This window comes from Pseudomonas sp. GV071, from assembly GCF_003050835.1.
Taxonomy (GTDB): Bacteria; Pseudomonadota; Gammaproteobacteria; order Pseudomonadales; family Pseudomonadaceae; genus Aquipseudomonas.
In genome coordinates, this window is sequence record NZ_QAOJ01000009.1 from 111,356 (window position 1) to 223,666 (window position 112,311).

101 protein-coding genes (2 of these 101 only partly in view) are annotated in these 112,311 nt (G+C 62.2%); 35 read left to right on the forward strand and 66 right to left on the reverse strand.

Annotation, left to right across the window (positions count from 1 at the left end):
- The 3 genes from C8K61_RS18070 to C8K61_RS18080 form a co-directional block, all read right to left on the reverse strand.
- A protein-coding gene (locus C8K61_RS18070; protein WP_108097668.1) for a Tat pathway signal sequence domain protein crosses the window boundary here: on the reverse strand, positions 1-1,815 show its 5' portion. It extends 939 nt beyond the left edge of the window; 1,815 of the gene's 2,754 nt are visible here — the first part of the coding sequence; the start codon lies at positions 1,813-1,815; its stop codon lies beyond the left edge, outside the window.
- 15 nt (positions 1,816-1,830) lie between these two features.
- Entirely contained in the window at positions 1,831-4,077 is a 2,247-nt protein-coding gene (locus tag C8K61_RS18075; protein ID WP_108097669.1) for a TonB-dependent receptor, read from the reverse strand.
- Between the two features lie 98 nt (positions 4,078-4,175).
- A complete protein-coding gene (locus C8K61_RS18080; RefSeq protein ID WP_108097670.1) occupies positions 4,176-5,186 on the reverse strand; it encodes an ABC transporter substrate-binding protein in 1,011 nt (336 codons plus the stop codon).
- Between the two features lie 278 nt (positions 5,187-5,464).
- On the opposite strand from C8K61_RS18080, the gene C8K61_RS18085 reads away from it, so the two are divergent.
- Positions 5,465-6,640 carry an MFS transporter gene (locus C8K61_RS18085; RefSeq protein WP_218277822.1) on the forward strand — a complete coding sequence of 392 codons (1,176 nt, stop codon included), beginning with the start codon at positions 5,465-5,467 and terminating at the stop codon, positions 6,638-6,640.
- A gap of 56 nt (positions 6,641-6,696) precedes the next feature.
- Here the strand turns inward: C8K61_RS18085 and C8K61_RS18090 are convergent, their stop codons facing one another.
- Positions 6,697-7,536, reverse strand: a complete 840-nt coding sequence (locus C8K61_RS18090; RefSeq protein WP_108097671.1) for a helix-turn-helix domain-containing protein — start codon at positions 7,534-7,536, stop codon at positions 6,697-6,699.
- 218 nt (positions 7,537-7,754) lie between these two features.
- Between C8K61_RS18090 and C8K61_RS18095 the strand changes: the two genes are divergently transcribed.
- The 3 genes from C8K61_RS18095 to C8K61_RS18105 all read left to right on the forward strand — a co-directional run bounded on the left by C8K61_RS18095 (position 7,755) and on the right by C8K61_RS18105 (position 9,452).
- The gene (locus C8K61_RS18095) at positions 7,755-8,501 is read left to right on the forward strand and encodes a siderophore-interacting protein (RefSeq protein ID WP_158272520.1); all 747 of its coding nucleotides are present in this window, start codon (positions 7,755-7,757) and stop codon (positions 8,499-8,501) included.
- A gap of 115 nt (positions 8,502-8,616) precedes the next feature.
- Positions 8,617-9,024, forward strand: coding sequence for a MerR family transcriptional regulator (locus C8K61_RS18100; RefSeq protein ID WP_108097815.1), 408 nt, complete (start codon positions 8,617-8,619; stop codon positions 9,022-9,024).
- Positions 9,021-9,452, forward strand: coding sequence for a carboxymuconolactone decarboxylase family protein (locus C8K61_RS18105; protein WP_108097673.1), 432 nt, complete (start codon positions 9,021-9,023; stop codon positions 9,450-9,452). Before C8K61_RS18100 ends, C8K61_RS18105 begins: the two co-directional genes overlap by 4 nt.
- A gap of 22 nt (positions 9,453-9,474) precedes the next feature.
- Here C8K61_RS18105 and C8K61_RS18110 read toward each other — a convergent pair whose 3' ends face one another.
- The 5 genes from C8K61_RS18110 to C8K61_RS18130 form a co-directional block, all read right to left on the reverse strand.
- The gene (locus C8K61_RS18110) at positions 9,475-10,008 is read right to left on the reverse strand and encodes a D-alanyl-D-alanine carboxypeptidase family protein (protein ID WP_108097674.1); all 534 of its coding nucleotides are present in this window, start codon (positions 10,006-10,008) and stop codon (positions 9,475-9,477) included.
- A 148-nt stretch (positions 10,009-10,156) separates the two neighbouring features.
- Positions 10,157-11,389, reverse strand: coding sequence for a hypothetical protein (locus tag C8K61_RS26645; protein ID WP_146174303.1), 1,233 nt, complete (start codon positions 11,387-11,389; stop codon positions 10,157-10,159).
- A complete protein-coding gene (locus tag C8K61_RS18120; protein WP_108097676.1) occupies positions 11,386-12,126 on the reverse strand; it encodes a pilus assembly protein in 741 nt (246 codons plus the stop codon). Before C8K61_RS18120 ends, C8K61_RS26645 begins: the two co-directional genes overlap by 4 nt.
- 88 nt (positions 12,127-12,214) lie before the next feature.
- Positions 12,215-14,710 carry a TcfC E-set like domain-containing protein gene (locus C8K61_RS18125; RefSeq protein ID WP_108097677.1) on the reverse strand — a complete coding sequence of 832 codons (2,496 nt, stop codon included), beginning with the start codon at positions 14,708-14,710 and terminating at the stop codon, positions 12,215-12,217.
- 131 nt (positions 14,711-14,841) lie between these two features.
- Entirely contained in the window at positions 14,842-15,318 is a 477-nt protein-coding gene (locus tag C8K61_RS18130) for a CS1 type fimbrial major subunit (protein ID WP_108097678.1), read from the reverse strand.
- Positions 15,319-15,728: 410 nt separating this feature from the next.
- Between C8K61_RS18130 and C8K61_RS27295 the strand changes: the two genes are divergently transcribed.
- Together C8K61_RS27295 and C8K61_RS18140 are read left to right on the forward strand one after the other, a co-directional pair.
- Positions 15,729-15,911, forward strand: coding sequence for a reverse transcriptase N-terminal domain-containing protein (locus C8K61_RS27295; RefSeq protein ID WP_371920009.1), 183 nt, complete (start codon positions 15,729-15,731; stop codon positions 15,909-15,911).
- Positions 15,912-16,207: 296 nt separating this feature from the next.
- A complete protein-coding gene (locus tag C8K61_RS18140; RefSeq protein ID WP_256589482.1) occupies positions 16,208-16,468 on the forward strand; it encodes a DUF5339 family protein in 261 nt (86 codons plus the stop codon).
- A gap of 340 nt (positions 16,469-16,808) precedes the next feature.
- Here the strand turns inward: C8K61_RS18140 and aroA are convergent, their stop codons facing one another.
- From aroA to C8K61_RS18160, 4 genes are all read right to left on the reverse strand, one after another.
- The gene (gene aroA / locus C8K61_RS18145) at positions 16,809-18,080 is read right to left on the reverse strand and encodes a 3-phosphoshikimate 1-carboxyvinyltransferase (RefSeq protein ID WP_108097680.1); all 1,272 of its coding nucleotides are present in this window, start codon (positions 18,078-18,080) and stop codon (positions 16,809-16,811) included.
- Positions 18,081-18,242: 162 nt separating this feature from the next.
- Positions 18,243-18,803 carry a hypothetical protein gene (locus C8K61_RS18150; RefSeq protein WP_108097681.1) on the reverse strand — a complete coding sequence of 187 codons (561 nt, stop codon included), beginning with the start codon at positions 18,801-18,803 and terminating at the stop codon, positions 18,243-18,245.
- Between the two features lie 119 nt (positions 18,804-18,922).
- Positions 18,923-19,117 (reverse strand): hypothetical protein, encoded by a 195-nt coding sequence (locus tag C8K61_RS18155; protein ID WP_108097682.1) that lies wholly within the window; start codon positions 19,115-19,117, stop codon positions 18,923-18,925.
- Between the two features lie 76 nt (positions 19,118-19,193).
- A complete protein-coding gene (locus tag C8K61_RS18160; RefSeq protein ID WP_108097683.1) occupies positions 19,194-22,169 on the reverse strand; it encodes an autotransporter outer membrane beta-barrel domain-containing protein in 2,976 nt (991 codons plus the stop codon).
- Positions 22,170-22,313: 144 nt separating this feature from the next.
- Here C8K61_RS18160 and C8K61_RS18165 point away from each other — a divergent pair, with 144 nt between their 5' ends.
- Together C8K61_RS18165 and C8K61_RS18170 are read left to right on the forward strand one after the other, a co-directional pair.
- Entirely contained in the window at positions 22,314-23,978 is a 1,665-nt protein-coding gene (locus C8K61_RS18165; protein ID WP_108097684.1) for a response regulator, read from the forward strand.
- A 71-nt stretch (positions 23,979-24,049) separates the two neighbouring features.
- A complete protein-coding gene (locus C8K61_RS18170; protein ID WP_108097685.1) occupies positions 24,050-24,442 on the forward strand; it encodes a tautomerase family protein in 393 nt (130 codons plus the stop codon).
- A gap of 22 nt (positions 24,443-24,464) precedes the next feature.
- Here the strand turns inward: C8K61_RS18170 and C8K61_RS18175 are convergent, their stop codons facing one another.
- The 6 genes from C8K61_RS18175 to C8K61_RS18200 form a co-directional block, all read right to left on the reverse strand.
- On the reverse strand, positions 24,465-24,926 hold the full coding sequence (locus tag C8K61_RS18175; protein WP_108097686.1) for a YbaK/EbsC family protein: 462 nt from the start codon (positions 24,924-24,926) through the stop codon (positions 24,465-24,467).
- A gap of 76 nt (positions 24,927-25,002) precedes the next feature.
- Complete coding sequence (locus C8K61_RS27125; protein ID WP_108097687.1) at positions 25,003-27,615, reverse strand: LuxR C-terminal-related transcriptional regulator; 2,613 nt, start codon at positions 27,613-27,615, stop codon at positions 25,003-25,005.
- Positions 27,616-27,843: 228 nt separating this feature from the next.
- Positions 27,844-29,190: an MFS transporter gene (locus tag C8K61_RS18185; RefSeq protein ID WP_108097688.1), complete on the reverse strand. Its 1,347-nt coding sequence runs from the start codon at positions 29,188-29,190 to the stop codon at positions 27,844-27,846.
- A gap of 51 nt (positions 29,191-29,241) precedes the next feature.
- The gene (locus C8K61_RS18190) at positions 29,242-30,141 is read right to left on the reverse strand and encodes an alpha/beta hydrolase fold domain-containing protein (protein ID WP_108097689.1); all 900 of its coding nucleotides are present in this window, start codon (positions 30,139-30,141) and stop codon (positions 29,242-29,244) included.
- 89 nt (positions 30,142-30,230) lie between these two features.
- Positions 30,231-31,598, reverse strand: a complete 1,368-nt coding sequence (locus tag C8K61_RS18195) for a DUF1329 domain-containing protein (RefSeq protein ID WP_108097690.1) — start codon at positions 31,596-31,598, stop codon at positions 30,231-30,233.
- 70 nt (positions 31,599-31,668) lie between these two features.
- Positions 31,669-33,501, reverse strand: a complete 1,833-nt coding sequence (locus C8K61_RS18200) for a DUF1302 domain-containing protein (protein WP_108097691.1) — start codon at positions 33,499-33,501, stop codon at positions 31,669-31,671.
- A 397-nt stretch (positions 33,502-33,898) separates the two neighbouring features.
- Between C8K61_RS18200 and C8K61_RS18205 the strand changes: the two genes are divergently transcribed.
- Positions 33,899-34,735, forward strand: a complete 837-nt coding sequence (locus tag C8K61_RS18205; protein WP_158272521.1) for an SDR family oxidoreductase — start codon at positions 33,899-33,901, stop codon at positions 34,733-34,735.
- Between the two features lie 5 nt (positions 34,736-34,740).
- On the opposite strand, the gene C8K61_RS18210 is transcribed toward C8K61_RS18205, so the two are convergent.
- The gene (locus C8K61_RS18210; RefSeq protein WP_108097693.1) at positions 34,741-35,349 is read right to left on the reverse strand and encodes a TetR/AcrR family transcriptional regulator; all 609 of its coding nucleotides are present in this window, start codon (positions 35,347-35,349) and stop codon (positions 34,741-34,743) included.
- 150 nt (positions 35,350-35,499) lie between these two features.
- On the opposite strand from C8K61_RS18210, the gene C8K61_RS18215 reads away from it, so the two are divergent.
- Both C8K61_RS18215 and C8K61_RS18220 read left to right on the forward strand, forming a co-directional pair.
- Positions 35,500-36,948: an aldehyde dehydrogenase family protein gene (locus tag C8K61_RS18215; protein ID WP_108097694.1), complete on the forward strand. Its 1,449-nt coding sequence runs from the start codon at positions 35,500-35,502 to the stop codon at positions 36,946-36,948.
- Positions 36,949-37,017: 69 nt separating this feature from the next.
- The gene (locus tag C8K61_RS18220) at positions 37,018-38,721 is read left to right on the forward strand and encodes a thiamine pyrophosphate-binding protein (protein ID WP_108097695.1); all 1,704 of its coding nucleotides are present in this window, start codon (positions 37,018-37,020) and stop codon (positions 38,719-38,721) included.
- 91 nt (positions 38,722-38,812) lie between these two features.
- Here C8K61_RS18220 and C8K61_RS18225 read toward each other — a convergent pair whose 3' ends face one another.
- From C8K61_RS18225 to C8K61_RS18235, 3 genes are all read right to left on the reverse strand, one after another.
- Complete coding sequence (locus tag C8K61_RS18225; protein WP_108097696.1) at positions 38,813-39,517, reverse strand: NAD(P)H-dependent oxidoreductase; 705 nt, start codon at positions 39,515-39,517, stop codon at positions 38,813-38,815.
- 97 nt (positions 39,518-39,614) lie between these two features.
- Entirely contained in the window at positions 39,615-40,595 is a 981-nt protein-coding gene (locus C8K61_RS18230) for a GlxA family transcriptional regulator (protein ID WP_108097697.1), read from the reverse strand.
- A gap of 66 nt (positions 40,596-40,661) precedes the next feature.
- Entirely contained in the window at positions 40,662-41,573 is a 912-nt protein-coding gene (locus C8K61_RS18235) for a LysR family transcriptional regulator (protein ID WP_108097698.1), read from the reverse strand.
- 86 nt (positions 41,574-41,659) lie between these two features.
- On the opposite strand from C8K61_RS18235, the gene C8K61_RS18240 reads away from it, so the two are divergent.
- A complete protein-coding gene (locus C8K61_RS18240; protein ID WP_108097699.1) occupies positions 41,660-42,766 on the forward strand; it encodes an SRPBCC family protein in 1,107 nt (368 codons plus the stop codon).
- Between the two features lie 3 nt (positions 42,767-42,769).
- Here the strand turns inward: C8K61_RS18240 and C8K61_RS18245 are convergent, their stop codons facing one another.
- The 3 genes from C8K61_RS18245 to C8K61_RS18255 form a co-directional block, all read right to left on the reverse strand.
- Positions 42,770-43,210 carry a DNA methylase gene (locus tag C8K61_RS18245; protein ID WP_108097700.1) on the reverse strand — a complete coding sequence of 147 codons (441 nt, stop codon included), beginning with the start codon at positions 43,208-43,210 and terminating at the stop codon, positions 42,770-42,772.
- Positions 43,211-43,455: 245 nt separating this feature from the next.
- Complete coding sequence (locus C8K61_RS18250; RefSeq protein ID WP_108097701.1) at positions 43,456-43,908, reverse strand: addiction module antidote protein; 453 nt, start codon at positions 43,906-43,908, stop codon at positions 43,456-43,458.
- Between the two features lies 1 nt (position 43,909).
- The gene (locus C8K61_RS18255; protein WP_108097702.1) at positions 43,910-44,212 is read right to left on the reverse strand and encodes a type II toxin-antitoxin system RelE/ParE family toxin; all 303 of its coding nucleotides are present in this window, start codon (positions 44,210-44,212) and stop codon (positions 43,910-43,912) included.
- A 223-nt stretch (positions 44,213-44,435) separates the two neighbouring features.
- Between C8K61_RS18255 and C8K61_RS18260 the strand changes: the two genes are divergently transcribed.
- The 4 genes from C8K61_RS18260 to C8K61_RS18275 all read left to right on the forward strand — a co-directional run bounded on the left by C8K61_RS18260 (position 44,436) and on the right by C8K61_RS18275 (position 49,782).
- A complete protein-coding gene (locus C8K61_RS18260; protein WP_108097703.1) occupies positions 44,436-44,945 on the forward strand; it encodes a sigma-70 family RNA polymerase sigma factor in 510 nt (169 codons plus the stop codon).
- Positions 44,945-45,880, forward strand: a complete 936-nt coding sequence (locus C8K61_RS18265; RefSeq protein ID WP_108097704.1) for a FecR domain-containing protein — start codon at positions 44,945-44,947, stop codon at positions 45,878-45,880. The genes C8K61_RS18260 and C8K61_RS18265 overlap by 1 nt, the downstream gene beginning before the upstream one ends.
- 68 nt (positions 45,881-45,948) lie before the next feature.
- Positions 45,949-48,369, forward strand: coding sequence for a TonB-dependent receptor (locus C8K61_RS18270; RefSeq protein WP_108097705.1), 2,421 nt, complete (start codon positions 45,949-45,951; stop codon positions 48,367-48,369).
- Positions 48,370-48,585: 216 nt separating this feature from the next.
- The gene (locus C8K61_RS18275) at positions 48,586-49,782 is read left to right on the forward strand and encodes a GGDEF domain-containing protein (protein WP_108097706.1); all 1,197 of its coding nucleotides are present in this window, start codon (positions 48,586-48,588) and stop codon (positions 49,780-49,782) included.
- A gap of 50 nt (positions 49,783-49,832) precedes the next feature.
- Here the strand turns inward: C8K61_RS18275 and C8K61_RS18280 are convergent, their stop codons facing one another.
- Entirely contained in the window at positions 49,833-50,210 is a 378-nt protein-coding gene (locus tag C8K61_RS18280; protein ID WP_108097707.1) for a glyoxalase/bleomycin resistance/extradiol dioxygenase family protein, read from the reverse strand.
- A gap of 233 nt (positions 50,211-50,443) precedes the next feature.
- Here C8K61_RS18280 and C8K61_RS18285 point away from each other — a divergent pair, with 233 nt between their 5' ends.
- The 10 genes from C8K61_RS18285 (at position 50,444) to C8K61_RS18330 (ending at position 58,587) form a co-directional block, all read left to right on the forward strand.
- Entirely contained in the window at positions 50,444-51,313 is an 870-nt protein-coding gene (locus tag C8K61_RS18285; protein ID WP_108097708.1) for a GTP-binding protein, read from the forward strand.
- A gap of 266 nt (positions 51,314-51,579) precedes the next feature.
- Complete coding sequence (locus C8K61_RS18290) at positions 51,580-51,963, forward strand: hypothetical protein (RefSeq protein WP_108097709.1); 384 nt, start codon at positions 51,580-51,582, stop codon at positions 51,961-51,963.
- 161 nt (positions 51,964-52,124) lie between these two features.
- Entirely contained in the window at positions 52,125-52,337 is a 213-nt protein-coding gene (locus C8K61_RS18295) for a ParD-like family protein (protein WP_108097710.1), read from the forward strand.
- Positions 52,334-53,119: a type I methionyl aminopeptidase gene (gene map, locus C8K61_RS18300; protein ID WP_108097711.1), complete on the forward strand. Its 786-nt coding sequence runs from the start codon at positions 52,334-52,336 to the stop codon at positions 53,117-53,119. The genes C8K61_RS18295 and map overlap by 4 nt, the downstream gene beginning before the upstream one ends.
- A gap of 35 nt (positions 53,120-53,154) precedes the next feature.
- Positions 53,155-53,421: a YceK/YidQ family lipoprotein gene (locus C8K61_RS18305; protein WP_108097712.1), complete on the forward strand. Its 267-nt coding sequence runs from the start codon at positions 53,155-53,157 to the stop codon at positions 53,419-53,421.
- Positions 53,422-53,556: 135 nt separating this feature from the next.
- Positions 53,557-54,225, forward strand: a complete 669-nt coding sequence (locus C8K61_RS18310; RefSeq protein WP_108097713.1) for a hypothetical protein — start codon at positions 53,557-53,559, stop codon at positions 54,223-54,225.
- 140 nt (positions 54,226-54,365) lie between these two features.
- Positions 54,366-55,022 (forward strand): hypothetical protein, encoded by a 657-nt coding sequence (locus C8K61_RS18315; protein WP_108097714.1) that lies wholly within the window; start codon positions 54,366-54,368, stop codon positions 55,020-55,022.
- Positions 55,023-55,146: 124 nt separating this feature from the next.
- On the forward strand, positions 55,147-56,262 hold the full coding sequence (locus tag C8K61_RS18320) for a hypothetical protein (RefSeq protein WP_108097715.1): 1,116 nt from the start codon (positions 55,147-55,149) through the stop codon (positions 56,260-56,262).
- Between the two features lie 64 nt (positions 56,263-56,326).
- Positions 56,327-58,063, forward strand: coding sequence for a hypothetical protein (locus tag C8K61_RS18325; protein WP_146174304.1), 1,737 nt, complete (start codon positions 56,327-56,329; stop codon positions 58,061-58,063).
- Positions 58,064-58,095: 32 nt separating this feature from the next.
- On the forward strand, positions 58,096-58,587 hold the full coding sequence (locus C8K61_RS18330) for a DinB family protein (protein ID WP_108097717.1): 492 nt from the start codon (positions 58,096-58,098) through the stop codon (positions 58,585-58,587).
- Between the two features lie 60 nt (positions 58,588-58,647).
- Here C8K61_RS18330 and C8K61_RS18335 read toward each other — a convergent pair whose 3' ends face one another.
- Positions 58,648-59,499: an aldo/keto reductase gene (locus tag C8K61_RS18335; protein WP_108097718.1), complete on the reverse strand. Its 852-nt coding sequence runs from the start codon at positions 59,497-59,499 to the stop codon at positions 58,648-58,650.
- Positions 59,500-59,690: 191 nt separating this feature from the next.
- On the opposite strand from C8K61_RS18335, the gene C8K61_RS18340 reads away from it, so the two are divergent.
- Positions 59,691-60,845, forward strand: coding sequence for a carboxymuconolactone decarboxylase family protein (locus C8K61_RS18340; RefSeq protein ID WP_108097719.1), 1,155 nt, complete (start codon positions 59,691-59,693; stop codon positions 60,843-60,845).
- 9 nt (positions 60,846-60,854) lie between these two features.
- Here C8K61_RS18340 and C8K61_RS18345 read toward each other — a convergent pair whose 3' ends face one another.
- The gene (locus tag C8K61_RS18345; protein WP_108097720.1) at positions 60,855-61,748 is read right to left on the reverse strand and encodes a LysR family transcriptional regulator; all 894 of its coding nucleotides are present in this window, start codon (positions 61,746-61,748) and stop codon (positions 60,855-60,857) included.
- Between the two features lie 170 nt (positions 61,749-61,918).
- Between C8K61_RS18345 and C8K61_RS18350 the strand changes: the two genes are divergently transcribed.
- On the forward strand, positions 61,919-62,926 hold the full coding sequence (locus C8K61_RS18350) for a GlxA family transcriptional regulator (protein ID WP_108097721.1): 1,008 nt from the start codon (positions 61,919-61,921) through the stop codon (positions 62,924-62,926).
- Between the two features lie 84 nt (positions 62,927-63,010).
- Here C8K61_RS18350 and C8K61_RS18355 read toward each other — a convergent pair whose 3' ends face one another.
- On the reverse strand, positions 63,011-63,718 hold the full coding sequence (locus tag C8K61_RS18355; protein ID WP_108097722.1) for a GntR family transcriptional regulator: 708 nt from the start codon (positions 63,716-63,718) through the stop codon (positions 63,011-63,013).
- Between the two features lie 201 nt (positions 63,719-63,919).
- Between C8K61_RS18355 and C8K61_RS18360 the strand changes: the two genes are divergently transcribed.
- Both C8K61_RS18360 and C8K61_RS18365 read left to right on the forward strand, forming a co-directional pair.
- A complete protein-coding gene (locus C8K61_RS18360; RefSeq protein ID WP_108097723.1) occupies positions 63,920-64,975 on the forward strand; it encodes an aromatic ring-hydroxylating dioxygenase subunit alpha in 1,056 nt (351 codons plus the stop codon).
- The gene (locus C8K61_RS18365) at positions 64,972-65,925 is read left to right on the forward strand and encodes a PDR/VanB family oxidoreductase (RefSeq protein ID WP_218277824.1); all 954 of its coding nucleotides are present in this window, start codon (positions 64,972-64,974) and stop codon (positions 65,923-65,925) included. The genes C8K61_RS18360 and C8K61_RS18365 overlap by 4 nt, the downstream gene beginning before the upstream one ends.
- 111 nt (positions 65,926-66,036) lie before the next feature.
- Here the strand turns inward: C8K61_RS18365 and C8K61_RS18370 are convergent, their stop codons facing one another.
- Complete coding sequence (locus C8K61_RS18370; protein WP_108097725.1) at positions 66,037-66,264, reverse strand: hypothetical protein; 228 nt, start codon at positions 66,262-66,264, stop codon at positions 66,037-66,039.
- Between C8K61_RS18370 and C8K61_RS18375 the strand changes: the two genes are divergently transcribed.
- The 3 genes from C8K61_RS18375 to C8K61_RS18385 all read left to right on the forward strand — a co-directional run bounded on the left by C8K61_RS18375 (position 66,263) and on the right by C8K61_RS18385 (position 68,939).
- Complete coding sequence (locus C8K61_RS18375) at positions 66,263-67,270, forward strand: aliphatic sulfonate ABC transporter substrate-binding protein (protein ID WP_108097726.1); 1,008 nt, start codon at positions 66,263-66,265, stop codon at positions 67,268-67,270. The two genes, C8K61_RS18370 and C8K61_RS18375, sit on opposite strands and share 2 nt — an antisense overlap.
- Positions 67,271-67,374: 104 nt before the next feature.
- Positions 67,375-68,214 (forward strand): ABC transporter permease, encoded by an 840-nt coding sequence (locus C8K61_RS18380; RefSeq protein WP_108097727.1) that lies wholly within the window; start codon positions 67,375-67,377, stop codon positions 68,212-68,214.
- 2 nt (positions 68,215-68,216) lie between these two features.
- Entirely contained in the window at positions 68,217-68,939 is a 723-nt protein-coding gene (locus C8K61_RS18385) for an ABC transporter ATP-binding protein (RefSeq protein ID WP_108097728.1), read from the forward strand.
- A 130-nt stretch (positions 68,940-69,069) separates the two neighbouring features.
- Here C8K61_RS18385 and C8K61_RS18390 read toward each other — a convergent pair whose 3' ends face one another.
- From C8K61_RS18390 to C8K61_RS18435, 10 genes are all read right to left on the reverse strand, one after another.
- A complete protein-coding gene (locus C8K61_RS18390) occupies positions 69,070-70,170 on the reverse strand; it encodes a sigma-54-dependent Fis family transcriptional regulator (protein ID WP_108097729.1) in 1,101 nt (366 codons plus the stop codon).
- An 8-nt stretch (positions 70,171-70,178) separates the two neighbouring features.
- Positions 70,179-71,366, reverse strand: coding sequence for an acyl-CoA dehydrogenase family protein (locus tag C8K61_RS18395; protein WP_108097730.1), 1,188 nt, complete (start codon positions 71,364-71,366; stop codon positions 70,179-70,181).
- A 120-nt stretch (positions 71,367-71,486) separates the two neighbouring features.
- Positions 71,487-72,641 carry an FMNH2-dependent alkanesulfonate monooxygenase gene (ssuD, locus tag C8K61_RS18400; protein WP_108097731.1) on the reverse strand — a complete coding sequence of 385 codons (1,155 nt, stop codon included), beginning with the start codon at positions 72,639-72,641 and terminating at the stop codon, positions 71,487-71,489.
- A 10-nt stretch (positions 72,642-72,651) separates the two neighbouring features.
- Entirely contained in the window at positions 72,652-73,224 is a 573-nt protein-coding gene (gene msuE, locus C8K61_RS18405) for an FMN reductase (RefSeq protein WP_108097732.1), read from the reverse strand.
- 283 nt (positions 73,225-73,507) lie between these two features.
- On the reverse strand, positions 73,508-74,152 hold the full coding sequence (locus C8K61_RS18410) for a methionine ABC transporter permease (RefSeq protein WP_108097733.1): 645 nt from the start codon (positions 74,150-74,152) through the stop codon (positions 73,508-73,510).
- Entirely contained in the window at positions 74,142-75,254 is a 1,113-nt protein-coding gene (locus tag C8K61_RS18415) for a methionine ABC transporter ATP-binding protein (protein WP_108097734.1), read from the reverse strand. The genes C8K61_RS18410 and C8K61_RS18415 overlap by 11 nt, the downstream gene beginning before the upstream one ends.
- A complete protein-coding gene (locus C8K61_RS18420) occupies positions 75,254-76,051 on the reverse strand; it encodes a MetQ/NlpA family ABC transporter substrate-binding protein (RefSeq protein WP_108097735.1) in 798 nt (265 codons plus the stop codon). Before C8K61_RS18420 ends, C8K61_RS18415 begins: the two co-directional genes overlap by 1 nt.
- Before the next feature lie 24 nt (positions 76,052-76,075).
- Positions 76,076-77,443 carry an LLM class flavin-dependent oxidoreductase gene (locus C8K61_RS18425; RefSeq protein WP_108097736.1) on the reverse strand — a complete coding sequence of 456 codons (1,368 nt, stop codon included), beginning with the start codon at positions 77,441-77,443 and terminating at the stop codon, positions 76,076-76,078.
- Positions 77,443-78,636 carry an SfnB family sulfur acquisition oxidoreductase gene (locus C8K61_RS18430; RefSeq protein ID WP_108097737.1) on the reverse strand — a complete coding sequence of 398 codons (1,194 nt, stop codon included), beginning with the start codon at positions 78,634-78,636 and terminating at the stop codon, positions 77,443-77,445. Before C8K61_RS18430 ends, C8K61_RS18425 begins: the two co-directional genes overlap by 1 nt.
- 11 nt (positions 78,637-78,647) lie before the next feature.
- The gene (locus tag C8K61_RS18435) at positions 78,648-79,889 is read right to left on the reverse strand and encodes an SfnB family sulfur acquisition oxidoreductase (RefSeq protein ID WP_108097738.1); all 1,242 of its coding nucleotides are present in this window, start codon (positions 79,887-79,889) and stop codon (positions 78,648-78,650) included.
- Positions 79,890-80,415: 526 nt separating this feature from the next.
- Here C8K61_RS18435 and C8K61_RS27020 point away from each other — a divergent pair.
- Entirely contained in the window at positions 80,416-80,928 is a 513-nt protein-coding gene (locus C8K61_RS27020; RefSeq protein ID WP_256589483.1) for a hypothetical protein, read from the forward strand.
- A gap of 101 nt (positions 80,929-81,029) precedes the next feature.
- Here the strand turns inward: C8K61_RS27020 and C8K61_RS18445 are convergent, their stop codons facing one another.
- From C8K61_RS18445 to C8K61_RS18450, 3 genes are all read right to left on the reverse strand, one after another.
- On the reverse strand, positions 81,030-81,620 hold the full coding sequence (locus C8K61_RS18445) for a helix-turn-helix domain-containing protein (RefSeq protein WP_256589485.1): 591 nt from the start codon (positions 81,618-81,620) through the stop codon (positions 81,030-81,032).
- A 53-nt stretch (positions 81,621-81,673) separates the two neighbouring features.
- The gene (locus C8K61_RS26850) at positions 81,674-81,835 is read right to left on the reverse strand and encodes a hypothetical protein (RefSeq protein WP_178086474.1); all 162 of its coding nucleotides are present in this window, start codon (positions 81,833-81,835) and stop codon (positions 81,674-81,676) included.
- 104 nt (positions 81,836-81,939) lie between these two features.
- Positions 81,940-82,302 (reverse strand): helix-turn-helix domain-containing protein, encoded by a 363-nt coding sequence (locus tag C8K61_RS18450; protein WP_108097740.1) that lies wholly within the window; start codon positions 82,300-82,302, stop codon positions 81,940-81,942.
- A 95-nt stretch (positions 82,303-82,397) separates the two neighbouring features.
- Between C8K61_RS18450 and C8K61_RS18455 the strand changes: the two genes are divergently transcribed.
- Positions 82,398-83,147 (forward strand): SDR family oxidoreductase, encoded by a 750-nt coding sequence (locus tag C8K61_RS18455; protein WP_108097741.1) that lies wholly within the window; start codon positions 82,398-82,400, stop codon positions 83,145-83,147.
- A 74-nt stretch (positions 83,148-83,221) separates the two neighbouring features.
- Here C8K61_RS18455 and C8K61_RS18460 read toward each other — a convergent pair whose 3' ends face one another.
- The 22 genes from C8K61_RS18460 to C8K61_RS18565 form a co-directional block, all read right to left on the reverse strand.
- Positions 83,222-83,950 carry a UTRA domain-containing protein gene (locus tag C8K61_RS18460; protein ID WP_108097742.1) on the reverse strand — a complete coding sequence of 243 codons (729 nt, stop codon included), beginning with the start codon at positions 83,948-83,950 and terminating at the stop codon, positions 83,222-83,224.
- Entirely contained in the window at positions 83,940-85,340 is a 1,401-nt protein-coding gene (locus C8K61_RS18465; RefSeq protein ID WP_108097743.1) for an LLM class flavin-dependent oxidoreductase, read from the reverse strand. Before C8K61_RS18465 ends, C8K61_RS18460 begins: the two co-directional genes overlap by 11 nt.
- Positions 85,337-85,936, reverse strand: coding sequence for a nicotinamide riboside transporter PnuC (pnuC, locus tag C8K61_RS18470; protein WP_108097744.1), 600 nt, complete (start codon positions 85,934-85,936; stop codon positions 85,337-85,339). Before pnuC ends, C8K61_RS18465 begins: the two co-directional genes overlap by 4 nt.
- 43 nt (positions 85,937-85,979) lie before the next feature.
- Complete coding sequence (locus C8K61_RS18475) at positions 85,980-86,816, reverse strand: 5'-nucleotidase, lipoprotein e(P4) family (RefSeq protein ID WP_108097745.1); 837 nt, start codon at positions 86,814-86,816, stop codon at positions 85,980-85,982.
- 8 nt (positions 86,817-86,824) lie between these two features.
- The gene (locus C8K61_RS18480) at positions 86,825-88,999 is read right to left on the reverse strand and encodes a TonB-dependent siderophore receptor (RefSeq protein ID WP_108097746.1); all 2,175 of its coding nucleotides are present in this window, start codon (positions 88,997-88,999) and stop codon (positions 86,825-86,827) included.
- Between the two features lie 118 nt (positions 89,000-89,117).
- A complete protein-coding gene (locus tag C8K61_RS18485) occupies positions 89,118-90,011 on the reverse strand; it encodes a sulfurtransferase (RefSeq protein WP_108097747.1) in 894 nt (297 codons plus the stop codon).
- Positions 90,008-91,153, reverse strand: coding sequence for a phosphotransferase enzyme family protein (locus C8K61_RS18490; RefSeq protein ID WP_108097748.1), 1,146 nt, complete (start codon positions 91,151-91,153; stop codon positions 90,008-90,010). The genes C8K61_RS18485 and C8K61_RS18490 overlap by 4 nt, the downstream gene beginning before the upstream one ends.
- A complete protein-coding gene (locus C8K61_RS18495; protein WP_108097749.1) occupies positions 91,150-92,073 on the reverse strand; it encodes an ABC transporter substrate-binding protein in 924 nt (307 codons plus the stop codon). Before C8K61_RS18495 ends, C8K61_RS18490 begins: the two co-directional genes overlap by 4 nt.
- 533 nt (positions 92,074-92,606) lie before the next feature.
- Entirely contained in the window at positions 92,607-93,728 is a 1,122-nt protein-coding gene (locus C8K61_RS18500) for an N-acetylmuramoyl-L-alanine amidase (protein ID WP_108097750.1), read from the reverse strand.
- Positions 93,729-93,768: 40 nt separating this feature from the next.
- Positions 93,769-94,743: a hypothetical protein gene (locus C8K61_RS18505; RefSeq protein WP_108097751.1), complete on the reverse strand. Its 975-nt coding sequence runs from the start codon at positions 94,741-94,743 to the stop codon at positions 93,769-93,771.
- Positions 94,744-94,754: 11 nt separating this feature from the next.
- The gene (locus C8K61_RS18510) at positions 94,755-95,546 is read right to left on the reverse strand and encodes a M35 family metallo-endopeptidase (protein ID WP_108097752.1); all 792 of its coding nucleotides are present in this window, start codon (positions 95,544-95,546) and stop codon (positions 94,755-94,757) included.
- A gap of 26 nt (positions 95,547-95,572) precedes the next feature.
- Positions 95,573-96,907 (reverse strand): DUF4157 domain-containing protein, encoded by a 1,335-nt coding sequence (locus tag C8K61_RS26890; protein WP_218277825.1) that lies wholly within the window; start codon positions 96,905-96,907, stop codon positions 95,573-95,575.
- A 94-nt stretch (positions 96,908-97,001) separates the two neighbouring features.
- A complete protein-coding gene (locus tag C8K61_RS18520) occupies positions 97,002-101,936 on the reverse strand; it encodes a right-handed parallel beta-helix repeat-containing protein (RefSeq protein ID WP_108097753.1) in 4,935 nt (1,644 codons plus the stop codon).
- Between the two features lie 11 nt (positions 101,937-101,947).
- The gene (locus tag C8K61_RS18525; RefSeq protein WP_218277826.1) at positions 101,948-104,263 is read right to left on the reverse strand and encodes a phage tail protein; all 2,316 of its coding nucleotides are present in this window, start codon (positions 104,261-104,263) and stop codon (positions 101,948-101,950) included.
- Positions 104,260-106,923 (reverse strand): hypothetical protein, encoded by a 2,664-nt coding sequence (locus C8K61_RS18530; protein WP_108097755.1) that lies wholly within the window; start codon positions 106,921-106,923, stop codon positions 104,260-104,262. The genes C8K61_RS18525 and C8K61_RS18530 overlap by 4 nt, the downstream gene beginning before the upstream one ends.
- Positions 106,923-109,448 carry a baseplate J/gp47 family protein gene (locus tag C8K61_RS18535; RefSeq protein WP_108097756.1) on the reverse strand — a complete coding sequence of 842 codons (2,526 nt, stop codon included), beginning with the start codon at positions 109,446-109,448 and terminating at the stop codon, positions 106,923-106,925. Before C8K61_RS18535 ends, C8K61_RS18530 begins: the two co-directional genes overlap by 1 nt.
- Before the next feature lie 36 nt (positions 109,449-109,484).
- Complete coding sequence (locus C8K61_RS18540; protein WP_108097757.1) at positions 109,485-109,871, reverse strand: GPW/gp25 family protein; 387 nt, start codon at positions 109,869-109,871, stop codon at positions 109,485-109,487.
- A 1-nt stretch (position 109,872) separates the two neighbouring features.
- Complete coding sequence (locus C8K61_RS18545) at positions 109,873-110,199, reverse strand: hypothetical protein (RefSeq protein WP_108097758.1); 327 nt, start codon at positions 110,197-110,199, stop codon at positions 109,873-109,875.
- Entirely contained in the window at positions 110,196-110,783 is a 588-nt protein-coding gene (locus C8K61_RS18550; RefSeq protein WP_108097759.1) for a phage baseplate assembly protein V, read from the reverse strand. The genes C8K61_RS18545 and C8K61_RS18550 overlap by 4 nt, the downstream gene beginning before the upstream one ends.
- Positions 110,783-111,928, reverse strand: coding sequence for a hypothetical protein (locus C8K61_RS18555; RefSeq protein WP_108097760.1), 1,146 nt, complete (start codon positions 111,926-111,928; stop codon positions 110,783-110,785). Before C8K61_RS18555 ends, C8K61_RS18550 begins: the two co-directional genes overlap by 1 nt.
- A gap of 2 nt (positions 111,929-111,930) precedes the next feature.
- Positions 111,931-112,188, reverse strand: coding sequence for a hypothetical protein (locus C8K61_RS18560; RefSeq protein WP_108097761.1), 258 nt, complete (start codon positions 112,186-112,188; stop codon positions 111,931-111,933).
- 107 nt (positions 112,189-112,295) lie between these two features.
- A protein-coding gene (locus C8K61_RS18565) for a hypothetical protein (RefSeq protein ID WP_108097762.1) crosses the window boundary here: on the reverse strand, positions 112,296-112,311 show its 3' portion. It continues 653 nt past the right edge of the window; only the last 16 of its 669 coding nucleotides appear in the window; its start codon lies beyond the right edge, outside the window; its stop codon occupies positions 112,296-112,298.

Below are 112,311 nucleotides of genomic sequence, written 5' to 3' on the forward strand. Positions count from 1 at the left end.
GGTCATGGCCTCGGCCATGCGGAACACATCCTGGCGGCCGGTGCGTAAAAAGTAATACCAGAGCCACAGGTCGGTGCTCAGCTCGGAGTTGTCCCAGGCAAACCCGCCGACGTCATAGCGCCACACATGACGGTCGCCATCGTAGGTGTGCATGACGTCGCCGTAGTCCCAGAAGCCATACCACTTGCGTTGCTCCACTTCGTTTTTGTAGAAGTCGAAATACCAGGCCAGTTGTTGTTCCAGCTCGGCTTCACCAGGGCGCTGCTTCTGCACCGGCGACCAGGCCGGGCCGAACACCCCGGCGGCGTGTAAACGCTCGGGGCTGGCGAGCAGCAACGGTGGCTCCTGAATCCGTGCGGCGATGGCCAGCAGATGCTCGTCGTCGGGTGTGGCAGCCAGCAGTTCAAGCTGCAGTTCGCTGGTGCGGGCGACGCCGGTAGCGGTGCTGAAACCGGGTTCGTAGTCTTCATAGGTAATGTCCAGGCCTTCGCGTTGTTTAGCGAACGTGTCCTGGCCAAGGCCGTCGTGGTAAGGGCGCAGGTCCATGGCTTGCGCCTGCGGGGCCCATAGCCAGACGGTGACCTGCGCCTGCTCGGTATGGGCGTTATCGATGTCCAGTTGCGCCGGGTAGCTCTGCCAGAAATTGCGCAGGCCAAATACCACCCCGCCACCCGGCGTGCCGATATAGCCGACGCCAGCTGCGCGTTGACCATCGGCCACGTGAACCCAGCCCTGGCCACTGGCCGTGCGCTTGTTGATGCTGTAGCCATCCGGGTGCGCTTGCAGCAAGCGATAGCTGCCAAACGCCGGGATGTACTGCAGCCCCTCTGCCACCGGCGAGACCAGCGCCGGGATGGCCTTGCCCGCCCGTTGCGCCGCGACCACACCGGGGCCCGGATCTCGGCGCAAGCCGCTGAGGCCGCGCACCGCCTCATGCAGAAGCCCGCCATTGGCGCCGACAAAACGCACGTGGCGATCATGCAACGGGGCGTTTAATGGCACAGCAAAGGTCAGGCCGACGCCCTTGATGAAGTCGTGCTGCTGGTCGCCGTCATACACCAGCGTATGCATCAGGCGCAGCGCGTTGGAGCCGGCGTAAAAGTACAGGCGCACGGTGAACGGCAGCAGGGCATCGCCCGCAGTGCCGGTATTGCGATGGACACCGTGCAGGGCAATCACCGCGCGCACCGGCCCCTGTTGCTCGACCGTCACTGTGTTCACCTGGCTGCGGTAGCGGCGGCTGACGACAGGTTGCTGATCCGGGTCGCTGTCCACCAGCAAGGTCAGCTCGGCGGCGCTCAAGGAGGCCTGGCCGCGGCGTTCGATCCGTTCGATCAGCAATGGCCCGCTGCGCGGAATCAGGCAGCGCAGCGCGCCGGTATCGACGCTGATGGCCGCTGCCGTTTCGCTGACCAGGCTGGCGCCTTGTCTGCCCTTGGCTGGAACCGCCTGCAAGCCGTAGCGTTCGCTCGGCTGGCCGCCTGGTGCCAGGGCGTGCGCCGACCATTTCAGCGAACCATCCGGCCACCAGGCCAGCGGCCAGCTTTGCAGCGGTTGCACCGCGCCGGCACTGTCACGCAGCTCGAAATCACTGCCCGCCGGAACGCTGCCCTGGGCCCAGGGCGTGCCCCAGGTGACCCCGGCAAACGCCTGTGGCGCCTGCCCGGCCAACCAGTGCAAGGCCGCGCTGGCGGGCTCACCGTTGGTTTGCCCAAGCGCTCGGGCCCAGGCATTGCTGGCCAGCAGCGGGGTTGCCAGGGCCATCAGGCTGGAGCCTTTGACAAAGCTGCGACGGGTGAAGGGGGTGTCATGCATAAGGGTGCCTGCCGATCAGAAGTCGTAGCCCAGGGTCACGCCCAGGGTGCGGGGTTCGCCAAGGTTGCCGTATACCTCGCCGTAACTGCCGGCGCTGAGGGTGCGGTAGTAGGTTTTATCCAGGGCGTTGTTCAGCCACAGGGAAGCGTTCCAGGTGCCGTCGCCATATTTGCCGCTGAGGCCAGTCGAGAGTGCCAGCAGGCCATAGCCGGGAATGCGCGTGTATTCGGAGTTCTCCACGGTGCCGTAGGCCCAGGTGCGGTACGACCAGCGTCCGGACACAAAGGCATTCAAGCCGTCATCCAGCGGCCACTCGTAGCGGCTGGTGAGGTTGTAGGTCAGGCGTGGCGAGCGAAATACCGGTTCGCCGCTGAGGTCGCAGGTCGCTGGCGCACCCGGTTTGAGGGTGACTTCGGCGGGGCAGCGGCCGTTGCTGAATTCCATGTACTTGGCATCCAGGAAGGTGCCGTTGAGGCCGACGGTCCAACCTTCCAGCGGCTGCACCTGCAGGTCCAGGGCGACGCCGCGGGAGCGAATGGTGCCGGCGTTGATCAGGTACGAGGTCTGGAATTCTTCGTCGTAGGCGGTGGTCTGGAAGTCGTTGACCTTGGTCCAGAACAGGGCGGCGTCGAACACCACACGCCGATCCAGCCAACTGCTCTTGATGCCCAGCTCGGCGCTGCGGGTTTTTTCCGGGTCGATGAACAGGCTGTCGTAGCCTGCACGGCCGGCAGCTCCGGAGGAGATGTTCAAGCCACCGGCTTTTTCGCCATAGGCGATGCTGGCGTAACCCTGCAACTGTGGGGTGAACCAGTAGCTGAAATTGAGCAGGCCGGACGGCAGTTTGTTGTATTGCTTGAGATCGCCGGAGTCGAAGTCGTTGCGGTTGACGCGGCGGAACGAGCCGGATTTTTCCTGGTAGCTGCCCCGTACGCCAGCGGTGATGTCGAAGCGCTCGGTGACGTGCCAGGTGCCTTGGCTGAACAGCGAAAAGAGCTTCTCGTCGATAGCGCCGAAACGTTGCACCAGCTTGCCATTGAGCGCGCGGTTGCCGTACCAGATCGGCGCCTGGTTGTTGTTGGCGTAATAGTCGTGGGCCCAGGTGTTGAGGTTTTCCCCGAAATACAGGGCGCCGATGGCGTAGTCGAAGTGCTCGCCTTTGGGCGAGTCCAGGCGCAGTTCCTGTGACCACACGCGGTCATGGACATCCGCGCCACTGTCGGCGAACAGCGGAATGTCCAGGGTGTCGGTGGTGCTGGGTTTGTAGCCGAAGTAGCGGAACGAACTGACCGAACGCAGGTTGTAGCCATCGGCCAGGCCCCAGTTGGCCTCGGCCGACAGGCCGCCCTGTTGGGTTTTGGTGTGGTTTTCACTGTCGATATTGACGTGGTCGCTGTACACCGGATGGGCGCCGGCGCGAATCGCGCGGGTGGTGAACAGGTCGACGCCGTTGGTGAGGTGGGTGGACTCCAGCACCGCCACCGGGTCGTTGTTGGCGTCGTTGTAGTCGGCAATCACCCGCAGGCTGAAATCATCGCTTGGCACCCACAGCAGTTGGCCGCGCACGCCGTCCTGAATACTGCCGCCAAGGTCGTGGCCGGTGTAGTCGTTTTTCACGTAGCCCCCGCGCTCGGTGTGCGACACGTTGATGCGCCCGGCCAGGGTGTCATTCAGCGGGCCGGAAAACATCGCCTGCGACTGAGTGAACCCGCGCTGGCCGAACGACTGCTTGAGCGAGCCTTCGGGGGTGAAGGTCGGCTTGCGTGAGTGAATATCGATGGCCCCGCCGGTGGTGCTGTAACCAAACAGCGTGCCTTGTGGGCCAGCCAGCACGGTGGCGCTTTCGATATCCAGCAGATCATTGGAAAGCATGCCCGGGCGGCTCAGGTACACATTGTCGAGGAACAGGCCGACGCTACTGGGCATGCCGATGTTGATCTCGGTGCCGCCGCCATCGCCGATACCGCGAATGGTGATGCGCGTGTCATAGGGGTCGACGATGTTGACGTCGAGGCCGGAGGCCAGTTGCTGGAGATCTTCCAGGCGCTGGATGCCTTGGCGTTCGAGTTCTTTGCCATCAAGGGTGGTCGCCGAGTTGGGCTGCTGCTGTACGTCTTTTTGCGGGCGCTGGCCGAGCACGTGCACGGTCTTCAGGTGCGGCGTATTGGCCAGTTCCTGGGCACTGTTGTCATCGGCGAGCAGCAAGGGCGCGCTGAGCAACAGCGGCAAGCTGATCAGCCAGGGCGAGTAGGGGTGTTTCATGGAGCGTTCCTTTTCTTCGAGCAGTTGATGCCCGCCGCCCGGCGCATGGGTGGTAGGGAGTTCTGGTTGGGTTGGCGAAAGGGTGGGTTAAGGCGCACTCAGCGGCTGTTGTCGGCGCGCTCTAGCCACGGTGCAACGTTCAGCGGCTGGCGGATCAGCCGCGCCTGGTAGGCAGTGCTGGCCGATGCGGCAAGCTGGGCGACAAAGCCGTCGTCCAGGGTTGGGGAAAGCAGGGTGGCCAGGTCGGCGTCGTGCAATTCCGCGCGAATCAGGCTTTGCGGGTAGGCACTTTGTTCGGCCTGCAAGCGGATGTAGGCATCGCGGTTTTCTGCTGCACTGGCCCAGGCCGCCGCTTGCCGGTGAACCTTCAGCACGCGCTGCAACAACTGTGGGTGCTGCGCGGCAAAGGTCGAGGTCACCACCAGCACACCGCTCAACTGGCCTGCGTGGTTTGGCAGGGTTTTGCTCGACAGCGGCAAGTCAGCCATGCCGCGCTCACCGAGGGCCAGGGCATTGTTGCCACCCCAGGTGGCGTCGATATGGCCGGCGGCCAGGGCGGCGGTGGCGGCGGCGAAATCCAGGTGGATCACCTGCACGTCGCGCTCGCTCATGTTCGCGGTGCGCAAGGCCTCGATAAACGACAGCTGCGCCGCCGTACCGCGGAACAGACCCACGCGTTTGCCCTTGAGGTCGGCCAGGGTTCTGATCGGTGAGCCGGGGCGCACGGCCAGGTAATGGTTGACCCCGCGGGCGGCTGCGGCGACCACCTTGGTATCCAGGCCACCGGCTTTACCGACGATGGCGGCGAGGTCGCCGATATAGGCCAGGTCCACCTGGCCATTGGCGATGGCCTCGTTGATCAGCGGGCCAGCACCCTTGATAAACACCCACTGCACCTGCACACCATCAGCGGCGAACTCCGCTTCGAAGCGCTTTTGCCCATACAGCACATCCACCACACCACCACCGGCCGGAGTGAGGCCGGCACTGATGTTGGACACCGCGATGCGAATCACCTCGGCGGCCTGGACACGGGTGGTCAGCGCGAGCGCGGTGAGCAGGGTAACTGCCAGGGTGAAAGGGAAGGTGAGGGGCCGAATTGCCGCCATGAACAGTGCTCCGAAAACGTACCTGAGTTGCCCTGAACCAGTGGGCATGTGTCTGGCAACGGACGATCCGGGAAACGCGGTCGGCAAACTAATACTAAAAACAGATTTGTTAATTTCGTAATGGCATAAGCCAGACGTGACGTGGCTCTGCGCCACTATGTTGGCGGCGCAAAATTACTATGAGCCAAATGCATTGGCGCAAAAACGCCGAAAACCGCTGAATGCCCCCCTTCGTGCGCGCGCGCCACGCGCTGCACCGTTGAGGAAGTGGCCACCACATGGGTTTTCCCGCGTCGACCGTTAACACCACTCGCCAGTCACCGGCCGTGCCGTTGTTGTTGCTGATCAGCGCGACTCATCTGCTCAACGATCTGCTGCAAGCCGTACTCCCCAGCCTGTACCCGACGCTGAAAAGCCAGTACGCGCTCAGCTATGGGCAAGTGGGCGCATTGACCCTGGTGTTCCACCTGATAGGCGCCGTCGGCCAGCCGTTGGTGGGGTTTTGTGCGGACCGCCGGCCTTATCCCTGGCTCCTGCCGACGGCGATGCTGTGCATGGGCGCGGGGGTGTTGCTGTTAAGCCAGGCGCGCGGCTTTACGGCCCTGGTGGCGGTGGCGGCGTTGCTCGGGCTGGGCTCGTCGATCTTTCACCCGGAAGCCTCGCGTGCCTGTCGCCAGGTCGCCGGTGGGCGCTTTGGCCTGGCGCAGTCGGTGTTTCAACTGGGTGGCAACATCGGCTCTGCGCTGGCGCCGCTGCTGATCGTGGCGCTGCTGACAGGGTGGGGCACGGCGGGGGTGGCCTGGCTGGCGTTGCTGGCAGCGCTGGGTTGGTGGCTACTGCGTTACGCCGCGCGGCGGATCGAACGTCAGACAGCCCCCGAGCTCAGTCAGCACGTCAATGTGCAGCTGCTGCCGCGCCGTACCTGGCTGACCGCCATGGCGTTGCTGAGCGCGATGATTCTGAGCAAGTACGCCTACCTGGCGGTGATGGCCAACTACTACAGCTTTTACCTGATCGAGCGCTTCGCCTTGAGCGTTGCCCAGGCGCAGGTGCAGATCGGTGTGTTTCTGGCCGCCGTGGCCATCGGCACCTTATTGGGCGGGCCACTGGGTGATCGTATCGGCCAGCGCCGGGTGATTTTGCTGTCCTTGCTGGGCAGTTGCCCGTTCACCCTGTTGCTGCCTTACGCCAGCCTGAGCGTTACGGTCGCCCTCAGCAGCGTGATAGGCCTGCTGATGGCTTCGGCCTTTCCGGCGATGATCGTCTACGCCCAGCAGTTGCTACCCAACCGTGTCGGCCTGGTGGCCGGCTACTTTTTTGGCCTGACCTTCGGTGTCAGCGGCATGGCCGCCGCCGCATTGGGGCTATTGGCCGATGCCTATGGCATTCAGCCGCTGTTCCAGATCGTGGCGTTCCTGCCGCTGCTGGGGTTGCTGGCGCTGGGGTTGCGTTAATGGCGGGCGGTTTGCCTCGCGCTTTCAATTCAACAGCCTGGACGACAACGCGCCGCTCACTCGTTGCCGAGCGCCCCGGCGCTGTCGATAGGCGCGCCACGCCGCTCGGCCATATAGCGCCCCGGCGATGTGCCCAAAGCTTTACGAAACATGGTCACGAAGCTGCCTGCGCTTTCGTAGCCCAGGTCGACCGACACCTGTTGTATCGAGGTACCGGCCGCCAGCCATTGCAGCGCCAGCATCAGGCTCAATTGCTGGCGCCAGCGGCCAAAGCTCATGCCGGTCTGCTGCTTGAGCATGCGCGCCAGGGTGCGTTCGCTAAGGCCGGCGCGTTTCGCCCAGACCTCCATGGTGCTGCGGTCGGCGGGGTCTTTGCTCAGCAGTTGGGCGATTTTGCGCAGGCGTCGGTCGGTGGGCATCGGCAGGTGCAGGTTGTCGGAGGGCGCCATGGCCAGTTCTTCGAGGAGCAAGGTGATGGTGCGCGATTCGCGGCCGCCTTCGGGGTACAGCGCCGGGTAGCTGGCCACACGAATCAGCAGTTCGCGTAACAGCGCCGTGGCGGTCAGGGCGCAGCAGGTGGCGGGCAGGGTGGTGGTCAGCTCCGGCTCGATAAACAGGTTGTAGCCCTCCATCGGGCCTACCGCTTTGATGCTGTGCAGCACATCGCAGGGCATCCAGATGGCGCTGTGTGGCGGCACGATCCACAGCCCGCCCTGGACTTCACAGCTGATCATCCCGCGCATCACCAGCATCAGCTGGCCTTGGCGGTGCTGGTGCACATCCAGCTCCAGCTCACCCACGTCCTCCATCAGCATGCCGTAGGCCACCACCGGGCGAGGTACGTCGCTGGGGTCGACAAAGTCGGTGGCGGGAGACTGCTTGTTGAGAATCGGCATGGCGGGCAACATTCCTCAAAATGGCTGAATCTCAAATTACATTGGCACTATTAGGCAATGTTGCCAATCCTGCGCCTGCTTACCATGCCTCCACGCCCGCTGCCGAACCCCTCGCAGCCTGGGCCGCTTGGAGGACTCGTTATGCAGCCATTGATTGTTCAACGCCACGCCGAGGTGCGTCATGGTCAGCGTCCCTTACCCGTCAGGGAGGTGCACTAATGGCCGGTTTTCAGAAGCTGGACACGCCCACTGCCCAAGGCCCAAAAGGCTTGGCCAAAGTGGTGCTGGCGCTGTTTACCAAACAGGCCACGGTTACCGAAGTAAAGGCGCTGGATGAGCGCTTCACAGTGATCACCCTGCAAAGCCCTGCCTTCCAGGGCGTGCGCTGGGTAGCCGGGCAAAAGATGCAGATCATGCTGGGTGCCAGCTTTGTCGCGCGCACCTATACGCCCATGGAGTGGAACCCCGAAACCGGCTGTACCCGGCTGTTTGCCTACGCCCATGGCGACAGTCCGGCAGGGGAGTGGCTGGCCTCGTTGAGCGCAGGCGATCGGGTGCATGTATTTGGCCCGCGTAACTCGTTGGACCTGACCGGCATCGCGAGCCCGATCGTAGTACTGGGGGACGAAACCTCCATCGGCCTGGCCTACGCGATTCAGCAGCAGAACCCGACGCTGGCGGTGCTGTGCATGCTGGAAGTAAACGCGCGGGAACACACTCAGGTGGCGCTGACCCGCTTGCCGGTGGGAACGGCCGAGTTGTTTGAGCGCCAGCCAGATGATCAGCATCTGCAAGCGCTCGAGCAGAACCTGCCGGCACTGGTCGCAAGCGGCGCCACCTTTGTGCTGACTGGCAAGGCGTCGACCATTCAGCGCGTGCGGCGAGTGCTGAAAAGCCTCGGTACGCCGGCTGCACGGATGCCGACCAAAGCCTATTGGGCACCGGGAAAAACCGGCTTGGACTGAACCGGCCTTTCCCAGCCTTCGAACGCCTCTGCCGCACAACGCTGCAGAGGGCTTGACTTAGAGTGCGCTCTAACCAGTAGCCTGCAATCCACACCGCTACTGGAGGACGGCAATGATGAGCGCTCACCTGAGCATCGACGAGGTAGCCAAGCGTACCGGCCTTACCGCCTACACCCTGCGTTACTACGAACGTATCGGCCTGCTGGCACCGGTCGCCCGCGCGGCGGGCGGCCAACGTCGTTATGCCGCCAGCGACATGGCCTGGCTGGAATTCCTGCTGCGCCTGCGCACCACCCATATGCCCATCGGCAAGATGCAGGCATTCGCCCAACTGCGTAGCGCCGGCGATGGCACCGTGGCCGAGCGCCGGCAACTACTGGAAGTCCATCTGCACGACGTGCTGGCTGAAGTAGAGGCCATGCAGCAGGCCGCTGCCGTACTGCAAGAAAAAATCGACCACTACCGCACCCTCGAACAGGGCCCAGCCTCCACCCCACACAGCAACCACAAGGTGACCCCATGAACAGTGACAATCGCTACGAACGTGGCCTGGCCAAACTGCGCGAAATTGACGGCGAAGCGGGCGAGCGGGTGGTCGCCAGCCTGAGTGATATTGCCCCGGACTTCGCCCGCTACCTGATCGAATTCCCTTTCGGCGACATCTACTCGCGCCCCGGCCTGGACCTGAAAAGCCGCGAGATCGCCGTGGTCGCCGCACTCACCGCCATGGGCAACGCGGCGCCACAGCTCAAAGTGCATATTCAAGGCGCATTGAATGTCGGCGTGTCACGCCAGGAGATCGTCGAAACCATCATGCAGATGGCGGTGTATGCGGGTTTCCCGGCTGCACTGAATGGGTTTGCGGCGGCTAGAGAGGTGTTTGCGCAACAGGAGTGGGGAGGTTGGTGGTTACGCACTGTCGACGGAGTAGTACACACGCTAACCGATTGAATCCGCCGTGGCCGCTTTTTCTCTAGATGCTTTCCGCTATTTCCCCGTGCAACCAATGCCATGGCTCGTAGCTATAGTCGTACCTATTGTTTTTTGCGTACGGCATGCTGAATCCGAATTGGCCGGCGTTGCGCTGCAACCAAGCGAAGGCGCTGGTGGATTCGAACTCCACCTCCAGTGGCGGGTACCCAAGGGTGCCTATGTCCACCGCCTGGCCAGTGTGATGCTGGCTGAAACACGGTGGTGCCGACACTGCCAGTATCTGGGAAAGCGGCTGACCTTTTGCCAGCTTGCGTTCAATGATCGCCTTCTGCCGCTCGATGCTTCTGAACCCGGACACCATCTGCAACACCACCTGATCGTCGCGAGCCGCCTCTTTCATCAACCGCCATGCCTGCGCGGCGGCGGGGCCAAGGAAGTGTTCGCGCCCATCCAGCCCGCGTTCCGCCAGCTCCAGAATGGCTGCTTGCGAATACTCCGGCAGGCCACGAGCTTCAAGCTCGTTGGCCGAAATGCCAAGCTCGGCGAGCATCGCCAAGGCCTGCGCTGAATACATTTCCCTACTCCACAGCGAAAAGGGGATGGATTTACTGTTGCTACTCCAATTTTCTAATGGGTAGGAATTTAGAGTATGGGAAATAAACGTGTGCCATTTTTCCTTCAGGCTGTCAGTGCCGTTGCACGCCAACAGCGCGCGGCGTGATTCATATCTCACTGTCCCAGATGACGGTTACATTACCTCGAAAGCGGCCACCACCGCTGTCTATCATTTGATTTACGCCGCTTTTTTCAATCTCAAAGTTTAGTGAGGAGCGCCCATCGTAAATAATATTACTGGGCTGAAAGACACTAATCATATTGTTGCTTAATAAATAATTATTGACGGGCTTGTTGCTGGTGTCCTGGAGGCTGCTGGGAAGGGTTACCATGGTTTTCACCGGGATTTGCGTATTGTTGTCATCACTTTGAAGGCCGCAGTCAGAGCCTACTGGATATTGGCATTGTAGTTGCATTTTAAATCTTGATGATACCCACAGGCGGAAAGGCTGGTTTATCGTTAACTTGTTTGGACGCTGGTTTCCCCCACTATTTATCCATTGCTGCCAGCCACCTTGAGGTTGCAGAGCCAGGAGGTTCGAGTTTACTGGGAACTGTACGCGTAGCGTGTGGCTGACGTTAAGTTTGAAGTTTAGGTTCAAGATAGGGTCGTTCGCGACTCCATTGCCAAGTTGTATGTCACCCGTTCTTCCTACGGTATAGCTAAGCGTGCCTGTGTATTGGCCCGCACTCATTTGTAAAGGGTTCGGTGTTCTCAATTCATACATGATGTTGTTTTCAGAGAAGCTTATACCCGCCAAGCTATAGGTGGGGCTTTTAACGCATGCGTTATCCGATCTGAAAAACCAGAAGAACCTGAACCAATTTCCTCCTACGTGCGCTAAAGAACCACGTGTGCATCCAGCGCCAGGATTGGTATACCAATCGCCATTCCAAAGTTGGGAATGGGCAGATTGGTTGCCAACCGAGCTTGACAATATATAAACTGACCCCATTCCGATAATTCTAAATTGTACGGTTTGAGTGGTTCCGTCAGAGTGAGTTACCGTTAGATCCCGCCAGGAATAAGGAACTCGCAGGGGAACCGGATCATCCTTAACCAGAGGTGTAGATGGAATTGACATGGGGAGGGAAATGCTAAACCAACCGTTGTTTCGGCACAGGTCTGGATAGTTTATGCAATACCCGCCGTTCGGCGTCGTGTTGGTAAATTGATTGGCGTTGGTGTTGTTGCCAATCACGTCTGCCTGGAAACTTGCAGTGATGTTGAGTTCTGCCGCCAGGGCATAATTCATGGAGATAATAAAAAGATATAGAGAAACGGAAAGTTTTGACTTCAGCCACGATGAACGTTGAAACAATGGTTTTTCAAAAGTCATTTTTTCACCTCGACTTTCTGGCTCTTTTCACCTTCTTTCATGTGGAAGCTATAGATCCGCCCCAGCGTTTTTGGAAAAACGAAGGTTTTCCCAGGGCGTATGTGATGCTTTTGACTGGGGAGGCAGTCACTGGGTTTTGCGATGTCGCAATCTTTGAACTCATCCAGTTCAATCGTGCTATTGCCAGCGTTATTTATCTGATAACTATCCGGCGTGTTTTGCAGTTGCGTATCAAAACGTATGTGCTCGGGGCGAACGAAAAATACCGTGCCGTAACCTGCCAATATATTGATGCCGGCAGACATCGATTCTTTATAGTTGTCGCGTTCGCTTTCGGAGATATCGAAGTTGTCTTCTGTTTCCGGCATTACCGGCACAAAGCGCACCCGGTAATAGCGTTCACGCCCGCGGTCGCCTCGGTACAATAAACGAGTGGCCTGCATGCTTTTGGGGGGAACGATCAACCGGGCCGGACTGGCAATCAAACCGGTGCGATTGCGAGTGTCGTCTTGGAGACTGTCGAGTGGTGTTTCAATGCTCTTGCCGTCTGCATCGAAAGTGATTTCATACACGTTAACTCGGACGAAGGCTGTGCTTTCTCCGCCGTTGAATACACGTTTAAGGTAGGTGCTCTTGCCTGCGTCCAAGTAGTCGTAAACGGTACCGACATTGATGCTGGGGCCGGCCTGGGCTGTGGCGCACAGGAAAAGTGCAACCGCGGAGAGAAACGTTTTCACGAAAAAAACCTCTTGAATTACACGTCGCTGAGCGACGTTGTATCTGGCAGTGGGGCGCTGTACTCGTGCGCCGTAACGAGATGGCTTCCTAGCCTTGAGCGATTTTTTCCAGTCCGCTGTCCTGGACGCAGGACAGGTCTCCGGTCATCAACACATCGCCTTCGCGGGTAAGGTTTTTGAGGTCCAGTGCCAGACGGCAAATGGCTTTTTCGCCACGCACCACCTCCAGGGTTGGCGTCTTGGCGCTCAACTCCATCGAAAAGAATCCGTCGACTTCTGTTACGCCGCGACTGGCGTGGTTAAGCACATGCACGCCTTTGAGTGGTGCGCCGCGCCCATCAATCAGGCGGCCAAAAACCGTGACAGTTTTTATTAGCCGCACCTGTTGGTGGGCCACGCCGCCTTTATTCAGGTGGTAGGTGGCACGAGCTGGCTGAATGCTGGCGGCAGGGGTGTGCACGCCCTGAAAGTCAAACTGCACCACGCCTCTCTGGTAGGCGCTCACGGGGATGATGTTGCGGCCCGGACGAAGCACGGCGTAATGGCCGCTCAGGTCATCCGCCCGTAGTTCGATGTCTTCGATATCGGAGTCCAAGTCCACGATCATGCCCGCGTCGCTGGTCAGCTGCTGACCACTCAGGGCCATACTGTGAGCGCCCATCAACAGGGTGCTTTCCATATTCAGGCTTGCGGAGAGGTTCTGATTGTAAGAGGAGCGTTGCAGCTGCAGATCGCCCTGGGTTACGTCTGTTTCAAATTGGGCGGTACCCGTCAAACCCACTCCATAAGTGTCGGCATTAACGTTGCCAGTGACTTGGCGCAGGACGTCACCCTTGAGGTCCTGTTGGTAGCCGATACTGGCGTTGCGGTCGTTATCGCCGTCGCGTGAGGTTCGCGAACCCACGCTAGCCGTCAGGCGCTTGCCTGGCCCCCCAATTGCCAGGTTGAGACTCAAGTCGATACCTCGATTGCGTTCGTTGCCACTACTGACCGACGCAGCGCGGTCGAACACCGAAAGGCGCCAGTTGGCGTCGTTGCCAAACAGCTGGCTGTTACGCATCCAGCCAGCATCGAGGCCGATGCCGTTGTTATAACCGTCGCTGTGGGAAATCCTGGCATTCAAGCTGTCGTGGTGGCCCAGGCGGTGGGTGATGCCGAGGGCAGAGTTGCTGATATTGCCGTTGTAGCTATGGCGTTGGCGTATTCGGCTGCCATCAGGCAGCGTTTCCCAGGTGTTGCGGTTGTCCATCCAGCTGCGGCTGTGGCTGAAAATAAGGCTACCGCTGCCATAGTTGTACAGCGCCTGCAGATCGGTACCGGTACCGTGGTTCTGGGTTTGGTAGACGTTGGCATACAGGCTGGCGGTGGCGCCAATCCCCAGGTCCAGTGAAGTGCCCAGTTGGTTCTGTTCGCTGATCTTGCGGGCCGAAATCCCTACTACGGCGCGCGGGTGCAGAAGGTAGTTGGCAGCGATCCCGGTCGTCAGTGTGCCGTCTTCGCGAGTAGTGCTGTTGCTCAACGCGCTGCTTTCACGGCCGGCAAAAATGTTGTAACGCCAGCGTTGATCTGGATTGCTCCAGTTATTGGGCTTGTACACCAATTCATCGGTAGTGGAACTTACGATGCCGTCTTCCACCAGGCGTACTTCGATGTCGTAGATGCCACCCGGCAATGTGCGGGTGTCCAGGGTCTGCAAACCGGGCGCTACCTGTTGACTATTGATCAGCGCGCCGTTGCGGTAGATCTCGACGGTGGCGTTGCGGTTGGCGGTTACGTAGATGGGGTAAATTGCCGGTTGATTGCCGTCTTTGCTAAGGCTGTCGGAGCTGCCCATCATCAGCCCGATGGCGGTGTCAGGGGAGTTGCCGAACGTGCGCAGGTTACGGTTCAACCCTATGGATTCAGGCGTGAAATAACCCAACCGCAGAAAATGGTCTTGCCACTCTTTCTGTGTGTGCAGCTCATACACTTGGTATTGGTGGGTTTGGTCCGGGGTGTCATTTCTGGATGCCTGGCCGTAAAACGTCTGTGTCCAGTTACCGACACTGGTCAGACCTTTTACAGCGACGCGCCCGTATGAGTCCTGCTGCTCTCCGCCGGCGAGGTTGATCTGATTACGCAGCATGAGACCGGTGCTGCCATCTACCGGAGGTTGGTGGTAGTTGCTTACCTTGATATCGCGTTCAGCGTTATCGGTCAGTAACGACAGTTCGGAGTTCTCCAGGCTGTAGTGCGCGGCAACCAGGCCGTTTTTGCACTGCTGCAGGCAGGGGCCGAGAGCGATACCGCGTTGCAACTCAGCCTTCCAGTTATCCAGTTCGGTGCTGCTTAGACTGGTGTCGCGGGTGTCAGTGAATTCTACAAGAGTGACTCGTTCATCTTTGGATAGCGTGACCATGGCTTCGCCTAACTCCTGGCGATCCAGACGGATGCGCACGGCCAAAGGAACGTCGAAAAAGTGTTCGTGAAACTCCTTGGGCAAACCCCGGGCTTGCGCTATCACGCTTAAAGGAGCGGCCTGAAGCGATGTAGCGCCGTATGCAGCTAGGGCTACTGCGGCAGCTACTTGAGTGATTCGGAACATGATTGGCACCACTTTCAGCGAAGCGATACGACCTGCTGCGCGGTGCGCCAGCAGGAAAAATTTTGGTAGAAGTCGGTGATACGTTGGAAATGCGCTTATCGCAGTGGGTGTGATAAGCGCATCAAGCTCACTTAGATGGCAGCATCGAACGAGAGCTGTACGTTGCCGCTGTAGTTGCCCGGTGTGTGACTGGTGCCAGCTTGGCGAACCGGGATGATTTCGAGGTTTACGGTGGACGCAGCCGCTGCAGCAGCTTGGGTCACGACTGACGCGTCGGTGGTGGAGAGGGTGATGCTATTGAATTTTACGGTGAGTGGGATGCTCGCGGAGCCGCTGCTCAGCGTGGCTGGCGCCAGCAATTTACCGGTGATGGCGCCCGCTGTATTTTTTACGTCGAACTGTTTGGTCAACTTGGACAAGTCGCCGGTGTAAGGGCTGTAGGAGAGGACCTGAGTTTGGTTGATCCAGGTCGAATCTTTTGGCAGTACGTAAAAGTCAGAAGTTGGAACAGTCGCTTCGAGCGTGATGGTGTGACTGATCGGTGCGGCAAACGCCTGAAAAGAAGCGGCAGCAACCAGCGCGAACAGAGTGGTTTTGATAAAGGTCATTCTGATACATCTCCGTAACGTTTAATTCAGATAGGCTCCTCGTTCGGGAACGTACTAAGTTGGTAGCAGTTGGCCGACTCGGAGGTGTGCAACTTTAGTGAGCTGCCAACGCTGGAGATGTAGGGGACTTTCGTTTGTTTACGCCAAAAAGTTCCTGCGGCTGGGTAGGTTCTTTGTTTAAGTGCCTAGCGAAAATAGGTCGGATTTATTTATGTTGCCCTAATTTCTAGTAGATAGTCGTTCAGAGTATGGAAAATAAATCTGTTCCCTTTTCGAAGACCTTGCTGTAGTGGGAGTGGGCGGGATAAGGGCTGAAACATTAGCCGACGCGAAAGTGGGCAGACTTCCGTAGGGGCATTCATGGCGGGAGAGCTTGATTAACCGTTTTGCAGATGACAGCGATCGTACTGATGCACCTCCGCACGCTGAACGGATGTGGCTTATGGCAAGCGGGTGCTTTGATCAAGGCAGGCGTGAGACGACTCCAACCGCGTATTGCTAAGGCAGTAACGGAAGGTTGGTGGATCAAGGTCAGAATCTTGCAACACCTGCTGACCCACTCATACAGCGGCAAGATTTTAGCCGTCAAATGAGTGGCAGAAAATCGTGGCGAGAGAACGCCAATGGGCAGTGTTCCACATCTGTGCGTCAAACAACTCCTACAAGCTTTCAGAAAAACCCTACAGCTATTGCGTTGTAAATCCCCGAAGCTTTTAAGTGTCCTTTAATACTTCGTTTAACTGCGCTAATTAAAGCCAACCAAATACGTCAAACTTTGCTACTGAAGCAAGTTCGTTGCATTCGGCTTTAAGCTTGGCGCAAGCAAGCGATCTATTTTTCAGGATAAAAATTAATCTTGTAATTTTGATAAATGTAATAGAGGTGTTTTATGAAAAGTTTTTTGACCGCAATTGCTTTGATCGCAATGTCGAGCGCCACTATGGCAGCTGACCTCGGCCCATCTTGCACCGAGTATTTCAAGCAAATTGATGAAGTTGTGGCTGCTAACCCTCAGGGAGAAGCCATGAAGTCGCAGTATGAAACTGCAAAAAAGCAAATGGCGAGTATGCCTGCCGCAACGCAAGAGGCGGCTTGTAAGCAGGCATCTGACATGTTGAAGCAAGCGATGGCAGCCACGCCTGCAAATTAATTTAACTTTCTGATTTGAACCGCCATGTGTATTACTGAAATAAGATGCATGGCGGTATCTTCATGATTTTAAATTCTTTTTATAATGTGTAAAACTTAAAAGTTACCACTTGGCTGTTCTTTGTTTTCGTGGTGGCAACGGTTACATTGTGTTTGTTTTTGAAAAGCAAAGATTTCATTCCATATAAAGGGGACGATTTTATTTAACTGCTCTAATGTAGAGCCGATTAATAAACTGTCCCCTTTTTCCTGAAACAGGAGTCCAGAATAGTGCGGCTGGAGGGGACGCCTGATTTACAGGCCCAAATCGCTAAGTCGCCGTCCGACGAGAGTAGGACGGCTCAGTCTGTGCTCTCCGCCATATTCACCGTTACCCCAAGCGAGCGCAGCGCATCCCAGTAACCTGGGTAGGTCTTGCCCACGCACTCCGGGTCCAGCAGGCGAATGCCGCTCACCTTCAAGCCGGTCAGGGCGAAGCACATGGCGATGCGGTGGTCGCTGTGGGTGTCCACCAGCGCGTCGCAGCTAGTGCCGGCCAATGCCGGGTCTGCCGCCACTAACAAGTCATCACCCTCCACGGTCGCAAGCCCTGGGCGAATGGCGTTAAGGCCGTCGAGCAGGGCCTGCACGCGGTCGCATTCTTTTACCCGCAAGTTGGCCAGTTCGGTGAAGCGCACGGGGGTGTTGTTGAAGGCGGCGAGCACGGCCAGGGTCGGTACGGCGTCTTGCATCTGCGAGCCGTTGATGACCGCCGGCATGTCCGGGTAGGCGGCGATAAAGGTTTGCGCGTTGGCGTCGGGTTGGGTGAAGCAGTCGTCGGCGACGCCGAGGTCGATGTTGCCGTCGGTCAATGCCTGGGCTGCCCACAGGTAGGTGGCGGCGGAGGCGTCGGGTTCGATCAGGTAGTCGCAGGCCTGGTAGCCGGTGGCGGCGATGCGCCAGGTGACTTCGTCGACTACCTCCACTTTGGCGCCGAAGGCTTGCATGCAGGCCAGGGTCAGGTCGACGTAGCCGCGGGCGCCGATGTCTTTGCCGGTCAGTTTTACCTCGATGGGGGCGGTGCCGCAGGCGGCCAGCATCAGCAGGGCGGATACGTATTGGCTGGACAGCCCACCGTCAATTTCGAAGGTTTTGGCGCTCAGGCTGCCGCTGCCTTGCACCAGCACTGGCGGGCAGCCGGTGGCGCTGGAAACCTGGATGCCGCCGGCGCGCATGGCCTCTAGCAGCGGGCCAATCGGGCGTTTTTGCATATAGGCGTCGCCGTCCAGGGTGACGTCGCCGTTTACCGTAGCCACAGCGGCGGTAAGAAAGCGCATGGCGGTGCCGGCATTGCCGAGGAACAGCGGTTCGCTGGGGGCCTGCAGGTAACCGGCGCTGGTGACCACGAAGGTGGTGCTGTCCGGCTCGTCCACGGTCACGCCCATTTGCCGCAGGGCGTTGGACATGTGGCGGGTGTCATCGCTTTTCAGCGCGCCGGTCAGGCGGCTGGTGCCCTTGGCCAGGGCGGCCAGCAGCAGCGCACGGTTGGTGATGGATTTGGAGCCCGGTGGCGACACTTTGCCCTGCAGGGCAAAGCCAGGTGGAACGACGGTAGCGGTGTGCGGCGCGCCCATAACAGCGGTTCTCCGAATAAGACGTGGCGCACAGCGGCGCGCAAAGGGGCGAATAATGCCATTGATGCCACGCCCAATGAAGCCTTCTCGGCCAAGGAACGAGGGGAGATTGACTGCTTAACGCTCAAGCGGATTTTTTTGCAGAGTGTCAGTGCGGGGCTGCTAGTTACTCAGCGTTATGGTGATGTCGAGGATGCTAAGTGGCGCGTACACCAAGGTGATTACGCTGTAAACGCGGCGTGAGTTGAAGCTGAAGGCAATCAACGGCAGCAGCATCATGATCAGATCCAGCCCGCCCCAGGGCGCCCACGGTGACGCTTCGAAGAGCACCACGTTGACGATAAAACCGAAAATTAAATAGACCGATATGGATAACAGCGCAAAGCGGCCGTCTTGCTCGAAATAAATCCGCAGCCCATCTTTTTCGTCCTCGCTGCGACTGGGCAGCAGTAACGCAGCGGAGATGAACAGCGATAAGGCCAGCAATACCAGTAAGAGAAACTCGGGAAACGTGAAGGTGGTTTTGATGGAGGGCAGCGAGTTTACCGCCCACCAGAAATCGAGCTGCATGGTGAACAGAATGGCGGCCCACACTAACGGTATCCAGTCCACTTTCGCGTCGCGGCGAATACGGAACACGGTCAGCGAACCCAGCAGCAGGCGAGTTACGGACAAGCCCAATATCATTGAAAGTACCGTCGCAATGATTGGGAAGTTGCTCATGACCATTCCTGTTGAACTGAGTGTTGGCGTGACGCGCGGGAGAACGGCGCGGACCAATAAATATGGAGCAAACCACACCCTATGAAAAGCAGTGTGGTGGTTGCGCTTTCAACTGCTTTTCAGCGTTTGTTCAGGTCACCTGGTTTCCAGGTTTTCTCGAAGAAGGGTTTGGTCGGGCCATACAGCCGGAGGATGACGAAGTAGCCTTCGGTGGCTTCGCTAGCTTGGCTGACCGGCACCATCAGGGCGGTGCCGGCCAAGGCTCCCAGCAACGTCAGCGCGAACAGCTTACGGCGAGGGGAGAGCGCGTTCATAAAGCATCCTTACTAGTCAGGCTCACCTACCGCAGGTGAGTCGCTGGAACGACAGACCAAGTTTTCCTGCCCGCCGTTACCAGAGATAACGCACACCCAGGTTGACGGCCCACGGTTCCTCCACCGATTCGCCTTGGGCATGTTCAACATCCAGCGAAACTTTGACCTTTTCGCTCACTTGCAAGATGCCGCCCAAGCCCACTTCAGCACGGCTGCCGGCGATCTGGTTGTCCAGCGTGTAGCCATTGACCTTGACGCTGCTGTCGCCAGCGAACTCATGCACGTAGGAGGCTTTGGCGTAGGGCTGGGCTGTCATGCCGTTTTCCAGTTTGAAGGTTTTTCCAAACAGCGAACCCACCCGGCCTTGCAGCGAATCGGCGTCACTGGCTTGCACCTTCAGGCCGCTGCTGGTTGTGTAGTTCGCGCCCTCGGTATGGGTGTAGGAGAGCTCCACCTGCGGTTCCACAAACCAGCCGTGTTGCAGTTGGATGTGTTTGCCCACTTCAACATCGCCGGCAAAGCCGTTGGTGCTGTACGAGCCCTTGGTTTGCTCGCCGGTGTTGGTCAGGGTTTTTACCTCGTTGTTCATGCGGTTGTATTTGGCGACGGTGTCGACGTAGTAGCCGTTGTCATCCAGCCAGGTGGCGTAGGCGCCGATCAGCTTGCTGTCGATGGTGCCGCTGCTGCCGTCGCCATAGTCCTGGTCAGACTGCGCGGTGCCGACCAGGCCGCCGACGTAGAGCTTGCCGCCGTCCAAGACCACGGCGGTATCGGCGCCGATTTCCATGCCCACTACCGATTGGTCGAAGCCGCGGCTGTTGCCGTTGTCCACTTCAAAGGTTTTGCCGATGCCGCGGGCCCACACGCCGCCATTGTCTTCGCCCATGCGCAGCTCGCCAAGGCGTTTTACCAGGGCGTTCATCTGCGCGCTCCACAGGGTGGCGGTGGCGGCCTGGTTGCCCAGTGCGGCGTTGGCGCCGTTGGACAGGTTTTCCGGTTGTGGGTTATCCGCCGTGGCGGTATTGCGCAGAAACCAGTCGTCGCCTTGCTGTTCCAGGCTGTAGCGGAAGGCACCGGCATCCACGTAGCTGCGGCCGGCCAGGGTGAACTGGCCGTCACCGCCATTGCCGTCCACCAGGCGCAGTTGGCCGTTGGCGGCGCCGGGTTCGCGGCCCGAGTCGGCGACGGCGAGGCGGTGGTCGCCGCTGATGCTGCCGCCCACGCTAAGCAGGTCGCCCTGTTCGGCCGCCAGGTCGGTGTTCATGGCGAAGGTGCCGGCACCGCTGAGGTCGCCTTCGACGGCCAGGGTTTTGTAGGCGCCGCCGGGTTGGAAGGCAATTACGCCGTGGTGATCGAGGCTGGCGACGTTGGAGTCGGCGCTCATGTCCCAGCGGCTGTCAGCGTCGATCACCATCGCGTCGATGTTGTTGCCCTGACCGGTCCAGTGGGCGTTGTTTTTCAGGGTGACGTTGGCGGTGGAACGCAGCTCGCGGGTAAGCGTGTCGTAGGTGTCCATGTCCCAGTAGTACTCAGTTTCGGTCGCGGTATCCCTGCTGATGGTGCCGTTCAATGTGCTGCCATCAACGGTCAGGTTGGCGGTGCCCAGGTGTTCGACAGTAAGCAAGTTGCCATCGCCTGCATCCAGGCTGCTGCCGTTCTGTACGGTGACGTCCAGCCGGCCGTAATCGCTGACCAGCAGGGCCGGGCCGTCGATACCGGTCACGCGGCTGCCGTCGATCACGACCTGGTCGATCGGTGAGCTGTCCTGGCGCGAGGTTCGGTCATCGCGGGCGCGAATGCCGGCGGTTTGGCCGGACACGTCGCTGCCATTAACGATGTTCACCGTGGTGCCGGAGCCGGTCAGCACCACGCCGGCGGCGGGGCTGCCTTCGTTCATTCGCGCCGACACACTGCTGTTATCCAGCGTGACGCTCACGTCGCTGCCGATCAGGCGCAGGCCGGCGCTGATGTCTTGATAGCCTTGCTGGAAGTCGGTCTGGTCGCCGCCTTGCACGACGATCTGGCTGTCTTGGAGCAGCACCTGGGTGTTGCCGCGGATATGCAGGCCAGTGATGGTGTTGCCCACGTTCTGCGGGCCGTTGTCGACCCTCACTGCTACGCCATCAAGGCTGATGGTTTGGGTGTGCCGGTCGTTGACACCTGTCGCTTCCAGACCGGTGTTGTGGGATTCGATGCTGCCGCCTTGCATGGTCAACGCTACTTCGCCGAGCAGCTCAACTGCCGGGCCGCTGCTGTTTGGCGCGGTGTTTCGGATAGTTGAGTCGAGCACGGCCACGTGCGCGGTTTCGCCGGTGGCCCCGCCCACGGCAAATAGCGCAGGGCCTGCGCCAAAACCGTCGAGCAGGGATCGCTGTACGTCGAGGTTGCTGGTGCCGCTGCCTGACAACTGGCCATGCACGGTGGAATCCAGTACCTGCGCCGACGCATTGGTAGTGGACAGGCTGCCGACGTCGCTGCCAGCGCTGACGATTAGCAGCGAGCCGTCGCCATTGGCCTGCATGCTCAGTTCCGCTGCTACGGTGGAATGGGCCAGGCTGATAGTGCCGCCATCGTTGGCCTGGATCGGCATGTTCCACATGCTGAAACCGCCAATGCTCAGGTCATTGGCCAGCACCTGGCTGCCCGCGCCCTCGGCCAGAATGGCGGTGGCGGAGCGGGAAAAGTCGTTGGGGTTGTCGTTCAGGGTAAGGCTGCCGCCGTTCAGGGTGATCTGCCCGCTATTGCTGGCGTGTACGACGATCGCATCGCTGCCTTGGGCATTTAGCTCGGGGTTGTCCAACTGCACCTGCGAGCCATCAGCCTCAATGCCGGCGATGCCAGCGCGCAGCGCAGTCAGTGGGCTGGCCAACCGACCGCTATCGAGGCTGGCTTGCGAGGGCAGGTTTTGTTCTTGGGGGGCTGCGCTGACCACGGCGTCTTCGGCTTCGGCGCGCGCCACATTGAGGCTGAGCATGCCTGCCAATATCAGGCCAATGGCCTGAGCGAGGGGGTTGTGGTGGAAGTTCTCCAGCAGGGTGTGTGAGCTTTTCATGGCGGTTGCCTCGGTAGTTGAGCGTTGAGATCAGTCTCGGCGCCAACCACTGGGCGATCTGTAGGAGTCGTTCCCACCCGGTGTGAGAGTCACTCCACAGCTGGGCTACGCTTGGGGCGGGATTGAAGCGAAAGGGACAACCGCATGAGTACGGTGATGCTGGTGGAAAACCAGCCGCTGATGGGCGACGGACTGCGCCGCTTGCTGGAGCAGGACCGGCACCAGGTGGTGGCCGAAGCGAGCAATCGTCAGGACGCGTTGCGCCTGTGCCGCGAGCACCGCCCGGAGGTGGTGATCATTGACCTGGAGATTGCCGGCCTCGGTGGGCTGGATATGCTGCGCCGCCTGCGCAGCAGCCATGGCGGCGTCAAGCTGCTGGTTTACAGCGCTCAGGAACCGGGGCTGTATGCGGCGCGTTCACGACAGAGCGGGGCAGATGCCTTTGTCAGCAAGTTCGAGCCGCTCAGCGAATTGAAAGTAGCGCTGGCCGCCGTGCTGCGTGGCCACAGCTACTTCCCCCGCGAGGTTGCGCGCCTTGAGGTAAACCAGGACAAAGGCGCACTGCAACAGCTCTCGGAGCGCGAGCTGACCGTGCTGCAACTGCTGGGGCAGGGGCTCAGCAACAAAGACATCGCCGAGCAGCTCAGCCTGAGCTACAAAACCGTCAGCACCTATAAAGCCCGTTTGCATGAAAAGCTCGCGGTTAGTAACGACTTTCAGTTGCTCGAAATCCTGCGTCAGCACGGCCTGGCAGACGAAGAACCCGTCGACAGTCCAACGCTAAACGCCGAACAGGATATGTTGCGCGCCTTGCTCGACGCCGCCCCCAGCCCGATGTTCGTGCGCGATCTGCAAGGCCGTTTGCTGATGTGCAATCGGCTGTACCTGGCCCATGCCGGTAAAAGCTTTGCCGATATCCGTGACAGCCTGCTGGAGGAGGCGTCCTGGGTGTCGCCCGCCTTGCGCCAACGCTGCAGCGACCGCTACCGCGATGCGGTGCAGTGGCAAGAGCCGTTTATGGTCGAGGGGGTGCTGGAAGAAGAAGGAGCGCCCATCACCGTGTATGTGTGGTGCTTGCCGTATCGCAATGCGGCGGGTGAGCTGATCGCCATGCTCGGTGGCATGCGTTATCTCGGCGAGCGTGATGACTTGCTGATTGAACTGCGTCACCAGGGGGCGCAAGCACGGCTGCTCAGCCAATTGAAAAGCCAGACCTTGGCCACCGTGAGGCGCGCGGTGGCAGCGAACCTGGCAGTGTTCCAGGAGGGGCTGGCTGCTGTGGTGCAGCAGGCCGACAAGGTGGCCATCGAACACGCCGTCAATGCGTTGCGTCCGTCTATCGAAGACATCCATCGCCATCTGGAAAAGCTCGATGAACTGCTGGAGCTGGACGACCACAGCGTTCCCCGCGAGGCCCACGACCTGGGTCATTTGAGCGCCGATATCCTGGCCCCGCTAATCGGCGACTTGGGCCAGAAAGGCTGCGCAGTGGAGCTAAACCTCGGTACCTTCCGGCCGGCCTGGATCAATGTGCGGCAGTACCAGCAATTGCTGGAAAGTGCGCTTGAACACCTGCAGCGCACGCTGCAACCAACGCAGATTTTCTTGCACGTCCACAGCAGCATTCTGCCGCGTGGCTATGTGTGCCTGAGTGTTGAGCTCAGTCCGTGGTCTTCCAATGTGGCGGCAGACAATTGGACCTATGCCCGCTTGCAGCGTCTGCTGTTGCTGATGCAGGCGAGGGTGCGAGTGGTTGAGTCGGTGTTGCGGATTGAAGTCGATCTGCCGGCGGCGCTGTCGGCGCCGTGAAGGCAATCGGGTTACAGCTCGCCCATCTGCAATGGTTTTCGACGCGCTGTTGAGCCAACAAAGGAGCCGCCATGCCACTCGCCCGAATCGATGTCGCCGCCGACTACACAGCGGAAACGGTAAAAATCATTGGTGAGGTCATTTACGACGCCATGACCAGCACCGCCAATGTGCCGGTCAACGACCGCTTTCAAATCATCAACCGCCACGCCAAAGACGAGCTGGTGTATCCCGAAGCCGGGTATCTGGGCGTGAGCTATACGGCGAAGATCGTGTTTATCCAGATCACCTGGAACGCCGGGCGCAGAGTCGAGGTGAAGAAGGCGTTCTACCAGGCCGTCGCCGAAGGCCTGCACACCCGGGCCGGCATTCGCAAAGAAGATGTGTGGATCAGCCTGATCGATGTGCAGCGCGAAGACTGGTCGTTCGGCAATGGCGAAATGCAGTACGCACCCAAACTTTAGAACCGTCGCTCCCCTGGCGCACTCAGCTGCGGCACACATCCACCCACTGTGCATTGACCAACTGGGCCAAGCGTTCCGGCGATAGCCGCACGGCGCTGTTGGATGACCCCGCCGCTGGATACACCTCGGTGTACTGCTGCAGCGAGATATCGCAGTAGATGGTCACCGGCGCGGGCAGCCCGAACGGGCATACGCCGCCGACGCGGTGGCTGGTCAGTTCGAGTGTTTCATCGGGGCTGAGCATCTTGGCCTTGGCGCCGAACGCCGCTTTGGCTTTCTGGTTGTCCAGCCGGGCATGGCCGGCGGCGACGAGCAATGCGTTTTGCTCGCCGAGACGCAGGGCCAGCGTTTTGGCGATCTGGCCTTCTTCCACGCCCAACGCGGCCGCCGCCAGGGCGACGGTGGCGGTGCTCAGTTGGTGTTCGAGAATGGTGATGTCCGGTGCGTTCGTGGCGAGAAATGCTTTCACGGATTCAAGCGACATGGGCTCTCCTGAAGGGTGTGCAAACCTGCAGCAGAGGCTATCTATTTGCCCGGCAAAATCAAACTGCCACAGTGGCTCAGCTCAACCACCCCTCATTCTTCGCCTTGGCCACCGCATGGGTTCGGCGCTGCACTCCCAGTTTGGTGTTGATCCGTCTGGCGTGGGTTTTCACGGTGTGCACGGAGATAAACATCGCCTCGGCAATTTGCAGGTTGGAGTGGCCGCGGGCGATGAATTTCAGCACGGCGGCTTCGCGTTTGCTCAGGGGCGATTCGCTCGGGGTGATCGGGGTGCGGTTTTTGTCGGTGGCTTGCAACAGCTTTTTGCGCCACAGGGTGGTTTCGTCGAGCTGCGCCAGTTCGCTGGCCAGCCATTCCGGTTGGCGTTGATACAGGTGCAGCAGGGGCTGCAGGTGTTGCTGGTGTTCGGCTTCGCTCAGGCTCTGGGCGAGCTGGCGGTTGGCGAGGGTTTTGCGCTGTTCCAGCCACAGGGTTTCTGCCAGGCGCAGGCCGACGTAGACCGCCAACTGGTGATGGCCGTTTTGTTGGCAGTCGGCCAGCAGGTGCTGCAAGGCATGGTGCGCGGCATCCAGGTCACCGAGGGCCATGTTGGCGCAGGCTTCGTCGAAGCGGGCGCGCAGGTGCAGGTCGTAGAAGCCGGCAGGGGGCATGGCGTATTCGCTGCTGAAGCGCTCGCGGACTTCCGCGAACAGCTGCTTGGCTTTTTCGGCTTCGCCGCGTTGCAACCACAGTTCGCCTTGGGCTACGCCGAGGGCATCGCGGTAGCGCACCACGGGCACCTTGTAGAGCTGCATTTTGCGTTCGGCGGTGCGCAGTAGTTGCTGCGCGGCGTCGAGCTGGCCGTCTCTGCTGATCAGGTCGGCCAGGCACAGATAGCCATACAGCAGGTAAGCGTCTTCACACTGCTCGGCTTCTTGCAGACCTTCTTTCAAGGCGGCTTTGGCCTGCGCCGGTTCACCGCGAGTAACCAGCAGCGAGCCGCGCAGCATCTGCAGACGTGCAAGCACCGGGCCGCGCAGGCCGGCGTTTTTCAGCAGCTGCAGGGATTCCTCGGTGTGTTCCCAGGCCTGTTCGAACTCGCCCATGATCAGCAGTTGATGAATATGGTCGGCGTTCACCAGCGCTTCGAACAGCACATTGCCGTTGGCGCGCGCCAGGCGCAGCGCTTCCCGGGTGTACTGGCGGGCAAGGTGCAGTTGCTGTTCGCCGGTGGCTTGTTGCGCCAGGGTTTGCAGGCAGAGGATGCGCAGCGACCAGGCGCCGTCTTCCAATGCTTCGAGCGCTTCCTGGCAATGCTGTTTGGCTTCGGGCTGTCCGCGCTGGCAATGCAGCACACCGAGCGCGGCCTGGTAGTGCGAGAGCAGCCGCCGTTGGCGTTCGGCCGAGGGTTGTGGCAGAAAGTTGGCCAGCTCGGCGAGGCAGCGCTCGGCTTCGTCGAGGCGGGTACAGATAAGCATCGCCCAGACCTGCAGCATCACCAGGCGTGGTGTGCAGGAGAACAGCTCGGCGGGGAACTCCTCGCGCCAGTGCAGAAACTGCGAAACGCTTTCGCCGACCAGCAATTGGTCCTGGCCATAGCGGTGCAGGTAACTGGCCGCGACCTCAGGCTGGCCGGCCCATAGCGCATGTTTGACAGCCTCGCGCACGTCGCCCTGGGCGGCAAACCATTGGCAGGCGCGCACATGGGTGGGCTGCGTGCTCTGCGTCGATGGGTGCGCCCGCAGCACGCGGGCCAAGGGCGCCCACAGGCTGACCCAGTGGTTGCCCGAGTCGTTGTCGCTGGCCAGCAAGTGGTGCGCGCGCAGCTCGCCGAGTAACTGTTCGGCGTTGTGCTCGGCGAGCAGATGGTGGCAAAGCTCGACGCTGAAGTGGGGGATGTGCGCCAGGGTTTGCAGGGGCGTCAGCAGCGCGGGCGGTAGGTCGGCGAGTACTTCACGGTCGACGTAGTCGCGCAGCAACGGTGACACGCTGTAGCTGGTGAGCGCTTCGAGTTTGCCTTCAATCAAGGTCAGGCCGATGGCGGCCGGCCAGCCGTCGCTGTTGGCAAGAATCTGCGCCTGGGTTTCGCTGGCGCAGTTCACTTCGCGGTGCTGCAGCAGGGTGGTCAGGTCGCGCTCGGTGAATGCCAGGGCGTGGGCGTCCACTTCCTGCAGGTCGCCTTGCAGTTGCAGGCGTGGCAGGTTCCAGGCCGGGCGCCGCCGGCAACCGATCCACCAGCGCACGGTGTGCGGGGTGCGTTCGAGCAGGGTGCCGAGCAGCTCATCCAGCTCGGGGCTGGGCTGGCGTGGGTAGTCGTCGAGGATGATCCACAGCGGGTGTTTGTAGCTGCTCAGCAGGTGGCTGAGCTCGCTTTTTACCTCGTCTTCCCCCAGCGTCAGGTGCAGGGAGCTGGCGATGCGCTCGAGCAGTTCGGTCGGGCTCAGGGCATTGCCGAGCAGGTCGAGCCAGACGATGCGGGTGTTGAGGCTGGCCTGGCGGATGCATTCGTTGAGCAGCACACTTTTACCAAAGCCGGCCGGCGCGCTGAGCAGGGTCACGCTGCTGCGGCTGGCCAACAGCCCCTGGGCCAGCCGTGGGCGCTGCACATGGTGGGCCGGCAAACGCGGCAACAAGGCATCGAGGTTGCGTGCGCGGGCGCCGGTGGGCAGTTCGCCAGTGAGTTCGTGCATGGTCGGGTCTCTTCGTGGCTAGCACGGCCAGGGCAGGGATGCTGAAGACGATAACAGGGCAAAGGATTAGAAAACCGCCGGGCAAGATGGATTTTCAGCTGTCATTCCAAAGGATGAAAAGCCACTGAAACCGGGGCTTCCGGCTGATAAGAGCAAGCGATGAATGCTTCATCATCAGCCATGTGGCAGGCGCATGGCGCGGCTAATCCTTGCCGCGCCGGAATGGCTTCATCCCTGCGGCGGCGTGCCGGCCTCGGGCGTCCAGCGCTGCAAGTAGTCGAGACTCGCGCGGTAGGGTTTGAGGCCGAGGCTGAGCAGAATTGCCGAGGTGCCGACCGCCAGCGCGGTAATCAGCAGCAGCGAGTAACGCAGGGCATGGTCGTCGGCGAATACGTAGTCGGTCACCAGCGCCACGCTGGTGGGGCCCAACCCCAGGCCGATCAGCGTGGTGATAAACAGGTACATGGCCGAGGCTTGCCCGCGCATGGGGTTGGGCATGATTTCCTGCAGCGCCGCCGGCCCCACACCAAACGGCATGCTCAGGCAGAACACCGTAGGCGCCATCAGCACCGCCACCCAGAAGCCGTTGTCGAGCAGCGGAAAGGTCAGTACCAGCGGCAGGGCGATCAGCGAGGAGTACAGGCCGACCCGCATGTTTGCGTCGGTCTTGCCGCGTTTGGTCAGCCGGTCGGCCAGACGCCCGCCGAAGACGATACCCAGGCAACCGCAGACGGCCACGGTGCTGCCGTAAACAATGCCGACCTGGCTGGCATCCCAGCCGAAGGTGCGGATAAAAAACGTCGGAATCCAGGCCGCGCTTCCGTAGCCGGCGAAGGCCAGGGCTGCGAAGCCGAAGTTGTGGCATAGCACGGTGCGACGGTTGGCGCGCATATACGCGGCCACTGCGCTGAGGGGCATCGCCACGCCCGCGCCGGCGCCACGGCGCAGGGGTTCCTTGATGGTACGCACCACCAGGCTGAACAGAATGCCAACGGCGCCGAGGATCAGAAAAATCAGCTGCCAGGGCCGTACTTCACCCAGCAGCGGCACGTGCAGATCACCCTGGGCCGAGGCGAAATGAATCACCAGGCCGCCAAGCAGAAAGGCCACACCGGAGCCTAGGTAAATGCCCATGGCATACACGCTGATGGCGGTGGCGCGGCGCTCGGGTGGGAAGCTGTCGGCAATCAGTGAATAGGCGGCCGGCGACAGCGCCGCCTCACCCATGCCCACGCCGATGCGGCACAACAGGAACTGCCAATACAGCTTGGCCATGCCGCAGGCGGCGGTGGCGGCGCTCCAGAACATCACGCCGAACATGATCAGGCCACGGCGACTTTTGGTGTCGGCCAGACGCCCCAGCGGGATGCCGCACAGGGTGTAGAAAATGGCGAAGGACAAGCCCATCAGCAGGCTCATCTGGGTGTCGTTGATGGCCAGGTCACGGCGGATCGGTTCGACCAGCAGGCTGAGAATCTGCCGGTCGATAAACGACAGCATGTACGCCACCATCAGAATGGCGACAGTAGTCCAGGCGGCAAGGCTGGTGGGGTAGCCGTGGGTGTTTTTGGGCATGAGCAGTCTCTGCGCCGCCAGTGGGCGAACGTCGGGGAAACAGGGAAAGGGTTAGCGGGTCGGCTGTAACAGCTGACTGATTTCAGCGCGCGCGGCGCGGCCTTCGGGTATCGGTAGCAAGGGCCAGACATGGATCATGCCCTGGCCCATTCGCACGTCGACGTTGACCCCTTGTTTGCGCGCTGCCGTGGCCAAGGCCAGGCTGTCGTGATGAACAATGTCGCGGGTCGCGGCGTAGATCGTGATGTCAGGCAGACCGTGAAAGTCGCCGTGCAATGGGTTGGCCCACGCATGGGCCAGCGGCAAGGCACCGGCCCACGAGCGGCCTGCTTGTTTGAGGCTATGGCGACTGAGCATCGGGTCCGATGGTTCGGTGGCAGCGATGGCCGGGTTGTTCATTTCCACGTCTACCCAGGGGCAGATCAGTATCAGGTGCCTGGGCTGTGGGCGTTGCAGTTCGCTCAGGGCGAAACACAGCGCCAGTGCCAGACCACCGCCGGCCGAGTCACCCATGACCACCAGCGATTGCCCGGCCGCCCGTTCCTGGGCCAGGCCGTAGACGCCCAAGGCGAATGGCACGGCATGCGCACAGGTGTGTTCCGGGGCGAGCGGGTAGAGCGGCACGCTGATGGTGCAGCCTTGTTCTTCGACCATTTGCTGCAAGAGTCGCCAATGGTATTGGGTAATGGCACGCACATAGGCACCGCCATGCAGATACAGCACGTGGTTGCCGGGGCGTGGGTTTTTCGGTTTAAGCGTGTACAGCTCGAAGCCCTTGAAGGATTCGAGGCTGACGTCGATACGTTGCTGCATGTTGGCCGTCGGCCGGTCGGGGCCGCGTTGGCGCTCTTGAGCGAGCAACGTGTCCGAAGACAGCAGGGCCGACAGCCCGCGTTTGCGGTTCATCAGCCGCAAGATAAAAATCAGTAGATGGTTGTGCAGGCTAGTCACGTCTGGCTTCCGGTCGGTATCGGCACACCCTTTGGCGCCGTGGCTAGCAAGTCACGGCGCCAAAGGGTTGGCGCTAGGTTAGCTGAAGACTAGCGCACGCCTTCGTTACGCAGCGCCGCCGGAGTGAAGTCGGCCGCAGTGGCTTTGAGGTCGAACTGGACGAACTCTTTCTCCTCGTTGCTCAGGCCCACGGCAATGTAGCGGCCGGCGATCAGGTCGTTGAGCGACTCAAGCGCGGTGGCCGGGATCTGCCGTGTGTAGTAGGGCATCAGCATGGCTTCGCCGACGCGCCAGAGTTGGCCGCGACCGTCGTAGTGGTCGGACAGGGCGATCATCCACGAGTCTTCGTCGATATAGAAACGCCGCTTGGCGTAGATGTTGCGCTCGCCTTCTTTCAGTGTCGCTTCCACTACCCACACGCGGTGCAGCTCATACCGCGCCAGGGCCGGGTTGGGGTGGCCGGGTGTGAGGATGTCGGCGTACTTCACGTTGGGGCTGGCCAGGCGGAAGTTGTTGTACGGGATGTACAGCTCTTTTTTGCCCACCAGCTTCCAGTCGTAGCGGTCCGGCGCGCCGTTGAACATGTCGAAGTTGTCGGAGGTGCGCAGGCCATCGGAAGCGGTACCCGGGCCGTCATAACCCACCTGCGGGGCGCGACGGACGCGGCGTTGGCCGGCGTTGTAGATCCAGGCCATGCGTGGGTCGTTCACCTGGTCGAGCGACTCGTGCACCAGCAGCACATTACCGGCCATACGCGCCGGCGCGGTCACCCGCTGCTTGAACATCAGCAGGGTGGCGGCGGCTTTTTTTGCGTCGAGATCGGGCATGCGCTCGGGGAAGGCCACGGTGTCTTCGAAGTTCACCAGGGTGTAGTTGCCGTTCACCTGCGGCGCCGCCTGAACATACAGGCGACGCAGGTTACCGCCGCGGTAACGGGTGATGTGGTTCCACACCACTTCCAGGCCGTTCTGCGGAATCGGGAAGGCGTAGTAGCGGCTCTCGGTGAAGCCCTTCAGGCCACTGCCGCCCTCCAGCAAGGTGACTTTGGCCGCACTGGTCTTGATCCGTTGTTGCACGTCCGCCGGCATGCCCACCGAGCGGTGGGTGGTGAACACCGGAATCTTGTAGGTGTCCGGGTAGCGCTTGAACATGGCCAGCTGCCCTTCGGAGAGCTTGGCTTTGTATTGCTCAGCGTTTTGCGCGGTGATGGTGAACAGCGGTTTTTCGTTGGCGTACGGGTCGCCAAGGAAACCGTTGGCGGTTACCGGCGCGGCATTGGTCGGCAGGCCGCCGTCATAGCTAGGGATGCTGCCATCGGCATTGCCGGCTTTCTCGGCACCGATAGGGGTGAGGGTGGTGCCCAGTTTGGCCACTTCATCCGGGCCGACTGCCGCCATGACGCTACTGGCCAACAGGGACAGGGCGATGGCAGAAAACAACGTGCTGGTTTTGTTCATGGACTGATTCTCTACAGGGCCCGTGCGTACGGGCCGTTATCAGAAGAAGACGGTATCGCCAGGGGACGCCTTAGAAGTTCACGCCCACACTCAGGGCCACGAAGTCACGGTCGGTCTGCATGTTGTAATCGCCGCCGAAGAAATTCGTGTAGTTGAGGCTCGCCGTGTACATGTTCAGGTACTCGGCATCCAGGCCCAGGCTTACCGCTTTGGAGCCTTCGTTGAACACCGGACCGGTACCGTCGACGTCGTGCGACCAGGCCACGTTGGGCTTCAGGTTGACCCCGGCGAACACGTTGCTGTAGTCCCAGATGGCGCGGGCGCGGTAGCCCCAGGAAGAGGAGGTGTAGAAGCCATGGCTGCCGTATTCATTGCGTGCGGCGGCCACTTCCGGAACGCTGAAGGTGGCGTCACGGCCGTAGCGTGCGTTCATGTCGTCGGTCATGGCGCCGACATAGGTCACGCCCACTTCGCCCACCAGGGTCATCCGCTCGGCGCCCATGAATTGGTCAACGAAGTGGGTGAAGGTGGTTTGCGCCTGGGTGACTTCCTTGCGCACATAGCCTTTGCTTTCGTAGCCGGCCATGCTGCGTGCCGCTGCCACGCCGGCACCCAACCCGCCGCTGGCCAGGCCGCCGAGGAACGCGTTGTTCACCGTGTTGCCCAGCTCACCGCCGAGGTCGGTGGTGTTCAACTGGATGGGCATGTTCGGCCGGTAGCTCAGCTCACCGGACCAGGCGGTCCCGGTAGGCAGGGTGGTGGAGAAGCTCACGCCGTACAGGCGGATATCTTCCGGGTACTCGAGGAAGTAGTTGCCGCCGCCGGTGAGAATCCCCGCCGCGCGATCCAGGCTACCCTGTACCAGCAACGCGTTGAGCGCGGCGTTGATGCCAGCCAGGTTGGTGTTTTGCACGCTGACCATCGGCGTGCGGCTGTGGTAGTTCATGGCATAGGCGCCGTACTCGGTCTCATCGCCCAACCAGCGCAGGGACAGCCCCCACTGGCCCGAGTCGCGCGCATCGCGGTCGCCGCCACGGCTAACCAGCAGGCCTTCCTGCTCGACGTTGATATTGGCCGGCAGCAAGCCGTTCTGTTTGTCTTGCAGCAACTGCGCGATGGCCGCGGGTTGCAGCACGTTGTAATTGGTGTCGCAGCCATCGGCCGCCACGTCGGTACCGGAGAAGAAGGTGCCGCAGTTATCGATAACGGTCTGGTCCCACTCCAGCTGGTAGAAGGCTTCAGCGGAAAGATTGTCGGTGATGCTCTGCTGCACGAAGAACATGTTGACCGGAATCAGGCCTTCTTTGATCTCGGCGCCAGGGCGGCGGAAGGCCGACACGTCGACCGGGTTGATCGAGTTGATGCTGTTGCCGATGAAGGTGCTTTCGCCCCAGCTCACTACTTGTTTGCCTAGGCGAACCGAGCCTGGTTTATCGGCGATGGCGTAGTTCTGGTAGACGAAGGCGTCGAGAATTTGCGCGCCTGAGGCCTGGGCACCTTCCTTGCGGTTGTGGTCATCGATGTCTTTGAACTCGCGGTGTTCGTCTTTCAGTTCAAAGTCATACCAGTACTTACCGCGCACAAACACGCCAGTGTCGCCGTATTTCAGCTCCAGGTCGTGAATGCCTTTGAAGATTTTCGAGAAGGTTTCGCCGCGCTTGAAGTTCAGCCGGCCATCGTCGTTGGTCTGGGTGAAGCCCTTGCCGCCGTTGGCTTGGCCGATGAGGTCTTTGTCCGGTTTGGCGGTGGACCAGCTGGAGCCTACGGACAGGCTCGAATCGAACTGCCCCTCGATCTCCCCGATGTTGAAGTTGACGGCTTGCGCTTGAGCGCAAGCGCCCAGACTGATAGCCACGGCCAGCGCTTTTGGCGAGAACCCGGCGAGCCTTATTGTTGTTGTCATGTGGCACTCCCTGATGGAATTAAGGAGTGACGGACATTAGCGATGCACCGGCCAGGGAGTAATTGCACGAATGTAGGAACTTTGCCGGGCATCAAAAAGGATGGTTTTTCTCGGTGTAATCCTTTTGCTGCTGAAGGGCGCGGCGTGGCGCTACGGGGGCACCCATTTGTGTTTCTGATGACCCGGTATCAACCGCTCTGCAACGGGTCTTTTGCGCGCAGCGCTGGGCGCCGCAAGCAGCCGCTGGACGCTTTTCTGCCAGGGATGATGTTGACGCTGATTCGGCGACAAAAATAAGGTGATTACCTTAGTTGTGTTGATCGACTCATCCGTTCATCACGTTTCCATCTCACCACTTACTCCGCGATGGAGAAGGTGGAGCAGGAGCGCCATCGCCGTGTCCCAGCTTGCCCATTACTACAACAACAAAGTCGCCGTGGTCACCGGTGCGGGTGCCGGTATCGGCCGCGCCATTGCGACCTTGCTCGGCGCCAACGGCGCGCGTGTGTATTGCCTCGACATCAACCTGAACGCTGCGCAAGCCGTGGCTGCCAGCCTGCCTGGTGGTCAGGCGTTTGCCCTGGATGTTGCCGATGCCGGAGCGGTGACGGCTTTCGCCGACCGCGTGTATGCGCAGGAAGGACGGGTCGATCTGCTGTTCAACAATGCCGGGGTAGGGCATTCCGGATTGTTTGTCGATTGTGAACTGGCCGACTGGAAGCTGATGCTCGACGTCAACGTGATGGGCGTGGTGCACGGCATCAACGCGTTCCTGCCGCGCATGCTCAAACAAACCGGCCCCTGCCACATTATCAATACTGCTTCCGGCGCGGGCATCATCCCCATGCCCCGTGCGGCGCCGTACTGCGCGGCCAAACATGCGGTGGTCGGCTTGTCGCAATCGTTGGCGGCCGAGCTATACGGCACCTCCGTCAGCGTGACCATTCTGTGCCCAGGCACCATCAACACCGACATCATCAAGAACACCACCATGCGCGGCAGCACCGCTGCCACCCGCCAGGAACAAGCCGCGCAGCACTACGCCGCCAAAGGTACCTCTCCCGACCTCGTGGCCCGTGACGTGCTTGAGGACGTGCGCAACCGCAAGCTGTTCTGCACCACGCCGCGTAACGAGGTGTGGGTCGGTTGGCTGCTGCAACGGCTATCGCCAACTTTCATGCAGCGCCTGATGCGTTGGCGCATGGAAAAAGTCTCCGGGGCCGACGCCAAGTGAAGCGCTCATGCCAGGTCCGGGTGCGGCAGAAAATCGCTGCTGGCCAACAGCTGCTGGCTCGCTACCCGGTAGGGCTGAAACAACGCGGCCATCTGCCGGTAGCCCCAGTCGAGGTGCTTTTTGGTTACCCGATTGATGCCGTGGCGCGAGTGCAGGTACTCGATCCAGTAGGTGGAAATGATCCAGCAGTTTTCCAGCAGCACATCCAGTTCGGCCTCGGTGGCCTTGAGTTGGCCGAGTTCGATCATTTCCATCAGCTTCAGCCGTCCGCGGCTTTGCACCTGGTCGGCTAGGTGCTTGAGGTGGCTGCGCAGGCTCGGGTCCATGGCCAGGATGGCCATGGTGTCGCGATAGAAAAAGCGCCACTCCCACATCAGCTCAAACCAGTCGCGCAGGTTGCGGTCCTGCTCGGCCAGCCGCAGTTGTTTCGCAGCGAACTGCTCGAAGAGGGCGGCGACCACGTCGCTCTTCTTCTTGAAGTAGTAGTACAGGTTGCCCTCGTTGATGCCCACGGCCTCGGCGATAGCCGCAGTGGTTACCGCCCCGACGGTTTTGGCGTTAAACAGTTTTCGGCAGGTGAGCAGAATCTTGTCGCGAGTGCTCTGGCGTTTCATGGAGCGTCCGTTGGCTTGGGCTATCGGAATCTAAGGTATTCACCCTAGAAATGGGCTGGCGCGTTGCATCATAACGAGGTCGCGGCGCCGAAGAAAACCAGGCAATTCATTCATCTCAAACAGCAATAACAACAATCAGGAGACGTCCCCATGGCTTTTATCGAACGCGACACGCTCGCCGGTTCCGATGCCCCGGCGATTGCTGAACTGCGGCGTACCTTTACCCTGCAGAAAAACGCTTTCCTGCGCGAGCCGCCGCCCAGCCTCAACCAGCGCCTGGAGCTGCTCGGCGCCTTTGCCGGGATGATGGTGAGCAACCGTCAGCGTATTCAACAGGCCCTGGCGGCCGACTTCGGCGCCCACCCCACGCAATTCGCCGACCTGGTGGAATGCCTCGGCGTAGCGGGGCGCGTGCAGTACGTGGCGCAGAACCTCGCCGAGTGGATGAAAGCCCAGGCACGCCCCATGGAGCCGGCCTTGTATGGCAGCGCCAAGGCCTATATCCAGCCGCAGCCCAAGGGTGTGATCGGAAATATGGCGCCCTGGAATTTCCCCTTTGATATCGGCTTTGGCCCAGTGGTGGAGATGCTTGCCGCCGGTAACCGCGCCATTATCAAACCGTCCGACCTGACGCCTGCGTGCAGTGAGCTGACGCTGGAAATGGTCCGCGCCACCTTCGACCCGGAACAGGTTGCCGCTGTAGCCGGTGGCCTGGAATTGGCCCAACACTTCCCCACGCTGGAATGGGACCACCTGATGTACACCGGCAGCACCCAGGTCGGCCGTTCGGTGGCCGTTGCGGCCGCGCACAATCTGGTGCCGGTGACCCTGGAGCTGGGCGGTAAGTGCCCGGCGTTGATCGCTGAAGATGGCCTTGACGCGGCGACGGTTGAACAGATCATCGGTTGCAAAACCATCAAGAACGGCCAGATGTGCGTGACCGTCGATTACGTGCTGCTGCCGGAGGCGGCGAGGACGCAGTTTGTGGCGATGGTCGAGCAACTGTTCGCCAGCAACCTGCCGAACTACGCCAGCCACCCGGATACCACCGGCATCATCAACCAGCGCCACCTCGATCGCTTGCTGGGCTACCTCGATGATGCCCGCAGCAAGGGCGCGCAGATCGTGGAAATCGGCGGCCCGCTGGACCGAGCCGCGCGGCGCATGCCGTTCTACCTGGTGCTGGATGTGACCGATGACATGGCGCTGATGCGCAACGAAATTTTTGGCCCGATTCTGCCGGTGAAAACCTACCGCTCCCTCAACGATGCCATCACCTATATCAACGACAACGAGCGCCCGCTCGGCGTGTACATCTTCACCCACAGCGCCTCGGTAGCCGAGCAGGTATTGGCGCGCACCACCTCTGGCGGCGCCTGCGTCAACGCCGCTGCGCTGCATGCGGCGGTGCCGACGTTGCCGTTTGGCGGGGTGGGCAAAAGCGGCTCCGGGCGCCACCACGGCTACGAGGGGTTCCTCGAATTTTCCAACCTGCGCTCGGTGGTCGAGCGCGGCAGCAATGATCTGGTCGCGGCGATGTTTGCGCCCTACGGCGCCACCGTCGACGCCCTGATTGCCGGCGCGCTCGGTGAGAGCTGAGCCGGCGCTAGCCCTTTTTTGAATAGCGCGCAGCGCTGAGATTAATCCGTCCCAAGGTAGTTAACCGCCATGACCTATTTCGTACACGACAGAATGCTCGAACTGATGGAAGCCGAAGGGATGAAAACCCTGTTCGGCATTCCCGACCCAAGCTTTATCGGCCTGTTCAATGCCGCTGCCGCACGCGGCTGGCGGGTAATCGCCCCGCACCATGAACAAGCGGGCGCCTTTATGGCCGATGCCCACTGGCGCATGACCGGCATTCCTTCCGTGGTAGTCGGCAACCAGGGCCCTGGCGTTGCCAACCTGGCCGCTGCGGCCATCTGCGCGGCGAAAGAAAACGTGCCGACGATTTTTATCGCCGGTCAGCGTGAGCGGGTGTTCGACCAGAAGGTGCGCAAAGGCCAGTTTCAGTACACCCGTCAGCCCAAGTACTTCGAAGAGGCCATGAAGTACGTCGGCATCATCGAGTTCGCCGAGCAGGTGGATGAGATCTTCCACGAAGCCTTTCGCCGCGCGCTGTCCGGCACGCCTGGCCCGGTGTACATCGAGTACCCGATGAACGTGCTGGAGTCACAGCTCAAACAAACCCCAGTGAAGCGCCCCGAGCAGTACCGCCTGGTGCGCCAGGGCGCCGATGCACAGCGCATCGAAGAAGCGCTGGAATTGGTCAAGCACGCGCAGTCGCCAATTCTGTTGGTGGGGCAGGGCGTACTGGTCAGCCGTGCCCACGAAGCGGTGGCCGAACTGGCCAAGGCCATCGGTTGTCCGGTGATCACCACCCCTGGCGCCGGCGCGGTATTGCCAGGGCTCGACAGCCAATGTTTTCCCTATCCGACGCCGTCCGGTACCGCCGCTGTGGCCGCCGCTGACCTGGTGATCGCTATCGGCACCGAGATCGGCGAACCGGTGCACTACGGCACCGGTCGGCACTGGGAAAAAGGCCAGGTGGATCGCAAGTGGATCTATATCGAGCGCGACTCCCTGGCCATCGGCGTCAACCGGCCCATCGACGTGCCGCTGGTGGGCGACCTGCGTGACGTGGTGCCGCAGCTAACCGCACCGATCCGTGCGCTGAATCGCCAGCCTTCGGCCAAGCTGCCGGAGCTCGCCGCCCTGGCGCAAAAGGTGCGCGGCGTTATGGTCAGTAACCTGCCAACCCGCTCGCAGCCTATTCACCCTGGGCATTTGGTGGTGGAGGCGACGCGCCTGCTGCCGGAAAACACCGTGATGGTGCGTGACGGCGGCTCCTTCGCCATCTTCGCCTCGGCCTACAGCCAACTGCGTGCCCGCGATGCCATGTGGTGCCAGAACTTCGGCCACCTGGGCACCGGTTTGCCCCACGCCATCGGCGCGCAGCTGGCGGTGGGCGACAGCCGCCGTGTGGTGCTGATGTCCGGCGACTCGGCGTTCCAATTCCATATTTCCGAACTGGAAACCGCCGTGCGCAAAAACCTGCCGATCGTCTGCATCGTCGGCTGCGATTACGCCTGGGGCCTGGAAGTGGCGGTGTACCGCAACGCCTTCGGTATGGACTCGGCCGAAACCGAAGCGCACTGGGGCAAACAGCTGCGCCTGGACAAGATCGCCGAAGGTTTTGGTGCGTACGGCGAGTATGTCGACCGCGCCGAAGACATCGCCGGGGCGGTGCAGCGGGCGCTGGACAGCAACCGGCCGGCAGTGGTGCAGGTGGTTATCGACGGCGCCGCCAATGCGTCGGAGATGCCCGGGATTGAAGAGTTCATGTCCTGGTATGGCGAACGCGGCTACTGAGTCTGCCGCACTGCGCACCCCGCAACGGGGTGCTGCAGCGCCGGGTGTTCGTCCTTTATTGTCAACGCAGTCAGGCCGGTGCTCGGCTGAATCAGCCGATCCGCTCTTCGAAATTGCTGCTGTATTCGCCGGTAATCGGCATGGCCAGAACCGGGCGTGAATCGATGTTGGCGAGGGCCTGTTGCCAGTCGCCGAGGATGTCCCGGCGGGCCTGATCGTCCAGGTACGGTACGTGATAGCCGAAGAATGGCTCGAGCACCTCGAAACCGGTGTAGCCGAGGGTGCCTTTCAGTAGCGGACGGAACAGGTCGCGCAGGTCGTCGTGAATGCCTTCGGCGGAGAACATCCGCTCCCGCCCGCCCAAGGTGGCGCAGACCAACGCGCGTTTGCCGCGCATGCCGCCCTGGTCGAAGATCCGCCGCCCGCCATAGAACAGGCCGGAAACGAATACGCGGTCGATCCAGCCTTTGAGAATCGCCGGCATCGAATACCAGTACACGGGGAAGCTGAGGATCAGCAGGTCGCAGCGGTTGATCTTGTCGATCTCGCTCTGGATGTCGCTGCGCAGGGTACCGGCCTTGGCCGCGTGGCGTTGCTCGAGGGCGTACACCAGGTAGTCGGCTTCGGCGCGGCTGGTGAAGTCCTGGTCGCTGGCGACCGGGTCGAACTGCGTCGCGTAGAGGTCGGAAACTTCCACCGTCGCGCCTTGGCTCTGGAAGTGTTCGCGGGCTGCTTGGAACAGCGCCGAAGTAAAGGACGCAGGCTCAGGATGGGCGTGGACGATCAGGACATTCATAGGCGCACCTCATGGACAATGGGCGCCAGGGTAGGCGGCCGCAGCGTACAGGCCCAGTGGCGAAAATGACGCTAAATGTGCGGATGCTGCCAATCGCTCAACTGCCGCCAATGCGGAATTTGCGCCTGTACGCGGCCGGTGTCAGGCCAACGCGCTGGCGAAACAGACGGACGAAGGAGCTGTCATCGACATAACCGACCGCCTGGGCGATGTCTTCGATGCGCTGACTGCCAGCCTCCAGTAATCCCCGCGCCGCCTCGATGCGCAGGTTTTGCAGGTAGGCCAATGGCGTGTTTTGCAGCGCCAGGTGAAAACGCCGGATCAGTGTGCGTTCACTGACCGCCAGGCGTTTGGCCAGCTCGGGCAGGCGGATCTGCGCCGCCAGATTTTGCTGCAAGTAATCCTGCGCCTGCTGCACCACGGCATCGCTGTGCGAACGCTGAGCCAGTAGCGGCAAGAAGGGTGTTTGTTGGGTCTGGCTGACGTCAATCAGCAGGCTTTTTGCGCACTGAGCCGCCAGCTCGGCGCCGGAATGGCGTTCGATGGTCTGGATCGACTGCAGGTGGTAGGAAGACAGCGCGCCGGCGCAAAACAGCCGCTCGGCTTGGGTCAGCACCGGGTCCATCTGCAGGTTGACCGCCGGGAACCAGGAGCGAAATTGCTCCTCCAGCCACCAGGTGGTGGTCGCCACGCGGCCGTCGAGCAAGCCGGTGTTGGCCAGCAGAAAGGTGCCGGTGCAGGTGGCGATCAGTTCGGCGCCTTGCTGCCATTGCTCGATCAGCCAGGCGCAGGGCACCTGTTGCTGATCAAGGAAGGCGCGAAAGGGGTGATAGCCCTGGTAGTGGCAGGCGGGAATATAGATAAAGTCGAACTGCTCGCCGGCCTCGGGGCGTCGTGAGGCCAGGGGCTGGCCGTTGCTGGCGATGACCTGGTCGCTGTGGGCCAGAAACGTCCAGCTGTAGCGCTGCGTCGAGCCTTGCGCGGCAAGGTGGGCGTTGGCCACCTGCATGACGTCGGCCACGCCGTTGACGCTGGAGGCATAGCACTGGTCGTAGAGGTAGATCGCGGCCGCAGGCATGCCGAGGGTTCCGTATAAGAGGTGGTCTTTTTACACCAGGGCGGTGTTACGCGGCAAAACCGGCACTCAAGGGTCGGTTCTGAACGCCTCGACGATCTGCTCCTTGAGCCAACGCAAGCCCACTGCGCGGTCCTGCTGCTGGTGCCAGATCAGGCTGACCTGCACCGCTGGCATCTCCAGTGGCAGCGGGAAAATCTGCAGCGCGTAGTGCCGGGCAAAGTGCTCGGCGAGTTGTCGTGGCACGGTGCCGAGCAGGTCGGACTGCGCGACGATGGCCGGAATCGCCAGGTAGTGCGACACATAGAGCTGCACCTTGCGGCGCAACTTGGCCGAGCCGAGGACGATCTCCAGCGGTGAGCCGCGGCCGGCGCGGGAATGCACCGAGACATGCTGACTGTCCTGGTACTGCGCCAGGCTCAAACCTTCGCGGCAGGCCGGGTGGTCATGGCGGGCGATCACCACCAGGTCCTGCTCACGCAGGGGTTGGTAGCGTAGGTCTTCATCGTCGAAGTGCAGGTAATCGATGGCCAGGTCCAACTCACTGGTCTTCAGTCGCTGCAGCAAGGTGTCGGCATCGTCCGATTGCACCGACAACACCACGCGCGGTGCCAGGGCATGGATGCGGGCGAGCAAGCCGGGCAGAAAAAGCGCCTGGGCGTAGTCGTTCATCGACAGGCGAAACGTCTGCTCGGCCTGCAGGTCGATGGCTTCTTGCGGGCCCAGGCCTATTCGCAGCAGGTGCAGGGCCTGGCGCACCGGGGTGTACAGCGAATGGGCGTGTGGTGTCGGCACCATGCCGCGCGCGGTGCGCTGAAACAGTGGCTCGCCGAGTTGCTGGCGCAAACGGGCCAGAGCATTGCTCACGGTCGACTGGCTCAGGTGTAGACGCAGGGCGGCGCGCGACAGGTTCTGCTCTTGCATCAGGGCGTCGAACACCAGCAGCAGGTTGAGATCCAGTTGGCGCAAATTCGTAATCATGAATAAAGCTCTTTCTGAATATCCGTTATACGAATAATGGCCAGCGGCTTATCTTCGGTCAACGCCTCGACAAGAAGGATTGCCCGATGAAATTTGATACCGCCACGTTCCGCGCCCGTTACCGGGCAGACATCCACCCGCGTTACAACGCCTGGCTGCACGGCGGCTTCGTGCTGCTGTTCGGCGCCCTGTGCATTGGCCTGTTCTGGAGTAGAACCGAGCACGTGCAGCCATGGGAGTGGCTGGCCGTTCCGCTGGCGCTGGTGTTCCAGAACTGGGGCGAGTACATGGTGCACAAGCACCTCGGGCACCATAAACACGGCTTCAGCGCACTGTTCTACAAACGCCATACGGGCGACCACCACAGCTTCTTCGCCCAGGGGCAGATGGCCTTCGAAACCCGCCAGGACTGGCGCGTGATCTTCTTCCCGCCCTGGCTGATCGCGGTGTTCGCTCTCGGCACCCTGGGTGTGTTCGGGTTGCTAAGCCTGGTCAACAGCAACGTCGCCGCGCTGTTCAGTGGTTCGATGCTGCTCGGCTACCTCAGCTACGAAATACTGCATGCCTGCGAGCACCTGCCCGAACAACACCCGATTTCAGGTCTGCCCTGGGTTCGGCAGATGCGCCGTTTGCACGAGCTGCACCATGCACGTGAGCTGATGCATACGCACAACTTCAACATCGTCTTTCCGCTGTGGGACTGGATCTACGGCACGCTTTACTGGGAGGCACCGGAATCAACCGCCAGCCGTTGGATGCAGCACCACGTCGACATCCGTCGTTCACCCGCGCAGGTATTCGCCTACGTCAGCTGCCCGACCCGTTGGCACGAATGGCATCCCTACCACATCGCCATCGACGGCCCACCAGGCTCGCTGCCAGCCGGCAGCACGTTCGAGTATCAAGGCGGACGCGCCGGCGCGTTGCGCTGGCAGGTGCTGGATGTGATTGCCGGGCAACGCTGGCAGGCGAGGGCGAGTGGCAAATATGGCTTGCAGATGGTGGTGACTTACGACTGCTCGGCCACTGCTACCGGCACCCGTTTTACCCGCACGCTGGAGTATCGCTTCGGCCACTGGATAGGCCGGTTGGCGGCGCGCCTGGGGCTGCATAAACGCATCGAACGGGATTCGGTGGCACTGTTGCAGCGGCTTGGCGAGATGGCGGAGAAGGTGATTGCGCCCTTGGTGTGACGTTCAATACAACCCCGGCCCAGCCTCACGCATAAAGATCTGCACGGTCTTGGGCCCTACACCCTTGAACGCCTGTAGACGCTGTTCGAGGTCCGCCCGATCAGCGCTCTGCTCATGGATGTTGCGCACTTTGCCGCCGTAGTCCTCGATCAGCTGTTTGCCCAGCTTGATCAAGCGCTCGGCGGTGGAGTTGTCGTAGCGCACGTAATGCGCTTCGCCGAGCATGCGCACCAGCTCGGCCTGGGTGCAGTTGGCCAGTTTGCGTGGAGTGTCGCGTTGGTACTTTTCAACGATCACGCGATAGGCCTGTTCGGCAATCTGTTGCTGGATCGGTTTGCCGAACAGAAAGCTCGCCAACAGCCATTTGAACAGGGCCTCTTCATCGCCCTTGGCCAGCCCTGTATGAAGTCCCAGTTGCTGGGCGCTGATGTGCTTTGTGGCCATGCAGGTGTCCTTGCGTTGGATGGCTATCTGCTAGGGACTGAGTGCGGGCATTAGGGTTCGGGCTTTCGGCTTAATGGGCCACTCGATGGGGAGAAAAGAGGTGAACCTTGAGAAAGGCGTGGTGCACCTAACGGACCTTTCTCGTTTCGCGGCTTGGCCGATTTGGCGGTGTCAAACGAGTGTCGAACAGCGACGCGGTTCTTTTTCCAGAAATACATCAAGCTCACGGCTGCTGGACGGCAGCGTTAACCTTGGTGAAGTTCCTTTGCTGCTGTGGGCTTTGCAGCTGCCGCGGCTTTCGCTTTGGCAGGTTTTTTCGCGATTGCCGCAGTGCGTGTGGCGACGGTTGGCGGGGCTGTGGTTGCGCCAATGGGCTGTACAGTCAGCTCTACCCCCAGCGCTTTCATCACCTTTCTAACCGTCTCAAAGCGAGTTTTTTCGCCGCCTTTGAGCGATTTGTACAGGCTTTCCCGATTCACCCCCGCCTCTTGCGCAACCTTGTGGACGCCCTGGGCCTTGGCAACTTCGGCAAGCGCCTTCATGAGTAATTGCGGGTCTTGTGCCTTCATGCTTTCGGCAAGATACGCGCTGATGACTTCCGGGCTATCGAGGAAGCGCGAGGCCTCATAGCGACTGGTTTCAGAGGTGTCCAAGTCGAGGATTGGCATATCCTCAGGATTGAATTTAGCTTCGTTCATTTCAATTTCCTCGCAACGCTTTAAGGATCTCTTTAGCTCGCTTGATGCCTCTTTGCTGATCAGTTTTATCGCTCCCCCACAGCATCAGGTAAGCCGTGTGGCCGGTGCGTACAAAATAGATTCGGTACCCCGGGCCGACAAAAATACGCATTTCGCTGACGCCATCACCTACAGGCTCACAATCGCCAAAGTTGCCTGCCTCGGCGCGGTCCAGTCGGGACATCACGGCTGCCTTTGTCTGAACATCCTTCACGCCATCGAGCCAGCTATCGAACTCGGATGTTTTGCTGAGCGTGTTGATCATAGTCTCGCGTGTAGCCTTCTAGCTACATTCTGTTGATGCTTACCCCAAAAGGGCGCGGATACTTCATCCCGCAATCGTACCGCCCCTTTTCCGCCCCCAATCGAGCCACGCCCTCCAGTGCCCCGCACGCTTATCCGTCACTCCCTGCATAAAAGTCTTGGTATTCGCACTCTGTCTTAAATAGAATCCATTCTCATTTGTTCCGCAGGCAGAGCCTCTAGCGATGATTGACGCCGCGACACCCCCGGATCACAGCCTGAGCACGCTGTACCGCGAGCACCGCAGTTGGTTGGAGAACTGGCTGCGCCGGCGGGTGGGTAATGCCTGGGATGCGGCGGACCTCAGCCAGGATACGTTCCTGCGGGTACTCGCCAGCTCCCAGCAACTGGCGGAGTTGCGTGAGCCGCGGGCTTATCTGTTGACGGTGGGCAAGCGCCTGCTGAGCAATTTCTACAGCCGTCGTAGCCTGGAACAGGCGTATCTGGAAGCGTTGGCGCAGTTGCCGGAAGACTGTGTGCCGTCGCCGGAGCAGCGCTGGTTGGTGCTGGAAACCCTGCATGCGCTGGACGAGCTACTTGATGGCCTGCCGGCGCTGGTACGCCGCGCGTTTCTCTGGAGCCAGTTGCACGGCCTGGGTTATCGCGAGATTGCCGAGCGCCTGGAGGTGTCTGAGCGCACGGTGAAGCGCTATATGGCGCAGGCCTATGAGCATTGCCTGTTGGTTGAGCTCTAATGGCCAGCGAAGCCCTCGAAGTGGCCCGCGCGGCGGCGCGCTGGTTGGCGTTGCTGGAGTCGGGCGCGGCCACTGAGGCCGATCATCAGCGGCTGCAGGCGTGGCGTAGCAGCCATGCGCAGCACGAAAGCACCTGGCAGAAAGCGCAGCTATTGCGTCAGCGGTTTGCCGATGTGCCAGCGGCGTTGGCCATGGCCACGCTGGATCGCCCGGACCTCGCTCGCCGCGGCGCACTCAAGCGAGCCCTGGGTGTCGCCGCGCTGGTGCCGGCCGCCTGGCTGCTCGGCCGCCAGTTGCCACTGGAGGTGTGGACCGCTGACCTGCACACCGCTACCGGCGAACGCAAACAGCTGACCCTGGCCGACGGCAGCAATCTGCAGCTGAGTACTGACAGCGCGGTGAACGTCGACCTGCTTGCCCGCCAACTGATCCTGCTGCGTGGGGAAATGGCGTTGACCGTGCCGGGCAGTTCGATGCTGACGATTCAGTCGCCGTATGGGCAGGTGATGGTCAGCAGCAGCGACGTCTGCGTGCGCCTCAATGAGCGCGATTGCCGGGTGTCGGTGGTCAGCGGCGTGGCGCGAGTGCAGCCATTGTCGGGCGCCGAATTGCTGCTGCAAGAAGGGCAGCAAATCAGTTTGCAGGCCGGCGGTATCGGTCCGCTCCAAGCGTTTGACGCCGCCAAGCCAGGCTGGCGCGAGGGTGTGCTGATTGCGGAGAACCAGCCACTGGGTGATTTCCTCCGCGAGTTGAGCCGCTTCCGCCCAGGCCTGTTGCGTTGGGAGCCGGCGCTGGAGACCTTGCGGGTCACCGGTAGCTTCCGCCTCGACAACACCGACAAGGTGCTGGCGCTGCTGGCGGCCAGCCTGCCCATCGAAGTGCAGAGTCGCAGCCGTTACTGGGTGACGTTGGTCCCGCGAAAAAATCTTGCGTGAGTGCTGTCCCTTTTTTTCACCTCGCCGGTCATTCCAGGCAAGTGAATAGAAATCGAGAGCCTCTTGCCATGCCAGCAGTACAGCCTTACCGCGCCAAACGCCTGCCTTTTGCTCTGCGTCCGTTGTCCCGCCTGGGCCTGGTGTTGAGCCTGGCCAGCCCGCTGTTCAGCGCCACGTCCTGGGCCGATGACGCCCGCCGCAGTTACGAGGTGCAGGCCGGCACCTTGAGCAGTGCGTTGACCCGTTTTGCCAGCCAGGCCGGGGTCAATCTGTCGGTCGACCCGGCGCTGGTCAGCGGCCGTGACAGTGCCGGGTTGTCCGGCACCTTTGGGGTGCAGGAAGGCTTCGCGCGCCTACTGCAAGGCAGCGGTTTGCAGCTGCAGTCGGCAGGTGAGGGCGCCTACACCCTGGTGCCGGCGCCAGACAGTTCCGGCACCCTGGAAATTGCTCCGACGGCGATCACCGGCGGTTACCTCAGCAGCGACGGCGAGCGTTACGCCGGTGGCCAGGTGGCGCGCCGCAGCTCGCAAGGCTTGCTGGGCTCGCGCGACTTTATGGACATCCCGTTCAGCATTACCACCTACACCAGTGAGGCAGCGAAGAACCAGCAGGCGCGGACCCTCAACGACCTGGTGGCGAGCGACCCTTCGGTCCGCGCCACCAATCCCGCCGGGGGCCGATTCGAGCAATTCACCATCCGCGGCCTCAGCCTGTTCAACACCGACGTCGCCTACAACGGTCTGTATGGCGTGCTGCCGACGTATTCCATCGACATGGAAATGGCCGACCGCGTCGACATCGTCAAAGGCCCGACTCAGTTGATCAATGGCATCTCGCCGCGCGGCAGTGTCGGCGGCGGGATCAACATAGTGCCCAAGCGTGCCGAAGAAAAACCGTTGACCGAATTCACCGGCAGCTATGCCTCCGACAGCCAGGTCGGTGGCGCCGTGGATATCGGCCGCCGCTTCGGTGACAGCAACGAGTACGGCCTGCGTTTCAACGGGGTCAAACAGTCGGGTGACACCGAGTGGGATCACCAGAGCGTGGACCGCGAGATGGCGGTGCTGGGCCTGGATTTCCATGGCGAGCGCCTGCGTCTGTCCACCGATATCGGCCACACCACCCGCGACACCGATGCACCCCAGGAGCGCGTGTTGATCGGCGCCAATGCCAAGGTGCCGGATGCCGACGACGTGCACCGCAATTACGCCCAGGCCTGGAGCAAGGCGCGCACCGAAGACACCTTTGGCGCGGTGAACGGCGAGTACGACCTAAGCGATTCGCTGATGGCCTACGCCGCCTTCGGTGCCCGTGAAAGCAACCACGACTTCCTGCGCCACAACGTGCCGGTGACCAACGATGCCGGCGACTTCATTGTGCAGCCGCGTGATTTCACCCGCGACGAATCGGTACGCACCGCCATGGCCGGCGTGCGCAACTGGTTCGACACCGGCCCGGTCAGCCATGAAATCAACCTGGCGGCCAGCTACTTCTACATGGACTTCACCAACGGCGGCGCACGTTACGCCACGGCGCCGAGCAACTTGTATGACCCGGTACAAACGCCGACGCCGAGCACAGCCACGCGCCAGGACGACGAGGTGTACACCGAGAACCGTTTCAGCGGCGTGGCACTGTCCGACACCCTGGGCTTTTTCGACAACCGCCTGCAGCTGACCCTTGGCGGACGCTGGCAGCGGGTCAAGGTGGATGACTGGACCAACGACGTCAAAGGCGCCACCGCCTACGACGAGGAAAAGGTCTCGCCCTCTGGCGGCATTCTGTACAAGGTCAGCGAGCAGTTCTCGGTGTATGCCAACTACATGGAAGGCCTGAGCCAGGGCAAAATCGCGCCGACCACCTCGCGCAACTCGAATGAAATCTTCCCGCCATTTATCAGCCGGCAAGTTGAGGTCGGCGCCAAGTACGACTTCGGCAGCGTCGCCTTCACCGCCAGTGCCTTTCGCATCAAGCAGCCAGCCTACGAAACCAACGCCACCTCGCGGGTATTCGGTCCCAACGGCAAACGTGAGAACAAAGGCATCGAGCTCAGCGTGTTTGGCGAGCCGCTGCAGGGCTTCCGCCTGCTCGGTGGGGTGATGTATATCGACAGCGAACTGACCGGCACCGTTGGCGGCCTTTCGGACGGCAACCGTGCGCCAGCCACCCCGGAATACAACGTCAATCTTGGCGCCGAGTGGGACGTGCCAACCCTGGCCGGCCTGACCCTGACCGCACGCGGCATCCACTCCAGCTCGCAGTACCTGGACCAGGGCAACACCAAGCAGATCGATGGCTGGGAACGTCTCGACCTCGGCGTGCGCTATGCCTTCAAGGCAGCAGAAAAAGACATCACCCTACGTGCCGGCGTCGAGAACGCGTTGGACGCCCGCTACTGGGCATCCTCCGGTGCCTCTGATGACAGCGAGCCGGGGCTGAGCTTGTCCACGCCACGCACGTACCTGGTGTCCGCCACTATCGGCTTCTGACACCGGCGAGCCTGCCTGCTCAAGCCAATACCCTCGCGGCGCAATATCGGATAGAGTTTCCGCGCTTGCGCCGGGAGGCGTGGCTGACAGCGTGTCAGCCCTTCCTGGAAATAGCTGAAAGCCCATCGCGTCACGGTGGGCTTTTTTATTCAGGGTTGGCCAAGGCCGCTCCGGGCATCAGTGGCGGCTGGTCGCCGCACCAAGGTAGTCGTAATCATGGCTCTCGCGCTTGATCTGCCTAGCATCTTGATTTTCTCCACCCTCATTCATGTGATGCTGGCGTTCCTGCTCGGGGTGTTCTGGCGCTCATCGAGCCACAGCATCGGCTTCGGTTGGTGGGTGGCCAACGAGGTGCTGCTGAGCCTCGGCAGCTTTCTGCTGATTGCCTTCGCCATTGCGCCCCATCCGCTGATGTTGATCGTCGCCAATATTTCCTTCTTCGCCGCCATCCCGTTGATCGAAGCAGGGCTGCGCGACTGGTTTGGTCTGCGCAAAGGCATGTGGCTGCGCTGGGCGGTGGCGGGCCTGGCTTACCTGGCGTTGTTGTCCACCTGGGTGCTGGGAACCGACTTTGCCACCCGTGCGATGGTGTTTTCGGCCGGCACCGGTGTACAGGCACTGCTGTTTCTGGCCCTGCTCCTGAGCATTCGCCCGCTAGCGCCGCGGCTGCCGATGCAGATCATGTTGTTCAGTGCCCTGGTGGTGCTGCTGGTGACCCTGTACCGCATGGCGAAAACCGTGCCCGCGCTGGGCCTGGACTTGCCGCCGGACCGAGGCCTGCTCGCGGTCTTGTTGATTGCCACGGTGATTGCCGCCGTACTGCGTATCTGCGCGATGTTGCTGTTGCTGCATGGCCGCGTGGAAAGCGGCTTCAAACGCGCCAAGGCGGAGTTGGAACACCGCGCCAACGTCGACTCGCTTACCGCGCTTTACTCACGCGCGTACTTCGAAGCGTCCTGCAACCAGATGATCGAACTGGCCCATAACGTACGGGCCCCAGTGTGTTTGATGCTCTGTGATATGGACGACTTCAAAGGCATCAACGACCAGCTCGGCCACCCCGAAGGCGACGCGATCCTCGAACGTTTCGCCAGCCTGGTGAAACACACCATCCGCAAAGGCGACATCGCCGGACGCCTGGGTGGCGACGAATTTGCCGTGTTGTTTTATGGCTGCGACTTGGCCGTGGCGCGGGATATTGTCGAGCGCTTGCGGCGCAATACTGCCCAGGTGCTGGCAGTCGATGGACGCCACATCAGCATCAGCGCCGGGCTGGTCAGCGTAGAGCAGGGCGCCTGCTTCGAAGACGCCTATGTGCTCGCCGACCAGGCGCTGTACGCGGCCAAGGCCGATGGTCGCAATACCGTGGTGGTGCGTTCGGGTCACCAAACGCCGGTGCTTGAGAACGTCTAATCAGCATTGAGCTACGAGTGGCTCAACGTAACCCAGCACGGCAGGTTTTTCTAAACCTGCTGCCCCACATCGATACGGTTGCCATCCGGGTCGGCAAACACGAACGCACGTAAACCGTAGTCCTGGTTTTTCAGCCCTTTGATCACCCGTGCGCCGTGTTGCACGCAGGTGGCGTACAGCGTGTCGACATCATCCACCAACAGGTGAGCGGCATTAAAACTGCTCGGTTGGTGCTGGGGATGCAGAGTCAAATGCAGCTCGCCCTGGTCGCGCTTGAGAATCATGAAACCCACCGGGTTGCCATTCTCGAACGTCTTGGTGAAGCCCAGTACTTGGGTATAAAAGTCATGGGCCTTGGCCATGTCTGTTACCGGAAGGGTGACGGCAATTCGTCCGAAACGGACGCCGTGATCAACGACTTCGCTCATCGCAAAACCTCATGCCCGGTCACCACCACCGTCCAGGCGGTGCTGGAAAAGGGCGGCGCCTTGCGCTGTAAGAAATGGCAGGGCGGTGCCTGCGCGGCAGAGGGTATTGGCCGGGGTGGAACAAGTAAAGGGGGCGGTTTGCTGGGCGTACCAACGTGGAGTACAGCAGACACCGCGCAACCGTGCCGTTAGGATACGGCGCACAAGGACTGTTCACCTAAGTGAGGGATGCGATGACGTTGCGTATGGCACTGGCCTCCATGGCCGTTCTGTTTACTCTGCCAGCCTGGAGCGCCGCGCTCCCCGACATCGTGCTGCTTGGCGATGACATCCGCGTGGCAGTACTGCAGCAATGCCCGCAACCGTGCCGCTCAGGCAGCAACAGCGTCGCGACTGCGCCACAGGGCAGTTCGGCATCCAGCATCGCCAGCCTGGCGCAGCGGGCAAAACACGCGGTGATTGTCGTCAACGCCACCCAGGGCCCATTGCCGATCACTCGTGAACATATCCAGATCGCCCGGCAAGCGGGTGTGCCGAGCCTCTCCATACTGCTGGTCAACGTCGCCCAAGTGGACGACACCGAACTGCTTGAGCTGGAGGAGCTGGAAATACGCGAGTTGATGAACGCCTACGAAATGCACGGCGACAGCGCCCCGGTGTTTTATGACGCCAGTCATGCCGCCGAGATGCCGGTGCAACAAGTCAACGGTCTGGCCAGCGCCCTGACTGCGCTCAAGGACGAACCCGCGCGGCCAGAACTGGAGCTCACGGACGTCACCGGGAAGAACCTGGCGACGGTTATCTACCTGCTAACGCCCGAAGAATCGGCACTCTCGCTGCCGCTGCGCAAAGACAGCCCGGTCAACGTCTGGGTCAACGGCCAGGTTGGCCACGCAACGGTGTCCTCGACCAACGTGCTCAATCCTGGCGACAACGGCGAGCTGGCCCTGCAACTGAGCGCTCCGGTGTCGGCGGCGGGTTCACGGCTGTTGCTTGAGCGCGAGGGCAGAATTATTGCGCTGGGTGTAGTGGTGGGTATCAGTTCCCGGTACGCCGAGCGCCAGATGGTTGAGGCTGATGAACTGGTCTTCGGCAATCTGTGACAGACCTCCGTTCCTTAGCAAAAGCCATTGAATGCCCCCCATCACCCTGCCACAGTGCCGCACGTATCAGCATCACTACAAAGGATTGCAAGCCTCTGGCGGCAAGGAACACGCCCGCCTGTAACTGCTAACCCCCTCGCTGTCCGAGCCTTTTTTGCTACCTGTGCTGTGGCTTTGTCCTGTGGCGGCAAAAACGACCGGCGAAATCCTGGCCAAGGAAGGCTAAGCGCCTTTGCCAGTTCCTTTAGTCCCACTGGAGAAACGCAATGCGTAGCACGTTCGTCAAAGTCAGCTTGATCGTAACCCTGGGTTTGCTGGCCGCATGCGCCCAGCAAAAACCGTCTGCGCCACAAGCCAAAGAGCAACAAATCATCGGCCAGATTCCGGCTGGTAGCCCGTTCGCCAAACTGCGCCCTGGCATGTCCATGCAGCAAACCCACGACCTGATCGGCATGCCTACTGACGCCTACAGCCACACCACCGGCAAGGCGTTCATTCCGTTCTACTTCGGCAAAGACAGCATGCGCATGGAAGAGCTGTACAAAGGCCAAGGCCGCATCACCTACAACGGTGTAGGCATCGGCGGCTCGACCTTCAACATCTACCAGATCACCTACGACCCAAGCGAAGACGGTTACAACAACCGCTAAGCTGCGCTGGGTTTACCGCGCTAGAAGAGCCCCGCCATGCGCGGGGCTTTTTATTGATTGCGGCAGAAAAAGATCGCCAGTGGATCAATCTGAACCTTTCAGGCACTGGCGTCATATGGTTAATATATGAATCGTATATAAATCATGTGGTGGCGCTAGCTATGGGCATCGTAAATATCGATGAGGAATTGCACGACCAATTGCGCAAGGCGAGCGGCGTGTCGTGCCGCTCGATCAACGCGCAAGCGGCCTTCTGGATCAAGATCGGCATGCTCTGCGAGATGAACCCAACCCAGAGTTTCAACGAGATCGTAGTGCGTGAACTGTACGCCGCCGGCGTTGCGCCGCACGCCGTCAACGGCGCCTCGGTATGACCAAGCGCCCCGAAGAAGTGGCCCTGATGGCGCAAGCCGGTCAACTGCTGGCCTCGGTGTTTACCTACCTCGATGGCCTGGACTTGCTCGGCTGCTCGACCCTGCAGGTCAACGACCTGGTCGACCAGTTCATCGTCAAACAGCTTAACGCGCGGCCAGCCAGCAAAGGCCAGTACGGCTTTGCCTACTCCCTGAATTCCTCGCGCAACCAAGTGGTGTGCCACGGTGTCCCGGCCGCGAACGAGGTGTTGTTAAGCGGCGATATCGTCAACTTCGACATCACCCTGGAGAAAAACGGCTACATCGCCGACTCGAGCAAAACCTACTTGATAGGCGAAGTAAGCGCGCCGGCACAACGCTTGGTGCACGTTACCTATGAGGCACTGTGCAAAGGCATTCAAGCCGTTCGCCCCGGCGGCAGAATGGGTGACATCGGCCATGCCATCGAACGCCATGCGCGCGAGCATGGCTACTCGGTGGTCCGCGAATATTGCGGGCATGGCATCGGCAGGGAAATGCACGAGCCGCCGGAAGTGCTGCATTGGGGCAAACCGAACACTGGCCTGGTGTTGCGCGAAGGCATGGTGTTCACCATCGAACCGATGCTTAACCAGGGAGCATCAGCGGTGTTCACCCAAAAAGATGGCTGGACCGTGGTGACCCGCGACGGTCAACTGTCTGCCCAGTTCGAACACACCGTGGCCGTAACCCGTGACGGTGTGCGCGTATTGACCCTGCGCCCCGAGGAAACCGCGCTGAGGGAACAGGTTCAAGCCGGTTAGGGCTTAGCCCTTTACATCAGAGAAAAGGAACTTCCATGCGACCCCTGGTTACCGCGTTATTACTGGCCTTATTGAGTGGCTGCGCGACCCTCAATGAAACCTTCGATGACAACGCCCGCTGCGGCCCCCGGCCATACTGCGGGGCCGCCACCGATGTCGAGTACCTGCAGATGCTCACCGACGGCAAGGCCGGCGTATTGGCCGCCTTCATTCCGCTGGTGGTGATCGACCTGCCGCTCAGCGTGGTCGGGGATACGCTGGTCCTGCCCTATACCGCCTTCAATGCGGGGCAGACTCGGTAAGCATCTGGAACATCTGTTGGCGGCAGTGGACGCCGCCATGGACAGGCCGTTTTTGCCTCAGTAATGTACCGCCCAGCAACAGCGCTGTTCCCCCGCGGGATGCGGGTTTTCCACACAACGCCAGCAAGGACCGCCATGCAAATTGCCCAGACCGTCGTCATGTTGCTCAGCCTGTGCCTGCTGCTTGGCTGCGCCGCCAAAGCACCTGATGTGCCCCTCGTACTCCCCGCACAAACCCACCCATTTGCAGAAGTCGACTGCACCCATGCCGAAGCGCCGGTCGACGCCTCGAAGCTGACCTATAAAAACGACAAAGAACGCCTCAAGGCCTTATCCCACCAGGCGACTGTCTACAGCTACGGGAAAAATGGCCGAGAGTCCTCCGTTATCACCCAAACGCCCCAAGTGGCGCTAAAAATGGCCGGCGGTTGGCTGACGGGCAGCGATAGAGGCGAGTGGGGCGGCGAACTGATGTTCGTCGACGGCAAAGGCGCAGCGCACAAGGTGGTGAAGGACAATATCGACGAAATCTACGCCACAAAAAATGGCGTGATCGTGGTGGCTGGTCTTTCCCACATGTTAACGAGCAGAGGCAACGTCTATCTGGTGACAGAGAAGGGCGAGTCGGTTGGGGTTTCCCTTCTGTTCGGCCTGGATGCAGCCCCTGAAGATTCCTGGATGACCGAAAGCGGTGAGGTCTTTATCAACACCAGCTATGGCGCCTCGATCATCAGAGCGGATGGGACGTTGCAAAGGGCGCTGTGTAAAAAACATGAGTATTCCGAGTTTAGGGATTGGGACTGACCTCCGATGCGCCTGTTGGATGCTGGAGCTAAATCAGACATTCGCCCGAGATTTGGAACTGCAGCGGATGACAAGTAACGGCCGTTGGCGGCGAGGTAGCCGGCGGGCTTCAAGGCGCACGGCGCAAGGAGGGTTTCACAATGAACGTTCGAAAACTTTTCACAACCGCTTTACTGGGCATGCCCCTGATGGCCTTGGCCGTAGACAACAACCTGCCTCTGGCGGAGGCCAAGAAAGTCGCCGCTCAATCCGTCCTGAGCCAAACAGCCGAGATCCTTGGCATTTCGCAATCACAGGTGGCGCTCGACACCTCATTCGCCAATCAACCATCACCCGCCGATGAGCTGGATTTAGTCGAGATCATCATGGCGATTGAAAGTGATATCGGCGTGTCGATTGACGACGCGGCGTTGTCGCAGCTTGCCGGGACAACGGACCCAGATGAGCTGCTGAGTCGCCTGACGGTTCGCACACTTCAGGATTACGTTGGCACGCTGCCTGTACCCAGCACCCCGCCAAGTCCTGCGGCCGCTCAACCCAAGCCCGCCAATGCGCCGTTGGCGATTGGCGATGCAGGCGCTTACGGTGCGTTGGCCGCTCGCCCGAATCCCGCTGGCTATGTGATTGTCACCGTGCCCGATATCAGCGAACTGATTCCGTTGATCGAGCAGCACGAGGGGCGTCAGTTAACCGCTGATGAAGCCAAAGAAGCTCATGCCACGGCGCCGTCGTTAGTCATGACTCGCGATGATGCTGAAGAATTTAAAAGGCGGCGGGAACATAGCGACGAGCGCTGATATAGGTTCTATCTATTCCATTATTCCCTTGCCAAAGTACTGCTAGAGGTGATTAGGGAAAGGCTGAATTAATTTATGAAGTACGAGACGATGGCGTTACCAGTACCTGACCTCAGTGGGCGCGATGAGCGACGAAAAAATACCTAAGAAAATTAGCCTGGACGATTTAAAACCAGCCGAGCCTCTTGTTGTTGAGTTGGAAGGGCTGAGGTTTGAGGTCACTCCTGTGAATGTTGGGCTGATGATGGAAATGTCGAGTCCTGCGGAACAAGACACTCCGAATCGAGACATTGGCTTGCGTGCGCTCAAAACAGCGTTGAGTGTTGGCGGTGAAGTGGTTTCTGAAGAGAGAATTTCATCTCTTGCGGAAGATTCGCTGCAACAGCTTGCCGCGGCGCTTCTCGAGGTCTCTGGATTCAGCTGGAAAGAGGGACATCCTCTCGACGTGCTTGGAGAGAGATTGAAGAGCAGGAACTTATTGTTTTCTGGATTGCATTTAGGGGAAGCACTGAGCGCTCAGATGGCTGCGAGTTATAAGGGCATCAGGGCTGCCGGAAAGGTTATAGACGCTCTCACGGCAAAGATGAAGCCGGAAGCATGGGACACCATAGCGCGCGTGACGGAGCTAAGTAAAAGCTTCACAGACAGAACCTCCAAGATTGAATTTGAGCAGCCGTCATTACCTAAGTTCGATTGGTCCAAGACTGCTGAGGCAAGATCTGCGCGCGCTGCGGAAACAACAGCCGAGAGCATGAAGGAAATGCTGGTTGCACAGGGAGCGATGCTAAAGCATATCGGCGACCTGGCGAATTCGGTTACTCGAGTCGCGCTTCCGCAATGGCTCGCCCAAGTCCGTGCCTCAGAGGTAGAGGCAAAACAATCGGCTGATAGAGCGAACAGAAGCTTGTGGTGGGCGGTGGCTGCTGTGTTCGTATCTGTGGTGTCGACCGTCGTAACAGCAATATTCGACGCTAGTCAATCCGCTGACTCTGACATCAATCTCAATACGCGAGCCAATGCGTTCGAAGGGCTCTTGTATCAACAGATTCAGCAAAACTCGGAGCTTCTAGAAGCATTGCAGCAAGAGCGCTATGAACAGTTTGACCAGTTAAGCGCAATTCGGGCTCAAGCTGCCGCGACAGCTGAAACTCAGGAAAAGATCCATACGGCCTTGAGTGAGCTAGCTGCTGCACCTGTCCAGCTCAAATTGACTGAGCCCGTGCTACAAAAGAAAAACTGACGTCGTGTGATTCGAGTAATTGGAGTACGAAACCGCCCCCAAAACCGGCCACCAGGAGAATGATTTGAAAGGGACTTTCTACTGCACCAAGTGCACCGCCGAGAACGCGGCTGGCGCCGGCTTCTGTTTCAGTTGCGGTCAGTCGAGCGCGTTGACCCATGCGGGGATCACCGAAGAGTTCGTGCTGCCTGACGAGCCGGTCGCCTATGAGCAGTCCCGTGACACCTTTGCTGTTCCGCCACCATCACCCACCCGCTCACGCGGCTTTATTGCCAAGCACTGGCGCGGTGGCTACTCGCTCGGGGTGGCCTATTGGGTGTTCGGCACGCTGCTCACCCTTCTGTCACTTGGGGTAGCGCTGTTCCTTCGTGCCGTTATCGACCAACTGAGTCTCAGCGCCGCTGTGTTGGGTACGCTGAATTTGCTGTTCTATGGCTTTTTCGTGGCCCTGTCGGTTTGGCAGATTGTCGGCATAGTGCGTTCGGCGTCTGCCCATGTTTCGCGTGGCGGTAAGCAGTTCTGGGCGGCGCTGGCGACCGTGATGGTGTGCGTGGCGATATTGCGTGGGGTGGTCAGTTTTATCAGTGATGGCGTGCCGGTGATTCGCGATGCGGTGCACATGATCACCGGCACCGACAGCATTGCGCCGTATGCGCTGCGCCTGATGCGTGATGACACTGAGCTGGAGCTGGCCGGCGGCATTCCGATTGGCACTGCGGATGCGGTGAAAAAGATCCTTGATTCAGCTCCGGGCGTACGCATCATTCACTTGAACAGCGTCGGTGGACGAATCACTGAGGGCGACAAGTTGGCGCGGCTGATTGCCGAACGCGGGCTGATTACCTATACCCCCGACACCTGTGCCAGCGCCTGTGCGTTGGCCTATCTGGCTGGCCGTGAGCGTTACCTTGGCGAGAAGGGCAAAATCGGCTTTCACAGCGCCTCGGTGAACGGTGAGCGGGGCAGTGCTGCGCTGGATGTGAACGCCAGCTTTCGCAAGGCACTTTACGCTGCCGGCGCCACCACCAAGTTCGTGGAAAAAGTGATCGCCACCAGCCCCCATGACATGTGGTATCCCAGCCCGGACGAGTTGAAGCAGCAGCACATCATCACCGCAGTGGTCGACTCGCGGCGCTTCGGTTTGTCGGGTATCGCTGGCTGGCAGGACGCCTCGGTGATCGAGCGGTCGATCCTGAAGGTGCCGGTGTTTGCGGCGATGTCGACCTATGACCCGCCGGCATACGCCAAACTGAAAGCCATGATGATCGAGGGCGTGAAGCGCGGCCGCTCGATGGACGAGTTGCACACCGAGCTGCAAGCGAAGTTCCTCGACTCGATTCTGCCAGCCTATCTGTCGCGCGCGCCGGACCAGGCGTTGCTTCGCTACTGGCGCTCGCAGATCGCTGAACTGCGCTACCTGAACAAGACCAGCGCCGGCGACTGCATGAGTTTTCTCGGTCTGGATACCAACGCGCCGAAGACCGACCTGATCGCTAAGTTGCCGAAGGAGCTGACTCAGGAAGACCTGGCGGCGCTGACGGTGGTCATCCAGAAGTCGGGGGAAAATCCGGTCAAGGCCAAGCCGCTGTCGGCTTACGCCAAGGAGTTGCAAGGCGTGCTGGCCGCCACCACGGCCAAGGATCGGGATGCGGTGAAGGTGATTAGCGATCCGCAAAAGTTCGCTAAAAACCCGGCCAAAGTGTGCTCGAGCATGATTCTGCTGTATGACAATATTCTGGCCTTGAAAGACCCGAGTAAATCGGCCGGCATCTTGCGCGGCATGGCGTTGGAAGAGGAGTAGGGGCGTTGCTGCACTCAGCCAAAGGAGCAGGGATGTTGATCGATGCCTACCGCTACAAGGTCTGGGCCGATGAGCGCACCCTGCAAGCCATCGCGGCACTCGCGCAGGAAAAACCCGCCGAGCCGTCGCTGGCGTTTATGTGCCAACAGCTCAACCACCTGGTTATCGTTGAGGAGCTGTTCAAGGCCCGTCTGCTGGGCGTTGCCCCGCCTCACCGCGCCACCAATACGGCCAGCGTGCCGCCGTTTGCGGCGCTCAGGCAGCGCTTGCTGGCGAGCAATCAGTGGGCAACGGACTACCTGGCGAGCATCAGCCTCGATGAGCTTGAACAGAGGCTTACGTTTCAGTTTGCCGATGGTCAGCGCGGAGCGATGACGCGGCAGGAGATGCTCTTTCATCTGCTCAATCACGCCACCTACCATCGAGGCGCAATCGGTCATGCCCTGGACTTGGCGGGTGGCCAACGCCCGGCGGATACCTACACGGTGTTTATCCATGCGGCGGAGCCGGAGCGCCGGCTGTGAACCTGCGTGCGCCCCCTGACAAGCCTCGCTGCCACCGACCCACTGTTAGCTGTTGGCCACTCAAACATCTAGCTTGCGCGCCGTCAGCCACTCCACCATGGCCGGGTCGTGGTGGGAGAAAAATGCGCTGGTGGCGGTGTCCATGGCGGTGATGCGGTTCATATCGTCGTCGCTCAAGGCAAAGTCGAGCACCGCGAGGTTTTCCACCATGCGTTCCTTGCGCGTGGTTTTCGCCAGCGCCACTACGCCGCGTTGCACCACCCAGCGCAGCACCACCTGGCCGACGGATTTGCCGTAGCGTTTGCCGATGTCGGTGAGTACCGGATGGCTAAAGAGCTGGTTGCGACCTTCGGCAAAGGGCGCCCAGGCTTGGGCCTGAATGCCTTTGGCGTGCATCCAGGGCACGGCGTGCAATTGCTGGTTGAACGGGTTGACTTCGACCTGGTTGACCGCCGGTTTGATCCGGTTGAAGGCCATCAGGTCGGCCAGGCGGTCGGGTTGAAAGTTGCTCACGCCAATGGCGCGCACCTTGCCGGCCTCCAGCAGTTCCTCCATCGCACGCCAGGCGCCGTGCACATCGCCGTAGGGTTGATGAATCAGGTAGAGGTCGACGTGGTCGAGCTGCAGGCGGTTCAGCGAGCGCTCGAACTGGGCCTTGGCGCCTGCGTAGTGGGCGTCTTGCAGCCACAGCTTGGTGGTGACGAACACCTCGTTGCGGGCCAGGCCACTGCGTTTCAGGGCGTTACCCACCTGGGTTTCGTTCTGGTACGAGGCGGCGGTGTCGATATGGCGGTAGCCGCTGTCCAGGGCATCCAGCACGGCTTGCTCGCACTCGGCGGGGTCGGTGATCTGGAATACGCCGAAACCCAGGGCGGGAATGGCGACGCCGTTGTTGAGGGTAAAGCGGGTCATGGGGCGTTCCTCACTGAATAGGGGGCTGAGAATAGACCCCGTACTACTCGTTGATTAGCCATCCAATGTCGATTGCGTTTATGTGCTTCTGGTATGAGTGCATTGCCACTGATGCGGTTTATCCATCAATGCGCGCGGCGTAAGTTGTTCACAAGCAACTTGGCTTCCCTTTTTGATGGAGTACCCGCGCAATGAAACAGACCCTTTTTGGCATCGCCATTTGCGTGGCCAGCCCGTTCGTTGAGGCCGCCGAGTCCGCTGGCAGCGCGGGCTCCGCTCACGCTGCTCAGCACATCAGCCAGGCCGGGAGCCAACCCTCGGCGCCAGGCCCAGCGGAGTATTTCACTGGCAAGGTGCGGGTTGAGCCGCTGTTCCCGGCAGGTGATCAAATCGAGGCCTCGGGTGCCTACGTTTCCTTCGAGCCTGGCGCCCGCTCGGCGTGGCATACGCACCCGGCCGGGCAACGTCTGGTGGTGGTTTCCGGCGTCGGGCTGACCCAGGAGTGGGGCAAGCCGGTGCAGCACATCCACCCCGGCGACGTGGTGGTTTGCCCGCCAGGCGTCAAGCATTGGCACGGTGCGGCCGCGGGTTCGGCGATGACCCACCTGGCGGTTACCGGCAGCGTGGATGGCAAGGCAGTGGAGTGGCTGGAGCAGGTCAGTGACGAGCAGTACAACGCTGGCCAAACCGCAAAAGCTGAGGTTGTGCCGGCGCCGTCGGCCAGCTTGTCGGCCAAACAGCAGACTATTCCTATGATTGCTGCCGCTACGGCGGCAAGCGATATGCCTGCGCTCGACGCCGCGCTCAATCAGGCCCTGGATGCCGGTTTGAGCATCAGCGAATCCAAGGAGATCCTGGTGCAGCTCTACGCCTACAGCGGTTTTCCCCGCAGCCTCAATGCCCTTGGCCAATTGATGAAAGTGGTTGAAGCGCGTAAACAACGCGGCATTCAGGACGCCGTCGGACATGAGCCCTCACACCCGGTCGCCACCGGCGAAGCCTTGCTGGCAGTCGGCAAGGCTAACCAGACGCGGATCGCCGGTGCGCCGGTTCAGGGGCCGCTGTTCGATTTCGCCCCGGTGATCAATCAGTACCTGCAAGCGCACCTGTTTGGCGACATTTTCGAGCGCGACAACCTCGACTGGCAGAGCCGCGAGCTGGCCACTGTCGGCGCGTTGGCCGCTACGCCGGGCGCCGAGTCGCAGCTGCGCTCGCACATGGCTGCCAGCCTGCGGGTGGGGCTGAGTGTCGGGCAGTTGCAGCAATTGGTGCAGGGGCTCGGCGACTACGCCGGCGCCGAGGCGGCCACACGTGCGCGCGAAGCCTTGGCGGCGGTGCAGCAATAAAACGCTTACCTATTGCGCATAACGCAGGGCGTCGCGCAGCAAGGTGAAGGCGGGAGATGACTGGCGGCGGCTGGGGTAGTACAGGTGATAACCAGAGAACGGCTCGCACCAGTCGGCCAGCACGCGAACCAGGCGGCCGTCATCGATGTACGGCTGCACCACGTCCTCAAGCATATAGGCCAGGCCCAGGCCTTGAAGCACGGCGTCCAGACGCAGGCCGAGGGTGTTGAACACAAGCTGACCTTCGACCCGCACGTTCACCTCCTGGCCCTTTTTCTCGAACTCCCACACGTACACGCCGCCATAGGTCGGCAGGCGCATATTGATGCAATTGTGCTGGGTGAGGTCGCGCGGCAGTTTGGGTTTCGGGTAGCGGGTGAAGTAGTCCGGCGACGCCACCACCGCCATGCGCAGATCCGGGCCGATGCGCACCGCGATCATGTCCTTGGCCACCTGTTCGCCAAGGCGCACACCGGCGTCAAAACCTTCGGCGACGATATCGGTGAAGCCGTAGTCAACGATGATTTCGATGTGCAGGTCCGGATGCTCGGGCAGCAGCTTGGCCAGCACCGGTTGCAGCACCGTGTTGGCTGAGTGCTCACCGGCGGTGAGGCGCAATTTGCCGGCCGGCTTGTCGCGAAACTCGCTGAGCTGGACCAGCTCGCTGTCGATTTCCTCGAAGCGCGGCGCGACCACCCGCAACAGTTGTTCACCGGCTTCCGTGGGCGACACACTGCGCGTGGTGCGGGCCAGCAGGCGCACGCCCAGGCGTTCCTCCAACTGGCGCATGGACCGGCTCAAGGCCGGCTGCGACATGTTCAGCTTGGCCGCCGCGCGGGTGAAACTGCGCTCCTGGGCCACCACGGCGAAGATCGCAATCTGGTCATAGCTTTCGCTGCCCATTTATTTGTCTCCGCTATGAATTCACCGGGATTATGCCAGCAGCGCGGTTGCTCAAGCATTCGCATTCGAGCGGCCATGCGTGTGTTTCTGTCGCTGGCAAGCATGCCGAGGCCCGTGCCTTTCAGCTACCGTGGGCCCGGACGTATTGGTTAAAGGCGAGGCAAACCGCAATGCAACGTCGTGACTTCAGTGACGTGATGAAGAACAAGAACTACCGCTACCTGGACGATGGCAAGAAAGCGTCCGGCAAACAGGCGCGGGTGGGCTTTCTGCTGCTAGAGCATTTTTCCCTGCCGGCGTTTACCCAGGCGCTGGACACCCTGATCACCGCCAATCTGCTGCAGGCCAACTCGTTTGCAGTGACGCATTTCAGCCTCGACGGTAATGAAGTGATCAGCGACCTGGGCCTGGTGATCAGTCCCGATGCCGAGCTTAACCATGCCGGCCTCAATGACTTGAACATGCTGGTGGTGTGCGGTGGCTACCGCACGCCTTTGCACGCCGACAAAGCCTTGATGCAGCTACTTCGCGACGCCGCTCGCTTGGGCATGCCATTGGGCGGCTTGTGGAACGGTGCCTGGTTTCTCGGCCATGCCGGGCTGCTCGATGGCTACCGCTGCGCCATTCATCCCGAGCATCGTTCGGCCTTGGTGGAAGTCGCCAAACGGGCCGAGGTGACAAGCGAAAGTTATGTGATTGACCGCGACCGACTCACCGCTTCGTCCGCTTCCGGCGCACCCGCCATGATTCTGGAATGGATCAAACAGCAACATACCCGCGCCCTGGTCGATGGCATTGAAGACATCCTCGCCTTCGAGGCTTCGCGCTATCGGCGGGTGAACCCCAAGTCCCTGCTGAAAATCAGCGACCCCACCCGCCAGGTGGTGGAACTGATGGAAGCCAACCTGGAAGAGCTGCTCGAACTCGACCAATTGGCCGAGTACGTCGGCCGTTCACGACGCCAGGTCGAGCGCCTGTTCCGCGAGCAACTGGGCACCACCCCGCAACGCTACTACCTGGAGCTGCGCATCACCGAAGCGCGGCGCTTGCTGCAGCACAGCAAACTGTCGGTGGCAGACGTTGGCCTGGCCTGCGGTTTTGTCACCAGCAGCCACTTCAGCCGCTGCTACAGCTCCTACTACGGCTATCGGCCGTCGAAGGAAAAGCGCTTGGTGTGAATGGCCATTTTGCCTGCTGGTCAGCACCCAGGAGGTGCCCAAACACTGCACTGAACTGTCGTTGATTCGGGTTTGCCCAATAGGCTAATTGATAATTTTCACGCCGTTCCTGATGGTGTCGATCGGCCCGAACAGCGTCGCGTAGCGTAACGTCGCGTTGGCGTGCTCGCGCATGATTGCTTCGGCGCGGGCGCCTTGCCCGTTGGCCAGCGCGTCGACCGCTGCATGGTGTTGCAGATGGGCAAAATTGAAACGCCGATATTCCTGCGCCAGGTTGTTGCGGTCCACTGCTAGCGAGCTGACCGACGCGAACGGCAGGTGCGCATGGCGCGCCAGCGCCTCGGCGATGGCCGGGTTGGCGCTGGCCGCCACCACCAGCTGATGAAACCGTTTGTTGATGTCGTGGTACTGCACCAGATCGTCTTCGCTGACAAAGCCCTTCTCGAACAGCTTGTCGCCGTCTGCCAGGCACGCCAGCAGCGCTGTATGCGTCTGCGGCGATAACCCGCGCTCGGCCGCCTGCCGCGCCGCCAAGCCCTCCAGCACACCGCGCACTTCTACTGCGCCGGCCAGGTCCTCGGCGGACATCTTGCGCACCGCCAGGCCGCGCGCGCCCTGGGCGATCAGCAAGCCTTCCTGTTTCAACGCACGAAACGCCATGCGAATGGGCATACGCGATACACCCAAACGTTCGGCCAGGGACGTCTCAGTGACGCGATCGCCAGCGGCCAGTTCGCCGTCGACGATCATCTTGCGAAGCAAGCTCAACACTCGTTGTCCGGCACCACTCATGATTGCTCTCTTGGATCCAAAGCTTGGGCGCCACTGTAGCGCTTGCTGGCCCGATCGTGCAGCTATGCAGCGCTGCGTTTCTGCCTAGAAGGTGTTCGCTGATCGAACGGCTATTGGATCCACTGGCTGGTAATTTTTACGGGTTAACCTGAGGCTAAGCACAAATTGGATCCATAAAAATAACAGCCAATGGTGAGAAACATGTTTCCCAAGAACACATGGTATGTAGCGGCAACTGCGGACGAACTGACGGACAAGCCGCTGGCCAGAACCCTCTGCAACGAACGGATGGTGTTCTATCGCAATGCCCAGGGTCAGGTTACGGCCCTGGAAGACTTCTGCCCTCACCGCGGTGCACCCCTGTCTTTGGGATCCATTGTCGACGGCAATCTGGTGTGCGGTTACCACGGTCTGGTGATGGGCGAGGACGGAAAAACCGTGTCGATGCCCAACCAGCGCGTGCAGAGTTTTCCCTGCATCAAGCGCTTTGCCGCGCAGGAGCGATACGGGTTTATCTGGGTCTGGCCGGGCGACGCGGCACTGGCCGATCCGGCACTGATCCATCATCTGGAATGGGCGGACAACCCGCAGTGGGCGTATGGCGGCGGGCTGTATCACATCGCCTGCGATTACCGCCTGATGATCGACAACCTCATGGACCTCACCCACGAAACCTACGTGCACGCCTCAAGCATTGGCCAAAAGGAAATCGATGAGGCGCCGGTTACCACCAAGGTCGAAGGCGACAGCGTGGTGACCAGTCGCTTTATGCAGAACGTGATGGCACCGCCTTTCTGGCAGGCGGCGTTACGTGGCAATGGCCTGGCTGACAATGTGCCGGTGGATCGCTGGCAGATCTGCCGGTTCACTCCGCCGTCCCATGTGTTGATTGAAGTGGGCGTCGCCCATGCTGGCAAGGGTGGCTACGACGCGCCTGCCGAGCATAAGGCCGGCAGCATAGTGGTCGACTTTATTACGCCTGAAACAGATACCTCGATCTGGTACTTCTGGGGCATGGCCCGCCACTTCAACCCAGGCGACTCCGAGCTCACGGAAACCATTCGTATGGGGCAGGGCAAAATCTTTGCCGAAGACCTCGAGATGCTTGAGCAGCAACAACGCAACCTGTTGGCCCATCCCGACCGAGCCCTGTTGAAACTGAATATCGATGCCGGTGGCGTGCAGTCGCGGCGCATTCTGCAACGGATCATCGCCAGCGAGCAGCCGGTGGCGATTATCGCGCGGAGCGCATCGTGATGGAACTGCGCATTGCTGCCATGCGCTGGTTGGCAACCGAAATCATCGGCGTGGAACTGGTGGCGTTGGACGGCTCGGTACTGCCGCCATTCGATGCCGGAGCCCATATCGACGTACATTTGCCGGGCGCGCTGATTCGCCAATATTCGCTCTGCAACCACCCCGACGAGCGCCATCGGTATTGCATCGGCGTGCTTAAGGATGCCGCCTCGCGCGGCGGCTCCCGTGCCGTCCATGACCAGTTGCGCGTCGGCCAGACGGTGCAGGTAAGCGCGCCGCGCAACCTCTTCGCTCTGCAGGGCGGTGCCGGTCGCAGCGTGTTGTTGGCTGGCGGCATTGGCATCACGCCGATGCTGAGCATGGCCCAGCGCCTGGCGCAGCAAGGACGCGATTTCGAACTGCACTATTGCGTACGCTCCAAAGGCCGTGCGGCCTTTATCGACACATTGCACAACAGTGCTTTTGCCGCACAGGTGCACCTGCATGTCGATGACGGAGCGGCGCAGCAAAAGCTCGATATGGCGGGCGTGCTCGCCGCCCAGGACGATCAGGCCCATCTGTATGTGTGTGGGCCGACGGGTTTTATGGAGCACGTGCTGAACAGTGCGCGCGCCCATCAATGGCCCGAGGCACGGTTGCACCGCGAGTACTTCGCTGCGGCTCCGCGCGCCGAGGGCGACGCTGGCAGCTTTGAAGTGCGCCTGCGCAGCACCGGCCTGCAGGTTCTGGTGCCGGCAGACAAGACGGTGGTTCAGGCACTGGAGGAGGCCGGCGTTTTTATTCCGGTGTCGTGCGAGCAAGGGTTTTGCGGAACGTGCCTGACCGCTGTACTGGGCGGGCAGCCCGACCACCGGGATTCGTTTTTGACTGACGCAGAGAAAGCCCGAAACAACCAGTTCACGCCCTGTTGTTCACGAGCAAAAAGTGCGGTGCTCGAATTGGATCTGTAAGGCCGACCGCGCCTCGGACTAATCGGGTGCACACCGCGCTTGCGTGGCGGCAGCTGTGCCTTGACCAACTCCACGGAGGGAGAGGTCAAACAGTCGCGGGCGTTCCTCCCATTACTGTGCGCCATACAACTGTTGCTCCAGCAACACCTGATCAGCAGGCTGTTTCTCCTCTAACAGCCGTTTTTCCATGCTTTCTGCCAAAGCCCCGGCCCGCCTGGGTTTCACGGGTTGGCATGAGTGCTGCAATATTCCTGGTGAATAGCGAGGTTCTTTCTTTTCCTTTCTTTTTGGAATAAGCAAAGCGCCAATCGTGCCCGCCCTCGTCAGGAGTTCTGCCATGCGTTCCACCCCGTTCAGCACAAGCCGTCTGGCTCGTTTTTTCTCGGTTGCCAGCCTGGTGCTGGGTTCTTCGTTGGGTTTGCTCGGCAGCGCGCAAGCGGATGAAGCGCTGCCCAAAGAGCTGCGTCTGGACTACGCCTACTACTCGCCGACCAGCCTGGTGCTCAAACACTTCGGCTGGCTGGAGCAAAGCGTGGGCGAGGGTAGCAAGGTGACCTGGACCCTCAGCCAGGGCAGCAACCGCGCGTTGGAATACCTCAACAGTGGCAGCATCGATTTCGGTTCCACCGCCGGCCTGGCCGCCGTGTTGAGCCGCGCCAACGGCAGCCCGATCAAGACCGTGTACATCGCCAGCCGTCCGGAGTGGACCGCGTTGGTGGTGGGCAAAGACTCGCCGATCAAAACCGTCGCTGACCTCAAGGGTCACAAGATCGCTGCCACCAAGGGCACCGACCCGTACCTGTTTACCCTGCGCAGCCTGGAGCAGGCCGGCCTGAGCAAAAACGATGTGGAGCTGGTGCACCTGCAGCACGCCGATGGCCGCATTGCCCTGGAGAAAGGTGATGTCGACGCCTGGGCTGGCCTCGACCCGTTGCTGGCGGCCAGCCAGCTGCAGGCCGGTTCGCGGATCCTTTACCACAACGTCAATTTCAACAGCTACGGCGTGATCAACGTCACCGAGAAGTTCGCCAAGCAATACCCGCAGGCCATCGACAAGGTGATCAGCGCTTATGAAAAAGCCCGCAAGTGGGCACAGGAAAACCCGGAAGAGCTGGCGCAGATCCTTTCCAAGGAATCCGGCCTGCCGCTGGACGTGGCCAAGCTGCAACTGCAGCGCACTGATTTCAGCAATTCGCAGCCAGGTGCCGAGCACATTGCGGCGCTGAAAGCGGCGGCGCCGATTCTGGTGACCGAAGAACTGGTGCGCAAAGGTGTGGATGTGAATGCCGTAGTGGATCAGTTGATCGAGCCGTCGTTCAGCAAGCAGGCCGTTGCGGCTAAGTAATTTTTTATGGCTACCCCTGTGGGAGGGGCTTCAGCCGCGATGCTGTTAAAAGCATCGCGGCTGAAGCCCCTCCCACCTGTACATCGTTACATTGGGACAACCCTATGACGAGCAAAAGCAAAACCCTGCCCGCCCTTGCGGAAAACCACTGGAAGCCGGGCTTCAACGCCGCCGCCTGGAAACGCCGTGGCAAAGGCTTGGTGTTGCCGGTGCTAGCCTTGTTGCTGCTTGAATTCGTGGTGCGCATCGGTTGGGTGCCTTCGTACCAGTTGCCCGCGCCCAGCGAGATTTTCCTCACCCTGCGCGACCTCGCTGACGGCCCGTTGTGGAGCCATATCGGCGTAAGCCTGCTGCGGGTTTTTTCCGGCTTTGCCATCGGTGCTTCGCTGGCCTTGCTGGCCGCCGCCTGGGTCGGTTTGAGTCGCGAAGCGGAGGCCTATCTGGAACCGACCTTCGCCGGCCTGCGGGCGATTCCGAGCCTGGCCTGGGTGCCGCTGTTGCTGCTGTGGCTGGGCATCGATGAAACCTCCAAGGTGGTGCTGATCGCCATCGGCGCGTTTTTTCCGGTGTACCTCAACGGCGTGGCGGCGATCCGTAATATCGACCGCAAGCTGGTGGAAGTGGGGCAGATGTACGGCTTCAGTTCCGCCCGTTTGGCGCGGCGCATCCTCTTGCCTGCGGCGCTGCCGGGGCTGTTTACCGGGTTGCGCAGCGGCATGAGCCTGGCCTGGATGTTCCTCGTGGCGGCCGAGCTGATTGCCGCCACCAAGGGCCTGGGTTACCTGCTTACCGACGGCCGCGAAACCTCGCGCCCGGACATCGTGCTGGCGGCGATCATTGTGCTGGCCCTGCTGGGCAAACTCTGTGATGGCCTGCTGGCCAAACTGGAACAGCATTTTCTCGATTGGCGTGATGCCTTTACCGGCAATGGCGGGGAGCGTTGAGCATGGCCGAGGCCTTATTGAACGTGCGCGTCGAGCGCAAGAATTTCGCTGCTGTCACCGTGCTGCGCAACATCCACCTGCAGTTGCAAGAACGCGAAGTGGTCAGCCTGCTCGGCCCCAGTGGCTGCGGCAAAAGCACCTTGCTGCGCATCGCCGCCGGCCTTGAGCGTGAGTTCAGCGGCGCGGTAAACCGTGGCGGGCAGGGCGGTGAAGTGGCTTTCGTGTTTCAGGAACCACGGCTGATGCCCTGGCTCAGCGTGGCGGAAAACATCGGCTTCAGCGCCGGCCCCCAGTACGACAAAAAGTGGGTACAGCAACTGATCAGCGAAGTCGGCCTCGACGGTTTTGCCGAGGCCTTGCCCAAGCAATTGTCGGGCGGCATGGCCCAGCGTGTGGCCCTGGCCCGTGGTCTGTATTCACGGCCACGGGTGTTGCTGCTGGATGAACCCTTCAGTGCCGTCGACGCTTTCACCCGCATGAAGCTGCAGGACCTGTTGCTGCAACTGGCCGAGCGCCACGGCATTGCCTTGCTGCTGGTGACCCATGATGTCGACGAGGCGCTGTACCTGAGCGATCGGGTGCTGGTGATGGGCAGCTCGCAGCCGAGCAGTATTCGTCTGGAGCTGGGCGTGCCAGTGACCCGGCCACGGGATCGCCGCGATCCGCGCTTGGCCACGCTGAAAGTGGAAGCGTTGACCGAATTGCAGTTGGCGCATGTGATTTAGGGGGTACCGCTGACCCTCTCCCCCAGCCCCTCTCCCGCACGCGGGAGAGGGGAGCTCAACCGTGTCACGGTCCAGTCCCCTCGCCCCACCGGGGAGAGGGTTAGGGTGAGGGGGGCAACGAACAGCCTGGCTAAATCGAAAGGTGCAACACCCGATTCCCCGCCTGCACCTCTTCCCCACGCCGTTTGTTCACCACCAGCTCACCAATGGCAATCAACCGTGCGCGGGTGATGTTGCGGCTCAGGCCCAGCAGGCTGGCGGTGTGTACCTGGTTGTAGTGGCAGAAGCGGTAGGCGGCGCGCAGCAGGGTGTCTTCGACCTTTTCGTGCAGGCCCCCGGCTTGTTCTTCGAACAGGCGCAGGAAGGCGCGTTGCAGCAAGGCCTCGGCGGACTCTTCGGTGGTTGGCTGTTCGTCCTGACGCTCGATGCGCATGTTCGATAGGCGCAGGTCATCTTCGCGGATCAGGTCGTCGCGGCAGATCAGCAGGGTGTGGTGAATGACGTTTTCAAGCTCGCGGATATTGCCCGGCCAGCCGTAGCTCACCAGTTTGCGTTCGGCCTCGCTGCTCAGCTGAACGTCGCCATAACCCAGGCGCCCGCTGTAGCTGCGCACGAAGTGGCGGGTCAGTGGCAGGATGTCGCCGGGGCGTTCGCGCAGGGGGTGCAGTTGCAGGCTGACGACGTTCAGGCGGTAGAACAGGTCTTCACGGAAATGCCCGGCGTTGATGGCTTTTTCCAGCAGAACGTTGGTGGCGGCCAGCACCCGTACGTTGATAGGAATGCTTTTGCGTGACCCCAGGCGCACGACTTCGCGCTCTTGCAACACGCGCAGCAGTTTCACCTGGATGGCCATTGGCAGGTCGCCGATCTCATCGAGGAACAGGGTGCCGCCGTTGGCTTCTTCAAACCACCCGGCCTTGGCCGCCAGGGCGCCGGTGAAGGCGCCTTTTTCGTGGCCGAACAGTTCGGCCTCCACCAGTGACTCGGAAAACGCGCCGCAGTTGACCGCCACGAACGGCCCACTGCTGCGGTGGCTGAGGTTGTGGATATGCCGCGCCACCAACTCTTTACCGGTACCGGTTTCGCCAATGATCAGGACGCTGGCCTCGCTGGGGGCGACCTGTTGCAAGTGGGCGAGAAGGGCCTGCGATTTGGGGTCTTCGAACACCTGTGCGGTGGCCCGGATCGAGGTTGCCAGTGCGGGAGAAGCTGGGAGGGTAAGCAGTTGCATGGTCATGCCTATGAGTAAAAGGTCGGGGTCGGCAAGCTGTGGTTCAGTGCCCAGTCGCCCAGTTCGTGAATCTTGTAATCCACTGGGTCGTGCAGGGTTTGCGTGCGCAGGTTGCGCCAGTAGCGGTCCAGGCGCAGGGAAGCGTGGGTGGCGCGGGCGCCGGTAACCTCGAACAAGCGGCTACACACATCGAGGCCGGTGCGGGTGGCTGAGACCTTGGCGGCGGCAATTGCCAGGGCCAGGTGGCCGCGCTCTTCGCTGCTCAGGTGGTGCTCTTTGTGCCAAGCCTCGTCGAGCAGGTGAGCGGCGCGTTCCACCAGCAGCCGGGTGCCTTCCAGGGCGGCCCAGAACTCGCCGTAATGGCGCAGTACGTAAGGGTCTTCACTGACGCTGGCAGCGCTGGACTTGAACCACGGCCGGCTTTCCTTGAGGGTGTAGTGGCGCGCTTCTTCCAGCGCGCCTTCGCTGATGCCAAGGAAGATATGGGCGAAGTGCAGCTGGGCAATCAGCGGCCGCAGGCAGGCGAACGGGGTGCTCAGCGGGCCCGGGTCGAGCAGCAGTTCCGACTCTTCCACCCGCACCCGTTCGAAACTGGCGCTGCCGCTGTCGGTCTGGCGCTGGCCCATGTTGTTCCAGTCGTCATGCAGGGTGATGCCAGTGCGCGCGGTCGGCACGGCGGCGATCAGCAGCTTGCCGCCGGCTGTTTCGTCGATGGCCGAGGCAATCAGCATTTCCGAATCGGTGGCACCGGAGCAGAAGCTTTTTTTGCCGGAGAACTCGCGGTGGTCGGCAAATTTCTTCACCACCGTGCGGGTGTCCAGCGGGTTGAGGGCGTTGCCCCAGAACCAGTTCTTGCGCGCGGTGGCCTCGAACCACGGTTGCCATTGTTCCGGGCGGGAAAACAGCCTTACGGTGGCCAGCATCAGGTGCTGAAAGCCGAAGACGTGGGCGATCGAGCTGTCGACCTTGGCGAACTCGCGGACCACGGCCAGGGTTTCACTCCAGCTCGCGCCAATGCCGCCGAACTGGGTGGGAATGCTCAGGGCCAACAGGCCGCTGGCACGCAGCGCATCGCGCTCGGCCTTCGGCGTGCCGCCGCGCTGGTCGCGCTCGACGGCAGTTTCGGCAAAGTCGGCGGCCAGCAGGCGGGCGGTTTGCAGAGGGTTGAGTACCGCCGGGTTGGGGTGGGTGCTCACACGGTGTTCCTCATTCAAGAATCTGGATCCCGGCCTGCGCCGGGATGACGGAAGTTGTTGTCCGGAGCACCGTCATCCCAGAGCAGGCTGGGATCCAGAATGTCCGTGTTAACGAAGGTCTCAAGCTGGCTGCTTACGTTGCGAAGCAGGCAACACATCGTTGGCGATCATTTCGCCAAACGGCCCGGTAAGGTTGGTCACCCCGCGCCCCGCCAGGCTGGCGTAGGGTTCTGGCAGTAGCGGGAATACCAGCTCGGCGAAGCGGTAAGCCTCTTCCAGGTGCGGGTAACCGGAGAAAATAAAGCTGTCGATACCCAGGTCGGCGTATTCCTTGATGCGTGCGGCCACCTGCTGCGGGTCGCCCACCAGCGCGGTGCCGGCACCGCCGCGGACCAGGCCGACGCCGGCCCATAGATTCGGGGCGATTTCCAGGTTGTCGCGGCGGCCGTTGTGCAGCGCGGCCATGCGTTTCTGCCCTTCGGAGTCAAAGCGCGAAAACGATTTCTGCGCGGCTTCGATAGTCTCGTCGCTGATGTGCTCGATCAGCTTGCTGGCGGCCTGCCAGGCTTCATCGGCGGTCTCGCGCACGATTACATGCAGACGAATGCCGAACTTCACCGTGCGGCCCTGCTTGGCGGCGCGGGCACGGACATCGGCAAGTTTCTCGGCGACGGAGGCGGGCGGTTCACCCCAGGTCAGGTACACGTCGACTTGCTCGGCCGCCAGGTCGTGGGCGGCATCGGACGAGCCGCCGAAATACAGCGGTGGGTAGGGCTGTTGAATCGGCGGGTACAGGGCTTTGGCGTTCTGCACCTTGATGTGTTTGCCGTCGAAATCCACCGACTCGCCTTGCAGCACGCGGCGCCAGACTTTAAGGAATTCGTCGGTCACTTCGTAGCGCTCGGCATGGCTCAGGTGAATGCCGTCGCCGCGGTTTTCATCCGGGTCGCCGCCGGTAACCACGTTGATCAACAGGCGCCCGCCGGACAGGCGATCGAGAGTCGCGGCCATGCGTGCCGATACGGTCGGCGAGATGATCCCGGGACGGATCGCCACCAGGTAACGCAGGCGCTCGGTCAGCGGCGCCAGGGCCGAGGCCACTACCCAGGAATCTTCGCAGGAGCGGCCGGTGGGAATCAGCACGCCGTAGTAACCGAGGCTGTCAGCGGCCTGCGCCACTTGTTTGAGGTAGGGCAGGGTGACCGGGCGGGCGCCTTGGGTGGTGCCGAGGAAATGACCGTCGCCGTGGGTGGGGAGAAACCAGAACACATTCATTGCAGGGGCCTCAGGCAATTTTTTTCAACGGGGTGTTAGCCAGCAACGGCACGGCACGTTCGACCGCCAGTTGGATGCGTGCTTTGAGCAGCTCGTTGCTGACCTGGTAATTGAGGAAGTCGGACTCGCTGGCGTATACGCCGATGGGCAGCGTCAGGGCCTGGAAGAAGCTGAACAGCGGGCGCAGCTGGTGGTCGATGACCAACGCATGGCGCTCGCTGCCACCGGTGGCGGCGAGCAGCACCGGGGTGTCGATCAGCGCGTTCATTTCCACCAGGTCGAACAGGTGCTTGAGCAGGCCCGGGTAGGAGCCGCGGTATACCGGCGAGGCGACGATCAGCAGGTCGGCGTTCTCGATGGCCTGTAGCTGTGTTTCGACCTCGGCTGGCAGCTCACTGCGCGACAACGCACCGCCCACATCGCGGGCAATGCTGCCCAGCTCGATTACCTGGCCATGTACCTTGCGGCCGTCGGCGTTGAGTTGCCGGGTGAGTTGCGCCAACAGTTCCTCGGCCAGCACCAGCGTGCGGGAAGGCCGGTACGAGCTACCGGCGATGGCGATTACATTCAGGGCTGTAGTCATGTTGGTTTCCTGTGGTGTTGCGCGAGCAACAGGCTGATTCGCGCCGTTGCACAGGGGTTTGCAAGTGCTGTACCAGCTGCGCAGGCCCCGGAATACGGGGCTTTCAGGGCTGTTCCAGAAGGCGCCGATGTTGGTTGGGCAGGGGATTGCTGCTTTGCTGTTGCTGGGGCAACAGTTGCTGAGCCAACACTTTGTGGTGCAAGAGCATCGCGGCTGAAGCCGCTCCTACAGGACCGCGCCAACTTGTAGGAGCGCCTTCAGCCGCGATCGCCTTTACTCGGTCTCACCGCTTGTTCAACACCCGCGCCAACCGATCCCCACCCAACTGAATCGCTGTCACCAGAATCACCAACAACACAATCACCGTGAGCATCACCTGGCTGTCAAAGCGCTGGTAACCGTAGCGGTAGGCGATATCGCCGAGGCCGCCAGCACCGATGGCGCCGGCCATGGCCGAGGAATTGATCATGGTCACCAGGGTGATGGTGAAACCGCCGACGATGCCCGGCAGCGCTTCGGGCAGCAGTACGTGCCAGACGATGTGCCAGCGCCGGCAGCCCATGGCTTGCGCGGCTTCGATCAGGCCGTGGTCGACTTCACGCAGACTGACTTCGGCGATGCGCGCAAAGAACGGCGTGGCAGCAATGGTCAGCGGCACCACAGCTGCCCACACACCATAGGTGGTGCCGACGATCAGGCGGGTGAAGGGGATCAGCGCCACCATCAGGATCAGAAACGGGATCGAGCGGAACAGGTTGACGAAGGCGCCCAGCGCCCGGTTCAGATGGGGCGCGGCGTAGATGCCGCCCTTGTCGCTGGTGACCAGAATCACCGCCAGCGGAATGCCCGCCAGCAGCGCGATCAGCGACGACACGCCGACCATCAGAAAGGTGTCGAGCACCCCTTGCAGCAAACGATCAAACCACATAGCCGAGCACCTCCACCTGTTGGGCCCACTGGCCGGCGCGTTTGCGCAGGCGTTCGGCGTCCAGCGCCGAGCCGCTCACGGCCAGCAGCAGTTGGCCGAGGGCATGGCCTTGAATGCGTTCAACGCCGCCCTGGAGCAAGCGCACCCGTCCGCCGAGGGCGCTGAACAAGGCGGCCAGGTCGGGCTCGTCGTGGCTGCTGCCGGTGAACTGCAAGCGCAGCACCACAGCGGCTGAGGCGGCTACCGGGAAGCTGTGCAGGCGACTGCGCAGCTCTTCCGGCAGGTCGTGCTGCAGTGGCGCCAACAGGGTTTTGCTGACCTCGTGTTGCGGGTTGCCGAACACTTCCCAGACCGGTCCCTGTTCGACGATGCGCCCGTGTTCAAGCACCACCACGCGGTCGCAGATGTCGCGGATCACCGCCATCTCGTGGGTGATCAGCACGATGGTCAGGCCCAGGCGCTGGTTGATGGCTTTGAGCAGGGCGAGAATCGACTGGGTGGTTTCCGGGTCGAGCGCTGAGGTGGCTTCGTCGCAGAGCAGAATCTCGGGGTCATGCACCAGGGCGCGGGCAATGCCGACGCGTTGTTTCTGGCCGCCGGACAACTGCGCGGGGTAGGCCTGGTGTTTGTCGCTGAGGCCCACCAGTTCCAGCAGTTCGCGCACCTTGCGCTGGCGGTCTGCTTTGGGCATGCCAGCCACCTTCAGCGGCAGCTCGACGTTCTGCCACACGGTCTTGGCGGACATCAGGTTGAAGTGCTGGAAAATCATTCCGGTGCGGCGGCGCAGCTCCACCAAGCGGTCTTCGTCGAAGGCGCCGATATCCACCTGGTCGATCAGCACACGGCCGCTGGTGGGTTGCTCCAGACGGTTGATGGTGCGGATCAGGGAGGACTTGCCCGCACCGCTGCGGCCGATAATCCCGAACACTTCGCCACGGACGATGGCCAGGTCGATGCCCTGCAAGGCCTGCACGTCGCCATAGGTCTTGCCCACGCCGATAAAGCGCACATGGGCACGGTTCAGCTCCGGGTGCAGCTCGGTGTGTTCGGCGCGCTGTGGTGCCGCCAGCGGCGCGTTACGGGGCAGGTTGGCAACCGCCATTACTGCGCCCAGCCTGGCTGGTACAGGGTGCCGTTGGCTTTATCCAGGGCAGCACGCACCACCGGCGAGTGCTGGTAGATGTCGACGAACTTGATCAGCCGCGGGTCGGTTTTGCTCTTCGGCTGGATCACAAACTGAATCACGTATTCCGGGTGGTCGAGGCCGTCGAAGAGAATCGCTGACGTGGCGTCGAAGCTTTTCGCCTGGCGGATATACGCCGGGTAGCCCTGCACCAGGTCGGCATCGTCATAGGCGCGCACCAGTTGCACGGCCTCGACCTGAATGATCTTGAGGTCTTTCGGGTTGCTTTCGATATCGTCTTCGGTGGCCTTGAAACCTACACCCGGTTTCAGCGTCAGCAGCCCGGCCTTGGCCAGCAGTTGCAGGCCACGGCCGGCATTGATCGGATCGTTGGCGATGGCCACCGTGGCGCCTTCCGGCAGCTCGGCGAAGCTTTTGTATTTCTTCGAGTAGAGGCCGACGTTGTTGATGATGCCCGGGGCAAATGGCACCAGATCAAAACCGGCGGCGGTCTTGGCGTTTTCCAGGAAGGGAATGTGCTGGAAGTAGTTCACGTCGATATCGCCAGCGGCCAGGCTGACGTTGGGCGCGATCCAGTCGGTGAACTCCACCAGTTCCACCTTCAGGCCCTGCTTGTCGGCCTCGGCTACGGCGGCTTCGAGGGGAATGGCGAAGGCGGCGGTGGTGCCGATTTTCAATGGCGCGTCAGCGGCGAAGGCGCTGCTGGCAAATAGGGCAAGGGCGGTGACCAAGGCTTTTAATGGCGCGTTTTTCATCAAGGGTTTTCCTGTGTCCGAGGCTTAACGGCGGTAACTGGCGCCGGTGTGTTGGGGTGGCAACTGCGCGGCGCGAGCAAACAGCTTTTCGCGCAGGGTGCCGGTGGCATAAGCGGTCTTGTAGGAGCCGCGGCGTTGCAGTTCGGGAATCACCAGGTCGATGAAGTCGACATAGCTTTCCGGGGTGACGATGCGGGTGAGGTTGAAGCCGTCCAGACCGGTTTCGGCGATCCAGGCTTCCAGCTCATCGGCGACCTGCTCGGGCGAACCCACCAGGGTGATATAGCGTCCGCCGAGGGCGTGTTGCTCGAGCAACTTGCGCCGGGTCCAGTCGTTGTTTTGCAGAATCTTGGTGGCCGATTGGATGGCGTTACTCTTCACGTGCTGGATCGGTTCATCCAGTTCGTACTGGGAAAAGTCGATGGCGGTGGAGGCAGAAAAATGCGCTACCCCGGCCTCGGCGCTGGCGTAGCGGCGGTACTCGGCGAGCTTGGCCTGGGCCTCTGCTTCGGTTGTGCCGACGATGACGTTGAGGCCCATGAAAATCTTCACGTCCTCGCCGTTACGGCCGGCGGCAATTGCGCTGGCGCGTACCTTGTCGACCTGGGCCTTGGTCGAGGCCTTGTTCTGCCCGCTGATAAACACGCACTCGGCGTGTTGGCCGGCAAACAGCAAACCGCGCTCGGAACTGCCCGCCTGGAACAGCACCGGAGTGCGTTGCGGCGACGGTTCGCAGAGGTGATAGCCCTCGACCTGGTAGAACTCGCCGTGGTGCTCGACTTTGTGCACCTTGCCCGGTTGGGCATAGATGCGCTGCTCCCGGTCGTTGAGCACGGCGCCGTCTTCCCAACTGCCTTCCCAGAGCTTGTACAGCACCTCCAGGTACTCATCGGCCTGGTCGTAGCGGCGGTCGTGCTCCACCTGCTCGCTCAGGCCCATGGCCTTGGCGGCGCTGTCCAGGTAGCCAGTGACAATGTTCCAACCGACCCGGCCACGGCTCAGGTGATCGAGAGTGGAAAGCCGCCGGGCGAACAGGTACGGCGCTTCGTAGGTGAGGTTGGCGGTGAGGCCGAAACCGAGATTTCTGGTCACCGCGGCCATGGCCGAGACCAGCAACAGCGGGTCATTCACCGGCAGTTGAATGGCTTCTTTGAGGGGCACGTCCACCGAGTTCTGGTAGACGTCGTACACGCCAACGATGTCGGCGATAAACAGCCCGTCGAACAGCCCGCGTTCGAGCAGCTGTGCTAGTTCGGTCCAGTACTCGACGTTATTGAAGTCGGTGGAGTTGTCCCGCGGATGGGTCCACAGGCCATGGTTGATATGGCCGATGCAGTTCATGTTGAAGGCGTTCAGCAGGATCTGTTTTTTGCCGGCATTCGCTGCGCTCATCAAATGGTGCCCCGCAGCGGTGGGTTCTGTTCGTTGAGGTAGAAGTTGCCCACTGCGTGGTACTTCCAGCGCACCGGGTCGTGCAAGGTATGCACCCGTGCGTTGCGCCAGTGCCGGTCGAGGCCGTACTCGGCCAGCGTGGCCTGGCTGCCGGCCAGTTCGAACAGGGTGGTGCCGGCCAGTAGCGAGGTTTCGGTGCTGATGGCGCGGGCTTCGGCCACCGCAATCGAGGCGGCGGCCACGCTGTCGGCCGTGGGGTTGGCCTGGGCGCGGTCGAGGAATTCGCCGGCACGTTCCAGCAAGGCGTCGGTGGCGCTCAGGCGCACGCTCAACTGGCCGAGGCTTTTAAGGGTCAATGGGTCTTGGGTGGCCTGGTCGCTGGTGGCGTCGATCCAGGGCCGCGACTTGCTGCGAATAAAGTGCAGCGCATCTTCATAGGCGGCGTGGGCGATGCCGGTGTCGATGGCGGCATGGAGAATCTGCGCCAGCGGGCCAACGGTGGTCGGCCGCTCGAAGGCGCTCTGAAACGGCAGCACATCCTCGGCACTGACCCATACGTTGTCGAACAGCACCGAGCCGCTGCCGGTGGTGCGTTGGCCAAAGCCGCTCCAGTCATCGATCACGTTCAGGCCCTGGCTTTCGCGCGGCACAAAGGCCAGCTGCTGCACGCCCTGTTCATCGACCACCGAGGTGGGAATGCGCTGCGCATACAAGGCGCCGGTGGCGTAGAACTTGCGGCCGTTGATGCGGTAGCCGGTGCCGTCGCGGCTCAGGCGGGTGGTGCGTTCATGGGCGGTCCTGGTGCCCAGCTCGGCCAGGGCATTGCCGAAGCGCTGGCCCGCCAGCACCTCGCCATACAGACGCAACTGCTGCGCCGGTGTGCCGTTCACCCGCAACACTTCCAGGGCGTAGTAATGGTTCTGCGGGATCTGCCCCAATGAACCGTCGGCCTGGGCGATGAGGGCCACCACCTGGGCCAGGGTGACGTTGGACACCCCGGCGCCACCGAACTCCTTGGGCACACTGATGCCCCACAAACCCGATTGGGAAAAGGTCGCCAGTTCGCTCAGTGGCAGCAGGCGTTCGCGGTCGCGCAGGGCGCTGTCGCGTTTGAATTCGTCGGCGAGGTCGCGGGCGACGATCAACGCCTGTTCGTCGCTGCTGATCAACGCAGCATGGGCAGAAATAGACATGGCGTGCTCGCTTAAATCCAGGAATGCCGGGCCGGCAGTTGGCCGTTCAGGCGGTAGGCGCCAATGGCGTGGTATTTCCAGCGCACCGGGTCGTGCAGGGTGTGCACGCGGGCGTTGCGCCAATGGCGGTCGAGGTTGAATTCGGCGAGGGTGGCGCGGCTGCCGGCCAGTTCGAACAGCTTCTCGCTGGCCTGCAGGGCGATTTCGGTGGTCAGCGCCTTGGCCTCGGCCACCACGATTGAGGCATGTGCCGCGGACTCGGCGCTGATTGGCGCCGCCGCGACCTGGTCGAGTACCAGACCTGCCTTGTTGAGCAAGGCTTCGGAGGCGTGCAGTTCGATTTTCAGCTTGCCGATGTCGGCAATCACATAGAGGTCGTCACTGGCCCGCTCGACATTGGCATCCACCCAGGGCCGGGCGCGTTCGCGCACAAAGCTGATGGCATCGTCGATGGCGGCGCGGGCGATGCCAGCATCTATCGCCGCCTGCACTAGTTGCGAAACGGCGCCCTGAATATTCGGCGTGTCATTCACGCGCCAGTTATCGAGCACCAGATCGGCATCCACCCGCACGTTGTTGAGCAGCACGGTGCCGCTGGCGGTGGTGCGTTGGCCGAAGCCGGACCAGTCATCGATGATGCGCAAGCCCGGCGTGCCGCGGCGGACAAAGGCCAGCACCTGCTTGCCGTCATCGTTGAGCGCTTTCACCGCCACCCAGTGGGCGAACAGGGCACCGGTGGAATAGAACTTCTGGCCGTTGATGACGTACTCGTCACCCTCGCGGGTGATGCGTGCTTTGAGGGTCAGGGTGTCCTTGGTGCCGCGTTCGGGCCCGGCATTGCCGATGCGCCAGCCGTCCAGCACGCTGGTGAGCAACTGGCGTTTCTGTGCTTCGTTGCCGCAGCCAAGAATCAGGTTGAGCACGCCCACCTGGTTCTGCGGAATCTGCCCGAGCGCCGGGTCGGCGGCGGAGATGATCGCGAACACCTTGGCCAGGGTCACGAACGATAGCTGCGGGCCGCCGTACTCACGGGGAATGCCGATGCTGCCAAGGCCGCTGCGGGTAAACAGTTCGATCTCGGCCCACGGCAACTTGCGCTGGCTGTCGCGGCGCGCGGCGTGTTCACGGGCGACGCTGGCCAGTTCATAAGCCGCTTGCAGGGCCTGGGCGTCGTTACGCAGCACCTGCGCGGGCAATAACAGCGGCGCGATGTCGACGTCGCTTTCGGGCTTGGCGTGGGAAAGGTTCGACATCAGCGCACGGCCTTGTGCTGCGGTGCGAGGGAAAGCGGTTCACGGACCATAACTGCCTCATTGGGTTGAACAGGCCGTGATAGAGCGGCGCTGTCAGATTCAAGAAGGTCCGGTGGTCCGGTGCATATACCCTAAGTGTTGTTTATTCGTTAATAAACATGCTTTTTTGCATATATATAGAAGAAGGAAAGGCAACTGTACGAGGGCCAACACTTTTGCTGTTCGCCGCAAAACAGTTGTTGATTGGCAAACAGCGCGGTCTGGTTAGACCGTTTATTTCTTTCGGTTAGGTGCATGGATCTGCTGTGCATATCCATCGTGTCGTAATCGGCGTTATGGTTTCGCCTGTCGATGTAGTGCCGTCGGTTGCCATGTCATAGCAGACGGATGCGCACAGTTCGCAGCATTCCCATGGGCGTAACAGGCGTCGCCGCTGCTGCGCCGCCAGCTTGCCGGTGGCTGAGACATCCCTAGAATTCGCCCCAATCCGCTTCGTCCACTATCGAATCGCTTAGGGAGCTACACCATGATGAATGCAATGCAGATGCAAATGCCGATGAACACCGCCATGCCGATGATGCCAATGATGGGTATGCCCATGATGATGGCCACCATGAGCATGGAAATGATGGACGACGGCATGATGTGCAAGATGATGCCGGCCGCTGGCATGGACATGGCGATGTTCAAGAACAGCGCCGAAATGATGCAGATGATGATGAACTGCGGCATGCCGATGATGATGCACTGCGCCAACATGAGCATGATGTGCATGTCGCAGAGCGCCATGGCGATGCCGATGATGGCTGCAGCGATGATGCCGATGCCGATGATGGGCATGCCGATGCCATCGATGAAGTGCGTGATGGAATGCACCCTGATGGCCGACGGCATGATGTGCAAACTGATGCCCATGGCCGGCATGAACATGGACATGATGAAAAACTGCTGCGCGCTGATGATGAAGATGATGAACGACTGCAGCATGCCGATGATGATGAGCTGCAACGGCATGCCCCTCATGTGCTGCACTGTGTAAGAAACCGATCGGCTGCGCGTCGGTATGGCGGCGGGTGGGCGGCAATTTTTAAAAGCAAAAACATCGAGGCTTCAGCCTCGATGTTTTTTTTTCGTTTTGGATTAATCCAGGCGCTCGGGGTAGGTGACCACCAGGTAGGCGACGGCTTCGCTGTCGGCGGGGTTGCGGTAGCGGTGGGGTTGGTCGGCGTAGAACAGGATCGAGTCGCCGGTGGAGAGCAGGTAGCGTTCGTCGTTGACGCTGATTTCCAGTACGCCCTGGGCCACTACCAGGTTCTCTTGCACGCCGGGGCCATGGCCTTGGGCGTGTTCTTCGCCCAGGGGGCTGACGCGCAGTTCGTAGAATTCCGATTGGCGGGTGATATCGAAGGGGAACAACGCGCGGCTGACGAAGCTGCCGTTGGCGCTGACCAGGCGTTTGCTCTGGCTGGCGGCCAACACTTCCACACCTTCGAAAGCGCGGTGTTCGAGGAACGCCGCGACCGATACCTTGAGGCCCTTGGCAATTTTGCACAGCACTTTGATCGACGGCACGCTGCGCCCCGATTCGATCTGCGCGAGCATCGCGCGGCTGACTCCGCACAGGCGGGCGAGGGCGTCGAGGGACAGGTGGCGTTTGCCGCGCAGGCGTTGCAGGTTTTGCGCGACACGTTGCGAAATCGGGTCTTCGTCGAGGGACTCAAGGGCGTTCAGGTCCAGCACCGGTTCGCCGCTGGTGGCCAGAAAACGCACCGGGTCTTGCGCACTCACGCGTGACGCGTCTCGGTCTGGCTGAGCGGCTGCATCATCTGCAGGGCTGCATATCCAGCGTTGCGTGCATACATTTCCCACATCACCCGAGCGAGCTGCTGCGCCTGTTTACGTTTGCGGTGCAGGGCGAAGTCGATAACGTTGTCGGTCGGTTTCATGGGGCACTTCACTGTCGTGAACAAGGGGCGATGGGCAGAGACTACCTGGCTCCCTTTTATAACCATAAATACCGATTATTCATTTGGTAATTCTTTTCGGGTCTTTAGGCGGACGAGTCGAGTTCAGCCGTTTCCTCGCCCAGTTGGTCGGCGTTGCGGCGCATCCAATCGGCCAGGGAGTCGAGGGTTGGGCCGAGGGTTTTGCCCAGTTCGCTGATCCGGTATTCCACCCGTGGCGGCATTTCTGCGTAGGCGGTGCGGGTGAGCAGACCGCGCCGTTCGAACAGGCGCAATTGGCGGGTCAGCTCCTTTTGCGTGATCGGCACCACTGCCCGTTGCAGCTCGCTGAACCGTACCGGCGCGTCGAGCACGATCAGGCGGTAGAGAATCGGGATCGCCCATTTGCCGGAAATCAGCGCGACAAAATCCATCATCGGGCAGCGCTCGACGCTGGTCAGTGAGTTCATGGGGCAAGTGCTCCTTGGTATGCAAAAGGTGCCTACTAGGCAAAAGATACTAACGCTCTAACAATGGCTTTTTATCCCATTGCAGGAGCAACGTCATGGCCCGCTTGAACGGCAAGTACGCATTGATTACCGGTGGCAGCAGCGGCATCGGCCTGGAGACCGCCCGCCAGTTTCTCGCCGAAGGCGCCCACGTGGCGATTACCGGGCGTGATTCCGACAACCTCAAGGCAGCCGGCCAGCAACTGGGCAGCGAGGTTTTGCTGCTGCCCAGTGATGCCGGCGACGTGCCGGGGCAACTGCGTCTGGCGCAGCAGCTGAGTGCGCACTGGCCGCAGCTGGACGTGCTGTTTATCAATGCCGGCGACGTCACCCACCGGCCCCTGGCTGAGTGGGATGAGGCCACCTTTGAACAACTGCTGGCGACCAACCTCAAAGGCCCGTTCTTCCTCGTGCAAGCGCTGTTGCCGCTGCTGGCCAACCCGGCTTCGGTGATTCTCTGCGGCTCGGTGAGCGCCCGTATCGGTCTGCCGCAAAGCAGCGTTTACGCGGCGAGCAAGGCAGGGCTGTTGTCGTTGGCGCGGACCCTGTCCGGTGAGTTGCTGCACCGCGGCATTCGCGTCAATGGCTTGAGCCCCGGCCCGACCGAAACCGCCGCGCTGGGCAAGCTCGGGCTGCCAGCGGCAGAGCAGGAGCAACTGCGCCAAGACATCCGAAATCTGGTGCCGCTGGGGCGCATGGGCACGCCGTCGGAATTGGCCAAGGCCGCGGTGTTTCTGGCCTCGGATGAGTCGAGTTTTGTGGTGGGCACGGAGCTGTTGGTGGATGGCGGGGTGGGGAACCTCTGAGCACAGTTGGTTGCAGGATTCGCGGCTGAAGCCGCTCCTACAAAGTATGCGGTACGCTTCCTGCAAACCTCGGTCTATCCCGGATACCGGGTATCCACCACCACGGCCAATGCATCCGGGCGCCAGAATTCTTGGTCGAACTCCACCGGCTGATCGGCTTCACCGAAGTTCAAACGCTCCAGATAGAAGCTGCTGGAGCCGGGTGTCAGTTGCAGCAGTTCAGCCTGTTGTTCGTTGACGGTGCCGGGGTGCATGGTCAGTTCGCAGCGCGATTGCACGCGGCCGAATTGTTCGCGCAGCAGGGTGGTCAACGAGGTGTTGAGGTCGGCCTGCAGCAGCTCCGGGCACCAGTTGGCGACCAGGGCGTTGAGTTCCAGCAGCACCGGGCGGCCATCGACCCAGCGTCGGCGTTGCAGGAAAAACACTGGCTCCTCGGCGTTGGCCAGGCCCATGCGCTTGGCCAGCCAGGCGCCGGCCGGGCGCTGTTCGGCACTCAGGCATTCCGTTTGCGGGGTGCGGCCCTGGGCGGTGACGTACTCCATAAAGCCGCTGATGCGCGTCGGGTCGTAGCGGATGCGCGGCGGGCAGACGTACCAGCCGCTGCGGTTTTTACGGTAGATCAGGCCTTCCACTTCCAGTTGTTGCAAGGCCTGGCGCAAGGTCACGCGGGTGCAGCCGAAACGCTCGGCGAGGTCGCGTTCCACCGGCAGTTTGCCTTGTGGGGCCAACACGCCCTGGGCAAGGTCGGCGGCCAGTTGGTCGCGGATACGCAGGAACTGTGATTGAACGGCTTCAGCTGGCATCCGGGCTTCCCTGTGGATGGCGACGTTGACGGTGGCGGGCGGCGGGGTGGTCGTCGCTCACCTGGCTCAGCCCTGGCCCGCGAAAACGCTCACGCAGGGTCGCGCCTTGGTAGTCGGTCCAGACTCTACCGCGCCGTTGCAGTTCCGGCACCACCAGGTCGACAAAATCAGTCAGGGTCACCGGCGGCACCGGGTCGGCAATATTAAAACCGTCGAGGTCGGCCACTGCCATCCAGCGTTCCAGTTCGTCGGCGACGGTCTGCGGCGAGCCGACGATCACCGGGCCGCCACCGCCCACGCCAACAAATTCGCCAATTGCCCGTGGCGTCCAAACGCGGTTGCCATCCAGCCGGGTAAACACCTCCAGCAGCCCACGGATACCGGCGGTTTCCGCGTACTGCAGGGGCTGGTCGGGGTCAAGCTGCGAGAGGTCGATGCCGAGCAAGGCGCTGTAGCGCGCCAGGCTGCCTTCCAGGCTGGTGTAGTGCTGGTAGTCGCGCAGTTTGGCCTGGGCGGCTTCATCGCTGGTGGCAACGATCACGGTGACGATATTGAAGATTTTCAGCGATTGCGGGTCGCGGCCTGCGCTAGCGGCTTGGGCCCGAATGCTGTCGACCATGGTGCGGGTGATCTGCGGGTCATAGGAGGAGAGAAACACCCCCTCTGCATGCCGTGCGGCAAACGCCTTGCCCACCGTGGAACTGCCGGCCTGAAACAGCACCGGCGTGCGCTGCAGCGAAGGCTCGGACAGGGCGATGCCGGGCACCTGAAAATAGCGGCCCTGGTGGGCGATGGGCTGGACCCGGCTCGGGTCGATAAACACCCCGCCCGCTTGGTCGAACTGCACCGCATCATCAGCCCAGCTGGCTTCCCACAGGGCATACACCACCTGCATGAATTCCTCGGCGATGGCATAACGCTCGTCGTGGGGGATCTGCTGGTCCAGGCCAAGGTTGCGCGCGGCGCTGTCGAGGGCCGAGGTGACGATATTCCAGCCGATGCGGCCCTCGCTCAGATGATCAAGGGTAGTCATCTTGCGGGCGAAACTATAGGGCTGCTCGTAGGTGCTCGACACCGTCACCGCGAAGCCCAGGTGCCGGGTGGCGGCGGCAAGGGCACTGACCAGCAACAGCGGGTCATCGGTGGGGGTTTGAATGCCATCGCGCAGCGCCGCATCCACCTTGCCCTGGTACACCTCCAGCGGCCCCAGGGCATCAGCGATAAACAGCGCGTCGAATTTGCCGCGTTCGAGCGTTTGCGCGGTTTCCACCCAGTGCTGCAGCGTGCGGTAGCGATGCGCCTGGCTGTGCGGATGACGCCACAAGCCCATGGCGGTGTGGCCCACGGTGTTTTGCCGCAGGCCATTCAAGCGGATGCGTTTGTCGCTCATGCTGCCGCGCCCACGCGGTCGGTTGCGGGTTGCTGTTCCTGGTTGCTCAGGTCTTTCTGCCAGGCACGCAGCCCGTAAGCGGCCAGCACCACAAAGGCGGCGTAGAGACCAGCAGTGAGTTGCAGGTCTTTGTACAGGTACATGCCCACATACAAGATGTCGAGCACGATCCACAGCCACCAGCTGGCCACGTATTTGCGCGCCGCCCAGACGCTCGCCACCAGGCTGAACGAGGTCAGCGTGGCATCGGCCCACGGGATCGAGGCGTCAGTGAGGTAGTGCATCACGCTGCCCAGAGTCAGAGCGCCGACCACGCCTGCGAGCAAGCTGAGCACGGCTGTGCGCGGCGGCAAACGTTCCACCCGGACCTTGCCGGCATCCACCCGACCGGTGCTCCAGCGCCACCAGCCGTAGCCTTGCAGCACGGCAAAGATCAGTTGCAAGAGCAGGTCGGAATACAGCTTCACGTCATAGAAGATCCACGCATACAGCAGTACGGCCACCACACTGACCGGCCAGCACCAACGAATGCGTTGAGCGGTCAGCCAGACGCCGACCACATTGAACAACACGGCAACGATTTCCAGCGGTGTCATCTGTGCTTCTCCAAGCGGATTAGATAGGGGGCAGGGCGCAGCGTTATTGCTGCAGCTCCAGCGCCTGCTGCTTCAACTCACGTTTACGCGCCATGGGCAGGTCGTCCTGGTCGCCATAGGGCGCGCTGTACCAATTGCCATAGGTGGGGTTGGGCAGCACGAACCAGCGCTGACCCAACCACCCCAGATAAGGCGCGGCAGCCTGACGTTGGGCCGCCAGGTTGTTGGCCTTGGCCTGGACGAAATCGCCAAACGAGTCGCCCACCAGCAGCAACACCCGCGCATGTTCGGCCACCCACTGACGTCGACAGCTTTTGCCATAGCCTGCCGCTTCGCAGTGGCCGGTTGGCGTGGCTGCCGCCAGCACTTGTTGCGCATCGCTGACCGGAAAGCCGCGCAAGCGCAGGTTGCTGACGGTGTCGGCCACCTGCGCATGCTCACGGTTGGTCAGGTAATACACCTGCACCCCACGTTGCGCCGCCGCTTGCAGAAACGCCGCAGCGCCCGGCAAGGCCTGTGCCTGCCCTTGCTGCACCCAGGTGTTCCAACGCTGGTATGAGTACTCCTGGTTATTGCGGATATCGCGGGCATTGAGCGGGATGTTATCCAGCAGGGTTTCGTCGATATCCACCACCACCGCCGGCGGCAAGCCGCTCAGATCACGGGGCGGCAAGGGCAGGGCGTCCCAGCTCGGGTCGGCGAGTGCCACGTCCAGTTGCCGGGTGGCGCTGGCAAACACTTGCCGGTAGATCAGCTCATGCTCGATCGAGGTTTGCGTCCACAGCACGGCGTCCAGTTGGTCGTTGGCCGGGGGTTGCTGTTGGCAACCTCCGGCCAGGCCCAAGGTCGTCAGCAGCACACTGATCATCAGGTTGCGCATGGCCGGCCTCAGAAGTTGACGGTGGCGGACAGGCGCGCCGTGCGCGGTGCGCCCTGGAACAGGTAGCCGTCGCCCATGAACTCGCCGGCATCGCGCCAGTAGCGCTTGTCGAACAGGTTGTCGACGGTCAGGCGCAGCACCGTGTCGTAGTCGCCGACCTTGGTGCTGTAGCGCCCACCCAAGTCCCACACCGCGTAGTCGCCGACCTTTACCGTGCCTTCGCGGTTGGCGTATTTGCTGCCGCTGTATTGCACGCCGCCGAGTACAGCCAGGCCAGGTACGCCGGGAATGCTGTAGTCGGCATGCAGGGTGCCGCGCACTTCCGGCACGTTGATCGCCTGGTGGCCTTCGTACTCGTCGGTGCCGCTGTCGGTTACCCGCGCGCGGGTGGCGGCCAGGCTGGCACTGACTTGCAGATTTGAGCTCACGCGGCCGTTGGCGGAGAGTTCCAGGCCAGTGTTTTTCTGCTTGCCGGCCTGCACGTAGTTGAACGAGCCGTCGCCGTTCGGGCGTGGGTACTGGAAGTCCTGGCTGATCTGGAACAGTGCCGCGGTCAGGCTCAGGCGTTGCCAGTCGCGCTTGATGCCCACTTCGAGTTGCTTGGAGGTGGTTGGCGGCAGAATTTCCCCCGAGTTGGCGGCAAACCACGAGGCTTCGCCACCCAGGGACAAGCCCTTGCTGTAGCTCACGTAAATCGAGGTATCCAGGCGCGGCTTGTAGATCAGCGCAGCCTGCGGCAGGAACTTCCACAGCTGAGTGTGGCGATCGGTGTTGCCGTCGCTGTCGAAGGTTTTCTCGTCCAGGCGCACTTCGCGGCCACCGAGGATGGTTTGCCACTGCTCGTTGAAGGTGATGCGGTCGGTGGCGAACAGACCGTACTGGCGGCTGTCGAGGCGGCGGTAGGAGTCGCCCAGCTCACCGGAGTAGGGGGTGAAGTCGCCGCTGTCGGTGTCGATATTGCTGCTGCCGACGTATTCGTTCACCGATGCGCGGCGGTCCACCACACGGCGCAAGGCGCTGGTGCCGAAGGTCAGGTCATGGGCGAGGCTGCCGGTATTGAACTGGCCGTTGAAAGCAGCTTGCGCTTCGTCGTTGCGGCGGGTGTCGTCGGGGCTGCGGTAGTCGTAGACGTCGTAATCGCCATTGGCGCCAAAGTGGGCCAACAGGTCGCTGGCGCAACTGGCGGTGTAGTAGCAGCCGTAGGCGAAGGCGCTGTAGTCGTCGATCACCACTTTGCTGCGCGAGGCGCTGAGGGTGCCTTTCCAGGTGTCGTTGAAGCGGTACTCGAACAGGCCGTCGAGATTCAGCGACTCGATGCCCACCGGGTTCGACCAGCTCTGGTAAGCCAGCAGGTCATGGGGGTCGACGCCATGGGGCACCTCGGTGCCGCCAAGCAATTGGTAGCCCGGTACCGAGCGCTGTTCGCGCTTCTGGTATTCGGCATTGAGCTGGAGCAGGGCGTCGGGGCTGATGTTCCAGTCCACCGCCAGGGAGGCGAAATCGCGCTTGCCATCGGTGTGGTCGACGTAGGAACCAATCTCTTCGTGCGCCAGGTTGGTCCGGATGCCGAACTGCTGTTCTTCGCCAAACCAGCCGCCCAGGTCGGTGGCCAGGTACTGCTCGCCGTCGAGGTTGGTGGACACCGTTACCGAGCGCACATTCTCCGGCCGCTTGCTGACGTAATTGACCAGGCCGCCAGGCTCGGACACGCCGCTTTGCAAGCCGGACAAGCCCTTGAGCACTTCCACCTGCTGTTTGTTTTCCAGGGCGACGTTCTGCTCACCGGTAATGGTGCGACCGTTGATTTTGTAGCTGTTGGCCGAGTTCAGCGAGAAGCCGCGAACCACGAAGTTTTCGTAGTAACCGACCGGCGCATAGCTGTCGCCCACCGAGGCGTCGTTTTTCAGCACTTCGCTGAGCAGGCGCGCTTGCTGGTCTTTCAAGCGGGCATCGGTGATCACCGCGACCGACGCCGGGGTGTCGAGCAGCGGCGCGTCGTCGAAGCCGCCGACCGAGGCTTTTTTCGCCTGGTAGGCGGTGTCGTCCTGGCCGTAGACGGTGACCGCGTCGAGGGTTGTGGTGGTGGTGCTGGTGTCGGCCCATGCCGGGGTGATGGCCAGGGCAATGGCCAGGCTGAGCAGGCTGAGTTGTCCGCGTACTGCGGGGTTATACGGTGTTGCCATGTGGAGCGCTCCTTGGTCCTTGCGCTGCTACGACGCTTTTTTCGGGCGCAAAGGTACCCGAAGCGGCGCAACGCGAGGTGGCCAGACTGAATGAAAAAGCCGAATTAGCCGTGAGGCGTCAGGCCGGAGCTGCTCCGGTGGTCATTGGTAAACGTGCATCGGCGGCCCATTCCTGCAGGGAACCGTCGTAGATAGCCACGTGCTGGCGGCCCAACAAGGTCAGGGCCAGCGCGTTGGCGGCAGCGGAGATACCGCCGCCGCAGTAGAGAATCAGGGGTGTGTCGTCGTGCAAATACGTATCCAGCAGGTGCGCCAGGTCGTCCTTGGACAGGTAGTGACCGTGCGCATCGAACAGGCTGCGGGCGGGTTGGTTGAAACTGCCGGGGATGTGCCCGCGGCGGGCGTAACGGCTGGCGGCGCTGCCGTCGAACAGGGCGCTGCCAAGGGCGCAGATGAGGGTGCCTGCGGCGCGGCCGGCGACAATGGCTTCAACCTCGGCACGGTCTACCCAGTAGGGTGTGCTAGGCGCATTAGCCGTAATCGACGTGGGCGCGGTGGTGCGCACAGCACCGCTTGCGCCGGTTTGCACCGGCAATTGCGCGCGCTGCCATGCATTAAAACCGCCATCCAATACCGCAGCGTCGATGCCCAAACCGCGCAGCATCCACCACAAGCGTGCCGCCCAGAAACCATCGGCACGGTCGTAGATCACTACACCAACGTCATCGCCGACACCCAACGCCGCCAAGGCACTAAGCAACTGCGTAGGGGCCGGCAGGGCAAAGCTGAAGCTGGCCTCGGTATCGGCCAGTTCGTTGAGCAGATCTGCATGCCGAGCACCGGGAATATGCGCCTGCAACCAGCCTGGGTAACCGCTGCTGGCGCGGTAGTCACCATCAAAACGCGGCGCCGGTAACTCCACCGTGGCGTCCAGCAGCAGTAGCTGCGGATGCGCAAGGTTGGCCTGCAACCAGCTGCAGTCGACGAGGATGCCCGGCAGCGTCAGGTTCATGGCTGCACCTGGCCCAGGTGGTTGAGCAAGCGTTGCCCTTCGGCGCCGTTGAACCAGTGCAGGTGGCCGATCAGGTAGGCGTGGTAGGCCACGTCGGCGCTGCTGGTGGAACCGACCACGCCCTGGAAATAAGCGATCTCCGACAGGGCGAAATCGACGTGCACCAGCGGCAACAGCGCGGCGAGGGTGTGCCGGTCTTCGCCGGTCAGCGGTTTTACCGCGTGGTAGCCGGCCAGCAAGGCGTCGATGGCGGCGAGGTCCGCCGGGGCAGTGCCGCCGTGGTCCAGGTCGAGCCACGGCACGCCGTTGCGCTCGATGGCGTTGGCCAAGTCGAAAAGGGCGAAGGTGCGGTCAGCCAGGCCGAAGTCGAGCACGCTGCTGACCTGGGCATCGGCGCTGTCTGCGCTCCACAACAGGTTGGAGGCGTGCCAGTCGTTGTGGGTCCACAGCGGCGTTTGTTTGGCCAGCAATGGCCACAGGCGGGTGTGGTAAGGCAGCAATAAGGTCGACAGCTGCGCGTACCAGTCCTTGTCCTGCAGGTAGTCGCGCAAGGCGCTATCGGCTTCGGCGGCGGCCGCAATGGCTGCCAGCGGTTCGGCCTGCTCGATCAGCCGCGCATTCACCAGCAGCACCGGCGTTTGCCGTGGCGGGGCGCTGTAGTTGGCGGCGGCCAGGTGCAGCCTGGCCAGTGCCTGGCCGGCGGCGTGGGCATGGGCGGTGCTGTTGAACGGTGTCCACGACAGCGCGTCGCGGTACAGGTCGACCCCGGCGGCCACCCGGTGGATTTCGTAGGTCCATTCGTCCTGGGGAGTGGCGGTGCGGCCATGGCGATTGCTCTCCACCGCCGCCACTGGCGCACCCTGGGCATGCAGGTGGGCGATCAGCCGGTGTTCTTCTTCCAGCCAGGCCGCTTCACGCACGCGCTGGTGGTGGCGTTTGACGAACAACGTGCCGCTGCTGGTGGTGATCAAACCCGCTGCAGAAAACGGCCGCGGGCTGTGCCAATGCAGGCTGTGCAGCACGCCCAGTTGCGGGTACTCCAGCAGCAGGCGCTCGACATCCGCTTCGCGCAGCGCCGGCCAATCGGCGGCGACCGGCTCCAGGCCCAGACCATGGGCGGTTCGTAAGGGGGTATTGCTCATTGCTGCACCGCGTCGGGAAGGAAGGCGTTGCTGGTAGCGCCACGCCAGACCTCGGGATTATCCAACACGGCATGGCTATGCAGCCATTGCGCATAGGTTGCCAGCAGCGGTTCGCGTTGCTCACCCCAGCGGCCGTCGTGCAGCCAGCTCGGGGCAATCGCGTGCAATGAGGCATTCAGCAGTTCGGCGGGGAAGTACGGTGTCACCCCTTCATAGGCGGCCAGGGCGATGCCCGGTTCTGCGGCAACGGCGAGAAAACCGCGGGCGGTGGCGGCGAGGAAGTCGCGGACCAATTGCGGTTGTTCGGCCAGGGTGCGTTCGTGGGCGCCGAGCAGGTAGCTGTGATAAGGCGGCGCGCCAATGCTGTCGACGGGTAGCACCACTCGGCGTTCGTCGGCGATCGGGCTGGGCATCAGCGCTTCCCAGGCCCAGTAGCCGCCGAAGCTGGCGTCGGCGATGCCGGCGGCCAGTTGCTCGGGCCGCAGTTCGCGTACGCCGCTGTCGACCAGGATCACGGCGTCGGGGTCGCCACCATCGTTGCTGATCAGGTGGCGGACCATTGCCAGGCCGCGCGGTGTGGGGTTCAGCGCCAGGCGTTTACCGGCCAGGTCGCGGGGGCGGCGGATGCCGGTGTCGGTGAGGGTCTGGATGGATTCCAGGCCGCCGTGGTTGATGGCGGCGATGCCTTGCAGCGGTTGGCCGAGGCCACGGCGGACCAGTAGGCGGTTGCTGGGGAATACGCCGAAGTCGGCGGCGCCGGTGAGCAGGTGTTGCAGGGTGTCGCCACGGAAGGGGTCGTGGACGATCAGTTCGACGTCGAGGCCCAGTTCCTGGTACCAGCCGCGTTCGCGGGCGAGGTAGAAGCCGGCCGAGTTGGGCCAGGGGTGGAAGTATTCGAGCATTACCCGTACCGCGTTCATTCTGACGTACTCCAGCCAGGGGCCCCTGGTTAGAGGGGGTGGCGTCTCGTTTTCGATGGGCGGGATTTAACCCGTTTCAATCTGGTATATACCAATATCCTTTGTGGCTATGGTTATGTTTTTTCGTTCTTAGGGGAGGGGATTTGTGTTTGCGGGGTATATAAGGCGGGGGCTTTGATAGGGGGGATTGGTTTGATCGCGTGTGTGCGGAACGTTTTGTTTCGCGCCTTACGCGCGAGTTTCTTTTTTCAGTCGTCGGTGAGCCGAACCATAAAAAAAAATCCAAAAAATCTTGCCCCAACCTCGGCCCTACGCTGCGCTGCGGGTGCCCTCGTTTCGGCGCTGCTTCAGGGGCCGGCGTGACGGGCCATCCATGGCCCTTCACGCCTCTCGCGGCTCCCGGCCGCTCGACCCCTTACGCAGCGCCTGCACTCGGCCTTCGCTAACGGGGCGGGTGGATCAAGATCAACAGCGAGATCAACAGCGAGATCAACAGCGAGATCAACAGCGAAGCGTGGGCGATTGGGGCGGGGTCAGACTTGCGCTAGCAACGCATCGGCCAAGGCATCTGCGATGGCTTGGCGGTTCAGTGCGGTTTTTTTTGCGGCGGTGGCTTGTGGGGGTTCCAGGCGGAGCAGGGTTTCTACGGCGGGGACGTCCATGAATTCCAGTTCCACCAGGCAGGCGCGGCAGGGTTGGGTGGCGATGCTGTTGCCCAGTTCGATGTCGCTGAGTACGCCCAGGGCTTGCTCTTTTACGCCGCGGGCGACGGTGGCGGGGTCGAGTTTTTTCAGCACGGCGAGCACCTTGTCGTGCACGGTCTGGGCGAAGGCGCGGTCGGCGCCGGGGTTGCTGTTGACCTTGCTGATCAAGGCTTCGATGCCTCGCGCCTGGCCGTTGAAGCCGTTGAAGTGGATGCTCAGGAATAGTTTGGCGCCGTTGCTTTTGGCGACGTTGGCGCGGGCGTTGAGGCCGATGTTGATGTCGGTTTCGCGGGTCAGCAGCACTTTGACGTTTTTGCCGCTGGCCAGGGCTTTGGCCAGTACCGCGTTGCGGGTGCGTTTGGCGAAGTCCAGGGTCCAGTTTTTCTCCAGTTCGCCGGAGGGCGAGTGGGCGTTGTTCGGGCTGCTGCCGCCGGTTTTCGCCACGCCGCCGTGGCCGGGGTCGATGACGATCACGGCCGGCGCGCCGGCGACCACCGGGGTGGCGGGCACTTCCACGGTGGTCGCGGCGCTCAGGCGTTTTGTAGCGTCGCTGACCAGAGCCAGCACCTGTTTTACATAGGCGGCGCCGGACGGGTTGTAGATCGGCCCGATGAATTGGATAAAACCTTTGCCATCGCCGGCATGCTCTTCCCAGCCCTTGTACGGCGAGCGGGAGATGAACTTCCAATAGCCGAGAATGAAGGCCTCCAGGCTGGCGAATTTGCAGTAGAAGTCCTGGCCGTCGTGGGCTTGGTACTCCACTGGGGTGGCGAAGCCGACCATCTCCGAGCGCCATTTCAAGCCGGCAAAGTTCAGGTGCTTGCTGGCCAGCTCCGAGGTGCCATGGCCGGATTCCAGGGTCCATTGCGCCAGGGTCACCGGCTTCAGGACAGGGAAGGCGATGTTGAGGGTTTTGTAGCGGCTGATCAGGTCGTCGAAGAGGGTGGACATGGAAGCACCTCGGACTCAGGGGAAAAGGGCACGGCGGCAGTCAGGGCAGGGGTAAGGGCGGTGGGTCGAGGACCGATTCGCAGCGCGAGGCCATGTCGAGTTTCTCGGCGTCGCGTTTTTCGTTGATGTCTTCCACCGCCCGTTTGCCGCTCAGCACCACCGCCGGCGCGCTCGCCGATAGCGTGTAGGTGCCGGACATCGCCGGGCTGGTGTCGATGTGGTAGTCCATCGCCTCGCCGGGTTTGTCCACTTGCAGGTTCCACCAGTAGCCGTAGGTGGTGCTGGTGGAGGCGAGGTGAATCAGCGTGGCCGGGTTGTTCATGTCGCGGGCCACCAGCCCGGCACGAAACTCCAGCGAATTGCGCGCCGACTTCAGCGCCACGCGCTCGTTGCAGGCGGTTTCCTTGGCGCTGAACGACACCCCGGGTTTGTCGCTGTACTTGGCCACCACGGTGGTCGAGCTGCCGAACAGCCCGGGGCTGGAGAGCACCGGGTTGTCGGTGCTCTCGTGGAAGAACGGCGGCGTTTCGGTGAACCACACGTCCACGAACGGCCCCACCGAATCCACCAGCATGTCGCCGTGGGGGGCGTAGCGCTGTTCCAGGTGGTGGAAAAACAGGTTCTGCACCAGGCCGTACTGGAACATGCCCTTGGGCGGCTCTTCGATCTTCACCCCGCTGGTGCTGACGTCGAAGGGGCTGTCGACACTGAAGCTGTTGAAGTGCTCGAACACCCCGGTCTCGGCCCTGGCCTTGCTGCCGCCATCGTTGATCTTGATTGCGCCCTCGAGGAACTTCGGCACGCCATCAGCCGCGGCTGCCGGTGCGGCTGATGGCGGAGCGGGCGCGCCAGCTGCGGGCGGGTCGGCGCTGCGCACAGCGGTGCAGCGCGGGCAGCCACCGCCACAGGCGCAGGCTGACGCCGCCGGTGGGTTGGCCGTGCGGCTGGCGGCAGCGGCGCTGGACGTCGGGGCGGCGCGGCTGAATGACGGCAGTTGGGCAACCGAGCGGTGCATGGCAAACCTCCTCAGAAACAGCTGCGGCCAGTGTCGCCGTTGCGCCAGATATGCGCGGCGAAAAACGCGTAGGCGTCGGGGTTGTCCATCCGTGCGCCAGTGGTTTGCCCGGCGGGTGCTGCGGTGTTGCCAGTGGGGTAACCGGCGCTGCCGCGGTTCGGCGCGTGGGCGCCGACCACGCTGATGCCGGCATCGTGGGCGCCTTCATGCACCAGAATGATCGCCCGGCAGGTCGGCGACAGTTCCCAGAACGGCCGGCAAACGTGGATCAGGTCATCAGCCGGCAGCCAGAACGCTTGCTCGCCCTCGCAGATGTTGTTGCTGTTGCAGATGAAGTTGCTCACCGTCAGGGTGCCGAGAATCTGCTGGTAGGTGGCATCGATGGCGGTGCGCTGGGCGTCGCTGGGGGCAATGAAATGCCGTGCCAGGGCAGTGGCGTAAACACTGCCAGCCGCCGGCGCGGCGCCGAGTACGCCACGGGCGGCGCCGACATAATCGCGGGCCCGTTGGCGGGCGGTTTCCAGGCGCTGGTTGGCATCGTCGATGCCCGTGTTGCGCAGGCTGCAATCGCGAAACTCCGGCGGCTCCGGGCCGGCGACGGGGGCGGCCTGTTTGCCTTCGGCTTCGGCAGGTGCATCGCCCTCACGGGCCAGGCGTTTGCTGCTGCAACTCGGGCAGCCGCCACCGCAGGCGCAGGAGGAACGGGCCAGGCGCCGGCCGGGCGGCGCGGCGCTGGCAGAACTGGGCGCCGCACTGGGACGGCGGCTGGGTTTGGCGCTTAGTTGTTGGGCGTGGGTGAACATGGCGGTTCTCCTCGTGCAGGGCTGGGTTACGGGCAACTGATGCCTTTGCACGGGTTGTTTTTCCAGCCGGTGTTGCCGTTGGCTTTGCGGGTGCAGCACAGGTCTTTGCGCACGGCATCGGTGTAGCTGACGGTGACCGTGGTTTTGCCGCGCCAGGTGTGGTGGTTGAGGGTGCGCATCTTGTCGTGGTCCTCGACGTGCACGCAGGCGTGTGAGCCGGTGTTCAGCGCGCCTTCGTGAATGGCCTGCGGGCCGGCGAAGAAAATCGCGTAATTCATGGTGCCGGCGCCGCTTGCCGAATAACGCGAGCCCCAGCCTTTGGTGGCGACCGGATCGGTGAGATTGCCGCTGCTGACGTTATCCGAGTCGGTGTAGCCCAGGCCTTCCATGCGGCTGACTTTGTTGTCGGTGACCTTGTCGGTCAGGCCGATGCCACGCATGGTCGAACCACCGACGATGGGCACGCTCAGCGGGTTGGGCTTGTTGCTGGATTTGGCGCTATAGGTGGCGGTCAGGGTGCCGGTTGGCATGCGCGGTACCAGCGGATCACCGGCGGCCTTGGCGTCGGCGACATGGCCGGCATCGACCGCCGCGCCGGTGAAGGCCACGTCGATATGCTCGACCCAGGGTTGGTTTTTCGAGTCGGTAAGGGTTTCGTCCGCGCCCTCGAAGGCGATCGAGTTCTTGCTCTTGGGGTTGCGGTAACGCGCCAACATACGTTGCGCACCAGTGCCTTGCGCCGAGCCACTTTGCTGCACCACGTGGGTCAGTTCATGGGCCAGCAAGTGCTGCCCGGCGCGGGTCTCGGGGGCGTATTTGCCGCTGTCGAACACCAGGTTACGGCCCACCGTATAGGCCTCGGCACCGACATCGCGCGCCGACTGCTGGGCCTGGCCGCTGAGGTGCAGTTGCACGTCGGCAAAGCTGTGGCCAAAACGCTGCTCCATGTTCTCGCGCACCGCCGGTTCCAGCGGCCGACCGCTGCTGGCCAGGGTCTGTTCGACGCTCTGCGGCACCGTTTGCTGCTGCTCGGCAGCGCCGTTGGCCAGGCGCTGGATCTGTACCGGCGCGTTCAGTTGCGGCGCGCTGGGGCTGGCCATCACCTGGGCGGCGACGCGGTCGGCCTCCTGCTCATAACGATCGCCAGGCTGGCTGACACTCAGGTGAGCCTGCAGCGGTTGTTTACCGGCGCAGCGCGGGCAGCCACCGCCACAGGCACAGGCGCCGGGTGGTTTGGCTTTGCCTGCGGCCGGGGATGCCTGCAACACCGGTGCCTGTACGGGTGCCTGCAATACGGGTGCAAAGGTCCGCGAGCTGGCGTTGTGGCGGTGCAGTTGATCGGCGACGGAAAAGCTCGACATGCGTGGTGCTCCTCAAGGGCGTCGCGGCTGAAGCCGCTCCTACGAGACCGCACAACCGGTAGGAGCGGCTTCAACCGCGATAGCTTTACCTGCATCAGGATTTTTTGCCGGGTTTGCTCGGCGGTTTTTTCGCCGGTTTTTTACTGCTCGCCGCGCCGGTTGGTTTGCTCGCTTTGGTGATCCGCGTGGTCACCGTCTTGGCCACTACCACGGCCTTTTTGGTGGGGATCGCGACCTTGTCGATGCGCACATCGGCGGGCGTGGTTTTGCCGCTCGGTTTGCTGCCATCGAGCACCCGTTTGGCCCGTTCCAGCAGGGCCTGGGCCTGCTCTTCGCCGCCGAGTACTTTGGCCAGGCGCTCGCGGTCGGTTTCGAGGATGCCTTCGATGTCGATGACCTTCAGCCGCGCCAGTTGTTTGAGGGTGGTGTCATCCAGCCCCAGTTTGCTCAGCGGTGTGCGCACCGTGGGTTCCGGTGGCGGCTCGGTGGGTGTTGGCGGCTCTTTGGGCGGCACGTTCGGCGTGGTCGGTTCAGTGGGCGTGGTGGGGGTAGGTGGCTCGGTGGGTGGAGTGGGCGCCGTGCGCGTGCCGAAGATCACCGTGCCATCTTTGATCACCGATTTGGGCACCACTTTCAGCGGCACGATCAGGGTGATGTGCAGCTCGGCCCCGGCGCGAAATTGCAGGGGGTTGCTGTCTTTGAGCAGCTGTTTGCCGTTGCCATCACTGACCCTGGCAAACAGTGGGCTCTGTTTTTCCAGGGCGGCGGTCTGTTCGCTGCTGAAGCTGGCGCTGAAGGTGCCGTTGCTGTCGCTGACGCCGACGTTCTCCACTACGCGGCCGGTGCTGGCAATCAGGTCCAGGGTGTAGCCACCCACGCCTTGTTGGCGGTCGTTGAGCAGGCGGCCGCTGAACTGCGCGCCGTCGCTGCTGCTTTTTCGCGCCTCGCGGATGGTCAGGGTTTCCTGGCTGGTGGCGAGCAGCTGGTTGCTCTGCGCGCTGGCATAGGCCTGGGCTTTCATGCCTTGCACCACCGGGTAATCACTGCCGTGCTTGGCCTCCAGGCGGTAGGCCTCCATCTGGTAGAGCTGGGTGGTTTGCACCTGGGTGGCGTGAATCTGGCCCACGGCCTGGGCGGCCGAGTTCTGTGTGAGTTCGCCCAATTGATTGCCGCTGAAGGCGTCCTGGGACAGGCTGCCGCCAAGTTGCGCGGCGTTGGCTTGCAGTACCTTGATCAGAAACTGGCCGATGGCAGCGGGCGAGGAAAACAGCTTTTCGCAGACCTCGCGATCCAGCACCTGGTTGAGTTGGTTGATGGTTGGCAACGGGCTGGTTTCCACTTCGGGCAGGGTCACGATGCAATGGTCGGCCTGGTTCAGCGCGGTCATGTTCATGCGGATGCCGATGCTCAGCAGCGACAGGGTGCGGTTAACGTCTTCACGCAAGCGCGAGGCGGTGGCGCGCACGCTGTCGCCAAGCAGGAAGGCATTGGCGAAAAACGGGTCGCTGCGGTACACCGACGACGTATTAGCCGAGTAACCCAGGTCGTCCAGCGAGCCGAGCACTTGCGAGGTCAGCGAACGGTTGTCCTGGCCCAGGCGAATGTAGTTGTCGTTGAACAGGGTTTCGCCGCCGGGCAATGCCTGTTCGGCGGCGACGACATAACGTTTTTTACCGTCGCCATAAAAACTGGTACCGGCACCCGAGGTCAGCGGCGGGGTGTCCAGGTACTTGCCCAGTACCCGTGCCAGCAAACGGTGAATGCCGCCGAGGTTGACCAGCAGCACGCCGCCGACAAAGGTATCGACAAAGCCCTGCAAACCGCTGAGTTCGCTGTTGAAGTGGTTGTTACCCACCGACACCGGGCCAAAGGCAAAAGCAGTGAGGGCGCGGCCCACCGGTTGTTCGATGCGGTTGTCATGCACGCGCAAGGCGGCGTTGCGCCCGCTGGAGGTAGACAACTGGCTGGTCAGCGCGGCGGCAAAGCGCAGGTACAGGCCACCGCGCAGGCCGGCATTACGCTTGTCTTCGTAGTCCAGGGTGTCGGCGCCGTTGGCGCTCAGGCGGTTGTCGCTGATTTCGATATTGTCGCCATAACCGACAAACACCCCGCACACCGGGTCGGCGGCGCGCGGGCCGTTGTCGTGGATATGGTTGCCGCTGATGCGCGCGGCTTCCACCAAGGCCAGGGAAATCCCGCCGCGACCGATAAATTGCGCCTCTTTGAGCAACTGTTCGGTGAACGGGTTTTGCAGGTTGTGGTGCAGGCGGTTGTTGAGAATCAGCAGGTCGCGCACCTGGTCAGTGGCACGCAGTAGCGGGGTCAACGACAGGTTGAGCAATAGCGCGTCGATATAGGCCAGCACGGCGGCTTTCGGGTCGTTAGCGGGGATCTGCCGGGTCTCTCCCAGCAGGGTCGCGCCACGCCGTGGGGCAAAGCCAATGGCCGACAAGCCCATCAGCGAGATGTCGTTGGCCTCGATGATGATTTCATGCAGAAAACCTCGGCTGGCTTTGCGGGTGCTGGTGGTAACGGTGATGACATTTACCAGGGTGCCCTGGTCGCGCGCCTCGGCCACTTGCACCACTTGGTACGGCGGGGCCACGTCGAGGGTGTAACGACCGGATGCGGTTTTGATGCTGGCCATGCCTTGGGCATCGGTGCGGTCGCTGGCAACCTGGCTGGCTTGCAGGTACAGGTCGAGGTCCGATACCGGTTTGCCTTTTTCGTCCTGCACCAGGGCGAGAAATTGGCCGTTGTCGTCGACGGTGACGCTGGCCTCCGCCGATTTTTTACTGCCGGTGACCACCACGCTGTCGCTGCCTTCAGCGGCGGCCACCGTGGCCACCGGCGGCTGATCCGGGTCGACGTCGCGCACCGGTTGCCCATCCAGTTCACCGCCAAGGGTAATGCCGTTGCCGGCGCCGCCAACAATCTGGTTTTCCAGCATCCGCACGCGCTCGCTGCCGGCGCGTACATGAATGCCGCCCAAGGCCCGGTAGGGCTGTCGCGGCGTCAATTGGGCGAGCAAGAAGCCCCACACGGTGTAGGCGTAGGTCATCACCCACAGCGGATACAGGTACAGCACCTCGGGTTTTGCACAGGGGTCGGCCGGGTCGCGGGTGGGGTCGTCGTCGGGCTGCTCGGGTTGCTCGCCTTTGGGTTCGCTGAAGGGCAACAGCACCAGGGTGTTGCGTTCCACCTGCACATCATCGGCGGCGAGGGAAATGGTAGCCAGACCGTCGACGGTGTCCAGCAGGTGCAAGCGGTTGTTGGACAGGGTGACGGCGGCGGCATGCTCAACCCGAATGGTGTTTACCCGGGCGATCATCCGGCAGTCATGCACGCTGATATCGCGGCAGCTGCCTTCCCGCTCGCCACGGATCAGCACGGCAATGCTGTCGTAGGTCACCAGGTCCAGCTCGCACACTTCAATGCCCACGCAGTTGCTGAACACCAGCACCGGCTCGTCGCGTTTTTCGGTATGGGGCAACAGCAGGGTGCGCCACCGGCAGCCATGAATCTTCACATTGCTGCGCCCTTCCAATTCCAGGTTGGCGCGGTGCAAGCCGGGTAGCAGACACAGCTCGCCGCCCCCCGCTGGCAAGTGCTCGGCGGCTTCTTCCAGGGAGTTGAAGTCACCAAAGCTGGTGATGCCATTGCCCACCAGCCAGGTGCAACAGACCTTCTGGTTGACCAGCGGGCGGAAGCGTTTGCGGCAGTCTTCGATAGTGCCGCTGATTTCGGTGTTGCGCCGGCCGGTCCAGTTGATTTCTGCCAGCGGCGCGCGGTGGTAGACGATGCCGCTGGGCGGCGCATGGTCGATCAACGTCTGCGGGTTGTTGATGGCGCCGGCGCGCACGCTGAAGGTCCAGTAATCGCCGGGGCGATAGTTGCCGGCGCTGGCGGCGTCGAAGGCCAGGTGGATACCGTCGTGCAATTCAACTGGCGCCGCGCTGGCGGGGAAGCTGGCGATATCGGCCAGGCCGTTCCACAGGCGGATAAACACCGACTCGCCACTGCTCGGAACACTGCCGAACGTGGCCGGGGCGGCCAGTTCCAGGTCATGGTCGGTGTTGAGGGTGGCACGGCTGCCGTACACCACTTCCCAGCTGCCGCTGGCTTCGCTGTATTGCAGCGCTTCGAGGTAGAACTCGGTGAGCCCGGAATTGACGATGGCCGCGCGCCCGGCGTCGAGGTAGACGCGATCGGGGTCGCTGCTCGCGTCGAAGCGGCCACGGCCCACCAGGCCGCCGTTCCATTGGCTCCACTTGAAGCGCGGGGTGGTGCCCTCGGCGATTTCGATGCGGTACAGGCAATGTTCGAAGCCGCTGTAACCGCCACCGCCCACCACCGGGCAGTCGCCGCCAATCGCCACCTGCGGGGTCAGGGTGACGCTCAGGTGGCCCTTGCTGGCCGGGTCGTCGCGCAGTTTGCCGAGAATGCTGGTGCAGTCTTCGCCCTTGGCCAGGCGCAGCAGGCGCAGGCGGAAATTGACGAAGGCGCGCTCGGCCGTATCCGGCCCGCCGAGCGCCGGTTCGAGCAGGCGCTGGGGATACTGAAAACCGTGCAGCGCCTCTTGCGACACTTCGAGGATTACCGCATCGCGCACGTCGTCGTTGATATCGCTTGGCGTGGTCGCGCCCAGGTACGTGGCCTGGCGCGTCACCAGGTCCAGCGGCGCGTCGGCAGCACCGGCCAGGCGGGTGAGAATGCCATCCACCCAGGCGCGGCCAGGTCGCAGTTGTACCTGCACGGCGCCATCTACTTCCTGCGCCACCTCCACATGAAAACCTTGCGGTTCGCTGGCCGGCACCGCGCATACACCGGCGCCGATAATGTCGCGCCCGGCTTGACCAGCCCAGGCCAGCTCCAGCAGTTGGCTTTCGCTGAGGTCGGCATCTGTGGTTACCCGGCCCTGTTGGTGCAACACGCCCGCAAGGTTGCGCAGCAGGCCCTGGTCAGGCGTGCTGACCCCGCGCTCGTGCTCATGGGGCTCGAAATTGAGCTTGGAAAAATCGCCTTGCATGGTTCCCTCCGTCAACTGATGGGTATCACCAGCGGCCGCACGCCAACGGGCGTGAACTCCCGGAGCCGCACGTGCAAATTGGTCCACTTGTGTGCTTCCAGCAGAAAGCCGAAGGCACCCATGGCGTCGTCGTCCGGGCCCAGTTCACGGACGCGGCGGTCGGTTTCGTGTTGCAGTTGGGCATACCCCGGCGCGTTGAAGCGCTCGGCGGTAAACACGATGCGTGCGCCTTGCACGCAGAAATGATTGGGCGGCTTGCGGTTGTCGGTGGCGGCGAAGGCGCTCCATTTGATGCAGCCGTGCTGGTTGTCGAGCACCTGAAAACGCTGGGTGAAAATGCCGCCGCTGCCACCCACGGCGGCCACCCGCACGGCGCCAAAACAGGTGAGGCCGGCAAAGGCCAACGGCGCGCCCCAGGCGTTGTCCGGGTCAGTCGCAGCGCCGATGGCCAGGGGGCCGATGGCGGCATCGTAAAAACCGAGGCCGGCGTCCACCACGCTGTCCTGAATGTCCAGGCGGTAGCGGCTGTCCACCGCCAGGGAGCCGACGATGCAGCGTTGAATGATGATGTCCGGGGTCGGCACAAAGGCATCGACATCGGCGCTGCTGGCAAAGTCGTAGCCGTCCACCAGATGCAGCGCCGCCTGCAGCGGCGCGCGGCTGCCATCGCGCAGGCCGTGGCCGCCGGGCGCCAGGGTGCAACCGAGCAGTTCCAGGCGAGCGACGGCGGCGCGCGCGATCAGCGCGCCGCCGGCTGGGAAACCGGCAGCAGGCGCCAGGTACAGGCCCTGCAGGCGCACCTGCGGGTATTCCGGGGTCGCGGCTGCGGCGTCTACCGGGCGCAATGCCAGCGGCTGGCTAAGGAGAATGATCGGCCGGTGTTCACCCATGGCCCTTAGCGTCAGTGACTGCGCCAGGCGCAAGGAACGGCCGCCATCCACCGAGGTGCCGGGCAGCGCGGCAAGGTCGATGCGGTGCACCAGGCTGTCGTGGATTTCGATAACCACCGGGTCGCTGGCACTGTCCAGATCAGCCAGCGCTGCTTGCAGGCTGATACCCCCTGCAATCGCGCCGACGCGGCGGATGTCGGCGCTCGGCGGGTCGACGGGCAGGCTGCGCGACGTCGGGTGCGCGCCCACCGGGCCGACGGCGGCGTAGGTGAAGCTGCTGTACAGCCGCGACAGCAGCTCACCGCTGTTGTCGGTGACCAACTGGTTGGTCTGCGCCGTGGTTTGCAGGCCGACCAGCACCCGGCCCAGCGCCGGGTCGATAACGATCTCGCCGAGTGACAACGGCCGGCGCAAACCGCTTTCCCAGGCGCACAGATTGTCGCCGCGATAACGCCACTGCCAGTCGGCCGGCAACAGCGCTTGCAAGGTTTGCGGCATAAACAACTGCAGCCCGCCGTCGGCCAGATCGAAGCCACTGAGCGGGTCGCTGCCGGCGTCGTAATAGTCGACCTGCACATAGGCCTCGGGGTGGCCTTCGATGCTGCCACTGGTGAGGCGCGGGGCGAGTATCGGCCCTGGCACCGCGTCGGCCTGGGTCAGCGCTTCGCCGGTCAGGAAGCCCGGCCTGCCGGTGTTGAACAGCTGCACGGGAATGTCCAGCGGGTGCAGGTCAAAGCGCAGCGCGCGGCGCGCCAGGCCGGCGGGCAGGGTGCCGAGGTTGCTGACGCCTTTGCACAGCGGCAACACCCGCGGCAGGCGGTAGGTGGCCAGGCGCCAGAGAAAGATCGCCAGGTTGGGCAGGTTGATGTGGCGGTTGCCGTCCTGGGCGATCTTGCAGTCGGCGCTATAGGCAAAGCGGTCGAACGGCGTGCCGAGCAAGGCCAGCGCGGCCGGGTCGCGAATCGGCGCGGTGCCGCCACGGGGAATGTCGAAGCGTGTGCGGTTCGGGTTGGCGTAGGGCGGGGCACCACCGGCATCTGCGCGTGGGTGATTGAGGTGCTGGGTCCAGCTCAGATTTTCCCGCAACTCGACACTGCGGCAACTCCAGCCGGTGAGGTTGAACGCCAGCCGTTCGATGGCGCCGAGGGTGCCTTTGCGCCGGCGCAGGGCGATGGTGTCTGCAACATCGGCGCGCAGGGTGTGCGGGTCGCCACTCAGGTGCGACGTGCCGAGCAGGTCGGCCAGGTAGGGGATTGCCCAGTCTTCGCAGGTGTCGATAAACAGGTTGTCGTAGAGCCGCTCGATATCGGCATGCAGGGCGCTGAACGGCGCCTCGATGGCGCCCAGGTAGGCGCGCAGCTGATTGGCCGGCACGATCTCGGCATCGCGGGTGCGGTAGATCTCCGGTAGGCGGTCGAACAGCGGCACGCGGGTCATGGGCATTCTCCTGCGCCGGGTTCGGCGAGCGCGGTCAGGCTCAGGTGCGGCGCGGCCAGTTGCAGCAGCTCATGGCCACTGCAGGCAACGCTGGCGGCATAGCTGCGCGGTGCATAGGGCAGGGGAGCGTCGAGTGGGTCTTGCACGCTGTTGCTCAGGCGGCCGAATGCGCTGACCTTGCACCAGAGCACCCCGCCGACGTTCTGCACCACCCCCTCGATGGTGCTGGCATATTCGCGCTCACCGAGGCGGCGCTTGTGCAGGCCGAACAGGCCGCTGCGCTCATGCTGGCTATCGCTGACCAGGCCCAGCGCCGCACGAATGCCGGCCTCGACCTCGGCCTGTTGGTAGCTGGGCACCCGCGCATAGCTGAGGTCGACGAACACGTAACGCAGCAGCGCCTGCTCGACGATCAGCGGGAAACGGTCGGGCCCACGGCAGCGCTGGGCATGGCTGAGGGTGGCCTTCACTGCGGTGAATTCCGCCTCGCGACCACCTTCCAGCAACACCCGCAGAATCACCGCCGGCACCCCGGCGTGCAGATCCCAGGCAGCACTGGCAGTGACCACCCCGGGCACCCCGAGGGTTTCGCTTTCGTAGTCCTGAATGCTCACCAGGCGGCCCAGGCTTTGCACCTTGCCGGGGGCGGTCTGACGGGCTTTTTCTGCCGCTTCCGGCGCCGCGCCACCGCTGACGATACCGGCCAGGCCGAGCTTGTCGAAGCCTGGCGGACGTTCGCTGGCGGTGGGGCTGGCACCGACTTTCAACGGACCAAAGGCGCCCGAGCCGCTGCGGTAATCGGCCAGCACATTGTTCAGGCCCGAGGGCAACCGCGCGCCGGTTTCGCCGTCGCCAAATTGCACGAAGCTCTTGCCCTGGGCGTCTTCGCGGACGATATAGATCGGCTCCTGAGGGCCATGGCCAAAGAAGCTGTCTACCCGTTGCCACAAGCGCCCCTCGACCCAGATCTGCAACGCCGGTTGTTGTGCTGGAATGGCGGCGGGCGAGAGGAAATAGGTCAGCGGCGCCTTGGCCAGAGGGAAGGTTTGCCAGGCCTGGCGATGGTCGCCATTGCCGAGCACCACCTGCGCTTCACGTTTGCCCTGGGAGGCGTCGGCCAGGTTGCCGAACACAGTGACCCGCGGCGCCACCTCATCGAAGTCGGCGCGGGTAAAGGGGCTGGGCGGGCGGTCGAAGGTCAGCCACCACAGCCGCGGCACCTCAGGCAACGAGGTAGTGAAGCTGGCCACGCCGTTGGTGCAATACAGCTCCACCTGGCGGCCGTCATCGCCCTGCAGGTACAGGCGTCGTCCCGCCAAGGCCCGTGCCTGCACCTGGGTGCCGTAGAAGTGAAGGGCATTGCTGCCGGTGCTAAAGCTGCCATCGGCGGGGTTGTTGACCGGTTTCAATGTCAGCGGCGGGCTGCTCACTTCATGCACAACGATGTCGCGCACATCGCTGCCGGGCTGGGTGCTCATGGCGTGGCGAATCAGCGGCTGGTCGAGGCTGAGAAAGGTGCTGGCGCCATGCAGATTGCCAAAGCTCAGGCTGGCGCTGCGCACGCTAGTGACCCGGCGCACCACACTGAGCGCCACCGGCGTGCTGGTGTTGGCACTGCTGACCCGCGCCTGCACCACCACCCGCATGCCTGCATGCAGGTCGCTGAACTCGGCGTCCAGCGGCAACAGTTCCGGGATCAGATCGATGCTGGCGCTGCTGTTGGTGCAAGGGTGGCCGGCATACAGGTGACGGAAATACCCGGTGCTGCTTTCCGTGGCGCCGATGATGTCGTTGCCGCTCTTTTTGCTGCTGACAATCTTCGCCGGCGTGTTATGGCCAAAGTGGCGGAATGAACGATTGACCCGGTACGCCGCCACCGGTTGGTTCCAGGCCTGCTGCAGGGGCGTGTCGGTTTCCACCAGCACCCGGCCGAGCACCTGGCTGACGCTTTTTACCTTGATGATCTGCGGTGCCTGTTGTGCGCTGAGGCTGGTGCCGTTGCTGGTCCAGGCCGGTTCCGGCGCTTGCAGCAACAAGCGATCGCCGGGCTTGAGGGTGAAGGCGGCGAGGCTGCGGCTGTCGCTGTAGCCATCCACGGTATGCAGCTCGAAGCGGCTGCTGCCGACTGGCAAGGTGGCGGCATAGCTGCGTGGCCGGTACAGGTGAAAACGGCCGAGGTGCGACCAGGCTTGCAGTTCACTGTCGGTCTGAAAATCTGCCGGGGTTGGTTGTCCGGCCAGCTCGGCCTTTACCGGGAAACCGCTGCGCAGGATTACCGGCTGGTCGCCGCGCACCTCGAACGCCAGGGTCGCGCGCCCGCCGATGCCGGGGGCCAGGCGATAGCCTGTGAGGCGCACCAGTTCCGCCACGCTTTCGCGCCAACTGGCGGTGCGCAGGTAGGCCTCATTGGCGTAGTGCTCCTGATAAAAACTGAGGATGTCGCCGAGAATTGCCGCGCCTTGCAGCAGCGCGATGCCGGGGTCATCGGCTTCGCGGTGGGTCCAGGCCGCCAGTTCGGGGGCGGCATCGATGCCACGGGTCATGGCTTCGACAAAGTCGCCATAACGGCCGATGCGCACGGCAATGCGCGGCAGTCCCGGACGGTTATCGGCGCGCAGGGGGAATACGAACGGGTCGGTGATCAGCGGGTTGCAGGCCATCAGCGACGCCCTCCCTGCACGGTAAAGCGCAGTAAGCCGCGCTCCAGGTGGTCGGGGTCGTTGGCCAACAGCAATACTTCGTCGCTGGCCATCGCCAGTTGTTCGGCACCCACTAGCAGCGGCAGCGGGGAAGCAAAGCGCTTCATGCCGATGCTGACCACATGCGCCACCCCCGGCACCGCCAGCAAGCGGCCTTCGATCAGACTGCGGTGCAGGGCCTGGCCGAAGGTCCATTGGTCCGGATGGAAAAAGCCGGGGCGGCCATCGCTGGTCCAGTGCTCGGAGAACTCTTGTTCGAGGACAAAACGCAGGTCTTCGCACCAGTAGTCGGCAGCGGCGCACACCACCACCTGCACCTCCAACGGCACATAGCGCGGTGGGCGAATTTCCAGGTCCTCGCCAATCAGTCGCACGGCTTCCAGGTGCGCTGAAACACGGGGCAGCAGTTCGTCCCACAAGGCTTGTGAGTGTTCATCGCCGACGGCGGTAAAGCCGCTGGGGTCGAGGGTGATGCGCACCGTGCGCCAGCTACCGGTCCAGGCATAACGGGCGACGGCACGGGATACACCGGGCACCTCTTCGGCACGTTTGACGTAATCGGCCAGGGTCACCGCGCGCAACTGGCGGGCGCGAAACGCCTCTGGCGCATTACGGCGAATGCGCTCGGCCGGCTCCGGCGCGCGGCCATCGCTGACGTCGAAGGGGTTAGTGGTGGCGATGACCGCGCCATTCAGCGCGCCTTGCAGCGGTTCGGCTTGCAGCAACTGGTCGGCGCCGATATTGCCGGCCGGGCCAACGCCGATCTGGTAGCGCGCATACACGGTGGCACCCAGCGGCAACAGGCGGCCGTTGCGGCCATTGCCGAAGCGCAACTGGCTACGCTGCAGCTCATCGGTCTCGACCATAAAGTGGTCGCCGTTTTCCGCCGAGTCATCGCTGTGCACCAGGCTTTCCACTTCGTCCCAGGTTTCCCGCGCGCCACCGGCGGCTTCGACCTCTAGCCAGAGGGTCGATAGCGCCGGTACTTCACCCGCGCCCTGTGCAGTGGGCAGGTAGGCCAATGGCCCGTCGTCGGGCAGCTCGGCGAGCACCCAGTCGCGGCCGTCCTGATGGCGGTCCTGGCGCTGGAAGTGGCGGTGTTTGACGGTGCTGGTATCGCTCGGCAAGAGGCTGCCCGGTTCATGGAATTGCACCTGCAGCGGCTGCCCGGAAAACACTGGCAGCAGGTTGCCGTAGAACACCGAGACATCACTGACGGTTTGTGGCGGTGGCCCGGGGCAAAAGCTGCTGAAGCTGTAGTCAGCCCGCAGGGCGTCGTCGCGGCGCCAATGCACCCGCACCAGCCACACACTGAGGAGAGGGTCGAACAGGGTTTCGGCTGCCTCACTGCCGCTAAGCAAACGTAACAACTGGCGTTTGCCGCGCTGGCGGCCGGCGACCTGGCCGGTCAGCGGGTTGAGGCGTTCGGCAATCAGCAGCTCACGCCATAAGCCGTTGCGCACCAGGTCGCGCAGGGCATCGGCCTCAGCCTGGTCGGCCAGGCCATCGAAGGGCACCAGATCGGCGCTGGTACTGCCGGCTGCCAGTGCCGGTTGCGCGTCGCGCCAGGTGTACAGACGCAGGCGGTTGAGCAGCGGGTCCAGGCGTTGGCGTTGCGCAGCGGGCAGACGTTGCTGGCGACTGGCGAAGCTCACCGCCTGGTCAACGGTGTGCACCACCAGTTCCTGATCGGTGAGGCTGAACGGCGCCTGGCCGGCCACCACATCCACCGCCAGCCAGGTGCTGGCCTGGTTGCCCTGGTGCAGGTGGTAGTCCATCAAACGGGCGTGGCGCGCCAGCGACAGACGTTTGCGTGTGCTGCCCAGATAGGCCTCGGCCATCACCCGGTCCTGGTAGTCGCTGAGCTCATCGGCCGCGGCGGCAAACAGGTCGATCAGCACCTGGTCATGGTCGGCCTCACTGGTGCTGGCCCAGCCCGGCACGCGCTCGGCCATGGCCACCATGAGGGTATGGCGGAAGGAGTCGTAGTCTTTGGCTAGGTAGTCGATGCCGGGGTTGGGCTGGGCGGGGCGATGACGCTGCACGGGCGCGCAGTCGTTGGTGAAACAACCGGGGCGAAACTTGAAACCGATGCTGCTGAAAAACGGGTCGATCAGGTTGGCGTTCCACACCAGTTCCAGGCGGTAGGTGGAGTAGTCACCCACCGGCGCGATGCGCAGGCGCAGACGGCGGCTGTCCAGCGCGCTGACTGCGGTGACCTGCACCTGGCCCAGGGCATTGCCGGCTAACACACGGCTACCCCCGCGCAGGCGAAACACCTGGTGCACGCGGCTGGGGTCGGCGCTCAGGTCGGCGACGATTGCCGCCAGGTGCAGGCCGTTGAAAAAGCTCAGCTCGATATCGGCATAGGCCGGGTTGGCCCCTGGCCCGAGGCTGACCAGGGCCAGTTTCAGTCCGTCCAGGCCATGGCTCTGCAGCACATCGGCACGGTCATCAACCAGATCTGGGAACGTAATGGCAGTCATGGTTTAACAAGTCCTTGTTGGTCGTCTGAGGGCGACTTATTTGGAACTGCGTTGAAACTTCACGACCCGCGAATCCGGGCTGCCGGCGGGGCGGTATTTCACCGTCACCTCCAGGGTGGCGGCGCTGTCATCCCAGGTGACGTCGATCAGCTCCACCGTCAGCCGCGTGCCCAACCAGCGCGACAGGCCATTGGTGATGCGCGCCTTGACCACCCCGCGCAGCGCCTCCGAGGCGGGCTCGAACACCAGCTTGCGCACGCCACCACCGAACTCCGGCAGAAACAGGCGCTCGCCGGGGCTGGTCAACAGCAGCTGCAACAGCTCGTCGCGCACCTGGGCGGCGTCATCCACCGGCGCTGCGCTGCGGCCATCGCTGCCGATGTGAAAGGGAAATGCCAGGTGCCGTCCGCTGGAGAGGGTCATGTCAGATGCCTTTGGCTTTTTGTTGGACCTGCACCACCACCGCCGTGCCTTGCGGCGCCATGGCGGCGTTAAGGCACAGGCCGACGCTGGTTTGCAGCAACACGGGAATGCCATGCAGGTTGGTTTGCGCCGCCGCGGTGACCCACTGGATGCTCAGGCAGGGCATCGGCACTGTGGTGAAAAACGGGCAGCCGGCAATCGGGTGGCGGTCAGTGATCAGCAGCATCGCCGCGCCATCCACCTTGGCTTCGACGTTGCTGGTAATCAGCAGCGCCTGGCCGCCATGGGGGCAGATCACCGTGCTGGTTTCGGTGAGGATCGGGATCATGTCGGCGGCACCCCGAACGTCATCGCGCCATTGACCAGGCTGACGCCCGCAAGGCCGACCTTGATCAGGCCGTTGTTGAGCGAGATCGACTCGTTGCTGATACGGATCTCGCAGGCGCCGCAGCTGATCACGATGTCGCTGGCGCTCAAGGTGATGGTCTTGGCGATCAGGCTGTCGCCATGGACGATTTTCACCTCGTTGGCGGCATCGTCGAGAATCACCTGGTGGCCCGCCTTGGAGACGATCACCCGCACCTGCTCGCCCTGGGGTTGCGGGCGTTGGCCGCTGGCCCACCAGGCGCCGGCCCAGATCGGGTTGTCCAGCTGCCCGGCCTCGAACTCGATCCACACCCCGGAACCGATCTCCGGCAGCAGCACCGCGCCATGGCCATCGCCGGCAAACGGCGCCGCCGGCAGCGCCCAGCCACAGGGGTGTTCGCCCAGCACCGCTGGCACGGTGGCGCGAATCCGGCACTGGTTGTTGGGGTCGCTGACATCGGTGACCACGCCGCGGTACTTGCCGAAATAACGCCCGCCAACGCGCTCGACCAACTGTGCCACCAGCTCTTCCAGATTGGCCTCCATCAAAAGATCCCCACGCTGACTGATACCGACAGATTGAGGCCGCCACCGAGGGCCTCGGCCACCGCCGCGCCTGAAACCTCGCTGGTGGAATTGCACTTGGCCTCGAAGCTCTGGCTGTAGGCCGAGGGGGTGATGCGGTGCACCACCTTGGTCAGCAGGTAATCGCCGCTGTAGGGCGTGGCGCCGGCGTCGACGCGGACCTTTTGATAGGGCGTGAGCACCGCCGGGTAGCAGCCGCTGACCACCTCACTGCTGAGCTTGTAGACATAACCGCGCCGCCTGGCCTGGGCCGTGGCGGCGGCGCTGGGGTCTTCACGGCTGTTGTCGCTGGGGTTGAGCAGCCGCCGTGGCGTGAGGTCGGCGGGCAGTGCTGGCAGGTTGCGCATCAGGCCGAGGTCGGCGGCGCTGGTTTCGAACTGGGTGACACCCTGGTCGTCGACCCGCAGCACTTGCGCCTGGGTGCGCTCACCGCCGTCGGGGTCTTGCATCACGCTGGCGTTGGCCAGGTTGCGCTGGGCGCCGATCAGCACCAGGGGCGGCAGTGCGGCGGGGCCTTCGGGGTCGGCGCAGAAACAGCCGATGCTGGCGCCAGCGGTGTCACCCGGCAGCACATAGGCGTGGCGGTCATTGGCCGCCGCCAACTGGTGCAGAAACTGCAGCACCGTGCCACGCCGGCTGGTGGTTTCCGGGCTGCTTGTGGTGGCCTCGATGCGGGTGCTGGCCACCTGGCTGAAACGGCCGAACAGCTCGCTGGCAATGGCGCTGGCGCTGCGGTGTTCGAAGGCCGGTTCGGTTTCCTCATCGCGGTTGAGAAAGGCGCTGTCATCGCGCACCAACAGGGTAGCGGTGCTGCGCCCGGGCAAGGCATCCAGGGCGGCATCGATACTCACCAGCGGCCCGTCGATCAGCGGCACAAAGCGGCCATTGCCGATATCCAGCTCCACCCGCACCCGCGAAAACGGCTGCTGGCTGTCGCCCGGCCAATGTAACCAGGCGCCGTTGGCGTCCAGGCACAGCACCATCTGCAGCTGGGCTTCCCAGCAGGCGTCCATTTCCTGGGTTACCTCGATCTGCTCGATGCGCCGCAGTTGCTCGGCGGTGGCCGGCGTGGCGCCAAACCACAGGCGAAATTGCTGCTCGGCCATGCTCAGCTCCTGGGCACTACAAGGCTGTCGCCGGGCTCGGCGGTGAGGGTGCGGCTGTCCAGCGCGGAGTTGGCATCGGCGACATGCCAGAACTGCGTGGCATCGCCGTTCAGAGCCTGGGCCAACAGGTCGAGGCGGTCGCCGGCCTGAACCATCACCGGCTCGCCAGCCAGGGGTGTGAGGTAGCGCAGCTTCAACGCCGGGCCATCGCTGGTTTGCACCGTGGCGACCTTGGCGTAACGGGAGTTGGGCAGGAACATAGGGTGTCTCCGGGTTGAAGAGCATCGCGGCTGAAGCCGCTCCTACGGGTACAGCGCGCGCTCGTAGGAGCGGCTTCAGCCGCGATAAATCGTTCGGGCGCCGCCATTCACAGCGGGATCAAC

Excerpts from the sequence above, each read along its gene's own strand:
- C8K61_RS18075 (WP_108097669.1), bottom strand. The coding sequence starts at position 4,077 with ATGAAACACCCCTACTCGCCCTGGCTGATCAGCTTGCCGCTGTTGCTC.
- C8K61_RS18080 (WP_108097670.1), bottom strand. The coding sequence starts at position 5,186 with ATGGCGGCAATTCGGCCCCTCACCTTCCCTTTCACCCTGGCAGTTACC.
- C8K61_RS18085 (WP_218277822.1), top strand. The coding sequence starts at position 5,465 with ATGGGTTTTCCCGCGTCGACCGTTAACACCACTCGCCAGTCACCGGCC.
- C8K61_RS18090 (WP_108097671.1), bottom strand. The coding sequence starts at position 7,536 with ATGCCGATTCTCAACAAGCAGTCTCCCGCCACCGACTTTGTCGACCCC.
- C8K61_RS18095 (WP_158272520.1), top strand. The coding sequence starts at position 7,755 with ATGGCCGGTTTTCAGAAGCTGGACACGCCCACTGCCCAAGGCCCAAAA.
- C8K61_RS18100 (WP_108097815.1), top strand. The coding sequence starts at position 8,617 with ATGAGCGCTCACCTGAGCATCGACGAGGTAGCCAAGCGTACCGGCCTT.
- C8K61_RS18105 (WP_108097673.1), top strand. The coding sequence starts at position 9,021 with ATGAACAGTGACAATCGCTACGAACGTGGCCTGGCCAAACTGCGCGAA.
- C8K61_RS18110 (WP_108097674.1), bottom strand. The coding sequence starts at position 10,008 with ATGTATTCAGCGCAGGCCTTGGCGATGCTCGCCGAGCTTGGCATTTCG.
- C8K61_RS26645 (WP_146174303.1), bottom strand. The coding sequence starts at position 11,389 with ATGACTTTTGAAAAACCATTGTTTCAACGTTCATCGTGGCTGAAGTCA.
- C8K61_RS18125 (WP_108097677.1), bottom strand. The coding sequence starts at position 14,710 with ATGTTCCGAATCACTCAAGTAGCTGCCGCAGTAGCCCTAGCTGCATAC.
- C8K61_RS18130 (WP_108097678.1), bottom strand. The coding sequence starts at position 15,318 with ATGACCTTTATCAAAACCACTCTGTTCGCGCTGGTTGCTGCCGCTTCT.
- C8K61_RS27295 (WP_371920009.1), top strand. The coding sequence starts at position 15,729 with ATGCACCTCCGCACGCTGAACGGATGTGGCTTATGGCAAGCGGGTGCT.
- C8K61_RS18140 (WP_256589482.1), top strand. The coding sequence starts at position 16,208 with ATGAAAAGTTTTTTGACCGCAATTGCTTTGATCGCAATGTCGAGCGCC.
- aroA (WP_108097680.1), bottom strand. The coding sequence starts at position 18,080 with ATGGGCGCGCCGCACACCGCTACCGTCGTTCCACCTGGCTTTGCCCTG.
- C8K61_RS18150 (WP_108097681.1), bottom strand. The coding sequence starts at position 18,803 with ATGAGCAACTTCCCAATCATTGCGACGGTACTTTCAATGATATTGGGC.
- C8K61_RS18155 (WP_108097682.1), bottom strand. The coding sequence starts at position 19,117 with ATGAACGCGCTCTCCCCTCGCCGTAAGCTGTTCGCGCTGACGTTGCTG.
- C8K61_RS18160 (WP_108097683.1), bottom strand. The coding sequence starts at position 22,169 with ATGAAAAGCTCACACACCCTGCTGGAGAACTTCCACCACAACCCCCTC.
- C8K61_RS18165 (WP_108097684.1), top strand. The coding sequence starts at position 22,314 with ATGAGTACGGTGATGCTGGTGGAAAACCAGCCGCTGATGGGCGACGGA.
- C8K61_RS18170 (WP_108097685.1), top strand. The coding sequence starts at position 24,050 with ATGCCACTCGCCCGAATCGATGTCGCCGCCGACTACACAGCGGAAACG.
- C8K61_RS18175 (WP_108097686.1), bottom strand. The coding sequence starts at position 24,926 with ATGTCGCTTGAATCCGTGAAAGCATTTCTCGCCACGAACGCACCGGAC.
- C8K61_RS27125 (WP_108097687.1), bottom strand. The coding sequence starts at position 27,615 with ATGCACGAACTCACTGGCGAACTGCCCACCGGCGCCCGCGCACGCAAC.
- C8K61_RS18185 (WP_108097688.1), bottom strand. The coding sequence starts at position 29,190 with ATGCCCAAAAACACCCACGGCTACCCCACCAGCCTTGCCGCCTGGACT.
- C8K61_RS18195 (WP_108097690.1), bottom strand. The coding sequence starts at position 31,598 with ATGAACAAAACCAGCACGTTGTTTTCTGCCATCGCCCTGTCCCTGTTG.
- C8K61_RS18200 (WP_108097691.1), bottom strand. The coding sequence starts at position 33,501 with ATGACAACAACAATAAGGCTCGCCGGGTTCTCGCCAAAAGCGCTGGCC.
- C8K61_RS18210 (WP_108097693.1), bottom strand. The coding sequence starts at position 35,349 with ATGAAACGCCAGAGCACTCGCGACAAGATTCTGCTCACCTGCCGAAAA.
- C8K61_RS18215 (WP_108097694.1), top strand. The coding sequence starts at position 35,500 with ATGGCTTTTATCGAACGCGACACGCTCGCCGGTTCCGATGCCCCGGCG.
- C8K61_RS18220 (WP_108097695.1), top strand. The coding sequence starts at position 37,018 with ATGACCTATTTCGTACACGACAGAATGCTCGAACTGATGGAAGCCGAA.
- C8K61_RS18225 (WP_108097696.1), bottom strand. The coding sequence starts at position 39,517 with ATGAATGTCCTGATCGTCCACGCCCATCCTGAGCCTGCGTCCTTTACT.
- C8K61_RS18230 (WP_108097697.1), bottom strand. The coding sequence starts at position 40,595 with ATGCCTGCGGCCGCGATCTACCTCTACGACCAGTGCTATGCCTCCAGC.
- C8K61_RS18235 (WP_108097698.1), bottom strand. The coding sequence starts at position 41,573 with ATGATTACGAATTTGCGCCAACTGGATCTCAACCTGCTGCTGGTGTTC.
- C8K61_RS18240 (WP_108097699.1), top strand. The coding sequence starts at position 41,660 with ATGAAATTTGATACCGCCACGTTCCGCGCCCGTTACCGGGCAGACATC.
- C8K61_RS18245 (WP_108097700.1), bottom strand. The coding sequence starts at position 43,210 with ATGGCCACAAAGCACATCAGCGCCCAGCAACTGGGACTTCATACAGGG.
- C8K61_RS18250 (WP_108097701.1), bottom strand. The coding sequence starts at position 43,908 with ATGAACGAAGCTAAATTCAATCCTGAGGATATGCCAATCCTCGACTTG.
- C8K61_RS18255 (WP_108097702.1), bottom strand. The coding sequence starts at position 44,212 with ATGATCAACACGCTCAGCAAAACATCCGAGTTCGATAGCTGGCTCGAT.
- C8K61_RS18260 (WP_108097703.1), top strand. The coding sequence starts at position 44,436 with ATGATTGACGCCGCGACACCCCCGGATCACAGCCTGAGCACGCTGTAC.
- C8K61_RS18265 (WP_108097704.1), top strand. The coding sequence starts at position 44,945 with ATGGCCAGCGAAGCCCTCGAAGTGGCCCGCGCGGCGGCGCGCTGGTTG.
- C8K61_RS18270 (WP_108097705.1), top strand. The coding sequence starts at position 45,949 with ATGCCAGCAGTACAGCCTTACCGCGCCAAACGCCTGCCTTTTGCTCTG.
- C8K61_RS18275 (WP_108097706.1), top strand. The coding sequence starts at position 48,586 with ATGGCTCTCGCGCTTGATCTGCCTAGCATCTTGATTTTCTCCACCCTC.
- C8K61_RS18280 (WP_108097707.1), bottom strand. The coding sequence starts at position 50,210 with ATGAGCGAAGTCGTTGATCACGGCGTCCGTTTCGGACGAATTGCCGTC.
- C8K61_RS18285 (WP_108097708.1), top strand. The coding sequence starts at position 50,444 with ATGACGTTGCGTATGGCACTGGCCTCCATGGCCGTTCTGTTTACTCTG.
- C8K61_RS18290 (WP_108097709.1), top strand. The coding sequence starts at position 51,580 with ATGCGTAGCACGTTCGTCAAAGTCAGCTTGATCGTAACCCTGGGTTTG.
- C8K61_RS18295 (WP_108097710.1), top strand. The coding sequence starts at position 52,125 with ATGGGCATCGTAAATATCGATGAGGAATTGCACGACCAATTGCGCAAG.
- map (WP_108097711.1), top strand. The coding sequence starts at position 52,334 with ATGACCAAGCGCCCCGAAGAAGTGGCCCTGATGGCGCAAGCCGGTCAA.
- C8K61_RS18305 (WP_108097712.1), top strand. The coding sequence starts at position 53,155 with ATGCGACCCCTGGTTACCGCGTTATTACTGGCCTTATTGAGTGGCTGC.
- C8K61_RS18310 (WP_108097713.1), top strand. The coding sequence starts at position 53,557 with ATGCAAATTGCCCAGACCGTCGTCATGTTGCTCAGCCTGTGCCTGCTG.
- C8K61_RS18315 (WP_108097714.1), top strand. The coding sequence starts at position 54,366 with ATGAACGTTCGAAAACTTTTCACAACCGCTTTACTGGGCATGCCCCTG.
- C8K61_RS18320 (WP_108097715.1), top strand. The coding sequence starts at position 55,147 with ATGAGCGACGAAAAAATACCTAAGAAAATTAGCCTGGACGATTTAAAA.
- C8K61_RS18330 (WP_108097717.1), top strand. The coding sequence starts at position 58,096 with ATGTTGATCGATGCCTACCGCTACAAGGTCTGGGCCGATGAGCGCACC.
- C8K61_RS18335 (WP_108097718.1), bottom strand. The coding sequence starts at position 59,499 with ATGACCCGCTTTACCCTCAACAACGGCGTCGCCATTCCCGCCCTGGGT.
- C8K61_RS18340 (WP_108097719.1), top strand. The coding sequence starts at position 59,691 with ATGAAACAGACCCTTTTTGGCATCGCCATTTGCGTGGCCAGCCCGTTC.
- C8K61_RS18345 (WP_108097720.1), bottom strand. The coding sequence starts at position 61,748 with ATGGGCAGCGAAAGCTATGACCAGATTGCGATCTTCGCCGTGGTGGCC.
- C8K61_RS18350 (WP_108097721.1), top strand. The coding sequence starts at position 61,919 with ATGCAACGTCGTGACTTCAGTGACGTGATGAAGAACAAGAACTACCGC.
- C8K61_RS18355 (WP_108097722.1), bottom strand. The coding sequence starts at position 63,718 with ATGAGTGGTGCCGGACAACGAGTGTTGAGCTTGCTTCGCAAGATGATC.
- C8K61_RS18360 (WP_108097723.1), top strand. The coding sequence starts at position 63,920 with ATGTTTCCCAAGAACACATGGTATGTAGCGGCAACTGCGGACGAACTG.
- C8K61_RS18375 (WP_108097726.1), top strand. The coding sequence starts at position 66,263 with ATGCGTTCCACCCCGTTCAGCACAAGCCGTCTGGCTCGTTTTTTCTCG.
- C8K61_RS18370 (WP_108097725.1), bottom strand. The coding sequence starts at position 66,264 with ATGGCAGAACTCCTGACGAGGGCGGGCACGATTGGCGCTTTGCTTATT.
- C8K61_RS18380 (WP_108097727.1), top strand. The coding sequence starts at position 67,375 with ATGACGAGCAAAAGCAAAACCCTGCCCGCCCTTGCGGAAAACCACTGG.
- C8K61_RS18385 (WP_108097728.1), top strand. The coding sequence starts at position 68,217 with ATGGCCGAGGCCTTATTGAACGTGCGCGTCGAGCGCAAGAATTTCGCT.
- C8K61_RS18390 (WP_108097729.1), bottom strand. The coding sequence starts at position 70,170 with ATGCAACTGCTTACCCTCCCAGCTTCTCCCGCACTGGCAACCTCGATC.
- ssuD (WP_108097731.1), bottom strand. The coding sequence starts at position 72,641 with ATGAATGTGTTCTGGTTTCTCCCCACCCACGGCGACGGTCATTTCCTC.
- msuE (WP_108097732.1), bottom strand. The coding sequence starts at position 73,224 with ATGACTACAGCCCTGAATGTAATCGCCATCGCCGGTAGCTCGTACCGG.
- C8K61_RS18410 (WP_108097733.1), bottom strand. The coding sequence starts at position 74,152 with ATGTGGTTTGATCGTTTGCTGCAAGGGGTGCTCGACACCTTTCTGATG.
- C8K61_RS18415 (WP_108097734.1), bottom strand. The coding sequence starts at position 75,254 with ATGGCGGTTGCCAACCTGCCCCGTAACGCGCCGCTGGCGGCACCACAG.
- C8K61_RS18420 (WP_108097735.1), bottom strand. The coding sequence starts at position 76,051 with ATGAAAAACGCGCCATTAAAAGCCTTGGTCACCGCCCTTGCCCTATTT.
- C8K61_RS18425 (WP_108097736.1), bottom strand. The coding sequence starts at position 77,443 with ATGAGCGCAGCGAATGCCGGCAAAAAACAGATCCTGCTGAACGCCTTC.
- C8K61_RS18430 (WP_108097737.1), bottom strand. The coding sequence starts at position 78,636 with ATGTCTATTTCTGCCCATGCTGCGTTGATCAGCAGCGACGAACAGGCG.
- C8K61_RS18435 (WP_108097738.1), bottom strand. The coding sequence starts at position 79,889 with ATGTCGAACCTTTCCCACGCCAAGCCCGAAAGCGACGTCGACATCGCG.
- C8K61_RS27020 (WP_256589483.1), top strand. The coding sequence starts at position 80,416 with ATGATGAATGCAATGCAGATGCAAATGCCGATGAACACCGCCATGCCG.
- C8K61_RS26850 (WP_178086474.1), bottom strand. The coding sequence starts at position 81,835 with ATGAAACCGACCGACAACGTTATCGACTTCGCCCTGCACCGCAAACGT.
- C8K61_RS18450 (WP_108097740.1), bottom strand. The coding sequence starts at position 82,302 with ATGAACTCACTGACCAGCGTCGAGCGCTGCCCGATGATGGATTTTGTC.
- C8K61_RS18455 (WP_108097741.1), top strand. The coding sequence starts at position 82,398 with ATGGCCCGCTTGAACGGCAAGTACGCATTGATTACCGGTGGCAGCAGC.
- C8K61_RS18460 (WP_108097742.1), bottom strand. The coding sequence starts at position 83,950 with ATGCCAGCTGAAGCCGTTCAATCACAGTTCCTGCGTATCCGCGACCAA.
- C8K61_RS18465 (WP_108097743.1), bottom strand. The coding sequence starts at position 85,340 with ATGAGCGACAAACGCATCCGCTTGAATGGCCTGCGGCAAAACACCGTG.
- pnuC (WP_108097744.1), bottom strand. The coding sequence starts at position 85,936 with ATGACACCGCTGGAAATCGTTGCCGTGTTGTTCAATGTGGTCGGCGTC.
- C8K61_RS18475 (WP_108097745.1), bottom strand. The coding sequence starts at position 86,816 with ATGCGCAACCTGATGATCAGTGTGCTGCTGACGACCTTGGGCCTGGCC.
- C8K61_RS18480 (WP_108097746.1), bottom strand. The coding sequence starts at position 88,999 with ATGGCAACACCGTATAACCCCGCAGTACGCGGACAACTCAGCCTGCTC.
- C8K61_RS18485 (WP_108097747.1), bottom strand. The coding sequence starts at position 90,011 with ATGAACCTGACGCTGCCGGGCATCCTCGTCGACTGCAGCTGGTTGCAG.
- C8K61_RS18490 (WP_108097748.1), bottom strand. The coding sequence starts at position 91,153 with ATGAGCAATACCCCCTTACGAACCGCCCATGGTCTGGGCCTGGAGCCG.
- C8K61_RS18495 (WP_108097749.1), bottom strand. The coding sequence starts at position 92,073 with ATGAACGCGGTACGGGTAATGCTCGAATACTTCCACCCCTGGCCCAAC.
- C8K61_RS18500 (WP_108097750.1), bottom strand. The coding sequence starts at position 93,728 with ATGTCCACCCTCTTCGACGACCTGATCAGCCGCTACAAAACCCTCAAC.
- C8K61_RS18505 (WP_108097751.1), bottom strand. The coding sequence starts at position 94,743 with ATGCACCGCTCGGTTGCCCAACTGCCGTCATTCAGCCGCGCCGCCCCG.
- C8K61_RS18510 (WP_108097752.1), bottom strand. The coding sequence starts at position 95,546 with ATGTTCACCCACGCCCAACAACTAAGCGCCAAACCCAGCCGCCGTCCC.
- C8K61_RS26890 (WP_218277825.1), bottom strand. The coding sequence starts at position 96,907 with ATGTCGAGCTTTTCCGTCGCCGATCAACTGCACCGCCACAACGCCAGC.
- C8K61_RS18520 (WP_108097753.1), bottom strand. The coding sequence starts at position 101,936 with ATGCAAGGCGATTTTTCCAAGCTCAATTTCGAGCCCCATGAGCACGAG.
- C8K61_RS18525 (WP_218277826.1), bottom strand. The coding sequence starts at position 104,263 with ATGACCCGCGTGCCGCTGTTCGACCGCCTACCGGAGATCTACCGCACC.
- C8K61_RS18530 (WP_108097755.1), bottom strand. The coding sequence starts at position 106,923 with ATGGCCTGCAACCCGCTGATCACCGACCCGTTCGTATTCCCCCTGCGC.
- C8K61_RS18535 (WP_108097756.1), bottom strand. The coding sequence starts at position 109,448 with ATGACTGCCATTACGTTCCCAGATCTGGTTGATGACCGTGCCGATGTG.
- C8K61_RS18540 (WP_108097757.1), bottom strand. The coding sequence starts at position 109,871 with ATGACCCTCTCCAGCGGACGGCACCTGGCATTTCCCTTTCACATCGGC.
- C8K61_RS18545 (WP_108097758.1), bottom strand. The coding sequence starts at position 110,199 with ATGATCCCGATCCTCACCGAAACCAGCACGGTGATCTGCCCCCATGGC.
- C8K61_RS18550 (WP_108097759.1), bottom strand. The coding sequence starts at position 110,783 with ATGGAGGCCAATCTGGAAGAGCTGGTGGCACAGTTGGTCGAGCGCGTT.
- C8K61_RS18555 (WP_108097760.1), bottom strand. The coding sequence starts at position 111,928 with ATGGCCGAGCAGCAATTTCGCCTGTGGTTTGGCGCCACGCCGGCCACC.
- C8K61_RS18560 (WP_108097761.1), bottom strand. The coding sequence starts at position 112,188 with ATGTTCCTGCCCAACTCCCGTTACGCCAAGGTCGCCACGGTGCAAACC.